An 84,227-nucleotide genomic window follows, 5' to 3' on the forward strand; every position below is an offset into this window, starting at 1 on the left:
TCGACGGTCCGGGGCCGGTGTTCCAGACGTACATCACCGACCAGCCTGCGGTCACCGACTACCGGGACTTCGCGGCCTGCGACAGGCCCGCGATGGCGAAGTTCCACGCGGGCCTGTTCGCGGCCGGGATCAACATCGTTCCGAGGGGGCTGTGGTTCCTGTCCACCGAGCACACCGACGACCAACTCGACGAAACGATCGCGGTCGCCGACTCGGTGTTCGCGTCCCTCTAGTACAGGCCCGGTCCCTGCAGCAGCTTGGCCTTGGCCGAAGCCGGGGCCGGGTCGAACGGCTTGCGGTCCTGCGCGCAGGTCGAGCCGTCGGCCGGTGACTTCAGCGTGGTGAGGTAGGAGGTGATCAGGTTGTCGGCGCAGGTGCTCTTCCCGAGCACTGTGTGGCCGTAACCCTCGACCGTGACCATGCTGGCGTTCCGGAACAGGTCGGCGTACGGACGCGTCGCCTCGTACGGCGTCGCCGGGTCGTACCGGGTGCCGATCACCATCACCGGCGCCTTCGTGCTGAGCTTTCACGGACCGAGGAACGCGTCATGATCCCGCACGCCCAGGAACTCACAGGGCTGACCGATCCACAGCCGCATCCGCCCGAAGTGCGGCGCACGCTTCTCCGCGGCGTCGGCGTACTGCGGATAGGCCAACGGCCGACCCGACTGCCGAGCCTCGACGCACGGCTGCAACGCGGTGCCGATCGACGCGTACTCCTCCTTGCGCCGATTCCACTCCACCAGCAGCTCCGAGGCACGGGTGGCCGACTTGGCCCGCGTCTTCTCGGAGGCAGTCGCGAGCTGAGCCAGCGACTCCGCCAGCGCCGGCCAGTCGGACGGGCTGTACATCGAGAAGAAGCTCGCCTGAACCGCCACCTGATAGGTCACCGTGACGGTCGAGCCATCGGGCAGCGTCAGTACGACGGGCTGGTTCTTCAACCGCTCGAACATGCCCTCGGTCACCGTCTTCGGATCGCCGAGTTTGGCCAGCGCACACCCGTTCGGCCCGGCCTTCTCGCACTCGGCGAGGAACTGCTCGAACGTCTCGGCCGCGCCCTCACCCTGCCTGAGCCGGGCGCCGAGCGGCCGCCGGTCGCCGTTCGAGCCCGAGTACCACTCCGGGCTCAGCGTTCCGTCGAGCACAAAGGCCCGGATCTTGTTCGGGAACAGCCGCGCGTACGTCGCACCGAGATAGATCCCGTAGGAGTATCCGACGTAGCTGAGCTTGTCGTCACCGACCGCCTGACGGAGCAGATCCATGTCCCGGGCAACGTTCGCGGTCGAGTAGTGCGCCAGCCGGTCCGGCGACGTCGTCTTGCAACCGATCGCCAGCTTCAGGCTGAGCGCCGTGTACGCGCGCTCCTCCTCGGCAGTCACCGGGTACGCCGGCTGCCCGGCGAACGCAGCCGCCTCCTCGGCAGCCGTCGGGAAGCAGGTCACCGGATCCGACTTGCCGACCTCGCGCGGGTCGAACCCGAGGATGTCGAACCGCGCCCGCACCTCGGGCTGGTACGCCGTCTGACCCATTTGCTGGACGAAGTCCACCCCGGACCCACCGGGACCACCCGGGTTGGTGAACAGCGTCCCGATCCTGCGCGCCGGGTCGGTCGCCGGCAACCGGGTCAGCGCAATCGCCGTGGTCGGACCATTGGGCCGGTCGTAGTCCGTCGGCACCTCGACGGACGCGCATTGGAAGGCCGGCAGTTCAGCGCCGCAACTCCCCCAGGCAATCTGCGGTACAACGCTCTTCGGGGCGGCGACTGCGGTGGTGGTCGGCACGATCAGCGCAGCGACGGCGGCGGCAACGGACAGTCTTCGAAAGAATCTTGTCGGCTTCACGCAATCGAACGTATGCGGACCGCTACCACGGTTGCGTCCACCAACAGAAGGAGGCCGGGACTCCGCCGTACAGCGGACCCGGCCTCCTGGAGTACAGGCTCAGGCAGTCTTCTCGCGGCGCTCGCGCTTGCGCTCGATCTGGTCGCGCGGGATCAGCGTGGGGTTCACGTTCTCCAGGACGACCTCGCCAGTGACGACGACCTTGGCGACGTCCTCACGGCTGGGCACCTCGTACATCACGTTGAGGAGAACCTCTTCCATGATGGCGCGCAGGCCGCGGGCGCCGGTGCCGCGCAGCAGCGCCTGGTCGGCGATCGCCTCGACCGCGTCGTCGGTGAACTCGAGCTCCACGTTGTCGATCTCGAACAACCGCCGGTACTGCTTGACCAGCGCGTTCTTCGGCTCCGACAGAATCTTGATCAGGGCCTCGCGGTCGAGCGGGGACACCGTGGTGATCACCGGGAGCCGGCCGATGAACTCGGGGATCAGGCCGAACTTGAGCAGGTCCTCCGGCATCACGTCGGCGTACCCGCCGAGCTCCTTCGGCTTCTCCGGCTCGCGGGAGGTGTTGAAGCCGAGGGTCTTCTTGCCGACCCGCTGCTCGACCATGTGGTCCAAGCCGGCGAACGCGCCGCCGACGATGAACAGCACGTTGGTGGTGTCGATCTGGATGAACTCCTGGTGCGGGTGCTTGCGGCCACCCTGCGGCGGCACCGAGGCCGTCGTCCCTTCCAGGATCTTCAGCAGCGCCTGCTGCACGCCCTCGCCGGACACGTCCCGGGTGATCGACGGGTTCTCGCTCTTGCGGGCGATCTTGTCGACCTCGTCGATGTAGATGATCCCGGTCTCGGCCTTCTTGACGTCGTAGTCGGCCGCCTGGATCAGCTTCAGCAGGATGTTCTCGACGTCCTCACCGACGTACCCGGCCTCGGTCAGCGCGGTGGCGTCGGCGATCGCGAACGGCACGTTCAGCATCCGGGCCAGCGTCTGCGCCAGGTACGTCTTGCCGCAGCCGGTCGGGCCGATCAGCAGGATGTTCGACTTTGCCAGCTCGACGGCCTCGTCCTTCGCGTGCCGGCCGGCGCTCGAGCTGCCCTGGCCGTCGCGGACCCGCTTGTAGTGGTTGTACACCGCCACCGCGAGGGCCTTCTTGGCCACGTCCTGCCCGACGACGTAGGCGTTGAGGAAGTCGTAGATCTCGCGCGGCTTGGGCAGCTCGGTGAGGCCGACCTCGGAGCCCTCGTTCAGCTCTTCCTCGATGATCTCGTTGCAGAGATCGATGCATTCGTCGCAGATGTAAACGCCGGGACCGGCGATGAGCTTCTTGACCTGCTTCTGGCTCTTACCGCAGAACGAGCATTTCAGCAGGTCGCCGCCGTCACCTATGCGTGCCACCGGGACAGATCCCTTCTCTGAGCAGTCGAACCTGGGCCAAGGGGGCGTAGGCCGCTCGGGCCGGGTGCCGTACGACGGGCCCCGGATCCCGATTCGACGGTACCGCGCCGGAGGCCCAAACGCCGCGCCCGACGCCGCGTTGTGACTACGCCGGTGGCGAACGCGCCTTGCCCTTGACAAGGCGGCGTTCCGCTCCGGGAGCCTCTGGCCACCCCTTCTGACAGCACCGTCGAACCGGGTCAGACCTGTCAGACGCCGGCCGGAACCGGGGTCTTCAGGGTCTGCAGGACGTCGTCGATCAGGCCGTACTCGATGGCCTGGTCGGCAGTCAGGAACTTGTCCCGCTCGATGTCACGCGAAACCTCTTCCAGCGACTTGCCGCTGGCCTCGGAGATCATCTTCTCCAGCAGCGCCCGCAGCCGGAGGATCTCGTTCGCCTGGATCTCGATGTCACTCGACTGGCCGTAGGTGCCCTCGGTGGCCGGCTGGTGAATGATGATCCGGCTGTTCGGCAGCGCCAGCCGCTTGCCCGGCGTACCGGCGGCGAGCAGCACGGCGGCGGCCGACGCGGCCTGGCCGAGGCACACCGTCTGGACGTCGGGCTTGATGTAGCGGACGGTGTCGTAGATCGCGGTCAGCGCCGTGAACGAACCACCCGGCGAGTTGATGTAGATGCTGATGTCACGGTCGGAGTCCATCGACTGCAGGCACAGCAGCTGCGCCATCACCGCGTTCGCGATCTCGTCGGTGATCGGCGTGCCGAGGAAGATGATGCGGTCCTCGAACAGCTTGGTGTAGGGGTCGATCCGGCGCATGCCGTACGACGTGCGCTCCTCCCACTGCGGGATGAAGTAGTTCATGCGTGCGTCCTTTGACTGACGGAGTGGGAGATCAGGAGTTCGGGCTGCCGGAGGTGAGCTGGGCGGCGCTGGCGACCACGTGGTCGATGAAGCCGTACTCCATGGCCTGCTCGGCGGTGAACCAGCGGTCGCGGTCGGCGTCGTTCTCGACCTGGTCGAGCGGCTGGCCGGTGTGCTCCGCGATCAGCCGGAACAGCTGCGCCTTGATGTGCAGCGACTGCTCGGCCTGGATCTTGATGTCACTGGCCGTACCGCCCATACCGCCGGACGGCTGGTGCATCATGATCCGCGCGTGCGGCAGCGCGAACCGCTTGTCCTTCGCACCGGCGCAGAGCAGGAACTGGCCCATCGAGGCGGCCAGGCCCATACCGACGGTCGCGACGTCGTTGGAGATCCACTGCATGGTGTCGTAGATCGCCATGCCGGAGTCCACCGAGCCGCCCGGCGAGTTGATGTACAGCCAGATGTCCTTGTTGGGGTCCTCGGCGTTGAGGAGCAGCATCTGCGCGCAGATCGCGTTCGCGTTGTCGTCGCGAACCTCGGACCCCAGGAAGATGATCCGGTTCTGCAGCAGGCGCTGGTAGATGTGGTCGTCTAGTCCGCCGGATCCGTTGCCGCCCGCGGCGGTGGGGCTGGCTGCAAATGTCTCGTTCACGAAGCCGACATTACTGGGCGGCGGCGACAGACCTAAGGCTGGGCCAGGGGTGTTCGCTCACGGCGCACCGTGTCTGCCCTGAGCGAATTCCTCCGGCGGCATTCGGCGCCCTGCGGCCGGGTGGCCCGCTCACCAGCCGCAGAGCGCCACCGCGTCCCGCTCGCCGCCGCCGAGCCGATCACCAGGCGCTTGAGCGGTCGGCGGCTCGATGACGGGTACGTCGTACTGCTCGTCGGACCCGGATCCGGCCGGTCTCCGGCGCTCCCAATGCATCCGCACGCGGAGCCGGGGCGGGCGGCGCGTCGACAGCAGGTGGAAACCGGACTGTCCCGGCAGCCACAGGCACGGCTTGTCGGACGGCGGGCTCGGTGTCATCAGGCGTTCCCCCAGAGCGGTTTGACGGTGCACCGGCAACGCTAGGGAACGCCGCTTTCAGATCACTTTCAGCCGACTGAGGACCGCTCACTTCCGGCGGTTTCGGCGGGTTCGGGGCAGGCATGACGACGGCCCGGATCCACAGGGGATCCGGGCCGTCGCGCAGTACTGCTTGTCAGGCCTTCGCGGGCTCCTCGGCCGCGGCCTCCGCAGCCTCGTCGGCCTGCTCGGCCGCGGGGTCGGCGTAGGAGCCGTCCGGCTGCAGGGTCTTCAGCTCGACCACGTTGCCGGAGGCGTCGGTGACCTTCGCGTTCTCGACCAGGTGCGCGAGCGCCTTGCCGCGGACGACCTCGGACACCAGGCTCGGCACCAGGTTGTTCTCGACCGCGTGCTGGGCGAACTGGTCCGGGCTGACGCCGGAACGCTGCGCGTGCCGCACGATGTGCTCGGTCAGCTCCTGGTCGTTGACGCTCAGCTCCTGCTGCTCGGCCACCAGGTCCAGCACGAACTGGGCCTTGATCGCGTCCTCGGAGCGCTTCTTCAGGTCCTCGTCGAACTCGTCCTGGGACTGCTCCTCGCTCTCCAGGAACTGCTCGAACGTCATCCCGGAGTACCCGAGCTGCTGCTCCAGGTTCTCCTTCCGAGCGGCCAGCTCGTCGACCAGCAGGCCCTCGGGCACCGGCACCTCGACCAGGGTCAGGATCTTCTCGAGTACGGCGTCGCGCGCCTCGCCGGCCTGCTCGAGCCGCTTGCCGCGCTCCAGCCGGCCACGCACGTCCGCCTTCAGCTCGTCGGCGGTGTCGAACTCGGACGCGGTCTGCGCGAACTCGTCGTCGAACTCCGGCAGCTCCTGCTCCTTGACCGCGGTCACGGTCACCGCAACGTCGACGTCCTCGCCCTTCAGCGCGCCGCCGACCAACTGGGTGACGAAGGTCTTGCTCTCACCCGCGTTCAGCCCGATCACTGCCTCGTCCAGCCCGTCCAGCAGCTGGCCGCTGCCGACCTGGTACGACAGGCCGCTCGCCTGCGCCTCCTCGACCTTCTCGCCGTCCTTGCTGGCGGACAGGTCGATGGTGATGAAGTCCTTGTCCACGACCGCGCGCTCGACGGGGTTCAGCGAGCCGAACCGCTGCCGCAATGCCTCGATCTGCTCGTCCACCTCGTCGTCGGAGATCGCGATGTCCTCGACCTCGGCCTCGAGGCCGTCCAGGTCCGGCAGCGTGATCTCGGGGCGCACCTCGACCTCGGCGGAGAACTGCAGGCTCTCCTTGTCGTTGAACTCGGTCACGTCGACCTCGGGCCGGCCGATCGCCTTGACCTTGTTCTCCTGCACCGCCTGCGAGTACAGCTTCGGCAGCGCGTCGTTGATCGCCTCCTCGAGCACCGGCCCGCGGCCGACCCGCTGGTCGATCACCTGCGGCGGCACCTTGCCCTTGCGGAAGCCGGGCACGGTGATCTGCTTCGCGATGCTCTGGTACGCCGCGTCGAGGCTCGGCCTGAGCTCCTCGAACGGCACCTCGACGATGAGCCGGACCTTCGTCGGGCTCATGGACTCGACGGTGCTCTTCACGGTGGCGGTTCTCCTTGATCGATGACTTCACAGCACGGGGACAGCCCGCGCTGCAGGGGTGCTGCAGGGGGTTTGTCGGGGCGACAGGACTCGAACCTGCGGTCTCCTGCTCCCAAAGCAGGCGCGCTAGCCACTACGCTACGCCCCGCAGTGACCGCCCGAGTCTAGTCGACCCGACCCGGTGCACGCGAAATCACCCTCCCATACCGGCTCAGGAGGCCGTCATCCGGATCGTGAGCCTGCATGCCTCGATGTCCGGATACCGATTGGTGTCCGACTGGGCGGCGCGGTGCGGCCACGAGCTCGCCCTGGTCGTCACACCGAGTGCGGAGGAGCCGATCCGTCGTTACGGGAGTGATCAGAACCCGCTCGCGGAGCAGGTCCCGGACCTGGGTCGGCCGTGCCTCCCGACTGATCAACTGGTCGCGATCGCGGCTCCCGCGGTGGCCGCCGTACAGCCTCACCTGGTGATCTCGGCGACCCCTCCCCGGCTGATCCCGCCGGAGTTGACGGGCATTCCGCCGTACGGCGCTGTGAATCTGCACCCTTCCGCGCTGCCGCGGGGGCGTGGTCCGAACCCGCAGCGGCTGATCTATGCGAGTGACCGGACTGCGGGAGCCACGTTGCAGCGTACGGCGGCGTCGTTCGACACCGGCGCGATCATGTCCCAGCGCGAGGTCCCGCTGCCCGAGCCGCTCAGCGCCCGCGGTCTCCGCGAGCTGTGGGCCACCCCCCTCGACGCGGTGCTCGAGGAGGGTGTGTCACGGTTGCTGGCCGGCGATCCCGGCGTACCGCAGGACGACTCGCTCGCGACCGCGGCGCCGCATTTCACCCAAGGCGAGCGCTAGCTGGACCTGACGGAATCGGCTTCGTTGCTGCAACGCCGTACCGCCGCGTCGAACCTGGCGGCGCCGTCCGCGCTCGCCCGAGTCGACCCGCAGGACGTCATGGTGCTGAGCATCGAGGCGCTCAACAGCCCGCCGTACGACGTGGAACCCGGGGCCCTGATCACCTGGGAAGCCGACGAGCAGGTCCTCGTCCAATCAGGAACCGCCCCCATCCGGCTACGCATCTGCTAACCGGTTTGCCAACCCCCGACCCCCATGTGGAATCATGTCCGAGCACCGCGGGTGTAGCTCAATGGTAGAGCCCCAGTCTTCCAAACTGGCTACGCGAGTTCGATTCTCGTCACCCGCTCGAAACGCGAAAGGCCCCTAACCACAGGGAATCTGAGGCTAGGGGCCTTCGTCATGCGGAGACCTACTTCGAGCGGCGTGCCCTCCACGTGCCCTAACTGGTTGGGACCAGCGCCCCGGCGGTCCCTTCGTCGTCATCGGGCGTGCCCTCGGTCGCGGCCTTGAGCTGGCGCTCCACCAGCTCGTTCAGTCGGTCGGCGATCTCCCGTGCCCGCTCATCGGTCGCGTGCTGATAGATGAGCGCGGCTCGCATCGTCGACTGCCCCATCCGATGCAGCAGCTCCTTGGTCGACGCGCCACTCATCGCGGCCAGTGGTTACCCGTGTGACGCAGGTCATGGAACTGACCCCAGCCGGCAGGCCAGCCTCCGCAACACAAGTTGTCCACTCGACCGTCGTACGCCAGCTTCCCCGCTTGGGAGTACTGCCGCGCTCCCCCGTGAACACCAGCGCATCCGACGCAGCCCTACGAACTCCTCCAAGTGCTCGACCAGTACCGGGCCGAGGATCGCCGGGATGGTCACGTCGCGCTCGGAGGCTTCAGACTTCGGCGGAACGAGCACCAGCTGGCCTGGGTTTGGCAGCTATCAAGGGGACGGGGCAGGTGTGGCGTCAAGGCGAGCGATGACCTCAGCCGCCGTAAACTCGTAGCCGACTGCACGTGCACCGGTCCAGTTCAGGCCGACGAGAAGCCCGTCCTGCCCTAGGCCCGGCAGCCAGCGCTCACGCCAGCTTGCAAGGTCGAGTTCCTCGGGGTCGAACCCGGAGTAGGCAGGCACTCGTTTGATGATCCGGCGCACGCGAGCCTCGCTGGACCAGAAGGGTTGAGCCCGCCGACCTTGCGAGTTACTGGGGGCTGGGTAGCCGCCAGCGTCACGCACGGTCCAGAGGCGTCCTGTCCGATTGACCTCAGTGAAGAAGGCGGCTGCTTGTGCGGCACTCTGACTCATGCGGTCCATCTTCACGGCTAGCCTTGGCTCGCGACCACCGTCCGAGCTGCGAGCCGCCAGGTCGTGCCTCCACGTGCCCTAACTGGCGGTCGGTCGCGGTCGCTCAGGGGGTGCTGTGGGGATGGGTTTCAGGCCTAGACGCCCGGTCCGCGCAGGCGACGGGCCGAGCTGACTTTCGAGCTCGGAGATGTCGTGCTCGGCGAACAGGAGCTCGGCACCGACACGGAATGATCGCAACTTCCGGGACGCGATCAAGTCGAAGAGTGCGGAACGTTGCACGCCGAGCCGCTCTGCCGCCTCGTCCAACCCGAGCATCTGGGGGGCCGGGCTGCTGCGGAATCTCTCCAGGTCCAGGTCGTACCAGCTCTGCTGCTGCAGCCAGAGGAAGTACTCGCGATCAATCCAGCGCGAGCCGATCGTGGTGGTCTCAGCCAGGAACTCGTCCAGGAGATCAAACAGGCCCTCCACAGCAGCGCGGTCATCCGCCGGACTGAGCGGGCGAACGGCCTGCGGTACCACGAGCCGCGTGACCAGGGCGGGCCACACGAGGTTGTTGCCGTCGTTCAGCTTGAGGACCAGGAACTCCCTGAAACCGGCGAGGAGTTCCGGTCGCCCAAACGACAAGCCGGTGACGAAGCTGACAAGCTGGTCATAGGTCAGCTCCGACCGCCCGAAGAACATACCCGGCCGAAGGCGCACGGTGCGGAGCAACTCTCGGTAATCCACGTTCGTGACCCTTCGTGGTTGGGCTGCGAGCTGAGCCATCTTGCCCAATGCGCTCGGAAGGAGCTGACCCCAGTCCGACCCAACGAGCGATTACGTGGGTCCGCCAGGGGCAAGTGGGGACACTCGGCGTGCACAGGTTGAGGCTCATGGCCAGACGGTGAGCAGTCCCTCGCCGCCGCCGTGCCAGGATCGTTGTGTGGATTCAGTTGTGAGCGCTGCTCGGCTCGAGTGGTGGGCTAATGGGTCGACCTGTCTGGCCGCTTTCGAGGTCTCTGTGACGATCTCGGTTGGGGACCACGGGTGGGAGGCGACAGGTCAGCTCGTGCGGATCGAGGAAGGCGAGGATCTGGCCTTCTTCCGTGGCCTGGATGATGCCTTCGACCTCTGCCTTCCAGGCGAGAGCGCCGTCGCCGTCATCGTGACGGTTCTGACGCCGGCTGGGAGCTTTGCGCTGGCAGAGGCTCAGTAAGACTGAGGCGATCAGCTACCCGGGACGCCGTGCCGGCCTGGGTCGGCAGTTGTCTTGAGAACGGGACGACCTGCCGTGCCGCTCCGCACTCCGCCTAGCCCCAGGTCAATGCATGCGACGAGCGGAAGTCCAACAGCAGTCGAGGCGTTTCGGGGGTCAGGAGATGAGGTCGTTGAGGGGGATGCCTTCGGTTGCCAGGGTTTGGTGCATCCAGCGGCGCATTTGGTCGTTCGAGATGTCCGGGCTTCAGTGGGCGTCTGCCGTGTGTCAGGGCGGAGGGAGCCGGGCAGGCTGGCGGCGGTGTTGGCCAGTAAGCGGATCAGTTCGTGGTGGTCGTCGACGGTTTCGCCGCCGATGGCGCCGGGGTCTCGTCGGAGGTAGGCGATCGTGCGGATGCTGGCCAGGGCGTTGTGAATGAGGATCACGTGCGCGCGTGCGGCCAGGTTCTGGGCGCGACGTTCTCTTCTCCGCATGCGGGTAAATCATCCAGGCATCGCTAGAGGAGGACGGGCTCACGGTGTCGTGTGATCATGTGCGGGTGATTCCGCGGCCATTCTTCGATCGCCCGTTGCAGAGGGAGCCGTTGTGGTGGTGCGGGATTGTGGTGGGTCTGGTTGTCGGGGTCGTCTACGGGGTGCAGGAAGACCTTGGGGCGGCGGACTTCGTGTTCCAGGTCGTGGTCGGGACCTTGTTCTTCACCTGGTGGGTGGCCGGGCTGCTGCTGTCGACTGTTCGGCACTACTTCCGGCGTCGGCAGGCGAGCGCGGTGACCGAGGACGAGGCGCTCTCGGATCGGGGGCAGGATGGGTGAAGGGGTTGTTGTCGTCGGGTATGACCCGGGGTGGGTCGAGTTGTTCGGGGAGGTGGGGCGGCGGCTTCGGGGGGAGCTCGGGGAGGTGGGGCTGCGGATCGATCATGTGGGGTCGACGGCTGTGGTTGGGCTTGATGCGAAGCCGGTGATCGATGTTCAGGTTTCGGTGGCTTCGTTCGAGCCGTTGGAGGCGTATCGGGGGCCGATCGAGCGGGCCGGGTTTGTTTACCGGGCGGGCAATCCTGAGCTGACCAAGCGGTACTTCCGGGAGGCTCCGGGTGAGCGCCGCACTCATGTGCACGTCCGGCGGGCGGGGTCGTTCTCCGAGCAGTTCACCTTGTTGTTCCGGGACTTCCTGCGGACGCATCCCGAGCGAGCAAATGCCTACGCGGAGCTGAAATACCAACTGGCGAAGCGGTTCTCGGCGCCGGACCAGCGGCAGGACTACGTCGACGCGAAGACGCCGTTCATCTGGGAGACCATCCAGCAGGCTGATGCCTGGGCTCAAGCGACCGGCTGGGAGCCTCCGCCGTCCGACTGCTGACAGGCGTAGGGTCTCCCAGGTGCCGAAGGTCGGGGATGAGTCGTCACGATTGGTCGTGCTTCGAGGGAACTCAGCCTCGGGCAAGAGCACCACAGCGCAGGAGGTACGGCGACGAGTCGGCCGCGGAGTCGCCTGGGTCGAGCAGGACTACCTGCGGCGAATCCTGCTCCGCGAGCACGACCGGCCGGCCGCGCCCAACATCGGCCTGATCGACCAGACGGTCCGGTACGCGCTCGACAACGGCTACCACGTCATCCTCGAAGGCATCCTCTACAGCCCGACGTACGGCGCGATGGTCCGCCAGTTGATCGCCGACCACGCCGGCCACACGGGCGTGTACTACTTCCAGCTCCCCTTCGAGGAGACCGTACGGCGACATCACACCAAGCCGTCGTACGGCGTCACCGCGGACAAGCTGCGCGACTGGTACCAACCGTGCGACCTCCTCGGCGTACCGGGCGAGCAGATCATCGACTCCACCAGCACGCTCGACGACACGACCACCCGCATCATCACCGACCTCTCCTGGTCATCGGGCGGCCAGATCGCCCACCCACTCGAGGACAGCAACCTTGCGGAGGGGTGAAAGGACCGCGACAAGCGTGCCGATGAGCATGGCGGCCGTGGACAGGAGGAGGGTGGGGCGGAGGCCGAGGGTGGTGGCTAGTAGGCCCGACGTGAGGGCGCCTAGGGACTGCCCGCCGATCACCAGAGTGCGCCAGGTGGCTGTGACCTGAGCTAGGGAACTGGACGGGACCAGCGACTGTCGCAGAGTGCGCTGGGGAACGGCGAACAGCGACATGCCCAGCCCGGCCAATGCCTGGCCCAGCAAAACGACCGGAGCGAAGCCGACCGCCAGCGCAGCACCGGTCAGGGACGCTATGAACTGCCCTGTGATGTAACCGCGCCCGATGCCGACCAAGCGGATCCACCCAGGCGCGATCAGCGACCCGACAATGGCGGCCGCTCCAAAGACCGTGATTGCCACCCCGACAAGCGCAGGCGCCCACTGGAGCTCGCGGACCAGGTAGAGAACGATCAGCGGCCCCTGCAACGAGCCGGCAATCGCACCGACCGTCGCGGACACCGCCAACGGCGCCAGCACCGGACTGCCGAAGATCGTCCGCAGCCCGTCCGTCAGCCGCACCTCCGACCGCTCAGCCACCTCACGCCGAGGCTCACGGATCAGGTACGACGCCACCGCAGACACCACGTACGACGCCGCATCGAACAAGATCGCAAACGGCGCAGTCACCACCTGCACCAGCAACCCCGCCACAGAAGGCCCCGCTGTCGACGCCACGTTCAGGTTGAGCAGGTGCGCGCTGTTGGCTCGGATCAGCTCGTCACGCGGCACCAGCGCGGGCATCAAAGTCATCGACGCGGTCTCGGACAGCAGCGTGAACACACCGGCCAGCACGGCCACGACGTACAACTGCCACATCCCCAACGCACCCACAGCCGCCGCGGCCGGGATGGACCCGAGCAGGACTGCCCGCCCAACGTCCGTCACCACCAGCACCCGCCGCAGCGACCACCGGTCCACCCAAACACCGGCCGGCAACCCGAAGACGAGGTGCGGGGCCACAGTCAGCGCCGCCATCACACCCATCTCCACAGGCGACGCATGCAGGGTCAGTACGGCGACCAGCGGCAGCGCGACCGTGGTGATTGCACTCCCCGACGCCGACACCAACTGCCCGACCCACAGCTTCCGGAACTCGCCCCTGACGACCCAAGCCATGCCCGGCAACCTGTCACCGAGCACATTCGCCCGACTACACCTGTTCGCCCCCGGCAGAGCCTGTTCACCACCCGCGAAACCCGGCACACAGTCTGGACCAGGCCGGTAAGCGCTTCCGTTACCGGTGGTTACTGGCTAGGGTGCCGCCCTGTGTCGACGGGCGCGCTGGGGAGCGGCGCCGAGGGGGTTCTTGTGGTCAGGTTGCGGGTCAAGGCGGCCGCGGTCGCCTGTGCGATCGCTCTGGTACCGGTGCTGGCGAGTCAGGTGATGGCAGCCGATCCACCGGAGCACCTGGGCGAAGGCGTACTGGTCACACCCCGAACGCCCACGGCACAGGTCGGCGACGTCGGCCTCTCCGGCGCCCGGGTGGTGACGACAGACCGGACCGACCAGACGCTCTGGGAGACCAGCAACAACGGCACGACCTGGACCGCTACGGGCGGCACGAACGACACCAAGCCCTTCCAGCTCGAGGGCTCGTCCCTGCTCACCTACCAGGCGGGTACGGCGAAGGTCGGCGGCCTCACGTTCCCCGCAGCGGACGAGGTGATCCTCGGCAAGGGCGGCAAGCTCGTCTCCCACCGCACCCCCAACGCGGCGAGCGCAGAGGTGTACGACGTCGCCACCAAGACCAAGCTGGCCGACTACGCCCCGCCGTTCGCCATGTCCGACAGCACGGTCTGGAAGGTCACCGACCCCGGACAGCTCACCGGCAAGGACCTCGCCACTGGCACCGTCAAGACAGTCCTGGTCGCCAGCAACTGTGCAGTCGGACCGGACCGCGTCAACGGCCGCTGGGCCCTGCTGAACGGCTGCGGCCAGGTGGTGGACGTGAAGGGCCCACAGGCCCCGCGCAACCTCACCGTCGCCGCCGACTCCCAACTCGGCAACGGCTTCACCGTCCAGACGACCACCGACCAGAACCTCCTCGTCACTGACCTGAACGACCCGGACCTCGGCCAGCGCACCTACGGACCGGTCCGGCAGCCCGCCGCCATCCGCGCCGACGGCTCCGGCCTGGCCAAGATCGTGTACGCCGACCCGGACTCGAAGGCCCGCGTCATCACCCTGAGCTGGCTCACCGCCGACCCGCAGCAGCGCCCGGATACGGTCGCTCCCGTGCTAACCAGCGCGTCGGCAGGCGACCGCATCCGCGACAACACGAGCCTGTCCTTCGAGTGGGCGTACACCGACCCGCAGGACCCCAACTCCCCCGCGACCGGCGTCGACTCGTACGACCTACGCATCCAGCAGCGCCCGAACCGCACATCGCCGTACGGCGCCTGGAATCAAGTCCCCTCGTGGCAGGGCCTGAAGACGACGGGCGCGAGCTACACCGCAGCGATTGGCACCGACACGTGCTGGCAGGTCAGGGCACGCGACTACGCGGGCAACGTGAGCGCCTGGAGCACGTCGTACTGCAGCGAGGTCGACGGTACGGCGCCTACGCTGCAGACACTCCGAATCGGCGACCGGGTCGCCGTCACGGCGCCGGTGACGTTCCGCTGGGCCTACAAGGACGACACCGACGTGGAGTCGTACGACGTGGTCTACAAGATCGCCGCACCGGGCGTTGCTCTGGGTAAGTGGATCTACCCGCCGATCTGGCAGAACACCAAGATCACGTCGATTACCTGGACCCCGCGGCTGGGCTGGGACGAGTGCTTCCTGGTCCGCTCCCGCGACTACCTGGGCAACCTGTCCGCCTGGTCGCCGCAGATCTGCGCCGTCGCGCCCCAGGACGACCGCGCCCTCACCTCGGCCGGGTCGGTGACGCGGTCGACCAGCACGCTCGCGTTCCAGGGCACAACGTCGATCCTGAAGGCGAACGGCGCATATCTGACCAAGACCGCGGAGGCCGGCGCCCGGATCGCCCTGGTCGCGATCCACGGACCCGGGCAGGGCCGGGTCGACATCTACCACGCGAACATCAAGATCGGCACAGTCTCGCTGGCAGCGACCACGACGGCCCGCAAGGTGACCTACCTGCCGATCACGCCGTTCCGGACCGGCGCGGTCAAGATCGTCTCCACCTCCACGGCGCCGGCCACGATCGACGGCATCGCGTTCCTGCGGGTCAATCCGTAGACCTATCGCGATTCGTAATCACTGTGACCCCCGTCACCGCGTGGTGGCGGGGGTCGCCTATTGCGACACGAGGTTATTCATCGCCGGGGAATGGAATTCGAGGGACAAGCGCTTACCCGTAGGCGATACTGGAAAGTGCGCCGTTTTCCGGTGGCAACCCCCACGATCCGAGCATGATGGGAAGTGCGCCCGTCCAGATGCCCTCAGAGAGACCTGCCCAAGCGCCGTCGATTGCAGCCCCTACCACCAGAGCACCCGAACGCAGCCGCAACCTCTGGCGGCTCCGCCCCTATCTCCGACCACACCGCTGGCGCTTGGTGACGATGTTCTCCACCGCCATGCTGGGCGTCGGCGTCAGCCTCACCGTCCCCCTCGTCACCAGGGCCATCATCGACGGCCCGGTCACCCGCCGCGAGCTCGATCTGCTGGTCCCGCTGGCACTGCTCGCCCTCGGCCTCAGCATCTCCGAAGTGATCCTGGTCTGGGTCCGCCGCTGGGCCCAGTCCCGGACGGTCAGCGACCTCGAGGCCACCCTCCGGCACGACCTGTATGTGCGGTTGCAGTCCCTCCCGATGGAGTTCCACACCCGCTGGCAGAGTGGCCAGCTGCTCTCCCGGGTCACCACCGACCTGTCCACCATCCGCCGGTTCATGGGCTTCGGCCTGCTGTTCCTGGTGATGAACATCCTCCAGCTTGTGGTCGTCACCACCCTGCTGCTGCGGCTGTACTGGCCGCTCGGTGTCGTCGTGCTCGCGGCAGCGGTGCCGATCATCGTGGTGTCGCTCAAGTTCGAGCACAAGTACCTGGTGATCTCCCGGAAGGTCCAGGACCAGCAGGGCGACCTGGCCACCCGGATCGAGGAATCCGCGCTCGGTTTCCGGGTGATCAAGGCGTTCGGCCGGCGCCAGCACGTCCAGCAGCAGTTCGACGACGGCGCCATCACCCTGTTCAACACCTCCGTCGACAAGGTCCGGCTGGCGTCGCGGTTCTGGAGCTTCCTGGGCGTGATCCCCAACCTGACCCTGGTGGTCGTGCTGCTGCTCGGCGCGCTCGCCGTCGGCCGGGAGGCGATCACCCTCGGCACCCTGGTCGCCTTCATCACGCTGATGCTGTCGCTGATCTGGCCGGTCACGTCGCTCGGCGCCATCCTGGCGATGGCGCAGGAGTCGATGACCGCGGCGGACCGGATCAGCGAGATCCTGGACACCTGGTCCACCATCCAGTCGGGCGACGAGGAGCTGGCGAACCCCCGCGGCCACCTGCGGTTCGAGAACGTCAGCTTCCGGTTCTCCCCCGACTCCCCCGAGGTCCTGCACGACGTCAACCTCGACCTCACCCCCGGTACGACGCTCGCCCTGGTCGGCGCCACCGGGTCCGGCAAGACCACCCTGACCGCACTGGTTCCACGCCTGTACGACGTGACCGGCGGGCGGATCACGCTGGACGGGCACGACGTCCGGGACCTGACCCTGCAGTCGCTGCGCGGCGCGGTCGCGTCCGCGTTCGACGACCCGACGCTGTTCTCGATGAGCGTCCGGGAGAACCTCACCCTCGGCCGGCCGGACGCGACCGAGGCAGAGATCGAGCAGGCCCTTCAGGTCGCGCAGGCCGAGTTCGTCAACGACCTGCCGTGGGGCCTGGAGACCCGCGTCGGCGAGCAGGGCATGTCGCTGTCCGGTGGCCAACGGCAACGGCTTGCGCTGGCCCGGGCGGTGCTCGCCAAGCCCGCCGTCCTGGTGCTCGACGACACGCTGTCGGCACTCGACGTACACACCGAGGCGCTGGTCGAGGAGGCGTTGCGCAACGTGCTCTCCGACACCACCGGCATCGTGGTCGCGCACCGCGCGTCGACGGTGATGCTGGCGGACAAGGTAGCCCTGCTCCAGAACGGCACGATCACCCACGTCGGCACGCACCAGGAGCTGCTGACCGACGTACCGGCGTACCGGCTGCTGCTCGCGGCCGAGGAAGAGGAGGTGCACGCATGACGACAACGCAGCAGACACCTCCTGAGTCCGACGCCGAGGAGGAGAAGTCGGCGGAACAGTCCTGGCGGGGGTACTTCGAGGACGAGGGCGACCGGGAGTTGTCGAGGGCAACGACCATCCGGTTGAAGGAGGACTCGCGTAAACTCCTCGGCGAGCTGCTCCGGCCGTATTCCAAGATGATCTGGCTGCTGGTCGTGATCGTCGTGGTCGAGAACGCCGCCCGGCTCGCGGTGCCGTACCTGGTCCACCTCGGCATCGACAACGGCATCCCGCCGATCCTCGCCGGCGAAGGTCCACGAACCCTGATCACGATCGTGGTCACGGTCTTCGTGATGGCGTTGGTGCAGGCCTTCGCCCGGCAGCTGTTCCTGATGCGGTCCGGCAAGCTCGGCCAGACCATCCTGCTCGGGCTGCGCCGCCGGGTGTTCGACCACTTCCAGCGGCTCAGCCCGGCGTTCCACGACAAGTACACCTCCGGCCGGGTGATCTCCCGGCTCACCTCGGACGTCGGTGTCATCGACGAGATGCTGGCCAACGGGTTCGACAGTCTGGTCACGGCGCTGCTCACCCTGATCGGCACCGCGATCCTGCTGCTGACCTTGGACTTCAAGCTCGGTCTGCTGGCGTTGCTGTCGTTCCCGGCGCTGATCCTGATCACCGCCTGGTTCCGGCGCCGGTCCGCCGTGGTGTACCGCCGTACCCGCGAGGCCGTCGTACTCGTCATCGTGCACTTCGTCGAGTCGATGACCGGCATCCGCGCGGTCCAGGCGTTCCGCCGCGAGCCGCGCAACGAGGAGATCTTCCACGGCGTCAACGACAAGTACCGGGAAGCCAACCTCGAGTCGTTCCGGCTGAACGCGATCTTCATGCCGTCGATCAAGGGCGTCGGCAACATCACCATCGTCGCGATCCTGGCGTACGGCGGGTACCAGGCGTACCACGGTCACGTGACGGTCGGGGTGCTGACCGCGTTCCTGCTCTACCTGCGGCAGTTCTTCGAGCCGCTGCAGGACATCTCGCAGTTCTACAACACCTTCCTGTCCGCGAGCGCGGCCCTGGAGAAGCTGTCCGGGGTGCTCAACGAGAAGCCCGACGTACCGGAGCCGGTCAAGCCGGTGCGACCGGGCAAGAGCCGGGGACACCTGGAGCTGCGCAAGGTGCAGTTCCAGTACGTCGACGGCGTCTCGGTGCTGCCTGGCCTCGACCTCGACGTGCCGGCGGGGCAGACACTCGCGCTCGTCGGTACGACAGGTGCGGGCAAGACCACGATCGCCAAGCTGGTGGCGCGGTTCTACGACCCGACCAGCGGTCACGTGCTGCTGGACGGGTCCGACCTGCGCGACCTCACCGAGGACGACCTGCGCCAGCGGGTGGTGATGGTGACGCAGGAGAACTTCCTGTTCACCGGGACGGTCGCGGACAACATCCGGTTCGGCAAGCCGGCCGCCACGCTGGACGAGGTGGTCGAGGCGGCCAAGGTGATCGGCGCGCACGACTTCATCATGGCGCTGCCTGAAGGGTACGAGACTCAGGTGGAGAAGCGCGGCAGCAGGCTGTCGGCCGGGCAGCGGCAGTTGGTTGCGTTTGCCCGGGCGTTCCTGGCGGACCCCGCTGTACTGATCCTGGACGAGGCGACGTCGAGCCTGGACATCCCCAGCGAGCGGCTCATCCAGCGCGCGCTGCGGACCATCCTGGCCGACCGTACGGCGATCGTCATCGCCCACCGCCTGTCCACGGTCGAGACGGCGGACCGCGTCCTGGTCCTCGAGTACGGCCAGATCATGGAAGACGGCTCCCCCGACAACCTCATAACCACCGGCGGCCGCTACGCCGGCCTCCACCAAGCCTGGGAAGAGTCCCTAGCCTGATTCAACCGCGGTAGCGGGCGCGTGGGGTCCTCCCCACGCGCCCGCTACGCATGCTCCTCCGTCGCCCGCCAGTCAATCACCGGGTTGCCAGTTGTTGCCCTCTGCAACCTGCGGGCCAACTGCGACCGTCTTCCGTCGGGTTCTGTCGGTGGGGGTGGGTAGCGTGAGGGCATGTTGACTACGTTGGCGGTGGAGAATTATCGGTCGCTGCGGCGGTTGGTGATGCCTCTGCGGGGGCTCAACGTGGTGACCGGGGCGAACGGGACCGGCAAGTCCAGCCTCTACCGCGCGCTCCGCCTGCTCGCTGACGCCTCTCGTAACGGTGCCGTAGCCGCGCTTGCCCGGGAAGGCGGCCTGCAGTCGACGTTGTGGGCAGGACCGGAGCATGTGCGCAAAGACAGGCCGGTTCAGGGCACCGTCCGGACCGGGCCGGTGGCGCTGCGGATGGGGTTCGCGTCGGACGACTACGGGTACGCCGTCGACTTCGGGATGCCGATTCCGGTCAGCGGCGTGCGGAGCGAGCCGTCGGCGTTCAACCTCGATCCGGAGATCAAGCGGGAGTCGTTGTGGGCCGGCCCGTTCCTGCGCCCGGCCGCGCTGCTGATGGAGCGTGGCGGTGGCGGCGCGCGCATCCGCGACAGCGACGGGCGGTGGCAGGACGGCGGGCATGTGCTCCAGCCCTTCGACAGCATGCTCAGCGAGTTCGCCGACCCGCAACGGGCACCGGAGCTACTTGCTCTGCGTGAACGCATGCGGGCCTGGCGGTTCTACGACCACGTCCGGACCGACACCGACGCACCCGCTCGACGTGCGCAGATCGGCACGCGGACGACGATCCTCGATCCGGAGGGCGCCGACCTAGCGGCCGCGCTGCAGACCATCCGAGAGATCGGCGCGAAGGGCGCCCTCGACGAGGCGGTCGAGCTGGCGTTCCCCGGCAGCCGGGTGGAGATCGTCAGCACCGCCGGCCGCTTCGAGATCGCCTTTCGCCAGCACGGCCTGCTCCGCCCACTCTCCGGCGCCGAGCTGTCGGACGGGACCCTCCGCTACCTCCTCTGGGTCGCCGCCCTCCTCACCCCGCGCCCACCCGAGCTCCTGGTCCTCAACGAACCCGAAACCAGCCTGCACCCCGACCTCCTCCCGGCCCTCGCCAATCTGGTCGTCACGGCCGCCAAGGACACCCAGGTCATCGTCGTCACCCATTCCCGCCCGTTCCTGGCCGCCCTCGACGCCCTGACCGACGACCTCCACACCATCGAGCTCGTCAAGGACCACGGCGCCACCACCATCGACGGCCAGCGCCCGCTCGACGAACCACCGTGGAAGTGGCCCACCCGCTGAGGTCTAGCCGGGGTCGGAGTTCTGGCATAGCCTCGGCTCAGGCCGGCACCGTGGGGGTGCCTGCCGTACGCCGGTACCCGGGGGGTTCGGTCACAGGACTGAGGGGTCTGCTGCGTCGACCTGGCGTCTGCCCGACGTCCCATGTCTGTCTCCTTGTGGTGACGGCGTCTTTCCGCCTTCACAGGAGGCCGCGCATGAGGTCACCGATCCACCGACGAACAACTCGACGTACCACCCTGGCCGGCCTGTCCGCCGGCCTGCTGCTCGCCGCCACGTTGCCGGCGCTGAGCGCGTCAGCCGCCGACCCGTCCCCCACCGCGCCGAACGGCCGGCCCTGGACGGCGACGCCGCTGACCGTCGCCAGTACGGTCAACGGGGCCAAGTCGCCCAGCGGTCAGCTGGCCAAGAGCGACCCGAATCTCGTCAACAGCACGTCGACCAAGCAGGTCCGGGTCGTCGTCAAGCTCGACTACGACTCGCTCGCCTCGTACCGCGGCGGCCTGAAGGGCCTGCCCGGCACCAGCCCCTCGGTCACCGGCAAACGGCTCGACACCAAGAGCGCCAACTCGGCCAAATACCTGAAACACGTCACCGCGATGGAGAACGACTTCCTCGCCGCCATGAGCACGAGGGTTCCGAGCGCGAAGGCCGGCCAGAAGCTGCGCACCGTGTACGGCGGTGTCGCCGTCAGCCTGCCCGCGAACAAGGCCCGCGACCTGCTGAAGCTGCCCGGCGTGGCGGCGGTTCAGCCCGACAATCCGCAGCAGCTGCTGACCGACTCCAGTGCCTCCTTCATCGGGGCTCCGGCGATCTACAGCCAGCTCGGGGGCTCGGCCAACTCCGGCAAGGGCATCGTCGTCGGCATCCTCGACAGCGGCGCCTGGCCGGAACACCCGTCCTTCACCGATCCCGGCACGCTGCCGGCGCCGCCGCCGAAGGCGGACGGCACCCCGCGGACGTGCGACTTCGGCGACAACCCGTTGACACCGGCCGCGGACCCGTTCGTCTGCAACCGCAAGCTCATCGGCGGCCAGCCGTTCCTCGACACGTACAACGCGGTGATCGGCGGCGACGTCTACCCCGACAGCGCGCGTGACTCGAACGGCCACGGCACCCACACCGCCACCACCTCGGCCGGTGGACCGGTCGCGAACGCCAACCCGCTCGGTATCGACCGCGGCCCGATCGCCGGCATCGCGCCGGCCGCGGCCGTCTCGGTCTACAAGGTCTGCGGCGCCGAGGGCTGCTTCCCGTCCGACTCCGTCCAGGCCGTCGCACAGGCCATCCTCGACGGCGTCCGGGTGATCAACTTCTCGATCTCCGGCGGCAGCAACCCGTACAGCGACCCGGTCGAGCTCGCTTTCCTCGACGCGTACGCCGCCGGCGTGTTCGTCTCCGCCTCGGCCGGAAACTCCGGTCCGGGCGCGAACACGACCGACCACCGCAGCCCGTGGGTCACCACGGTCGCCGCGTCCACGCAGAGCCGTACTTTCCGCTCGACGGTCACGCTGAACGATCCCGGTGGCGCGCTCGAGACTGCCACCATCTCGGGTGCGACGATCACGGCGGGCCTGAGCACCGCGGCACCGGTCGTCCTCGGCTCGGCGCCGCCGTACAACAACGCGCTGTGCAACACGCCCGCACCTGCAGGCCTCTTCGCCGGGAAGATCGTCGCCTGCCAGTTCAGCCCCGGCCGCGTGATGAAGGGGTTCAACGTCCGGCAGGGCGGTGCCGTCGGCATGCTCATGTACAACGCCGCACCGGCCGATGTGTTCACCGACAACCACTGGTTGCCGACCGTGCACCTCGAGAAGCCTGACTCCGACACGCTGCTGGCATTCCTCGCAGCGCACCCCGGCACCACCGCATCGTTCACGCAGGGCGCCACGGCCACCTGGCAGGGCGACGTGATGACGCACTTCTCGTCGCGTGGCCCCGGTGGCGACTTCCTCAAGCCCGACGTCACCGCGCCCGGCCTGCACATCATGGCCGGCGCGACTCCGACGCCGGAGTCTCCGGCCGAGGGACCGCCCGGGAACCTCTACCAGGTGATCGCCGGTACGTCGATGTCCTCGCCGCACGTGGCCGGTTCCGCTGCGCTGGTCCTCGCCCTAAACCCGTCCTGGACGCCGGGCCAGATCAAGTCCGCGCTGGAGACGACCGCCAAGACGTCGGTCACCAAGCCCGACCGCGTCACCCCGGCCGACCCGTTCGACTACGGCGGCGGCCGGATCGACCTGACCAAGGCCGGCAATCCCGGCCTGACGCTGGACGAGACGGCGGCCAACTACGCCGCGTCGGCCACCGACCCGCTGAACCGGATCGACCTGAACCTGCCGTCGGTCAACGCGCCGACCATGCCGGGCGTGATCACTGCCGAGCGAGTCGTCAAGAACGTCACGAACCAGACGCTCACCTTCACCGCCTCCGGCACAACGGTCAACGGCGCCAGCATCAGCGTGCTGCCGCCGGCGTTCCAGGTGAAGCCCGGTAAGACGCAGAAGCTGACGATCGCCATCACCGCACCCGCCCTGCCCGACGGCCAGTACTTCGGCCAGGTCAACCTCAAGCAGGTCGGCGGCAGCCGGGCCCTGCACCTTCCGGTGGCGTTCTTCCGCCAGGAGGGCATCGTGCCGGTCGACCAGACCTGCACTCCGTCCACCATCGCCCGCAACACCGGGCAGTCGACCTGCACCGTGACCGTGCAGAACAACAGCCTGCAGACCACGGACGTCACCGCGGTCAGCACGCTGAGCTCGCAGTTGCGGCTCAACAGCGTCACTGGCGCGACCAAGATCGGCACGCAGGTCGCGACCAAGACGGCAACGCTGGCAGGGCGCCAGCCGGACGCGCCGGGCATCGCGCCGGGCTCGTTGGCTGGGTACATTCCGCTGGACGCGTTCGGGGTCACGCCGACCCCGATCGGAGACGAGCAGGCGCTCAACTTCAACGTCCCGCCGTTCGTGTACGCCGGCCAGACGTACAGCCAGATCGGGGTCACCTCCAACGGGTACTCCGTCGTGGGTGGAGCGTCCGGGGACGACGTGCAGTTCCTGCCGCAGACGCTGCCCGACCCAGCCCGGCCGAACAACGTGCTGGCGTCGTACTGGACCGACCTCGACGGCACCGGGGCGCCGGGCGTCTTCGCCACCATCCTCACCGACGGGGTGAGCGACTGGGTCGTCCTGGAGTGGCGGGTGAACCTGTTCGGAACGACCAGCCTGAAGGTGTTCCAGCAGTGGATCGGCGTCAACGGCACCGAGGACATCACGTACGCCTACGACCCGGCCAACCTTCCCGGCAGTCCGCCCGCAGGCTACGGCCTGACGGTCGGCGCCGAGAACTTCGAGGGCACGGCCGGCGGCCAGATCACCGGCCCGCCGGTCACGGACTACCGGGTGACTAGCACGCCTGGGGCTCCGGGCGGTTCGATGACCTACTCGATGAACATCAAGGGTGTGCAACGCGGTACCGGCACGGTGACGACCGGCACCTCCACGCCACTGGTCAAGGGCATCACGATCGAGGTCGACAGGATCATCGTGAACTGACGACCTGACCGTCGCCCTGGCATCCGGGCCGGACCCCCGCGGGGTCCGGCCCGGATCAGTCCTTGACGGATTCGAAGCGGACGAGGATCACCGAGCCGATGGCGGACAGGACGAAGCCGGTGACGGCTCCGGGCCACCAGCCGGCGCGGACGGCGTCGTCCAGGACGAAGACGCCGACGGCGGCGGGGGTGATGGTTTGGAGGGCGATCATCGGGGTGGTGGCGAGGGTTACCGAGCCTCGTTGAAGGGCCAGGGAGTAGAGAATGAAGGCGAGCGCGCCGCTGAGGACCAGGGTGTAGGTGGTCGGGCTGCGGAGGACTTCGGCGATCGAGCCGTCCTGCAGCAACCGCGCTGAGATGGCGACTCCGGCGTACCCGAGGCCGGCGAGCAGGCCCAGCAGCGCTGTGGAGACGCCGTGCTGGGAGCGGCTGGCGATGGCGCCGAGTACGGCGATGACCACGAGGCCGACGATGAGGCCGATCGTGAGGCCCTGGTGACGGGTGCTGTCACCCGCATGACCGGCTGAGACGGCGAGCAGGCCGAGGCCGACGCAGACTGCGACCACGGCGGACCACTCGAGCGCGCTCAGCTGGTCCGACATCAGCCGGGTCGCGAGCAGGGCGGTGACGACCAGGCTGACGGCGATGCCGGCCTGGGCGAGGTAGAGCGGAAGCAGGCGCAGGGCAACGAAGTGCAGCGCGAAGCCGGCCAGGTTCAGCAGCAGCGCCGCGAGGAACGCAGGCTGCTTGAGCAGTGCGACGACAAATCCACCGAGCCGCCGCGGGTCAAGCTCCGACTCGGTCGGCACCGCACGCGAACCGACGGCCTGCAGGATCGACGCGATACCGAACAGCAAGGCGGCACCGAGTGCCGCGCCGAGACCTAGGACCACTCACACGGCCTTGCGCCGAGGCACCCAGAAGGTCAGGTACAGGCTGAGGACGGCGTAGTACAGCAGGTAGGACAGCGAGATCGCGACCACGATCGCGTTCGGGTCCGGCATCTGGGCGAGGAGTACGGCGTATGCCGCCAGCCAGACCGCCGTCGTGAGCAGGTTCATGGACCGGAACGCCTTGGTCCGGGACGGGTAGACGTACTTGACCGGGATGAACACCAGGATCGAGCAGACCACCAGGATGACGCCGGTGGTGACCGGGCTGAGGCCGAGGATGACGACGTAGAAGGCGACCACGTTCCAGTAGCTGGGGAAGCCGAGGAAGAAGTGGTCGTCGGTCTTCGCGTCGACCCGGCAGAACTGGTAGCTGGAGGCAAGCAACGGCAGGGCGGCCAGGACCGCGCCCCAGGCGCCGGACGGCAGGTAGTCGCCGGTCCAGAGCAGCACGATCGGCGCGAACGCGTAGGTCAGGTAGTCGACGATGTTGTCGAGCATCGCGCCGTCGAACCACGGGATGGTCTCCTTCACCCGCAGCCGACGTGCGAGCATCCCGTCGGTTCCGTCGATCACCAGCGCGGCCAGGCCGAGCCAGAGCGCCCGGACGGCGTCGCCGTCGATGGCGGCGATGACGATCAGCAGCGCGAGCACCGTTCCGCTCGCGGTATAGGCATGCAGTGCCAGTCCGGCCAGACGCAACCGCGTCGACCCGACGAACGGTTCCTGCACCGCGTCGTGTGTGGTCAGGACGACTCCCAGAACTCGGTCGACGCAGCGCGCCGGACTACCCCGGCCAGCGTCTCACAAGCCGAGGCCTGTCCCGGTGACCACCTGCCCATCCGGGCCGGATCTGTGCGCGGACTTAACCGACCGTCCGCGCACAGAGCACGGGGACTAGCCGACCGGCTCCAGGACGAACTGCGGGATCTTCCGGCTGGTCTTGGTCTGGTACTCGGCGTACGGCGGGTAGGCCGCGACCGACCGCTCCCACCACTCGTCGTACTCCGCGCCCTCGATCTCGCGGGCGACGTACTCCTTGGTGACCTCACCGTCCTGCAGCGTGAGCTTCGGGTCGGCCTTGAGGTTGTAGTACCAGACCGGGTTCTTCGGCGCGCCGCCGAGCGAGGCGACGGCGGCGTACACACCGTTGTGCTCGACCCGCATCAGCGGGACCTTGCGGATCTTGCCCGACTTGGCGCCGCGCATGGTCAGCAGCACGACCCGCATCCCCATGATGTCGACCACCTCGGTGGTCCCGGCCGCCTCGACCTTCTCCACCTGGGTGCGCACCCAGTCGGTCGGGCTCGGCGCGTACTCGTCGTTGTTCGATGTCATGTCATCAATTCTAATGGTGACGCGTCACCCATCAATAGTCCTCGGCGCGTCGAGTTGGGCCTCGACCTGCGCGGTCTCGGCGATCTCGGCGATGATCCGCAGCCGATTGTCCCACTGGGCCGCGACGTCTGCCATCCACTCTGCGGTCGCGGTCAGAGCGGCGGGGCGAAGCTCGAAGCGGACCTCACGACCCTCACGCCGACTCTCCACCAGACCGGCCTCCCGCAGTACGGCGAGATGTTGCACGACCGCCTGCCTGGTCACGGGCAACTGCCCCGCCAGCGAGGTGGCCGTCCCACCACCCGTCGCGGCGAGCAACTCCACGACGACCCGCCGTGTCGGGTCACCCAACGCCTCGAGCACCCCTTCGACATGTACGGCGGTCACAGCGTCGGCGCCAACTCAGTGAGCGCAGCGAGACCACCGTCCCAACCCTGCGCCGACTCCTCGGCCCGCTTCGCCTGCTCCTCGACCGACACGTCCAGCCGATCGAACCCGCTCTCCACCACGTGCAACCTGGTCCCCTCACCTTCCGGCGTGATGGTGAACTCGACGAGGTTCGAGTTCCCCAGCGCGACATCCACGCCCGGATCCACCGCATACCGGTAAGCGAACCGCCGGCCCGGCTCCACCTTCTCCACGAACCCGCGATACTCCCCGTGCTCGTCCCAGCGCATCACCAGCCGCCCACCCGGCCGCAGGTCGATCTCCGCACCGCCGAACGCATACCACCGGGCGAAGTTCTCCGGGTGGGTCACCGCCGCCCACACCACCTCGGGCCGCGCATCGACATACACCTCACGTTCCACCCTGCTGTCCATACCTCCACCCTGCCACTCAACCGATCGATGTGCAAGTCACGACTTGCACATCACGCTCAGACCGCGCAGGATTGGAGCTGGGTGGCGGTGGCGATGGTGGCCTCGACCCAGCGGCGGCGGAGGAAGTGGGCCTTCAGCAACCGGTGGGCGCCGTCCAGCACGACCAGGCGGCCGCGGTAGGCGACCAGGTTGACCGGGTGGTCGAGGTCGGCGTCCATCACCCGCTGGTAGTGGGCCCGGAAGTTCATCGGGGTGGCCGCGACCTGGTTCGGCGTGACCTTGAACCGCTCGCCGTCGAGCTGCCACAGCGGCAGGTCGAACATCCAGGCCAGGTCGGCGACCTCGACCGGCTCGACCTTGAGATCGAGCTCCCACAGCTTCTCCAGCTGCCAGCGGTACGGCGGGAACACCTCGCGCACCGAGTCCGGCATCATCGCGAGCAGCTCTTCGAACGAGACGTCGGGCGCACTCAGGTCCGAGTTCGCATCGAAGGAGACATCCTTGTCCATCGTCACGACCGAGCAGGCTACGCCATCGGCGGACCGCCCCCGCTAGCCGTGCGCCGTCCTGTGGATGATCACGACCGCGGAGTCGTCACCCGGACCACCGGCCGCCGCGACGAGCTCGGCCGCGCCGCCCTCGAAGCCCTGTGCGACAAGGCGTTCCGCGTGCCCGGCGAGCCGGTCGGTGCCCCGCCCGATGTCGCGCCGCGGCGTCTCGACCATCCCGTCGCTGTAGAGGAACAACGCGTCGCCCGGCTTCAACTGCCCGTGGTTGACCTCGAACTCCGGCGCCTCCAGCAGCCCGAGCAGCGGCCCGTCGGACTCCTTCGTCAGCCACCGCCCCGACCACGCGTCGAACTGGATCGCCGGCGGATGACCGGCCGTCCGCACGTCGAAGTCCCCGCTCTTCAGATCGACCGCGACGTGGACGACAGTGGCGAAGTCGTCGTCCCAGTCCTGCCGCCGCATGTACCGGTTCGCCGACGGCAGGAACTCCACCACCGGTACGACGCCGAGCAGTCCACCGAACGCACCGGACAGCAGCAGCGCTCGCGTGCCCGCGTCGATTCCCTTGCCCGAGACATCGACCAGCGCGACCTCCAGCACGTCGCCACGGGTCGTCGAGACGACGAAGTCGCCGGAGAACGTCGAGGTCCCCGCGGGCCGGATCGCGGCCTCGGCCCACCAGCCGGACGGCAGGTCCGGCAGCACGCCCTGGGCGGTGAGCGTGTCACGCAACTCCGTCAGCATCGACTCGCTGCGCGTCCCCGGGACGCCGAGCCGGCTGCGGACCTTCGCCGAGGTGATGACGATCCAGCCGACGATCCCGAGCACCAGGACGAACCCGGTCTTCGGCAGGTCCGGCGGCCGCGACATCACGATGTAGGAACCGGCGGCCAACGTGATCAGGGTCAGCGCCACCAACTGCCGGAAGCGCAGCAGCAGACCGCCGAGGAGCAGCGGGACGACCAGCAGCGAGGCCGGCACGTGATTCGGCCACGCAAGGCTGCAAGCGCTGCTGACGAGTGCCGTCAGCAGCAAAACGACGAACGCCATCTGGTGCGAACGGCGCGCGCGCCGTGCCAGTGCTTCAGCCCTGCGGCTGAGCCGTCGTACCTCAGCGAGACCGCGGCTCCTGTTCATGGTGTGAAGAAGATAACGGGACTCCCCGGTCCGCGCATCCACTCGTAACACAACTGATGGCTGTCAGCTCTTGCGAGTGAGGCCGGTGCGCTGGCACCTGGGGCACCAGAACAAGTTGCGCCCGGCCAATATCTCGGTCCGGATCACCGAGTGACAGACGTGGCAGCGCTGCCCCTGCCGGCGGTAGACGTACACCTCGCCGCCGTGGTCGTCCTGGCGCGGGTCCCGCCCCATCGCCTCGGGAGTGTGGTCGTCGGCAACAGTGTCGATCCGCCCGGTCTCGACGCCGTACTTCATCAGCTCGAGCAGGTCGTCCCACATGCCCTGCCACTCACGCCTCTTCACCAAGTGGCCGCGGGTCATCGGGTGCAGCTTCGCGCGAAACAGCACCTCGGCGCGGTACACGTTGCCGACACCGCTCAGGACCTCCTGGTCCATCAGCAACTGCCCGATCGGCAGCTTGCTGCGGTGAATTCGTTTCCAGGCCAGGTCGGGATCGGCGTCGTCGCGCAGCGGGTCCGGGCCGAGCCGCGCGAGCAACGTCTCGCGCTCGGGATCGGTCAGCACCTCACACACGGTCGCTCCGCGCAGATCGGCGTACGACGTCTCGTTCTGCAACCGGAGGCGGACCTGGCCGACCGGTTCGGGGACCGGCGCCGGGCCGAAGTCGACCTTGCCGATCAGCCCGAGGTGGATGTGCAGCCAGCCGGCGCCCTCGAAGTCGGCGAGGAAGTGCTTGCCGTGGGCCTCGGTCTGGCGCAGAACATGTCCGTTCAGCAGCGCGGCGCCGTCGGCGAACCGGCCCTGCGGGCTGGACGCCTGGACCGGGCCGCCGCCGAACGCGTCCCAGACGTCGTTCGCCAGCCGGTGCAGGGTGTGACCTTCAGGCATGATTCCTCTTATGGGGACGACAGGTGGTGCGAAGGGCGGCGGCCGCAGCGGTCCGCCCACTCCGGCGGTCGTCGGCACCGGCCGCTCGATGCGGGCCCGGGACGTGTCCCGCCGGCGACAGCCGGTCAACCGCCGGCCGGTGCTGCCGCCGGCGGCTGACGACAAGGATCATGGCGACGACAAGGATCAGGACAGCGGCGGCAGCTCGCCGGTCGACTCGTAGTCCGACAGCATGGCGATCCGGCGGGTGTGCCGGTCCTCGCCGGAGTAGTCGGTGGCCAGGAAGGTGTCGACGAACCCGGTCGCCTCGTCCTCGGTGTGCATCCGCGCCCCGACGCTGATCACGTTCGCGTTGTTGTGCTCGCGCCCGAGCCGCGCGGTGTCGGTGCTCCAGGCCAGGATCGCCCGGACCCCCTTCACCTTGTTGGCCGCGATCTGCTCGCCGTTGCCGGAGCCGCCGATCACGATGCCGAGGCTGCCGTCCTCCTTCGCCACCCCCTCACCGGCCCGCAGGCAGTACGGCGGGTAGTCGTCGACGGCGTCGTACACGGCCGGGCCGTGGTCGACGACGTCGTGCCCGGCAGCCGTGAGGTGCTGGACCAGGTGGTTCTTCAGTTCGAAGCCGGCATGGTCGGAGCCGATGTGCACTCGCATGGCCAGAAGTCTTGCACCTGCTACCGACGGTCCGGCACGCCGGGCACGGTCAGCGCCCCGGTCAGCCGGGTCACCTCGGCGTACGCCTGCTCGTACGGCGTCCCCGCCGGATGCAGCGTGAACACCGCCACGATGGTCCGGTCGCCCGGCCCGACCGTCCCGGTGGTGTGCAACGCGTCACTGACCAGATCCACCGGGCTGTCCACCGGCTTGGCCTTGTCACTGCGGTAGCCGCTCGACCCGAGGAACCCGGACCAGCCCTGCTTGATGCTGAAGTCCTGCGCGAACACCGACGCGATCCCGAAGTACTGGTCGAAGCCGTCCGTGCCGTACCGGGTGGCCCGGTGCAGCAGGTCCATCACGAACTCCCGGACCGGCGCCGGAGCTTGCTCCAGGATGTATCGATAGATCCGGACCGTGTCCGCGGCCGTGATGGCGACGTACCCCCAGAATCCGGGATGGGTGGCCGGCGGCCCGGCCGTGTGGGCCAGGCCGAGCCGCTTCACCATCCGGTCGACGATCGAGCCACCACCGAGCTCGTCCCAGTAGTGGCTCGCCGCGTCGTCGTCGCTGCTGCGCAGCATCGCCTCGAGCCGAGTCCGGTCGCTCGCCGGCACGCCGTACGCCGGAGCACGGTCCCAGAGGTAGTCGAGCACTATGAGCAACTTCACCACGGACGCGGACCGGAACCGGTGGTCCGCGTTGTGCTGCTGCAGGAACAGGCCGGTGTCGCGGTCGTACACGGCGACACCGGCCGTCACTCCGGTCCGCACAGTCAACGTCATCGGAAACCTACTCACCAGGTGGACGAAGTCATCGGTGAGCAACCTTCACCACCTGGCCCGGTCGCAAACAAGCCTTGAACCACAGACCGAAATCAGTCGAAGATCGGGCCGCGGTCCCGGGTCCGCTTGATCTCGAAGAAGCCCTCGGTGCCGGCCACCAGCCGGACCCCGTCCCAGAGCTTGCCGGCCGCCTCGCCCTTCGGCGCCGGCGTCACGACCGGGCCGAAGAAGGCGGCGCCCTCGACCGAGATGACCGGGGTGCCGACCTCCATCCCGACCAGGTCCATGCCGGCGTGGTGCGACTTCTTGAGGGCGTCGTCGTAGTGGTCGGTCTCGGCGGCCTCGATCAGCGAAGCCGGCAGGCCGGCCTCGGCCAGGGCTTCCTGCACCACGTCACCCTTGCCGTCGCCCACGCCGCGGCCGTCGACATGGATTCGATTGCCGAGCGCGGTGTAGAGGGGCAGCAGCACCTCGTTGCCGTGCGCCTGCTCGGCGGCGATCAGGACCCGGACCGGGCCCCAGAGGTTGCGGAGATTGGCTTTGTACTTCTCGTCGAGATGGTCACGGCCATCGTTCAGGACGGCCAGGCTCATCACATGCCAGGTCGTCGTCACATCGCGGACCTGCTCGACCTCGAGCATCCAGCGAGATGTCATCCAGGCCCAGGGGCAGGCCGGGTCGAACCAGAAATCGGCGGAGGCAGTCATATTCACCATCATACAAAGTTGAAGGAACGGGATCCGGCGTCAGATACCGGCTTGGTATCCAATACCCAATGTCGCGGGGAAACCCTCAGCCATCCCGGCAGCCAGGTGCATAGGATGCCGACATGCCTGGAACCAACCTGACGCGCGACGAGGCGCGTACCCGTGCCGGGGTGGTCAGCGACGTCAGCTACGCGGTCGAGCTGGACCTGACCAACGCCCCGAGCGGCGCTCCGACCTTCCGGTCGGTCACCACCCTCACGTTCGCCGCCGAGGCCGGCGCGGACACCTTCGCCGACCTGATCGCGGAGAAGGTGCGTGAGGTGACCCTCAACGGCCGCTCACTCGACCCGGACACGGTGTACGACGGCGCCCGCGTCCAGCTGGACGGGCTGGCGGAGCGCAACGAGCTGGTCGTGGTTGCGGACTGCACCTACTCGCGTACCGGTGAAGGGCTGCACCGCTCGGTCGACCCGGCCGACAAGGAGACCTACCTCTACACCCAGTTCGAGGTGCCGGACGCCCGCCGGGTGTTCACGACCTTCGAGCAGCCGGACCTCAAGGCCCCTTTCACCTTCACCGTGTCCGCCCCGGCGCGCTGGGTGGTCATCTCGAACGCGCCGACGCCCGAGCCCACGCCGTACCAGGGTGAGAACGGCGAGGAGCTGGCGCGCTGGGAGTTCCCGCCGACCGAGCGGATCTCGACGTACATCACCGCGGTCGTGGCCGGTCCGTACCACGTCGTCACCGACTCGTACGACGGTCCGCACGGCAGCTACCCGTTGTCGCTGCTGTGCCGGCCGTCGCTGAAGGACGCGCTCGACATCGACGACCTGTTCGAGGTGACCAAGCAGGGCTTCGAGCTGTTCGAGCGGGCGTTCGGGACGCCGTACCCGTTCCACAAGTACGACCAGGCGTTCGTGCCGGAGTACAACATGGGCGCGATGGAGAACGCGGGCTGCGTGACGCTGCGGGACGAGTACCTGTTCCGCAGCCGGACCACGCACGCGGAGATGGAGGCCCGCTCCAACACAGTGCTGCACGAGCTCGCGCACATGTGGTTCGGCGACCTGGTCACGATGACCTGGTGGGACGACCTGTGGCTGAACGAGTCGTTCGCCGAGTGGGCCAGCCACTGGGCGCAGGCGGTCGCGACGACCAAGTACGCCGGCGCCTGGACCACGTTCTGCAACGCGCGGAAGAACTGGGCCTACCGCCAGGACCAGCTGCCCTCGACGCACCCGATCGCGGCGGACATGGTCGACTTCCACGCGGTCGAGGTGAACTTCGACGGCATCACCTACGCCAAGGGTGCCTCGACGCTGCGCCAGCTGGTCGCGTTCGTCGGTGAGGACACCTTCATCGCCGCGCTGAAGGAGTACTTCTCCGACCACGCGTTCGGCAACACCGAGCTGACCGACCTGCTGAAGCCGCTGGAGAAGGCGTCCGGGCGGGACCTGGACGACTGGACCGAGCGCTGGCTGCGGACGGCCGGCGTCAACACGCTGCGGGCCGACTTCGCGGTCGATTCCGAGGGCGCCTTCACGTCGTTCGCGATCGAGCAGACCGCCGCGGAGAACTTCCCGGTCCTGCGACCGCACCGGCTGGCCGTCGGCCTGTACCGCCGTACCGGGGAAGGGCTCGTGCGGACCGAGCGGTTCGAGGTGGACATCGACGGGCCGCGCACCGAGCTCGCCGAGCTGGTCGGCGCGACCCAGCCGGACCTGGTGCTGCTGAACGACGACGACCTCACTTACGCCAAGATCCGGCTGGACGAGCGGTCCCGGGCGACGCTGGTCGAGTCGATCGACCAACTGCCCGAGTCGTTGCCGCGGGCCCTGGCCTGGGGCGCTGCCTGGGACATGACCCGGGACGCGGAGATGCCGGCCAGCCAGTACGTCGGCATCGTGCTGCGCGGGATCAAGGCCGAGACCGACCTGACCGGTGTCCGCTCGCTGCTCGCCCAGGCGACCAACGCGATCAACCTGTACGCGGCCCCGGACAACCGGCCGGCGCTGCGGGCGCAGTTCGAGCAGGCGCTCGCCGAGCTGCTGGCCGGCGCCGAGCAGGGCAGCGACCACCAGCTCGCGTTCGCTCGCGCGTACAGCTCCGCGGTGTTCTCCGACTCCGGTGCAGACCGGTTGGTGGCGTGGCTGGACGACCGGGACCTGCCGACCGGTCTGGTGGTCGACACCGACCTGCGCTGGACGCTGATCGTCGCGCTGGCCCGGCTCGGCCGGATCGGCGCCGACGAGATCGAGGACGAGCTCACCCGCGACACCACGATCACCGGGCAGGAGCGCGCCGCGCAGGCACGGGCCGCCCGGCCGACCGCCGAGGCCAAGGAAGAGGCGTGGCGGATCGCGGTCGAGTCCGGGGACACCCCGAACGAGACGCAGTTCCGGACGATCCTCGGCTTCCAGCAGCCCGGCCAGGAGGACCTGCTCCGGCCGTACGTCGACAAGTACCTGAGCGCGGCCAAGGACGTGTACACGCGGCTCGGCTCGTCGATGGGCGAGAACGTGCTGGTCTACCTGTCGCCGCGCAACCTCCCGGAGCAGCCGACGCTCGACGCGCTGTCGTCCTGGCTGTCGACTGAGTCGTCTGCGGTGGACGCTCCGACCCTGCGCTATGTCAGCGAGGCCCAGGCCGACCTGACCCGCGCGCTGGCGGCGCAGGCTCGCGACGCCAGCTGAGGTCTCGACCACAACACCGCCGGTCTGGGTGAGACCGGCGGTGTTGTGTTGGACCGGCTACCGGTAAAACTGGGTCGGTGCCCGCTTCTGACCCCGCCCTGGCAGGTGCGGCAGCCGTAGCGCTGACCGGACTCGCAGAGGCGTACCGTCCTCGCCCTGTCACCCCACTGATGCCCTGGCGCTACCCGCACCGGTTGGTGAAGCCGTACGTCATCACCGCGCGCGGACGGCAATGGGACGACCAGATGGTCGAGGTCGCGCAAGCCACGGCCACCCGGCAGCTCGAGTTCGATGACGCGATGGGGGCGGTCGGGCTGGGCGTCGTCGTACTGCATCTTGGGGACGACGGGATCTACCTGGTCGTGCAGAGCTGGGCGAAGGACTTCCAGTCCCGGCTGAGCATCTTCAGCGGGATGGATGTCGACGATCTGCGGCCCGCCCCGATCGGCGCGGCCCCGTGCGTGTGGGAGCTCGAGGTGCTCAGCCACGAACGCGCGGCCTACGTGAACCACATCCTCGGCGCCGAGGTCGACGTGGACTCCTGGCTCGACGACGCCCTCGACACCCGCCCGCAGCCGAAACACGACGGCATCCCCTCCGGGACCTAGTCGCAGATCGCGTTGTCGACGAGCGTCTTCGCGGTCCGCTCCTGGCTGAACAGGGCCTCCATGGAGTCGTTGAGCTGGGTCGACATCGAGACGACCACACTCTCCCGGCCGTCCGCGGTCGCCCCGAGCCGGGTCTTGTACCCGATCTGGTCGCCGCCCGGGATCCACACCGAGCCGCCGCACGGCAAGTCTCGCGAGAACAGGCCCAGTCCGTACCGCGCCCCCGGCCAGATCTGCTCAGCCGTCTCGTCCACAGCGACCGTCCGCATCAGCTCCCGGAGCTGCGCCGGCTTCAGCAGTCGTCCGCCGAACAGGGCAGGCACGAAGACGTCGAGATCCTTCACGGTCGAGATGTAGCCGCCGGACGCGTCCGCGTCGATCAGCTCGGTGGTGTCGGTGTACTCCCCCGGCGTGAACCGCGTGTACCCGCGGGCCTGCGGCCCGGCGATCCGTGGGTCCGTCCCGGGGAAGTAGGTGTCCTTCAGCTTCAGCGGACGGACGATCCGCCGCCCTCCAGTAGGTCAAGCACTTGCCTGGAGGCTGTCAGCGCCGGGGATCGTTCACCATCGCCCGCGGTCCCGGACAGTGGTAGCGCGAACGCTACCCGTGAAGGTCAAACGATTGTTCTTCGACGTACAGTGAGGAGCCGACTGCGGGCCGCGATTCGCTTCTGCAGAAGGAGATTCTGATCACGTGAGCAGTACTCATTTACTTGCTGGTTCGGTTTAAGCTGCACGCAGTTAACCGCCACAGGGGAATCTGGGGAGGGACCCTTGCCGTGACACCCGTGGATCACCGGAGGCCGCCCGCCCGCGCCGCCCGGAGACAACACAAGAGCCCTTCCCGGCAGCGCACCGACCCTCAGCAGGGTCACGCACGCAAACCCCAGCGATCGCACAGCGCGGTGGGCGCGGCGATCGTGGCGGCCGCCGCGATGGTCGCCGTGTTCGCGTTCATCCTGACCAGAGGATCGTCCTCACCACCCGCCGACGACGCGCTCCGGAGCGGGAGGGCGGACGGCGGAGCCGGGGCGCCGGCCGCGAGCGCGCCGGCACAGACTTCGGATCCGTCCGCGTCGGGCAACACGGCCAAGGCGGACCGCAAACCGCCGGCCACCTCCGCACCGAAGGCCAAGGCGATCGCGCCGAGCCCGACACCCGACACCGGTCCCGCCTCACCGGTCTTCAAGCGTGGCCAGTGGATCGTGGTGATGGAGAAGTACGGGACCGACGGCGGCCTCGACGCCGAGCCCCTCGCGAAGGCGACCGCGGTCAAGTTGATCACCGCCGGCATCCCAGCCAAGGCGATGCTGGTCAACGGGCAGTACCGCGGGATCGCGAACAGTTCGATGGAGCCGGTCACCGACACCTGGATGGTCTACCTCGGCCCCGGTACGTCGTCGGCGCAGATGCTGGACCTGTGCTCCGACCCGCGAACCCAGCGCGTCTACAGCAACTCCGCCTGCCCCACCTACGAACCGGCCGGCACGCCCGCGGGCTGATCGGTCGCCAACCGGGCATGCAGGTGGGAGTCGTGGCGTTGGCCGGTGGGTTCGACAAAATAGTCGCGCATGGTGCCTTCCAGTTGGAAGCCGGCGCGCGTTGCGACCCTGCATGAGCCCTCGTTGACCAAGGCGTGGTCCAGGGACAGGCGGTGCAGCCCTAGTCCGTCCTTGGCGAAGGCCCAGCGGGATGCTGCGTCCAGTGCCCGTGCCGCAAGCCTGCGGCCGCGTGCGGCCGGGCTGACCCAGTACGCGACCACGGCCTGGTCCGGCACCCGGTTGACGTCGCGGACCGACACTGTGCCGAGCACGTAGTCGCTCGCGGCGTCCGCGATCGCGAACACCGCGCTGCCACGCGACCAGCCGTCGATGCGCGACTCCAGCCAGCGCTTCGCCCGCAGGTCCGCGGGTGTGCGGATCACCGCCGTACCCGCGGTCCAGCGAAGGACACCCGGATCCCGCAGTGCTTCGGCGACCGCCGGCTCGTCCGTTGCCACGAACGGTCGCAGGACCAGATCGCCCAGCGCGATGCGAGTCGGCTGGAGCACCGGGCTCACTGCTTGTGCGGCTCGTTCGCGTGCAGGAGCGGAGCCTGGTGCGCGTGCTCGCCCAGTTGCTGTACGCCGGTGACCAGACCGCCGGTGAGGTCACCAGTGGCGAACGACGTCTGCATGGCCAGCGCAGCCAGGCCGGCCGACGCGTCGGACAGCTGCCGCTTCGCGAGTGACCCGGTGACGATCTCCAGCCGGCGGCCGGCCGGGTCGACGTACACCAGGACGGTGCGGTCCGGGTCGTCGAGCTCGTTCAGCAGCTCCAGCGCGAACGGCCGAGTCTCGGAGTCGGCGCCGCCGACGTACACGGAGAAGCGCAGGCCGGAGACCTCCTCGGCGTGCCGGACCGCCCGCTCGATGTCGTAGAGCTGATCAGGGGTGAAAGCGTCACCAGCTGGCACTTGCGCCTCCGGTCGAACGGGCGACGCCGGCGCCGGCGGTCGCGGTGGTCCCCGGAGCGCCGGGCAGCTCGGGCAGGTGGGCGGGGTCAGGCTTGGTGGCGGTCGGCCCGTTGATCCAGACCGGCGGGGCCCACCAGGACAGGCCTGGGCGGTAACGCGGTCCGCTCGCGATCGACGACGCGAAGACCAGGAGCGTCACCACCGCGATGACCAGTGCGGGGATGCCGACGAACACCAGCAGGGTGTGGCCGGAAACTTCAGTGATCACACCGCAGAGCCTAGTCCCCCGGCTCCCCGCACTCGCTGAGGGCCTCTCGACAACCTCCTACCCCGCGCGAAGCGCGGCTGCCTTCCTTCTGCTTTCAGCAGCCGCCGCAGTTGTAGTAGGTCACATCCCAGTGGTTGCTCTCGAGGGCGTAGATGTTGCCGGCCGCACTCCGCCACTGGGCAGCGCCGTCACCGCGGTCGGCGATCCGGGTGAAGGTGTTGCGGATGTAGTTCCCGACACAGGTGTAGAGCGAGAAGTCCACCTTGTAGCCGTTCCGGTGGCTGTACGTCCCGCTCGCGTGGCCGACCTCGGTGCCACCGGTCAGGTTGATCGCGCACCCACTCGCCTGCTTCAGCGTGCGGACGCCGTACACGGTGGTGTCGTTGATGTTGGTGAACGAGGTGCAGGTCGGGTTGTTCCAGTCGGAGCAGTTGCCGCTGGACGACCAGGTGATCCCGGCGGCCCGGAAGATCGACGTCGCCTGCGCGTGCGTCATCTTGGTGACCGCGGCGGCCTGCTCGACCGCGACCACACCGGGCAGCAGTCCGGCCAGTACGGCGACCAGCGGTACGAGCACGCGTCGGAGCACAGTCTTCATGGGGACACTCCTTGAAATACGGGGCGGATATTTCAGGGAGTGCACTTCCCAGGAAAGATATTGACGAAACGTCCGGCTGAATCAGAAACGAACATCCGAACACTGGTAGAAGGCGTTCGCCGTGTCGTGAATCGTCCAGACCGCGAGGATCATGTGCCGTCCGGTCCGGCCGCTCGGCACGGTGCCGGGGTGACTGACGTTGTTGGCCGGCCGGCCGCCGTTCATCGTGACGGTCAGGAACGGGTTCAGGTCGAGCGCCGAGCGGGTCAGCGGGGCGTTCTGGTCCCAGCCCTGCTTGGTGATGTAGTACTTGAAGTCCGTGGTGGCGTGCGGTGCGGTCAGGTACCAGCGGAAGTTGTTGCTCTGGCCGGCCGTGAGCTGCTCCGCCGGCCAGGCGCCGTTGCGCTGGTCGTCGAGCTGGGCGAACTGGGCCAGCCCGGCCGAGCAGAGCTTGCCGTCAGCAGGCCCGGCCGCCGGGAAGCCCTTCGGGCCCTCGACGCTCTGCGGCTCCCACTGGATCTGGCCGCAGTTCTGGACGGTGCCGTTCTGGCAGTGCTTGGCCCGGCTGGTCGGTCCGGTGGTGTAGCCGTGGCCGTACGCCAGCGGGACCGAGGTGCTGACCGTCAGCGCCAAGGCGCCGACGGCGATTCCGGCGAGGCTGAGTTTGCGTAGTCGGAGCATGCGGACAACTCCTTCGACTGTTGGGGCGGAAAGACAGTGAAGGAAGGCGCCTTCTCGATAAATAGAAAACAACCGTTCAAATCTATTGTCAACAGCTCGTGATCGAGTGGTGACTAAATGTTCAATGCGCCGATCAGTCGGCGCAGGCGCTGGTTGTTCGGGAGGTCCTCGATCAGGATCGGCGAGCCGTCCGGACCGCTCAGCGGGACCCGCCAGTTCGGGTACTCGTCGGTGGTCCCCGGCTGGTTCTGGGTACGGCGCTCGCCCACGGCATCCGTCAGCGCTACACCGACCAGCTTCGCCGGCGTGTGAGCGACGTACCGGTGCAATGCCTCGACGATGCGCTCCACGTCGCCGTCGGTGTTGCTCAGCAGGTGCCGCTCGCGCAATGCGTTCAGCCAGGAGTCCCGCTCGGCCTCGTCGACCTCGAGCTCCTCGGCGAACGGCCTGGTCAGCAGACCGAGCTCGTTGCGCAGTTGCACGTGGTCCCCAGCGAGGTAGCCGGCGGTCGGAGGCAGGTCATGCGTGGTCACGGTCGCCAGACACAGCTCACGCCAGCGCTCAGGCGACAGCGGAACCCCGTCTGCGTCTCGTTCGAACCATAGGACCGACGTGCCCAGCACGCCGCGCTCGGTCAGGTAGTCGCGCACCCACGGCTCGACCGTGCCGAGGTCCTCCCCGATCACAGCCACGCCGGACCGCATCGCCTCCAGAACGAGGATGCCGACCAGCGCCTCGTGGTCGTACCGGACGTAGGTGCCCTCGGTCGGTCGCTCCGGCGACGTCACCCACCAGAGCCGGAACATGCCGAGGATGTGGTCGATCCGCAGCCCACCACCGTGCCGCATCACCGCACGGACCAGGTCCCGCCAGGCGGCGTACCCGGTGTCGGCCAGTGCGTTCGGGCGCCACGGAGGCTGCGACCAGTCCTGCCCCTGCTGGTTGAACGCGTCCGGTGGCGCACCGACGTGGATGCCTGGCGCCAGCACGCTCTGCAGCGCCCACGCGTCCGCACCGTCCGGGTGCACACCGACAGCCAGGTCGTGTACGACGCCCAGCGACATGCCGGCCGCCTTCGCCCGGGCCTGGGTGCGGGCGAGCTGGTCGTCCAGCTGCCACTGCAGCCAGCAGTGGAACTCCACCGCATCCGGGTTCTCGTTGCGGAAGGCAACAACGGCCGGTGAGGTCGGGTCCCGCAGCTCCTCGGGCCACTTGCTCCACTCCGGCCCGTGCACGTCGGCGATCGCGGCCCAGGTGGCGAAGTCGATCAGCCCCTGGCTCTCCCGGTCGCAGTAGGCGCCGTACTCCGCGATCCGCCCGATCGACGGCCGGACGCCGAACAGCAACTGCAGCGCCTCCCGCTTGGCCGCCCACACGCTGTCCCGGTCCAGTGCGGTCGGGTCCTCGCTCAGCGCCCGGGTCTGCAGGCTCAGCGCCCGGACCCGATCCCGTTCGGCCGGCGCGAGGTCGCCGTACTCGTCGATGTCCTCGATGCGGAGGTAGATCGGGTTGCCGAACCGCCGCGAGGCCGGGAGGTACGGCGAGGGCTCCATCCGGCCCGCGGTCTCCGCCGCGTGCAGCGGGTTCACCAGCACGAAGCCGGCGCTCAGGTCGGTCGCGGACCAGGCAGCGAGGTCTGCGAGGTCGTGCAGGTCGCCGATACCCCAGGAGCGGCGAGAGCGGACGGAGTACAACTGGAGCACCCAGCCCCAGGTGCGGTGCAGCTTCTCCGGCTCCAGCTTGCGCGGGGTGACGATCAGCGTGCTGACCGAGATCTCCGGACTGCTGCCGACCCGCGCGCACAACCGGTGGTAGCCGGTCGGCAGGTCGCCCGGCAACTGGAACGTGGCCTCACCGACCTGCGCGCCATCGATCCACTCCGGCTCGATCCAGCGGTCCTGCTGCGTGATGTCTCGCCGGTGACCGCCGTCCTCCAGGTCCACCCACACCTCGACCGGGGACCCGTGCGGCAGGTGTACGGCGAACCAGGGCGTCCAGCCCTCCCGCATCACCACAGTCGGCGGCAACGTACGACGCCAACGCGCCTGCCGGTGCTCCTCCAGCGCCTCCGCAGCCTTCTCCGGCGTGGACGCGTCCACACCGAGCGCCGCGAGTACGGCGGCCACCACCTCGCTGGAGACGATCACATGCTCGCCCTGCCAGTTCCAGTACTCCGTCGCCACGCCATGGGCAACCGCTAGCTCGACAAGGGCCGGAGTAGGAGCTGTCACCTCAGCGAGTCTGCCGCATCACCCGCCCTTCCGCGCAACGCCGCGCGCCGGACTGTTACCCGTTTACCCGTTCGCGCGGCGACGACTGAGCAGCAGTACGGCGACCAGCAGCACAGCGCTCGCGATCACCAGGCCGATGGCGACGCCGGCCATGTTGTCGGTGAGCTGGTAGAGGGCAGTCGGCCAGATGACCAGCAGGATGGCGCAACCGACGACTGCGTACGCCGACGCCTGCCGGCGACCGTACGCGACCAGCAGAGCTGCCGGACCGGCCGTGCCGACGGCGAGCGCCATGATCTCGCCCCGCTCCTGGATCAGCCAGCAGATCGACGAGCTGAACATCGCCGCCCCGGCCAGCGACCACGCGGTCATCTGATCGCGGACCAGGCCGAGCATCCCCATCACGAAAGCGACCAGGATGAACCCGGTCCCGGCGATCCCGGCGGTGTTCGAGGACCCGCCGGTGTCCGGAGTCAGGACATCTGCCGTGATCACCAGCACACCGACGGCAAGGATCCCAAAAGTTGCCACCAGCAACGAAGATCCCGCCAGCCACCAGAGTCCGGCTCCTGCCAGCACCAGCGCGACGGCGACCCCGACGATCCGGCCGGTTTCGCCTTCGATCGCGACGTACGTGGCGAAGCCGGCGACGCAGCACCCCAGCGAGGCCAGCGCCGAGCTGAGCTGTTCGCGTCGGCGCAGGACGCCGAGGACGGCCGCGGCGCCGAGCAGTACCACCGCCGCGCTGGTCCCGGTGCTCACGCGGGCGGCTCGGCCCATCTCACCCCAGTTCGCCACCGTGAGCAGCGCGACCGCGCCGAGGAGTAACGCCCCGCCGATGTAGCCGAGCACCTCGATCAGCGCACTGGAGTGGCTCGCCGTCGGCGGCGGCTTGGGTTTCGCGGCCGGCTGCTCGGCGGGTGGTTGCGGCCGCGCCCGGCCTGGGTCGGCCAGCGCCGCAGCGACCTCGGCGTCGGCGGCATCCCGCAGCGCCTCGGCCTGGTACTGGCGCAGCACGCCCGCGCTCACGAGCCTGAGCAGCTCGTCATCCAGCCGGCTGGGCATGCGATCGCATCTCCCTTGTCTTTCTCACTAAGATCGGGCGGCGAGATGCCTATTCTGACCAGCTACCTTGTGTCCTTGTTCAGTCACCCCCTGTTTTCGCTGCCCGAGCAGTTCCCGACCTTCTTCCGGTACGGCAACGACGGCAGGCTGGAGGTGACCGACCAGATCGTCATGGTCCCGGCCCGGATCGCGGGCCTGATCATCGGCTTCCTCGTGCTGCGCTGGGTGCTGCACAAGGTGATCCGCCGGTTCGCCCGCCGGACCGGGAACGGCGCGGTCGCCGGAGTGCTCTCGAAGTCCAAGATCGGCCAGGAGTTCGTCGAGAACACGCTGGCCAGCCAGCGCCGGTCGCAGCGCGCCGAGACGATCGCCTCGCTGCTGTGCAGCACGGTGACGATCGTGCTGACCGCCGTCCTGGTGGTGATGGTGCTGGCCGAGCTCGGCTTCAACATCCTGCCGGTGATCGCCTCGGCGAGCATCATCGGCGTCGCCCTCGGCTTCGGCGCCCAGACGCTGGTGAAGGACTTCCTGGCCGGCGTCTTCATGATCTTCGAGGACCAGTACGGCGTCGGCGACCTGATCGACATGGAGAAGGCGACCGGTGTGGTCGTCGCGGTCGGCCTGCGGATCACCACCCTGCGCGGCGAGGACGGCACCACCTGGTACGTCCGTAACGGCGAGGTGCTCCGGGTCGGCAACCTGACCACCCGCGACCCGGGCAGCTCGGCGCCGTCCGGGGTCGGCAGCGCCACCGAGCGGGCCGAGGAGGCTAGGCCGGACGACGAAAGTGCGGAGACCGGAACACCGGCCGAAAGCCGAGCTTCAGGTACAGCCGCTCAGCCGCAGAGCCCCCGACCACCTGCAAGGTGAGCCGCCCGCCGGCCGCGTCCCGGCGCGCCTGGCCGAGCAGCTCCGAGGCCAAGCCGCGACCCCGGTACGCCGGTTTGGTCGCGACGGCGTAGATGCCGAAGACGTCGGCCGTGCGGAACACCAGCGTGATCGAGGCCGGGTTGCCGTCGACCCGCAGCAGGTAGAGGGACTGGTCCGGCGCGCGGTAGTTGCGCAGCGCCATCTTGCGGAGCTCCTGCCGCCACCAGTCCACGTCCGCGTCGTCCTCACCGAGGAACGCATCCGCCTGCACCTCCGCGAAGGCCTCCGCGTCCTCGTCCGACGCGATCGCCTCGAGCGGCTCGCCGGTCGCCTCATCGGCCGGCGCCTCCATGTGGACGAGCACCTCGGCCGGCTCGAACCCAGCCGCGGTCAGGCGCTCCTCCCAGCCTTCGCCGCTCCACGGCACCAGCCGCACCGCCGCCGTACCCTCCGGGACGTCCACGTCTGCGGTCAGCGGGATCCAGCAGGAGAAGAAGTCGTCCGCGCCGACCACCTCGATCCCGTCGGCCGCACGCCTGATGTGACCTCGATGGGCGGCCAGGAAGGCCAGGTGGTTGTCGAGCAGCACCGCATCGTCCAGCACAGCCGCAGTATGCGCCCCGCGGTCAGACCCGGTCTGGCGGGATCACGACAACTCGCCCCACACAGCAGCACGCCGCCCGCGCAACGCAGTGCGCGGGCGGCGTGCGGTGGTTCTCAGGCGGTGAAGCTGACCTCGAGGGTGATCGGGGTCGCGGCCAGAGCCTGGGAGACCGGGCAGTTCTTCTTCGCGCCCTCGGCGAACTCGGCGAACTGGTCGGCGGTCAGGCCCGGCACGCTGCCGACCACCGTCAGCTTGATACCGGTGATGCCCTCCCCCGGCTGGAAGGTCACGTCGGCCTGGGTGTCCAGCGACGCCGGCGGGTTGCCGGCCTGCGCCAGGGCGTGCGACAGCGCCATCGAGAAGCACGCCGAGTGGGCGGCGCCGAGCAACTCCTCCGGGCTGGTCCTGCCGCTGGCCTCCGGCTCGGTCCGGGCGGCCCAGGTCACGTCGAACGTGCCCAGCCCGGACGACTCGAGGCTGGTCTGACCGGCCCCCTCCAGCAGCGAACCTTCCCAGTGGGCCTTGGCGGTACGGGTAGCGGCCATGCTCGTGTTGTCTCCTTCGAAAGAGAGATTCAGCGGCCGGACACGTCGATCGCGCCCGGGTACTGCGGTTCGTCGGTGTTCACCATGCTGTGCGCGGCCATCACCATGTAGGTCCAGATCTCCTCGTCCCGATCTGGTGGCAGCGCGATCTCGTCCAGCGCGGCACGCATGTGGCCGAGCCAGCGGTCCCGGGCGCTCGGGGTGACGGCGAACGGGGCGTGCCGCATCCGCAGCCGGGGGTGCCCGCGCTGCTCGGAATACGTCCGCGGGCCACCCCAGTACTGCTCCAGGAACATCCGGAAGCGCACCTCGGCCGGGCCGAGGTCCTCCTCCGGGTACAGCGGGCGAAGCTCCGGGTCGGCGGCGACACCGCGGTAGAAGGCCGCCACCAGCCGGCGGAACGTCTCGGCCCCACCGACAGCGTCGTAGAAGCTCAGTTGCTCAGTCATAACCGTCCCAGTGTCTCAAGTGGTCACAACGTGTTCGAGCAGGGCATGCCGTTCTGCGGTCGCGATGGGCCTTTTGGCGTGGGTGTTTCCGTCCACGGTGACCAGCACGGACACCGCCTTGGCATACACGTCCTCGCCACCGCCGCTGCGGTCGACGATCCGGGACCCCAGCGTGTACGACGACGCGCCGACCGACTCCACCCAGACGTCGACGTCGTACGGCGGGTGCCGGAGCAGGATCGGGCGTAGGTAGTCGACGGTCTGGCTGACCAGGACGACCGGGTGATCGGCGAAGAAGTCGCCGGTCGTGCCCATGATCTCGGACAGGAACGCGATCCGGGCTTCCTGCAGGTAGTCGAAGTACCGGACGTTGTTGACGTGGTCGTAGGAGTCGATGTCGGACCAGCGGACCAGAACCGGGTGCGTGAAGGTCACGAGCCCACCAGCTTCGAGAGGGCCGCGCGCTCGACCGGGCTGATCCGTCGGAGGCGGTTGGCGGCGAAGTCGAACGGGACCAGCTTGGTGCGGGCCTCGACGTAGGTCCGGCGCTCAGGCTCGGCGTCCAGGATCTCGTAGTCGACCGTGAACGACGCGGCCCTGATCTCGCTGATCCACAGCTCGATCCGGACCGGTTCGGGCCGGAAGTGCAGCGGCGCGCGGTACTGCACCTCGTGCCGGGCCACCAGCAGGCCGGTCTCCAGGTCGTCGGCGCCGAGCTCCTTGGCGGTTCGGAACAGGAAGTCGACCCGGGCGTCCTGCAGGTAGTCGACGTACCGGCCGTTGTTCACGTGGCCGAGCGCGTCCTGGTCACCCCAGCGCAGCGGGCAGTGGTAGACGTGGCGGTTGTGATGATCCACACGGCGATCATTGCATCCGGGGTACTTCCGGCGTGACACAGCGTGGGTAATGTCATCCCCGGCACGACCATGGACCGTTAGGAGCACGTGGATGACCGACCAGCGGGTGGCGATTGTGACCGGGGCGGCCCGGGGAATCGGCGCGGCCGTGGCGCAACGGCTCGCCGCGGACGGGAACGCGGTTGCCGTCCTCGACCTGGACGAGGGCGCCTGCTCCGGGACCGTGAAGGCGATCACCGAGGCGGGCGGTACGGCGATCGCGGTCGGCTGCGACGTCAGCAAGGCCGACCAGGTCGCGGCGGCGGTCGAGCGGGTGGTCGCGGAGCTGGGCAAGCCGACCATCCTGGTGAACAATGCCGGCGTGTTGCGCGACAACCTGCTGTTCAAGATGTCCGACGACGACTGGGACACGGTCATGTCGGTGCACCTGAAGGGCAGCTTCCTGATGTCCCGCGCGGTCCAGGCGCATATGGTCGAGGCCGGGTACGGCCGGCTGGTCTTCCTCTCCTCGACGTCGGCGCTGGGCAACCGCGGCCAGGCGAACTACGCCTCCGCCAAGGCCGGCCTGCAGGGGCTGGCGAAGACGCTGGCGATCGAGCTGGGCAAGTTCGGCGTCACCGCGAACGCGATCGCGCCCGGGTTCATCGAGACCGACATGACCGCGGCCACCGCGGCCCGGGTCGGGGTCGACTTCGAGGAGTTCAAGAAGGCCACCGCCGCGACCATCCCGGTGAACCGGACCGGCAAGCCCGAGGACATCGCCGCGGCCGCGTCGTTCTTCTGCAGCGAGGAGGCCGGCTTCGTGTCCGGCCAGGTGCTGTACGTCGCCGGCGGACCTCGCAACTAACGCAGAACTGAGGCGAACAGATGGCACAGTCCTTCACCGGCATCGACGACGTCGTGCACGCGGTCGGCACCCAGCTGGGCGAGACCGAGTGGCTGGAGATCACTCAGGAGCAGGTGAACCAGTTCGCCGAGGCGACCGGTGACCACCAGTGGATCCACGTCGACGTCGAGCGCGCCAAGAAGGGCCCGTACGGCGGGACGATCGCGCACGGCTACCTGACACTCAGCCTGATCGCGCGGTTCGGCGACGAGCTGTTCTCGGTGAGCGGCGTCACCGCGAAGCTCAACTACGGCGTGAACAAGGTCCGGTTCCCGGCCCCGGTCCCGGTCGGTTCCCGCGTCCGGGCGAGCGCGTCGATCTCGAACACGTCCGAGACCCCGGCCGGGATCCAGGTCTCGCTGAACTGGGTCATCGAGCTGGAGAACTCGACGAAGCCCGCCTGCGTCGCGGAGACCGTCGTACTGCTGGTGCCTTAGAGGGGGCAGATCAGGACGGCGTGGGTGGCGACGCGGTAGTAGCCGAGCCACTCGTTGACCGCGAGCATTGGGGTGTTGCCGTCGTAGTTGGCGGTGTAGGCGGCCTGCACGCCCGCGTCGGCGGCGCGGCGCAGGGCGGCGCACTTGACCAGCTTGGCCATGCCGCGGCCGCGGAACTCGGGCATCGTCGCGGTCATCCGCGACCAGATCTTGGTGTGGTCGCCGATGCCCAGGGTGAATGCGATCACCCGGCCGTCGTACACCGCCGCCATACTCAGGTCGAGCACCACAGCCGGCGACGTCCACACTCCGTCGAGCCAGTCGTCGTACGGCCGGGAGGTGATCTTCGCGTCGCCCGGCTTCGTGCGCTGCGCGACCACGTCCGCCTCGTAGAGGCTGCGCGGGTCGACTTCGTTCAGCGGCACCAACTCCACCCCGGACGGCACGCCGGGGAGGTCGGGCGCCTTCCGCGGGTCGATCCCGGCGTAGTGCACCTGCCGCGTCTGCCGGTAGCCCCAGCGGGCCGCCCACTCGGCGGTCGACGGCTCGGCGAACACCCGGGCGCTCCTCGCCCCGGCCGAGCGCAGCTCCTCGTGCGTTGCCGTCAGCAACTTCGTCCCGATCCCCCGGCCGCGGTGGTCCGGCCGGACCAGGATGCGCAACTCGCCGTCCAGCGGGTCCGATCCCGCGATCAGCCCGGTCGACGCCCAGCCGACCACCTCGCCGGCCTCCACCGCGGCGAAGGTGCCCCGGCCCGGCACGGGAGCAGCGGAGAGTCCGCGCCGCAGCGCCGACGCAGTGACCACCAGGTACGGCGCATGCGCGTCATGTAACGCGATCGCGCCTTCGACATCCCCCGGTTCGGCAGGCCTGATCTCCATGCGAACTCCTTCGGCGAAGTTCCCCGGAAGATAACCCGATCCCGGCACGCACCGAATCCGGAAAGCCGTTACAGCTCTGTCTCATCGCGGATTCTTAACGCGTTGATCACCTGGTCGTATCTGCTGGTCCCGCGCCGTAGGCGCGGGGCCAGCAGGCGCGGCCTAACCGACAAGTGGACGCAGGAGTCCCATTTCCGTTTGGATCCGGCGGTAGCCGAGCCAGTTGTTGACGGCAAGCATCGGGCCGTTCTCGTCGTCGTTCGACGTGTACGCAGCGGTGATCCCGGCCGCCGCGCAGCGACGCAGCGCGACCGACTTCACCAGCTTGGCCAACCCCCGACCCCGGTACGGCGGGATGGTCCCGGTCATGCCCGACCAGGCGCGATCACTGTCGGTCTCGACCGCGGTGAAGCAGGCCACCTCGTCACCGGCAACCGCCGCGACACTGAGCGCCTTGTCCAGAGCCGGACCGTTCCAGATCTCCTCGAGCCACCGGTCGTAGTCGATCGAGTCCAGGGGCGAGTCACTCGGCTCGTCCAGCGTGGCGACCGAGTCGGCGACGTACGCCCGCCGCGGGTCCAGCTGGTCCATCGACACCAGCTCGATGCCGTCCGGCGTCGGCGGCTGCTCGGGCAGCACGCGCGGATCGACGCGGGAGTAGTGCATCTGGCGCGTCCCGTCGTACCCGCGGTTCCGCGCGAACTCGAGGCCGTCGGGATGCACGAAGGCTCGCGTCCGGACGGCGCCGACCTCGCCGAGGTGCTGGTGCAGTCGCTCGGCCAAGGCACTTCCGATGCCGTTGTTGCGGTGCTTCGGGTGCACGAAGATCGAGGTGTGGCTCTGGCCCGGTTCGCTGGTCCAGATGTTCAACGCGGCCGATCCCCAGGCGACCAGCTCGCCGTCGATCTCCGCGACCAGGGCGAGGAAGCGTTCCGCCGGCGCGGACACGGTGATCAGGTGCCGGGTCGCGGCCGGCGACATCACCTTGTACTCGTAGACCGCGCGCCGTACCGCCGTCACACCGTCGGCGTCGTCGCCGACAGCCGGCCTGATCCTCACGGGGTTCGCCATGCCCGGACCCTAACCAGCACACCGGTCACCCGCCACGGATTAACCACCTGAGGCGAACAGCAACGCGATCGCAACAGCTGCGCGCTCGCTGTGATTCTGCCGTGTAGCCGACTGGCACTAGAGTGGCTCGGTGCTGTCGGACTGATCGCCCCGACCGCCGGAAGTGCCATCGTGCTGGGACACGACGTGGTCACCGGCGGCGGGCGGTCCGCAGCCCCTTGACTGACTGTCGGGCGTCAGGGGTAAATAGCCACTATGCGCGTGACAGATGGTGCGACAGCGGCCGAGGTCTTCGCCGGGCTGATGGTGTCCGACGGGCCACGAGACGAGTACGAGAAGGCTTTTGAGCCCTTTGCCCCGCTGATCGGGAGCTGGGACCTCGACGTCAGCTGGTACGACGACGACGGCAACCTCACTCGCCAGACCAAGGGTGAGTGGCACTTCGCCTGGGTCCTCGACGGGCGCGCGGTCGCCGACATCTGGATCACGCCGAGCCGGGCCGCCCGGGCCACCGACGGCGACGGCGAGTGGGGCCTGTCGATCCGCATCCACGATCCCGAGCTGGACGCGTTCCGCTCGACCTGGATGGGTCCGAAGGCCGCGTTCGTGATGACGTTCATCGCCCGCGCGGAGGCCGACTCGATCCGGCTCGAGTCCCGCGAACCCCTGGCCACCAAGACTCGCTGGATCTTCACCGGCATCACCGAGACCGGCTTCCACTGGCGCAACGAGGACGAGGATGCCGACGGCAACATCATCGTCCGGCAGCGCTTCGTCGCCACCCGGCCGGCTCAGCCGTAGGTCCGCACCGCCGCCGTGGCGAGCTCGAGCATCCGCGCGCGAATCTCCGGCGGCTCCAGCACCTCGACGTTGTCGGCGAACCCGAGCAGCACTCCACACGCCGCCTCTCGCACTCGGAAGTGCATTGCCAGACGCGGCCAGCCGTCGTCCGACGGCACGTCTCGCGCCTGCTCCCCCTTCACGAGCATCGGTGAGGCGATCCGCCGTACCTGATCGACCGCCTCGGGCCGCACCCGCACGACCACCTCGACCCCGACCGGCATGTTCTGCTCCAAGCCGGATCGCAGCCGCTCCCACTCCGCCTGCACGTCCAGCTCCGCCGGCCGGTCAGCGACCTCCTCCAGTACGTCGACCTCCTGCACGCGCGACACCCGGTACATCCGGGCCCCTCCACGATGCGCCGCCACGAGATACCAACGCCCAGCCTGTTCGACCAGCCCCCAAGGATCGACAGTACGGCGCTGAGGCCGCCCCGCACTCGCGGACGCATACAACAGCCGCACCCGCCGACGAGTCACCACCGCCTGCCGTAGCACCGGCAGAGCCCCGGTGTCCTCGGCCTCTGCGAACCACCGACGCCGGTCCACCACGATCGACCCCGACAACGCCTCCGCATCGCCCTGCAACTCCAGCGGCAACGTCGACGACAGCTTGCCCATCGCGGACTGCAACGCGTCCCGCAGCCCGAGCTCCTCCGACAACGCGGCCCGCCCCGACCACGCGAACAACGCCTGCGCCTCCCGCGGCGTCAGACCGCTCACGTCAGCGCGGTACCCGGGCAGCAGCACGCAGCCGCCGTTCCGTCCGCGCTCGGTGTACACAGGTACGCCGGCCGCCGACAACGCCTCCATGTCACGCATGACCGTCCGCGTCGAGACCTCCAGCCGCTCAGCCAACTCTCGCGCACTCAGACGCGCATGCCGCTGCAGCAACAGGATGATCTGCAACAACCGGTCGGCTCGCACGGCTTCAGAATATGCGACAGAAGATGTCCTATATCCCCCGCGATGCTGTCTCCATGACCAATCTCGTGAACGACCCACGCCCGATGCTCGCCCGTGCCCTGGACCAGACCCAGCGCATGATCGCCACCGTCGGACCCGACGAGCTGGACCTGTCTACCCCGTGCCCGGAGTACGACGTCCGGACCCTGCTCGGCCATCTGCTCACCGTTGTCGCCCGCATCGACCGTGCGCTGACCGGCGGCGACCCACTGGAGATCCCTCACATCACCACCGCCGTCGACGATGTCCCGACGACCTGGAAGGAACGCCGCACCGCACTAGACGCCACCCTCACGGACGACACTCTTCTGACGCGGAGCTGCAAGCTCCCGTGGGGCACCCTGCCCGGCGCCGCCGCCATCGCCGCCTACACCGGCGAGCTGACGACCCACTCATGGGACTTGGCCAAGGCGACGGACCGCATCGGCCTACTCGACGACACGCTGGCGCTGCACTGCCTGCCGCTCGTCCAGCAGTTCATCCCGGCGGACACGCGTGGCGGGCATGTCCCGTTCGGCCCCGTCGTACCGGTTGCCGACGACGCGTCGCCGTACGACCGCCTTGCCGGGTGGCAAGGACGTCAGCCGTAGGTTCTAGCCGACGATCCCGCCGTTGAGGGTGAGGCCGCCGTCGATCGTGATGGTCTGGCCGGTGATCCAGGACGCCTCGTCCGACAGCAGGAACCACACCAGCGAGGCAACGTCCTCCGGTGTGCCCAACCGCTTCAGCGGGTACGTCGACGCGACCTTGTCCTCACGGCCTTCGTAGAGGGCTCCGGCGAACTTGGTCTTCACCACCGCCGGAGCCACTGCGTTGACCCGGATCTCCGGGGCCAGCTCGACCGCCAGCTCGGCCGTCACCCGGGACAGCATCGCCTTGGTCGCGCCGTACCAGCCGATCCCCGGTGACGGCGCCAGGCCGGCCACCGAGGACAGGTTGACCACGGACCCGCCGTGGGCGCGCATCCAGGCGTCCCGGCAGGCCTTCACCCAGGCGATCGTGGCCAGCACGTTCGTGTCGACCATCTTCGCCGCGACGGCCTGGTCGACGTCGAGCAGCTTGCCGTAGATCGGGTTGATGCCGGTGTTGTTCACCAGCAGGTCCACCGACCCGTACGTCGCCACCGCAGCGGCGACCACCGTGGCCCGGTGCTCGGGATCGGCCGCCTTGCCGGCGACCGCGATCGCGTGCTCCCGGCCACCCAGGGACTCGACGGCAGCGTCGAGCGTCTCCTGGGTACGGCCGGTGATGACGACGCGAGCGCCATCGGCCACCAGGCGCTGCGCGATGGCCAGCCCGATCCCGCGGGATGCTCCGGTGATGATCGCCGTACGGTCCTGCAACGACATCAGCTGAGGCGCTCCAGGATCACGGCCATGCCCTGGCCGCCACCGACGCACATGGTCTCCAGCCCGAACTGCTTGTCCTCGAACTGCAGCCCGTTCACCAGCGTGGTCATGATCCGCGCACCGGTCGACCCGAACGGGTGGCCGAGCGCGATCGCGCCGCCGTGCACGTTCAGCTTGTCCTCGTCGATGCCGAGCTCCCGCGCAGAGCCGATCACCTGGACCGCGAAGGCCTCGTTGATCTCGACCAGGTCGATGTCGCCGATGCTCATCCCGGCCCGGGCCAGCGCCTGCTTCGACGCCTCAATCGGACCGAGGCCCATGATCTCCGGCGACAGGCCGCTGACGCCGGTCGAGACGATCCGCGCCAGCGGGGTCAGGCCGAGCTCGCGGGCCTTGGTGTCGCTCATGATCACGACCGCGGCGGCGCCGTCGTTCAGCGGGCAGCAGTTGCCGGCGGTCACCGTGCCGTCCGGGCGGAAGACCGGTTTGAGTCCGCTGACGCCTTCGAGGGTCGTGCCCGGCCGCGGGCCATCGTCCTGGCTGACCACGGTGCCGTCCGGCAGCGTCACCGGCACGATCTCGCGCTCGAAGAAGCCGTTGCCGATCGCCTTCTCGGCCAGGTTCTGCGAGCGAACCCCGAACGCGTCTTGGTCGGCCCGGGTGATGCCCTTGAGCGTCGCGACGTTCTCGGCGGTCTGGCCCATCGCGATGTAGATGTCCGGCAGCAGCCCGTCCTCGCGCGGGTCGTGCCAGGTGTCGTTCGTCTCGGCGTACTTCTCGGTCCGCTGCACGGCCTCGGCGAAGGCCTCGTTGAACGAGCTCGGGTCACCGACCCCGGCCGAGCCGAAGTTCTTGTACCGCGACACGCACTCGACCCCGGCGCTGACGAAGATGTCGCCCTCACCGGACTTGATCGCGTGGAAGGCCATCCGCGCGGTCTGCGTCGACGACGCGCAGAACCGGTTGACGGTCGTGGCCGGCGTGTTGTCCCAGCCGAGCTGCACCGCGATCCGGCGGGCCATGTTGCCGCCGTGCTCGTCGTGCGGCTCCGCACAACCGACCGCCAGGTCCTCGATCTGGTCCCCGGTCAGCCCGGCCTTGTCGACCGCCGCCTTGATCATCTGTACGGCGAGGTCGTCCGGCCGGATGCTGGTCAGCGACCCCTTGTACGCGCGGCCGATCGGCGAACGCGCGGTGGACACGATGACTGCTTCAGGCATTGCCAGGTCCTTCCTACAGGCCGAGGTCGCGGCCGATGAGTTCCTTCATGATCTCGTTGGAGCCGGCCCAGATCTTGGTGACCCGGGCGTCCCGCCAGGCGCGTGCCACCCGGTACTCGTTCATGTAGCCGTAGCCGCCGTGCAGCTGGACGCACGCGTCCAGGATCTCGTTCTGCACCTGGGCGCTCCACCACTTCACCTTCGCCGCGTCCACGGCCGACAGCCGGTCCTCGTCGTGCGCGACGATCGCGTTGTCGACGTAGGCCTGGGTGACCTCGGCCTTGGTGACCAGCTCGGCGACCAGGAACTTGTTGTACTGGAACGAGCCGACCGACTGGCCGAACGCCTTGCGCTGCTTCACGTACTCGATCGTCTCGTCCAGGATCTGGGCGGCCTGCGCGATGTTCGACACCGCGGCGCCGACCCGCTCCTGGGCCAGCCGCTCCATCATGTGGATGAAGCCGCGGTCCACCTCGCCGAGCACGTTGGCGTCCGGCACGAACACGTCCTCGAAGAACAGCTCCGAGGTCCCGGACTCGGTCTGCCCGACCTTGTCCAGCTTCCGGCCGCGGGCGAACCCGTCCATGCCCTCCTCGATCACGAACAGGCTGATGCCCTTCGCGCCCTTGGCCGGGTCGGTCCGGGCCGCGGTGATCACCAGGTCGGCCATGTCGCCGTTGGTGATGAAGGTCTTCGACCCGTTCACCACCCAGCCGCCGTCCACCCGCTTCGCGGTCGTCTTCAGCGCAGCCAGGTCGGAGCCGCCGGACGGCTCGGTCATGCCGATCGCGGCGATCGACTCACCGGCGCAGAACTTCGGCAGCCAGCGCTGCTTCTGCTCCTCGGTGCCCAGATCCACCAGGTACGGCGCCGCGCAGTCGTAGTGGATGCCGAAGCAGCTCGACAGCGACGCGGAGACCTTGGACACCTCCTCGGCGAACACCGCGTTGAAGCGGTAGTCGCCGACACTCGAACCGCCGTACTCCTCGGGGACGTCGAGACCGAGGAAGCCCTGCTTGCCGGCCTCCAGCCAGGCCGACCGGTCGATCGTCTTCTCCTCGAGGAACTGCTCCATCCGCGGCACCAGGGAGCGGTCGCAGTACTCCTTCGCGCTGGCCCGGAAGGCGTGGTGGTCCTCGGTGAAGATGACGCGTTCCATGGGGCCTCCCGTGGATTTGAGACAAATGGCTAAGCGCTTGCTTAGCTTCGCGAACTTGAGGCAGGGTGTCAACGTGTCCGCAGTCACCAGCCCACTCGTCTGGGAGCATGTCCAGCCGGCCGCCGCGCGCCGGCTGCTGACCGGCGCCATCGACGCGTTCGCCGAGCGGGGCTTCCAGGCCACCACGACCCGCGACATCGCATCCCGGGCGGGGATGAGCCCGGCCGCGCTTTACGTGCACTACCCGTCCAAGGAGCGGCTGCTCTTCGAGATCAGCCGCTACGGCCACCAAGCGGCTCTCGACGTACTGCGCTCTGCCGACACCGACACGACGCCCGTCGATCGGCTGCGCTCTCTCGTGTCCGCCTTCACGGCCTGGCACGCGCAGCACCACACCATCGCGCGAGTCGTCCAGTTCGAGCTGGCAGCCCTGACACCCGACCACTTGGCCGAGGTGGCCGCCATCCGGCGCGCGATCTCCGCCCAGATCGAGGAGGTCCTGCACGCCGGCGTCGCCGACGGGTCGTTCGCGGTCGACGACCTGCCCGGTACGACGCTCGCCGTACTGTCGCTGTCGATCGACGTGGCCCGGTGGTACACGCCACACCGGGGTGACCCGGAGGCGCTGGGCAAGCTGTACGCCGACCTGGCCCACCGGATGGTCCAGGCATAGCAAAGGCCCCGCACCGGTCAGGTGCGGGGCCTTGATGCGTGAGGTCAGGCCTGGAGCGCAGCCTGGACGTCGAGGTGGATGTCCACCTTGTCACCGATCAGCAGCTTGCCACCCTCGAGCGGCACGTTGAAGTCGATGCCCCACTCCTTGCGGCTGATCTGGGCGGAGGCCTCGAAGCCGATGATGGTCTGGCCGTAGGCGTTCTGGTCCACACCGAGGAACTCGACGGCGAGCTCGATCGGCTTGGTCACGTTCTTGATGGTCAGCTCGCCGGCCAGGATGTAGTCGTCACCCTCCGGCTTCAGGGCGGTGCTGACGAAGGTCATCTTCGGGCTGTTCTCGGCGTCGAAGAAGTCACCGGACCGCAGGTGGCCGTCGCGCTGCTCGCTACGGGTGTGCACCGAAGCCAGCTCGACGCTGACGTTGGTGGTCGACTCCTCCAGGGTGTCCTTGACGTTGATCTCGCCGGTGTACTCCTGGAAGGTGCCGCGGACCTTGGTCATCAGGTGCCGGACGGTGAAGCCGATCTCGCTGTGGGCTGCGTCGATCGCGTAGGTACCGGCGACCAGGCCGGGGATGGTGCTGGTCGGGGTTGCGCCGGTGGTGACGGTCTCGCTCATGGGTTCCTCTCGGGTCTTACGTGGGGACGTACTGGTCGGGGGCGACGCAGTCGCTGGGAAGTTCAAATTTCAACCTGTTGACTACGACAGTAGGCATCAACGGTTTAAAAGTCAACTACATTCCCGGTACACTGTTCCCGTGACGATGACGACTGAGACCCGGTGGCTCAACGCCGAGCAGCAGGTGGCGTGGCGCGCGTACCTGCTGGGCACCGCGCGCCTGATGGCCAAGCTGGACGACGACCTGCGGCAGTTCGGTATCGGTATCAACGACTACGAGATCCTGGTCCGGCTGTCCGAAGCGCCCGACCGCCGGCTCCGGATGGCCGATCTGGCCGACCGGCTGCACCAGAGCCGCTCCCGGCTGACCCACACCGTGGGCCGCCTCGAGGCCGCCGAACTGGTCCGTCGCACATCGTGCACCAGTGACAAGCGGGGCGTCTGGGCCGAGCTGACCGACGCAGGCCTGGACCTGCTCGAGCAGGCCGCGCCGACTCATGTCGAGGGCGTCCGCGACAACCTTGTCGACCTTGCCTCCTCCGAGGACTTCGCCGCCATCGGCCGGGTGTTCGACTCGGTCTCGGAGCACATCGGCCAGCGCTAACTTGTGATCCGGGCGGGCGTGATGTCCAACGTCAGCTCGTCCCGGTCCGCACCGCGGTAGGCGAGCATGGAGTCACGCATGCGCCGCTTGACCGGTGGCAGGTGGTTGACCGCGCGCATCGCCGTACGCATGCCTGCCAGGGCCAGCCGCCCGACGACCGGCTTGTGCACCGGATCGTCCGCCGTCATCTGCGCCCGCGACTTGATCACCGCGTCGAACCCGTAGTCGATCATCTTCGCTTCGTAGTCACGCACCGCCGCGATCAGCTGCTGATGACCATCCCGTACGGCGATCAGCTGCCGGCAAAGGTTGACCGCGTCCCGTAGCGCGGTGTTTGCACCCACGCCACGACCTGGCGTCATCGTGTGGATCGCGTCACCGAGCAGCGTCACATTGGTCGTCTGCCAGGGCTCAAGCGGCACCGAGGTCCAGATGTTGACCGGGAAGCACGTGCCGGGATCGGTCAGCCCGATCAGCTTCTGCAGATCCGGGTGCCAGTTACCGGTCAGCCGCTTGGCGACCTCGATCAGCTCGTCGCCACGCAGGTCCATGATGTCGGCCGGCAGCTTGTCCGCGGTCGCCGACAGACCCCAGTTGATGTAGTCACGGGTGTTGTCGAACTGGAGGCCGGGCCAGCGCCGGATCAGTTCCTCGGTGTTGCCGCCGATCCCGTGCTTCACGTTCCCGTCGCGGTCCCACTGGAACTCCATCACGTGCAGGATGCACGCCAGGCCACGCGGGGCGTTCACCATCGTGATCCCCTCGAACACCTTCGGCGGCACCAGGCCCGCGCTCTCGTCGGTGATCGGGAGCTTGCCGGCGATCGCGACGATCCCGGTCTCCTCGGTCTTCGCCTGCGGGAGGTACTGGCGCCGTACCCGGGAATGAGCGCCGTCGGCGGCCACCAGGAGATCACCGGTGGCGTGCGTACCGTCGGCGAAGTACGCGGTGACGCGGTCGGCGCCCTGCTCGAAGTGGGTGAACTCCTTGCCGAACTCGACCACATCCTCCAGCCCGGTCAGCAGGATCTGCCGGAGCGTCATCCGGCTGATCGACTTCTCACTCGCCACAGGGTCGGTTACCGGCGGCAGGTCGAACGACAGGACCTCCTTGAGGTCCTCGGTGAGCATGTTGAAGTACTTCGGGTCGCGGGCCCTGGTCGCCACGAACGTGTCGTAGAGCTCGCTCGGCAGCAGCGCATGCAGGGCCCGGCTGCCGTCCGGGTCGATGCCGACCCGGTAGCCGTGCAGGCCGTCGGTCCGCAACGCGTCGCGCTCGAACACCGTCACCTCGATCCCGGCGCGCTTCAACCCGTGCGCCAGCGCCAGCCCGCCGGTCCCGCCTCCGATCACCAGTACCTTCATCTCTGACCCTCTTATCTCGGTTCTTCAAGTATCTCGGTAATTCGAGTATCTTGGAGATCCGAGAGAAATTCAAGCCCTATGCTGAGGCGAACCATGACCAGTTCCCGAGAAGAGCTCGCCGCCGAGATCCAGCAGCGGCTGGTCCGGTTCATCGCGGACGTCGTGCTGTTCAACCACGCGGTCTCCGCGAAGGTCGGCCTGGGTGCCAGCGACTCGCAGTTCATGACCCTGCTGCAGACCTACGGTCCGTTGACGCCGCGACAACTCGCCGAGCACACCGGCCTCACCTCCGGCACGGTCACCGGCGTCATCGACCGGCTGGAGTCGCACGGTTTCGTCACCCGCCGGCCGGATCCGGGCGATCGCCGCAAGGTCGTGGTCACGCCGTCGGTGGAAGCGATCCAGGCGAAGCTGGTCCCGCTGTACACCGAGCAGGGCCAGCACATTCAGTCCGTGCTCGCGACCCGCAGCGAGGCCGAACTGCGCGTGATCTCTGCCTTTCTCGCGGACTCCATCGGCGCGGACGGTGTAGCGGAGAGCTAAATGCTTTGAGCCCGTCGCGCCTGGCCGGGAAGACTCTCGTGGCGTGACGGACTTTCACCAAGACGGCCGGGCCGGCATTGACGCCGCCCTGGTACGACGCCTGCTCACCGACCAGTTCCCGCACTGGGCCGACCTGCCGGTCACTCCGGTCAAGATCGACGGCTGGGACAACCGGACGTACCGGCTCGGCTCCGACCTCACGGCCCGGCTGCCAACGCATGAGGCGTACGCCGCCGCCGTACACAAGGAGCACGAGTGGCTGCCGATCCTGGCGCCGTCGTTGCCCGTGCCGATCCCGGAGGCGGTCGCCAAGGGCGAGCCGGGGCACGGGTACCCGCACCACTGGGCGATCCGCCGCTGGATCGACGGCCGGACCTCGTCGTACGACACCGTCACGGACTTGTCCGACTTCGCCCGCTCGATCGCCGAGTTCATCCTCGCGCTGCAGGGTTGCGACGCGACCGGTGGACCTGCGGCAGGGGCGCACAGCTTCTACAGGGGTGCGCCGCCGGATTATTACCACGACGAGACGATGGAAGCCCTCGCTGTACTTAAGGGTCAGATCGACACCGACCTCGCCCAGGAGGTCTGGGAGACGGCATTGGGTACGGCGTGGGTCCGGCCGCCGGTGTGGTTCCACGGCGACATCGCGAGCGGCAACCTGCTGGTGCAGGACGGCCGCTTGTCCGCGGTGATCGATTTCGGGACCTCAGGCGTCGGCGATCCGGCGTGCGACCTGGTGATCGCCTACACGTTCTTCTCCGGCGCATCCCGGGAGGTCTTCCGGGACGCCGTACGGCAGGACGCGGGCACGTGGGCACGTGCCCGCGCCTGGGCGCTCTGGAAGGCGCTCATCACGTACGACTCGCCGGAGAGCCCTCGGGTGGTGTCCGAGGTCCTGGCTGACCACCTGGCTACACGAAGGCCGTGACGCCTTCGTACTCGGCGACCCGTGCGGCGTCGACGGTCTCGTACTCGAGGACGACGAGGCCGTTCGGCGTCACCTCCTGCTCGACCAGCCGGAGGCCGAGGGCTTCACTCGGGTGCTCGAGCAGTCGTCGGCCTGATCCGACCACGGTCGGGGCGACGACGAGCCTGAGGGTGTCGACCAGGCCGGCGGTCAGGAGGGCGTTGCCGAGGCGGGCGCTGCCGTGGATCTGGAGCTCACGTCCTGGCTGGGACTTGAGCTCTCCGACGGTTTGGACGGCGTCGCCGCGGAGCACGGTCGTCGGGTTCCAGCTGCCCTCGGTGAGCGTGTTGGTGGCGACGTACTTCGGCAGGGAGTTCATCCGGGCGGTGTACGGGTCGTCGGGGTCGGTGATCTCCGGCCAGTCCCGGGCGAACGCTTCGTAGGTGCGGCGTCCGAGCAGGATGCCGTCGGCCAGGTCGAGCCAGTCGGACGTCCGCCGTACGAACTGTTCGTCGATGTACGGCACGAGCCAGCCGCCCTTGGTAAAGCCGTCGCTGGTGTCCTCGGTCGGCGAGCCGGGGCCCTGGCTGACGCCGTCGAGGGAGACGAACTCGGTGAGCAGGAGCTTCATCGTTCAGTCCTCTCCGCAAGCTCGGCGAGCTGCTTGGTGACCGTGCCCCAGCCGTCCGCGAAGCCGAGCTGCTCGTGCAGGGCGCGGGACGCGGGGTCGGCATGCCGTACGACGACGCGGTAGTCGGTGCCGTCCGGATGGTCGGCCAGGTTGATCTCGGCCGTCATCGCGATCGGCTCGGGCTTCGCCGGGCGCCAACTGCTGTCGATCGCGTTCGTGAAGACCAGCCGCTCCAGGTCGTCGACGACGAGGAACGTCGCGTCGAGATGCGGGCCGAACCGCTCGCCGTCGTCACTCAGCCGCGTCACCATGGCGCCGCCGGGACGGACATCCAGCCGCTCCACCCGGCAGACGGCAGGCGCCGGCACCCACCACTGCGCGAACCGGTCCGGATCCGTCCACGCCTTCCAGACCACGGCGCGAGGCGCGCGGATGACGCGCTCCAGGGTCAGGTCGAGCTCCGGATTCATGCCTGCTCCTCCATCGAATCAGTGACGAACCGCTCCAGCCGATCGGTCCGGTCCTCCCAGATCTGCCGCTGCTCAGCCAGCCAGTCGTCGACCAGCGCGAGCCGCTCCCGGTTCAGCACACAGGTGCGCACGCGCCCGACCTTGACCGTCCGAATCAGCCCGTTGCTCTCCAGCGTCCGCACATGCTTCATGAACGACGGCAGCGTCATCGGGAACTCACTCGCCAACTCGCCCACACTGGCCGGCCCCCGCCCCAACCGCCGGACGACGCCCCGTCGAGTCGAATCAGCCAACGCCACGAACACTCCGTCAACCTCAACCGAATACTGAGCCACAAGGCTAAGTATTAGCTCGCTCTGACACTTAGCGCAAGGGCTAACTATCAGGTCACTGGAAACAGCAGCGCCCACCTCGCACGTGGCGAGGTGGGCGCTGAGGGTGTCTTGTTTCGACTAGTCCCGAGTCAGCTTCCGGTAGGTGACGCGGTGCGGCCGTGCCGCCTCCGGCCCCAGCCGCTCGACCTTGTTCGCCTCGTACGACGCGAAGTTCCCCTCGAACCAGAACCACTGCGCCGGGTCCTGCTCGGTGCCCTCCCAGGCGAGGATGTGGGTCGCCACCCGGTCCAGGAACCACCGGTCGTGGGACACGACCACCGCACAGCCCGGGAATTCCAGCAGCGCGTCCTCCAGCGACTGGAGCGTCTCCACGTCCAGGTCGTTGGTCGGCTCGTCGAGGAGCAGCAGGTTGCCGCCCATCTTCAGCGTCAGCGCGAGGTTCAGCCGGTTCCGCTCACCGCCGGACAGCACCCCGGTCGGCTTCTGCTGGTCCGGGCCCTTGAAGCCGAACGAGGCGACGTACGCCCGGCTCGGCATCTCGAAGTTCGCGACCTTGATGAAGTCGAGCTCGTCGGACACCTGCTGCCAGACCGTCTTCTTCGGGTCCAGGCCGCCGCGCGACTGGTCGACGTACGAGATCTTGACCGTCTCACCCAGCTTCAGCGAGCCGGCGTCCGGCTGCTCCTGGCCGACGATCATCCGGAACAGCGTCGACTTGCCGACACCGTTCGGACCGACGATGCCGACGATGCCCGCGCGTGGCAGCGAGAACGACAGGCCGTCGATCAGCTTGCGGTCGCCGAAGCCCTTCTCCAGCTTGCTCACCTCGAGCACGGTGCTGCCCAGGCGCGGACCGGCGGGAATGTTGATCTCGTCGATGTCCAGCTTCTTGGCCCGCTCGGCCTCGGCCGCGAGCTCCTCGTACCGAGCCAGCCGGGACTTGCTCTTGGTCTGCCGGGCCTTCGCGTTCGACCGGACCCACTCGAGCTCGCGCTCCAGGATCTTCTGCCGCTTGGCGTCCTTCTGCCCCTCGACCACGAGCCGCTGCTTCTTGGTCTCCAGGTACTTCGAGTAGTTGCCCTCGTAGCCGTAGGTCCGGCCCCGGTCGAGCTCCAGGATCCACTCGGCCACGTTGTCCAGGAAGTACCGGTCGTGGGTGATCGCCATGACGGCGCCCGGGTACTTCTGCAGGTGCTGCTCCAGCCACAGCACGGACTCGGCGTCCAGGTGGTTGGTGGGCTCGTCGAGCAGCAGCAGGTCGGGCTGCTGCAGCAGCAGCTTGCACAGCGCGACCCGGCGGCGCTCACCACCGGATAGGTTGTCCACGAGCACATCGGCCGGCGGGCAGCGCAGCGCGTCCATCGCCTGCTCCAACTGGGCGTCGATGTCCCACGCGTTGCGGTGGTCTAGCTCGGTCTGCAGGTCGCCCATCTCGGCGAGCAGCGAGTCGTAGTCCGCGTCCGGGTCGGCCAGCTCGGCGGAGATCTCGTTGAAGCGGTCCAGCTTCTGCTTGGTGTCGCCGACGCCTTCCTCGACGTTCTCGAGGACCGTCTTGCCCTCGGTCAGCGGCGGTTCCTGCAGCAGGATCCCGACCGTCGCGTCGTCGGCCAGCCGCGCCTCACCGTTGGAGGGCTGGTCGAGCCCCGCCATGATCTTGAACAGCGAGGACTTACCGGTGCCGTTCGGCCCGACCACGCCGATCTTCGCGCCGGTGAGGAAGTTCAGCGTGACGTTGTCGAGAACGACCTTGTCGCCGTGCGCCTTCCGGACGTTGCGAAGCGTGTAGATGAATTCCGCCATACCCCAGAGCCTATGTGCTCGGGCCAGGGTGTTCCCAACCAGCCCTCGGTTGTCCACAGATCGGCGATCGGTACTGCGGAACCCGCCGCGACCCCTGCATCTTCTCCGGTGACAGCGCATCCGCAACCGATCGGAAGGTGGCCATCATGAGCCTCGGCGAGACCTATGTGACGGTGCAGGGCTGGGTCGGCAGCGACCTGGATTTCAAGGAGCTCGGCGGGCAGACCGCCCGGGCGACGTTCCGGCTCGGTTCGACACCCCGGACATTCGACCGCAACCTCGGGATCTACGTCGCCAAACCGACGACGTGGTACACCGTCGAGTGCTGGCGCATCCTCGCCCAGAACGCCTTCGAATCGGTGCATGTCGGCCAACCGGTCCTGGTCACCGGCCGCCTGCGAACACACGAGTGGACCGACGACACCGGCGAAACCCGCAGCCGCGTCATCCTTGAAGCCTTCTCCCTCGGCCACGACCTCAACCGCGGCACGACAACCTTCACCAAGACCCCACCCCGTAGCGCCGGCGCAACCAACTCGTCGGACACATCCGCCTCCGGCTCCCCAGCCTCGTCCGGAGACTACGGGAGCGCCTCGTCGGGCGCCGCCGACGCCTCCGCCTCGCCGTACCCGGCCGAGGAGTACTCCGTCACCCCGCTGCCCCTCACCCCGACCACCAGGGAGTCCGAGGCCGCATGACTATCTCAGCCTTGACTTATATAAGTGATGAGCGGCAGTCTGGGCTGCACAGCAGCCTGAGACGAGAGGGACAAGACCGTGATCGACATCCTCGAGCACATCAACGCGGTTCAGCGCGAAGTCAGCCGGACCGGGGAGACGGTCACGGTGGTGATGCGCCGGTCGTACCAAGCCGACCCCGACGAGCTCTGGGACGCGCTGACGGATCCGGAGCGGATGCGGCGCTGGTTCCTGCCGGTCACCGGCGACCTCAAGGTCGGCGGCTCCTTCCAGCTGGAGGGGAACGCCGGCGGCGAGATCCTGGAGTGCGAGCCGCCGAAGCGGTTCAAGGTCACGTTCGGCGGGCCGACCAGCCTGCTCGAGCTGCGCTTGGCGCCAGGTTCCGGCGCCTCGACCGAGCTCGAGCTCGAGCACTCGATGAGCGAACCCCCGGCCCCCGGCGGTTCCGGCGCGCTCTGGGTCGGCCCCGGCTGGGACGGCGCCGTCCTCGGCCTCGCCCTCTACGTCAACGGCGAGCTTCCCGAGGACACCGACCCGATGGAGATGGCCAACTCCCCCGAGGTCATCAAGTACAACGAGCACTGCGTCCGCGCCTGGATCGACTCCGTCCGCGCCTCCGGCACGACCAAGGAAGAGGACCTGGCAGAAGCCGCCAAACTCTCCATGGCGCAGTACTCCCCCGGCGCCGAGGTCTGACGGCACGCACCCGAGAGGCTGTCGGCCGCCGCCCGACCGCGGGCGGCCCCAGCCGTCCCACGGTGACTACCCCGTGGGACAGCTGTGAAGGACTAGCGGCGGGCGGTCGCCAGGTTGTCGCGGCAGGTCGTGTAGGCGTCGAGCTCGGCCCGGGCCGGCGCCACGATGTGGCTGTCGGCAACCTTCTCGAGTTCGGTCCGGAGCGCCTTGGCGACCAGGCGGCCCCGACGGGCGGCTCCGCTGGTGGCGAAGAGGCGGCACGCGAACGAGACAGCGACACCCAGGACCGCGCCGCCGATCAGCATGATCGTGGCGTACGGGATGCCGTTCCACTTCGGCAGCGGCGGGTCCTCCAACTGCAGGAAGCCGAACACGGCCAGCGCGGCGAGCCACAGCCCACCACCGAGCGCCACCAGGAACAGCAGCCACTGGATGAACCGCACCGCACTCCACCAACCGGGGTTGTTGCTCGTCCCGAGGTCGGTGCGAGCAACCGCCTGGTCGAGCTCGTCGCCGAGCGACTCCTCGCGGCGACGGACCGCCGTGCGGACGGAGTCGGCCCACGGACGGGACAGTCCTTCGGCCGCCTTGTTGGTGATCGTGCGGACAGCGGTGTCCATCCGCGCGCGCTGCACGGGTGTTGCCGCAGGCAACGAGGAGCGCGCGATCGCCACCTCGTGGGAGGCGGACCTGCGCAGCGCCTTGCCTTGTTGCCTCGGCACCTGATCCAGGTGCAGCCTCCGCAACGGATCCGGCCGGAATCGCCCAAGCCACTTGGTGACCGGCCATCCCGTCGCGCCACGAGCCCGCTGCAGGTAGGAACGCCGTACGGCGTCGACGACCACCGGCACGCCGCTCGCGTCGGACAGCGCGTCGACGAGCTCGGTGATGTCGGCCTTGGCGATCTCCGGAGTCTTCGCGTTGCCGCACTGGCTCGCCATCCGGTCCGCGACACGGTCGACGTCTGCGGCGAGCCGCTCACGTGCGGACCGCTTGTTGTTGACCCGCTTGACCAGCAGCGTGCGCAGCTCTTCCAGACCGTCACCGTTCACCGCGGACGTCGCAACGACGTTCGGCGACTTGAGTCCGTCCGACTTGAGCAGGCGATCCAGGTCGTTCAGGCAGCTCTTGCGCTGGTCCGGGGTGAGCTTGTCGATGTGGTTCAGCGCGAACGCCATCACCCCGGAGTGCGATGCGAACGGCTTGATGTACCGGTTGTGCAGCGCGGCATCGGCGTACTTCTGCGGATCCACCACCCACACGAGCATGTCGACCAGCTCCACGAGCCGGTCGACGATCAGGCGGTGCTCGACCTCGGTCGAGTCGTGGTCGGGGATGTCCAGCAGGACCAGACCGTCCAGGTCTTCCGACCTCGCGTCCTCCAGGGAGCTGCGATGCTGCACCTGATGGCGGCGCGGGATCCCCAGCCAGTTCAGGATCTCGCCGGCCGGCTCCTCACCCCAGACACAGGCGAGCGGCATCGAGCTGGTCGGCCGGCGGGTGCCGATCGCGGCCAGGTCGAGTCCGGTCATCGCGTTGAACAGCGACGACTTGCCGGAGCCGGTCGCACCGGCCAGCGCGACCACGGTCAGCTCGCCGGACATCCGCAGCCGCTGCCCGGCCCGGTCCACGATCTGCGTGGCCTCGGTGAGCACCACCGGGTCCAGCCGGCCCTGGCCGGCCTCCGCGGCCTGCTCCAGTGCCTCGATCTTCGTCAGGACATCGGTAGAGCCCCTCACCAGGCCCTTGACCGTATCCACAATTCCCGTCACGTGCAGTCCTCCACCGCGCGCGCGGCCTCCGTCAGTTGCCTGGCTGCTTCGGGATCGACCGGATGCTGGTCGAGGACAGCCAGATAGCGGGCGAATTCGGCATCCATCAAGGCATGAACCCTACCGTCAAGATCCTCCCGGGCCTTAGCGACCAGGGTCCGAACGGCCTGATCGCCGAAAACGGCCTCCAGCAACTTCTGCCCGACCACGGCGGTTCCGGCGCCGACACCCACCTCGGCTCCGGTGATGCCCGCCGTACTGGCGAAGATCACGATCATCAGCGAGAGGCCGAGGCCGTTCACGCCGTACGCGAGGATGCGGGCGGTCGAGCGCTTGTCAGCGCCCTCCTTGCGGACCAGATCAAGCACGAAGCCCTGCCACTCACGGACCGCGCGACCAGCCGCTCCCGGGAAGTCCTTTGACATCCGGCCGAGGTCGCGGTCTCCGGCTGCCAGCAACTGACGGCCCGGCGCGGTGGACTGCCACGACTCCTCGGCCCGCTCGGCGGCTGCCTCGGCGTGCTCGCGCAGCAACGACTCCAGGCCGGACTCGACCGCATCGTTCAGGTCGCGGGTCGGTGGCGGCTTGCCGACGACCGCGTTCTTCATCTTGTCGCGCATCCGACCGACGTTGGTCTGCAGGCCCTTCAGCAGCTCGCCAGTCCCGACGAACTCCTGCCAACGGGCCAGCACCTCGCCGCGCAGCAGCGTGCCGTCCTGCGTCGCCTTCGCGATGTCCTTGACCGCCCGGTCGTACGCCGTTTCCGCCGTCGATCGCAGCTCGATCGCGGTCTCAGCCTGCGCCCGGACCGCGGCCGCGAACGGCGGGGTCTTCTTCACCATCGCGGTAACGGCGCCGTGCAGGGTACGGCGGACGACAGCCGACCGCGCCTCCTGGTCGGCGGCCAGGTCGATCAGCCAGTCCTTGATCCAGGCAACCGTCTCGGCCGGCAGCATGCCGTTGCCGTCGACAACCGTCTCCTTGATCGAGAACAGCGGCGAGTCGCCGAGCCCGCGCTCGAGCAGCATCTGGGCGAGGTGCCCGGTGATGTCGTCGATGGTGTCTTCCGGCGCCCGGTCCAGCACGACCGCGACCGCCGTACTCCGGTCCGACGCACTCTGCAGGAACTCCCACGGTACGGCGTCCGCGTACCGGGCCGCCGTGGTCACGAACAACCAGAGGTCGGCCGCCGCGAGCAGCTGAGTCGCCAGGTCCCGGTTCGCCTCGACAACGGAGTCGATGTCCGGCGCATCCAGGATCGCGAGCCCGCGCGGAACGGTGTCAGCGGCAACCAATCGCAGCTGCCCCGGATCCTCCATCCCACCCGGCTTGTCCCCACTGGACCGCGCCATCCCCGGCAACACCCGGTCCCCAACGAACCAGTCCGCGTCAGCCGGGTGGTGAATCAGAACAGGCGACCGAGTAGTCGGCCGCAGTACCCCCGGCTCGCTGACCACCTTCCCGATGATCGTGTTGACCAGCGTCGACTTCCCCGCGCCAGTAGACCCACCAACCACCGCAAGCACCGGAGCCTCGAGCTGCACCAACCGCGGCAAGATGTAGTCATCCAGCTGATCCAACATCGCCTTCTGCTGCTGGCGAGCCTCATCAGCCCCCACCACATCCAGCGGCAATTGGCTACTCCCCAAAGCCCCCCGCAGCCGCATCAACGCAGTAATCAAAGCCATAGCCGCCTGCTCAGCAGCCACCCGCTCCGCCAACTGCTCCGCACTCAACTCCTCCGCAGGCTCCTCAACCTCCCCACCCGCGGCCCCTTCCCCAGCCCCCTCGCCAGCCTCCCCGGAACCCTCGCCAGCCGACTCCCGGGAGGCCTCGCCTGCAGGTTCTCCGGAGGCATCCCCGGAACCCTCACCAACCGACTGCTCGCCTGCGTCCGCAGCTGCAGCCTCCTCGCCAGCCTTCTGCGCCGCGCCATCCCCGGACTGCTCATCCCCGCCAGACGCCCCATTCGCGGAAGACTCGCCGGATTCCTCGGTCGTCACCTCGTCAGCCGACCCACCTTCGTGAGCCTCAGCGACCACCGACTGCTCGTCTGCTCCAGCCTCACCAGACGCCTGCGGCTGCACGCCCGAAGCGTCGTCGCTCTCAGCCGCCCCCTGCACCCCGGCCGCGGCCACGTCAGCCTCGCCGGCCTGTCCAGACGCCGCCTCGGCATCCCTGGCAGCCCCACCCGCGCCCTCCGACCCCTCAGACTGCTCGGAGGACTCGCCAGCGGCCGACTCCTCGCCTGACGCCTCGCCGTGTGACGCCTCGGCCTGCTCGGATGTCTGCGGCTCCTCACCGGCGCTGGCGGTCGATCCTTCGCCGGACTCGCCGGACTCCTCGGAGACCTCCGACTGCTCAGCTGTCTCCGACTGCTCCGCCGCATCGGACTGCTCGTCTGCCTCGCCGGAGCCCCCAGCAGCGCCCTCGGGAACCTCAGCACCCTCAGCCAACTCAGCACCCTCAGTCGGCCCAGCGCCCTCAGCCTGCTCGGCAGTAGGCTCATCGGCAACGCCATCTGCCTGCTCAGACTCCGCTTGGGGCGACTCGCCCCCCTGAGCCGGAACCGCTGCCCCGTCAGCCTGCTCATCCGAGGCGCCGGGACCCTCGGAGTCCTGCGACTCGACCGAGTCCTCCGCCTGCTCGGCAGCCTCCACCTGCTCGGAAGCCTCGGGCTGCTCAGACGCCTGCTGCTCGGCCGAGGCCGCCGACTGTTCGGAAGCCTCCGTCTGCTCGGAAGCGTCGGGCTGCTCGGACGCGTCGGCATGCTCGGCATCCTGGGGCTCGGCTGAATCCTCCATCCGCTCTGAAGCCGCGGACGGGTCGGGTGCGTGCTGGCCGTCGGGGGCTTCGGCCCGGGCGGCGTCGGCAGCCTGGCCGGAGGCGTCGGGGGTGGGCTCAGCCGGGGTTGCGGCTTGCTTGGCGCCGGACTTGCCTGACTTCTTGGACTTTGCCGACTTGGGCTTGGCTTCCGCCTCAGCGGGCTGCTCGGCGTCCGTGGACTTCTTGGGGAGGCCGACGATGATGTTGGCGTACTCGAGGGGAAAGCCGTCCGGCGACTCGTCAGGCTCGTAGACGACGCCTACAACCGGACGCTCGGCCTGCGTCTCAGCCCCCGCACGTGCAGCTTGCGCAGACCCAGCTCCCGCGGGCGCAGCTTGTACAGACCCAGCTCCCCCAGCTGCAGCTTGTGCAGACTCAGCCTGCCTGGGTGCGGGTTGCCCCGGTTCAGTCTGCGCCGGCTCCGGGAAAGTCTGCGCGGCACCGTCCTGAGCGGCCTGGCCGTCAGCCGCCTGGCTGTCGGCGGCACGGGCCTCGCTGGTTGCTTCCTTGGCAGGGGCCTCTTCGTCGGTGGGCGCGTCTGTCTCGGCGGTCGACCCGGAAGCCTCCGCGGCCTCCGCGGCTGCTGCAGACAGTTCGGGAGCCGCGGCCTCCGGATTGTCCGCGTCGGCGGTCGGCTCCGCTGCTGCAGACGGCGCGGCGGCGTCGTTCGGCGCGTCAGGGTGCTCGGTGGTCGGCTTCGCCGTACCAGGGGCCTCGGCGGGGGCGGCGGGTTCCGTGGTGGTGGATTTGCGGCGGCGGCGGCGCCAGAAGCCTTTGCCTTTGGCATCTGATTGGGCGATCAGGTTCGCCAGCTCCTGGGCAGGCTGATCCCGGTCCGGAACCCGCGGCTCCGAACCCTCACCAGCTGCTGACCTGATGTCAGCCACGGCGTCCGCCCACGAGCACAGAGTGCCCGGTCGGACAGCGCAGAAGCAAAGTCATCGTCATCCCCGTGTGGCGGCGTGGACGGGTGGCAGTCACTGCGATGGTGGATACGGACCGTATCCTCCCGGCGGTCCTTGCTGACCAGGGGGTCCCGGTGGGTAACCGGGCTGGCCCGCTGGGTAACCGGCTTGACCCGAGGGATACCCCGCCTGAGCAGGCGGGTAACCACCCGGTGGCGGACCTCCCGGCGCCCCCGGTCCCGGGTACGGCGGACCCGGCGGACCGCCCGGTACCGGGCCCTGGAACTGCGGGGTGGCCTGGGCGAAGGCCGGCATCGGCGGGAACGGCACGCTCGGACGCCGGGCCCGGAGCTCGTTCAGCAGCCGTTTCTCGGTGTCCAGCGCGTCCGGGCCGATCACCTGGCGGACGATCTTGTCCCGCAGGTACGCCAGGTCGGTGGCGTTGCGCTGGAACGCCTTCGCGGCGGCTTCGGCCTCGGCGCCGTACCGCTTCGCGTTCTGCCGCAGCGCCTTGCGCCCGCGCAGCGTCGCGATCAGCGGCACGTCCTGGGCGACCAGCCAGCCGAACCGGACGTAGTCGTAGAGCCGGGAGGCGATCATCTTCCCCTCCCGGGACCGCATCACCAGGGCGAAGACGACCATGCCGATGAAGATCGGGACCATCAGGAACAGGTAGGCCATGAAGAAGCCGGCGCCCTGCGCCCAACTCGCGAAGGCGTTCCACAACGCGTGCGCCAGTACGGCGGCCAGGTAGCCGACGAGCGGCGCCAGGAACCGGACCCAGGTACTGCGATGGCGTACGGCGATGCCGATGCCGATCGCGGTGAACGAGGTGAAGAGTGGATGCGCGAACGGCGAGAGGAACCCGCGGAAGAAGAACAGCACGAACACCCCGCGCAGGCCCGCGTCGCTGCCGCCCTCCTCGGAGAGCTGACTGAAGATGCGGCCGTAGTAGAGGATGTTCTCGGTGAAGGCGAACCCGACGCCGACCATGCCGGCGTAGACCAGGCCGTCGATGATGCCGTCGAACTCCTTGCGCCGTACCAGCGCCAGCAGCAGGATGACCGACCCCTTGGCGAACTCCTCGACCGGTGGCGCGACGAAGACGGCCGAGCGGTTGCCGCCGCTGCCGGTCTCCTCCATCCAGTGCGAGACCTCGGTGTTGATGAAGATTGCGACCAGGGTGGCGATGAAGGCACCCCAGCAGAGTGCGAACAGAACGTACTTGGTCGGCTCCGGTTCGTAACGGTCCAGCCAGAGGTACAGCGCGATCACCGGGATGACGGGGACGAACGCGAACACCAGCCCCCAGGTGAAGCCGCCCGCGCCGGTCGACTTGGCCACGATGCCGAAGATCACCAGGCCCGCGATCGCGAAGACGACCGCGACCACGATGCCGATCAGGATGCCCTGGTTCCGCCGCTGCCCCGGGACGGGGTGGCTGCCGAGCACGTTCGGCTGCGGGTACGGTCCGCCGGGCGAGTACGCCGACCCCGCCGCGGGTGGCGGCGCGCCGGCTGGGCCTGGTGAGGGGTAACTCATGCCCGCAGCCTAGTTGGGGACCCCACCGCACGGCAGGACCACCCACGCAGCGTTACCTGGATGGAACGACAAGCCTGTGGTTCGACCCGCCCACCGGTAACCCACGCGCACGATCCACCCCGGATCTGAGAGACTCTTCCCTGCCACGCGCCCGTAGCTCAGCTGGATAGAGCGTCGGACTTCTAATCCGTTGGTCGCAGGTTCGAATCCTGCCGGGCGCGCAACAAGAACCCGCAGGTCAGAGACCTGACGAACCGAAGTGACCTCACCGCGGACCGCACTCCGTGACGGCCGCCCATGTGGGCGGCCGTCGGTTGTGGTGGCTACGGCTCGGAAGGGCTCAGGAGTCGTCGCTGAAGGTTCCGCCGAAGTGGTCGGAGTTGCCGAAGGTCGCCGGGCAGTCGTTGTTGGGTCCTGGGCGCAACTCCGTGGAGTGCGTGGCCGGCAGTTCGGCTGCCGCGTCTTGATCCTCCTTCTGGTCTCCCACAATCGGTTCGGTGGTGCCGGCCAGGACGTCCTCGACGAACGCCTGACGGTAGGTGTTGATGGCGGGGCAGACAGCTCCGTTGCGCATGTCGTTCCACACGCCGGAGCCGTAGTCCCGCGTGGCGACGGCGTAGTTGTAGTCGCCGAGGAACTCCGAGGTCAGGCTATTGGCGCTGGACGCGCGCCCGTCGCCGATCGCGCCACGCAACAGCGTTGTGAACGCGCCGACCGTGTGGGCCGTGCCGGTGATGTCGGCGTGCCGGACCACGCCCAGCACGCGGCGTGGGGAGGTCGTGTCGTTGCGCCACGGGTCGAGCCAGGCGTTGTAGACCAGCCATGCGTCGGTGCCGTCGGGCGAGATTGCCACCGCCGGGAAGTTGGCTCGGTCGCTGCCCTCGCTGACTACCACCCTGGCCGAGTAGGTGCCGCCCCCGTTGGTCGAGCTCACCAGGAACGCCTTCTCGAGGTTGGTTCCCTGGCTGTCGTCCGACCAGGTGAGCAGGATCTGGTCGGTGGCGTCCGCACCGCTCGGCGCACCATTGGCGATGTCGAACGACGGGAACGTGTTGGTCCGGGCGCCCGCGATGCCGTCGATGGTGAACCGGCCCTGGGCGGGGTCGAACTGCCCGATTCCGCCAAGCCCTGAGACGACGGCCCTGGGTCGCTCGAAGTTCTGGCCACCGTTAAACGACCGGGCCTGGAAGAAGACGCCCTCGCGCGTTCGGATGTCAGTGCCGACCCATACGACGTAGACCACACCTTCGCTGTCGGTTCGGATGGCACAGCCCTGCCGTCCGCCGGTTTGGTTGTTGTTCGTCGCAGCCGACAGTTGGCGGGTCGTCCATGTGTCGCCGCCGTCGGTGGAACGAGCGAACAGCACGGGTTCGGCTCCGGCGGCCCCTCGGAACCCGACGTTGCAGACGTAGGCGTTGCCGAAGTGGGGGCTACTCTCGGCATTGTCGGCCCAGACCTGTTCCTTGTCGCTGAACAATGCCTGGTTCTGCCTCGTCACGACCACCGGGTCCATCCAGGCGTCGTTGTCACCGGCGATGGCGCCCGCCACGTCATCGGTGCGGGACACCGCGATGGCCGCATCACCGGGGAAGCCGGGATTGCCCGGGAAGTTGGTGGCGATGTTCGCGTAGTACAGCCGCTGCCCATTGTCCCAGGAGAAGTTTCCTGAGGCGTCGGGCACGGGACCGAAGACCAGTTCCGGGTCGCCGTTGGAGACCATGCCGTTGACGTCGTAGTTGGGCAGGGTGCCGATCGGGCCGTTCGGATCGGGCACGCAGCCGGTGTCGCCGGCCGGGGGTTGGCCAGGCGCGACGTCGGGTGCACCGAGGCAGGACGGGGCGACGCGCGCCGAGAAGCCGGTGTACGTCGGTTGCGTCCAGGTGCGGCCGGAGTCGGTCGAGAACTGGATGCCGGACAAGCCCACGCCCGGGGTGAACGGGCAGGTGCGGTCATCGCCGGCGTTACACGCCTCCATGTCGATGTTGTCGTTGGCTCCCGCCGCGAGGATCGCGGGGTTGACCGGGTTCACGGCCAGACCCGGCTCGTTCTGCTTGTTCTGCGAGAACAGTTGGTCGTTGCTGCCCACGGTGACTTCCGTCGAACCGCCGGGGGTGATCGGCGCGGCGTGGGCCAGCGTCGGCAGAAGTAGTGCTGCAAATGCCGCGGCGACCGTCGCGGCGACCTTGATCCTGCGCATGACGCTCCTCGGGTAGATGGATCGCTTCTGCGCGGCGCGCCCAGCTGCCCCGAGCACCGGCCGGGTGGTCGCAGTCCTGAGTTTCGTCCGTTCGCAACGCCCCGACAAGGGGAAGCGCCCGTCGCCGCCCGGACCCCGGGGGGCAGGAGGCAAGGCGCTGATCCGAATCAGAAACGGCGGGCAGACGCCGCCCGGGTCCAGCGGCGAGCGTCCCGACGAATCGCGAGCCCGACGAAACATACCGGTTACCTCGTGACCGCCCCCGCTCCTTCAGGGATGACCTCGAGTTCTTGGGCTGAGCCGCCTGTCGGAATCGAACCGCCGACGTTCTCATTCCGAGGAGGAACGACACTGCCTCAGAGGCACCCCCGTGACGATGGGCCCGGACGTCGTCGATCCGGTATGGCGAGTGGTCAACCAACGGCGGCGTTGACGGCCCGGATTGCCCTGTTTTTGGGGCGTTGGCGATCACATCGAAGGCGACGCGCATTGGTTTGCGTGTGTCAGAGGGGCGGATCGAGACTCGATGAGTGGGCTCACCTCGGGCCCACGGCACACGGGCCAGGCGGGTGCCTCCCACAAACCTGAGATTGGAGGCCGGCCATGACCGAGCCGCCTCAACCAGCCGTCTGTCCCATCCTGCACCTCGAGCTCGGCCCCCTGGACCTCAACCTCCTCGGTCTACGGGTGCAACTGAACCAGGTGGTCCTCGACATCACCGCGATCCCCGGCCCCGGCAACCTGCTCGGCAACCTGCTGTGCGCCATTGCCGGCCTGCTCGACGGTGTGGATCTCGGCGGAGTTCTAGGGAACCTGCTGCAGAACCTCCTCGACGCCCTCATCCGCCTCCTCCAGGGCCTCGGCGCCGGCCGCGGCGGAGCCGCCCCACGAATCCAGCCGACGTGACATCCCACAACCACGAGTCCGAGGACAGCGACCTCGGACGATACGGCGCCGCGGAGGCCGACCTCAGCGCCGTCCGGCACGCGCTGCGTCGAGCAGGACGCGGCGGCGCCGACGCGGCCGAGCTCGAGCGCGCGTTGCGCAGCTATTGGCTTGAGCACGGTCCGACCCTCCGCCGAGCGGGCGCCGCCGTCGGCGAGGCCGTCCGGCAGCAGGCGCTCGCCCAGTTGTACGAGTGGCGTCGCCGCCTCGCGGCGCAACTGCAGGCGCGCACCGACCAACCAGACCAACAGCCCGACAAGGACAACTGAAAACCAACCGCTCGCACCGTCCTCTCACCTGGAATTCCGGAACTCGGGCGTTTTCGCCGGAGCTTTGGGGTACCTGGGGACCGGACGGATGAGGCTGCCCGAGATCGGCTGGGGAGATCGGCCGGGCTGATCGAAGGGAAGCAGCGCCCATGGATCTGACCCAGTCATGGAACGACGCGGTCGGCGCGATCATCACGTTCTTGCCCAAGTTCGCGCTGTTCTTGGTGATCCTGCTGATCGGATGGCTGATCGCCAAGGCGTTGCGCAAGATCGTCGACGTCGTACTCGGTCGGGTCGGGTTCGATCGCGCGGTCGAGCGCGGTGGTGTCGGGCGGGCACTCGAGCAGTCCAAGTACGACGCGAGCGGTCTGATCGCCGCCCTGGTCTACTACGCCGTCCTGCTGATCGCACTGCAGTTCGCGTTCGGGGTCTTCGGGCCCAACCCGGTCAGCGACCTGCTCGCCGCGATCGTCGGCTGGCTGCCCCGCGCGGTCGTCGCGATCGTCATCGTGGTCGTGGCCGCGGCCATCGCCAACGTACTGCGTGACCTCGTCGGCACCGCGCTGAGCGCCCTCACCTACGGGCAACTGGTCGCGAAAGCGATCCAGATCTTCGTGATCGCGCTCGGCGTGATCGCGGCGCTCAACCAGATCGGCGTTGCGACCGCAGTGACCACGCCAGTGCTCATCGCAGTCCTCGCCACCGTCGCCGGCGTGATCGTAGTGGGTATGGGTGGCGGCATGGTCCGCCCGATGCAGAGCCGCTGGGAACGCTGGCTGAACCGGGCCGAGGATGACTTCCCCAGCGCACGCTCCCGCGACGAGGCGTACCAGCGGGGGCGCGAGGACGCCCAACGCAGCCCGTGGGAACCGCAGCCCAGCGAGCCGACGAGAACCTCACCGACCGGCGCCGCCAGCAGCTTCGGCAACCCGCCGAACACCCCGCCCCCGCCGCCCGACGACCTCCGTCGCCCCTGACTGACCGACCAGGAGTTGATCGTCCCCGGGCGTGAACGTCTCGCACGCCCGGGGACGCCCCTCCGATCGTCGGCATAGCGTCCGCCCGCGGAGCCTGGGTCGGACAAGCCCTGTCCTTCAGTCCTTCGACCGTCGGACTTGTCCGAACCGGACTCGTCCAGAACCGCCGCCTCCAACTCCTCGACGTCGTAACGAGCGGCCAGAAGTACTCGCGCAGATTGGAGCCACGGACTGCTGGCATCGGTTGGGTGCCCGCCGTGGTCGGAGGGCGGACCCTTTACGAGGCGGGTTGGAAGGTCTCGAAGATGGTTTGCAGGACCGGCAGGTTGTCCTCCCACTGGTCGTCGGGTGTGGACCAGTAGATTCCGTACGCCTGCTGCGCGCTGGTGACCACACCACGAATCAGGACGTGCTGATGCCCAGAGCGTGCGGCGTAGGTGAATTCCCAGTCCGCCGCCTTGTCGAAGTAGTCGACTGCTTCGATCCGAATTCGGTGGTAATCGGTATAGCCGCTGCGGCGAGCCTCCTCCTGCTGGCGCCAGTCGGCAACGGGATCGGCCTTCGGTCGATCGGTCTGGTCGATAATCAGCAGGCCCGATCCGGAAGGTTCGCGGAAGTACACCTGGCCGCTGTCTCGTTCGGACCTCCACCCTTCCGGTACCACGACGGAGAATCCGGTCGGGTCGCGGTGACGTTCGAACCCGGCAGGCACGGCCGCGACCGGGGTGGACGGCTCTGTCGAAGGCGACCGAGTGACGGATGGCGAACGAGTTGCCGTCGGCGCCCGTGTGGCACTTGTCGGTGCCGCGGTTCGGGTGCCCTTCGCGGTCGGTGAGGCGCTCGGTGGGCGTTGGGCGGTCGACGTACTGCGCGACGCCTGGCTGGCCTGAGTCGGCCGCGCCGCCGGCGCCGGCTGGCCCCCCGAAGGGTCACCGGCCTGCCTCATCATCGCCCAGCCCGCCACAGCCGTTAGCACCAAGAGGCACGCCACAGCAGCAGGGAGGACCATTCGGACAATCCGATTCGGCGGTCCTGCGACAGTCGCCGCCCCGGGAGGAGACCGGTGGCCGTCGTTCTCCCCCGTACTGGAATCGTCGCCTGCGGCGAGTGGGACACGAACCGACTGCGCCGGCGGATCGGCCCCCGGCGCGAACGACGCGATGGGCAGCAGGCGGGTCCGCTGACCGCTGTCCCGATCGGAGTCTTCCCACGGCCGCTGAGCAACCGACGGCGGGCCCTCGGGAGTTGGTGCATCTGATCGATCGGCTGCGGATGTCGCGACGTCCGTCGTCCACACAGCCAGGCGCAGCAGACGGGTCGCCTCGGCGGCCGTCATCCGCGCGGCCGGATCCTTGCTCAACAGGCCTTCGATGACCGGCCACAGGGGTCCCGCGTGGTGAGCTGGGTCGGGCGGCTCGGTGACGGCCGCGGCCAGCGTCGGCAAGGCAGAGCCCCGGTCGAACGGTGACCGTCCTTCCACGGCGGTGTACAGAGTGGCACCCAACGACCACAGATCCGACTCCGGTACGGCGCCGCGCGCTTGGACCCGTTCAGGAGCGATGAAAGCGGGCGAACCGACCAGCGCGCCGGACCGAGTCAGCGATGCGTCGCCTTCGAGGCTGGCAATGCCGAAATCGGTGAGCACCACCCGCCCGTCGTCGGCAAGCAGCACATTGCTCGGCTTCACGTCTCGGTGCAGTACGCCGGCCGAGCGCGCCGCCTGCAGAGCGGCCAGCACCTCGAGGCCGATGCCGGCGACCTCCCGCCACGGCAACCGCCCGCGCTCGTGAATCACTTGCCGGAGCGTGCGTGACGGCACCAGCTCCATCACGAGCCATGGCCGACCGTCCTCCTCGACCACGTCGTACATCGTGACGACGTTCGGATGGGTCAACCGGGCCGCCGACTGGGCCTCGCGGAACGTCCGCCGACGAAGCACCTCCCGCTCTTCTTCGGGCAGCTCCGGCGGAACAACGACTTCCTTCACCGCAACCGGCCGGCCCAGGAGCTCATCCCGCGCCCGCCAGACGATCCCCATGCCGCCGCGCCCGAGCCGATCAAGCAAACGGTAACGCCCAGCCAACAGGGGGTACTCGGGGGCCATCGTCAGCCCCCGACCGCTGCGCCCGCACCAGGCGAGCAGACGGGGCAGAACATCACGGGCTACTCCGATCCGACGGCGTCGAACTCTTTCCCGCCCCCGGTTCCCAGCCGGCCCCACCCAACACTGCCGCAATTCGAGCGGTCACGACGCCAACACAGCCGTGGCGGCCCAGGAGGCCCCTCGATGCCCGCGTTCGCGTGCTGACGACGGTGTGCCCGGCGGCCGAGAGCGTGTCCGTGTGGCGTTGATCGGCGGTCACTTTGGCCAGCCGCTCTAGCGCTCCTACGAACGCCCGCTCCGGATCCGACAGCCCGGGGGCAACGGGTTTGCGCCTGGGCACTGGATCATCGCTGCGGGCGCATCGCCCAGCGGCTCACGAGCTACACGAGGAATGGACACATGGAGATCATCGGAGTCATCGTCGCGGGCATCATCATCGGCCTGCTCGGGAAGTTCGTCGCGCCCGGCAACAAGGACAACATCCCGATCTGGCTCACCGTACTGTGCGGAATCGGCGGCGTAATCCTCGGATGGTTCGTCTACACCGCCTTCGGCGGTGACGGAAGCGCAGGCATCGACTGGGTGCGCTGGATCGTGGCTATCGCGATCGCGGCCGTTCTGGTCGTCGTCGCATCCACGGTGACCGGCCGCAACACCTCCGCGCGGAGCTGAACGAACGAGCCGCAGAGCCCACCGGGGACAGCGGGTTGAGGCCGCACACCAGCGCGCTCCCCGCTCCCACGACATTTGAGTCTGTGGCGCAACCATCCGTCGATCAGCTCCTGCAGCCAGTAGTTCAGCATGCGATGGGCCTCCGGGTCATCGGCCGGCGAGATGGCGGGCCAATCTCAGACTCAGACCAGCCAGGGTGAGGCTGGGATTCGCCGCTGGCGAGGTCGGAAAGACGGAGTTGTCGCATGCGTAGATGTTGTCGTACTCAAGGAATTTCAGGTTCTCGTCGACGACGCCTCCGCCGTCACCGGCCATGCGCAGGATTCCGACTTCATGAGAAACCGCGCCCAGGGGCGCGAACTTGAGCTCGAGTTTTGTCCCGCGAGAGGCTCGGCGCCAAGCCCTGCTAGTACGGTTCGGGTGATGTCGCGGACTTCGCTCAACACGGGTTCAGCGACATCGTATGGCTGTACGTTGACGAGGACAGGTCCGTGCGCAGCACCGCCCAGCCGAAGCTCGTTCCCTGGCACTAAGGACGCGTTGAACAAGAAGACGATCTCGCCAAGCGTCGCGTCTCTCTTCGCCTCGGGGTGCCTCGCCAGGTGGTTGTACGGGTGTCTGTTCACGCTGGTGTAGCGATGTCTGGACCAAACTTTGACCGAGGCCTGGTTCGAGGCATATGGCGATCCCGGGGGTAGCGAAAAGTGGGTGAACCAGATGGGGTGGTCCGTGATCCCCTTGCCGATGAGACCGTTCGGGTCCGCCAGGTCCGCCTGAAGAGCGATCTTGGCCGACTCGATGGTGCCGGCGTGGCGAGCGGTTGGCAACGGTGGCATTGGCGGGCCGGATTGCCTTGTTTATTGGGCGTTGGCGATCACATCGAAGGCGACGCGCGTTGGTGTGGGTGTGTCGGAGAGAGGCGGATCGAGACTCGGTGAGTGGGCTCAGGTCGGGCCTGGGGCTTGCGATCAGGTCGGGTGTCTGACGTGAGTTCGGAGGCCGGCCATGACGGAGCCGCCTCAGCCGGAAGTCTGCTCCATCCTGCACCTCGAGCTCGGCCCGCTGGACCTCAACCTCCTCGGTCTACGGGTGCAACTGAACCAAGTGGTCCTCGACATCACCGCCATCCCGGGCCCCGGCAATCTGCTCGGCAACCTGCTGTGCGCGATCGCCGGGCTGCTCGACGGTGTGGATCTCGGCGGAGTTCTGGGGAACCTGCTGCAGAACCTCCTCGACGCCCTCATCCGTCTCCTCCAGGGTCTCGGCGCCGGCCGCGGCGGAGCCGCCCCACGAATCCAGCCGACGTGACATCCCACAACCACGAGTCCGAGGAGAGCGACCTCGGACGGTACGGCGCTGCGGACGCCGACCTCAGCGCCGTCCGGCACACGCTGCGTCGAGCAGGACGCGGCGGCGCCGACGCGGCCGAGCTCGAGCGCGCGTTGCGCGGCTATTGGCTTGAGCACGGTCCGACCCTCCGCTGGGCGGGCGCCGCCGTCGGCGAGGCCGTCCGGCAGCAGGCGCTCGCCCAGTTGTACGAGTGGCGTCGCCGCCTCGCGGCGCAACTGCAGGCTCGCGCCGACCAACCAGACCTACAGCCCGACAAGGACAACTGAAGCCGACCGCTCGCACCGTCCTCTCGCCTGGAGTTCCGGAACTCGGGCGTTTTCGCTGCAGATCCGGCCGTAATGCCGGGGGTGGCGTTATCGAAGCCTGCGCGGTTCCAGTTCGCCGGTGATGACGGCTGTAACAACAGGGACGGGTGCGGTGCTCAGCCGCTCTGATCGGCGGGGCTCCCAGCGGACAATCGTTGGAGCTGTCGGCGCACCCGCTTGAGCTGGTACAGCTGACCGCCGTCCGCCAGCGCCGCTGCCAAGAGCAAGGCAGCGAGTATGTACTCACCGGCGGTGAGGTTCACGACAGCGCCGAGCGTAAGTAAGGCTGCCACGATCACGTTAAGGAAGCGGAACTGGCTCATTTCCGCGATCCTGCCTCGAGCGATGCGCGCGGAAGCTCCGCGAATCTGAGGATCGACCGGGATCTCACCGCTGAACGCAGCTCGGTACGCGTCCAACTGCTGTTCCGGTGATAGGTCGCCAGCTGCGGCGCGCAAATCTCGTTGCCGCCTCACGCTGGCGTATGCCAGCGTGCCGCCGACCAACACCCCCGCAACCACGCCGGCGATCGCCGCTACCTGCCAGGAGACCGGCGGCGGAGCGGTGAATCGAGTCACTGCGGCGAAACCGACGCCGAAGACCAGCCCGCTGAACAAACCGACCGCCCACGCAGCAGAGGTCAGCAGGTAGGTGCGCATGGCACGCATGGTTCCACGGCGACGTCGCAATGCGAAACGGTTGCATCCAACACGACATCGATGCTCAACGCTCTTGCCGATGCCGGCCCCCACTCCTGCGCCGCCCACGGCCCAGACATTTCCGATGCCGAAGGACCGCCAGTAGGCCTTGCCTCTGAAGCTGCCGGTGTCATAACGAGCCGAGATTGCCGCGGAGATCTGCGTGGTTGATCGGGTCGGCGGAAGGACCTCAGCCGCGAGAGCGCAGCATGCGGCTCACCCGATCAGCACGCTCCAGCAGGCTCGCGCGGACGACCGGGACAGCTTTTGCCGCAAGGGCCTCCGCCCGTCCGACGAAAGTCAGGTCGATACCGAACTGCGGGAAGAGGTGTCTGGTGAAGGTCTTGGCCGGCAAGGCTCCACCACGGTGGATGGTCGGCACGAGCTCGAGATATGCCTCCGCATAGGGCCTCAGCAGGTCGTCCTGGCCGACGGTCCAGAACGGCGCCGCAACCGAGTAGACCGAGGCCAGCGGCACCGCGCGCTCCGTCACCAGCGTCTGCCACACCGCCTTCTTCTCAGCCGGGTCCGGGGTCGCCGCACGGACCTGAAGCCTGCTGACCCAGGCCTCGGGATCCGGGTCCCGGTCGAGCAGGGCCTGTGCCTCAGTAGCGGTCGGGCCGCCGAGTTGAGCCTTGCGGACCAGCGCTCGCCACTGGAGATCGACGTCCTCACCTGCCTCGCCCTGGAGCCACCCAACCTGCTCCAGGTCGGCTGCGGTACGGGCGAAGCCACGCAGTGCCGCTTTGCGGTAGGCGCCGACGCCGGAGAGGCTGCGGCACGCCGCCGCTACTGCCCGCATCAGCACATCCTGCTCCGACTCCGGGCTCCACAGCTCCGCGGCCTCGACAGCTAGGTCGAGATACGGCTCGATCACCGACGCGGACGTCTCGACCGCTAGCACTCCGGTCAGGCACTGCACGGCCTGGGCGGCCGACGCTTCGCCGTTGATCAGCATGTCCCAGGCCGTGGTGATCGCGACACTCCGCGAGATGGGTGTGGGCAGGCGGGCGGCGTTGCCGAAGAACGCGTTTCTGGTCGCGGCATCGGGTCTTGTCGAGGCGAAGGTCAGGTCTTCGTCGTTGACCAGGTAGAGGTCCGCGCCGGCCGGCAGGTCGATCCGGGTCCGTTCGCCCGCGACCGCTACCTCGACGAGTGCCGCCCGCTCGAGGCGGTCGCCTTGTCCCCGGTAGGCGCCGACGGCAAGCACCTGCGGCCGCGGCTGCCCACCGGGGCCCTTCGCGACCAGGACGAAACCATCCCCGTCGCGATCCAGGGTCAGCCGATCGGTACCTGCGGTTTCCAGCCACCCCGCACGCCACTGGTCCAGGTCACGTCCGCTCGACTCGGCGACCGCATCGATCAGGTCCTGCAGCGTGGTGTTGCCCCAGGCATGCTTGGCGAAGTAGCTGGTCAGCCCCGCGGAGAACTCTGCCTCGCCGACATACGTCATCAGCTGTTGCAGCACCGACGCACCCTTGGGGTAGGTGATGGCGTCGAAAGTCGCCTCGGCCTCGGAGACGTCCCGGACAAGCTGGCGGATCGGGTGCGTGGTCGGTCCCTGATCGACGAAATAGGCCCTGAGCTTGTCGTCGGCCGCATGCGCCACCCAGGCGTCGGTGTAGGACGTCGCGGACACCGCGGCCCAGTTGCTCGCGAACTCCGCGAACGCCTCGTTGAGCCACAGGTCGTCCCACCAGCGCATGGTGACAATGTTGCCGAACCACATGTGCGCGAGTTCATGCAACAGGTACCGCGAGAAGAGGTCCCACTCCGCACGCGTCGGGGTGGTCCGGCGCAGGAACCAGTCCATCCAGGTGACGCAGCCGAAGTGCTCCATCGCGCCAGGGAACTCGGGCGTGAAAACCTGGTCGTACTTGTGCTGGGGAAACGGCATGCCGAACCTGTCGGCGAAGAACTCGAGCCCTTGGGTGGTCAGGGTGAAGAGCTCGTCGGCGTCCCGGTCAAGGATCGGAGCCAGTGACTGGCGAGCGAAGAGGCCGAGATCGTGACCCGCGCCGCTCCGGCGCAGTTCGTAGTACGGTCCGGCGTTGATCGCAGTGTTGTACGTCGCCAGCGGTGGCGTCGGCGGGAAGGTCCAGCGCCGCGCGGAGCCGAGATCTTCGATCCGCGGATCGCCGCTGTTGGTCAACACCAGCCAACCGGGCGGAGCCGTCACCGTGAAGGCGTACGGCGCCTTCAGGTCGGGCTGATCGAAACACGCCCATGCATACCGGGCGTGGTCGGGACTGAAGTCCGTGTACGCATACACCTCGCCATCGGCGGGATCGACGGCCTTGTGAACACCCTGCTCATCGGTCGAGCAGTCCGGGACAGTGACCACAGTGAGGACGTTGCGCTCGCCGAGACCGGCCAGCGCGATCCGGCCCTCGACGGCCGCCGGCAGCGCGACCCCGTTGAGCACGGCTCTGTCAACCTCCGCCACACAGTCGACGAAGGTCTCGGCTCCGGGGCGGACACAGTCGAAGGTGATCCTCGACTCACACCGAACCCGCGAGCCGGTCGGCAGGTCGGTCAGGTCGACGGCAACGTCATACCGCTCGACCGTCAGCAGGCTCGAGCGGCCCTCAGCCTCAGCTTGGGTCAAACTCCGGACGCTCATCGCTTCCCCCTCGAAGATTCGTTCAATTCACTTGTGGACCAGACCCCCACACTCAGCAGGCCAGAAGGCCCGTGATTCCCGGGCGTGTCCATCGCGTCGCCTATCGACGCAACCGGGGCCCTTCGTCACTACGAGTTCAGCCTCCGCTCCGTTCATCCCGTTTGTGCTCCGGGACGTTCACCCCGTCGCACTTCCCGCCACCGCCACACACCGGCCACGCCACCAGCATGCGCCCGACTTGAAGCCGCCAACCCGCACCTGGAGCCGTATCCAGCAGGCTCTGCGCGTCAGGGTCCATCGGGCACTTTGGGACACCTTGTGAAGGAATTGGTGAGTAACAGAGTTCCTCGAGTCGACAAGAGCCAAACTCAAGGTCGTCTACCCTGGCGACTCCTCGGAACGGACCGGCAGGTTCGGCATCCGGACCCGACCCTGCGGCCTGGGCGGGGCTGGTCGGCGGATCACCCGCCGCGGATGATGTTCCTGCGTCCGGGTGGTGATGAGGATGGTTGCGCGGCGGGGGGAGTGCCGTCGCGTCACCCGGCACGGAAGGGGAAAACGGCATGGCCATCGGACCGGTGCAGTTGGTGGTGCTCGGGTTCAATCACCCGAACTTTCACGGCGAGATCATCGAAGAGCTCGAGCGGCTGCGCGAGGCGGACGCCATCCGGGTGATCGATGCACTTGCCGTCCACAAGGACGCCGACGGCAAGATCGAGGTCGCTCATCTCAGCAACCTCACGCTGGACGAAGCCGTCGAGCTGGGCACGAAGATCGGCGCCCTGATCGGCCTGGGCATCGAGGGCGAGGAGGGTCTGGAAAAGGGCGCGGAGGCAGGCGCCGAGGCCGCCGCCGACGGATTCGACGTCTTCGACGAGGAAGATGCCTGGGACGTTCTCGAGGAGATCCCGAACGACTCGGCCGCCGCGCTCCTTCTGCTCGAGCACCACTGGGCAGTCCCGCTGCGCGACGCGGTCGTCCGGGCCGGTGGCTTCCGGCTGGCCGACGAGTTCATCAGCCCGCTCGACCTGGTCGGCATCGGACTCCTCGAGGCCGCCGAAGCCAAGGAACTGCACGAGATGGAGTCGGCTGCCGCGGCGAAGTGACGCCGTGGGCCGGAACACGACGCTGGAGGTGACCATGTTCGGCTCTCGCAGGGTGGCGCGACGGACTGCCCGTCGTACGGCGCGGCGCGTCGACCGCCGTCGGTAACCAACACATCGGCAGCGCACGACCGGCGAGTGCCTTTGGCCTCGCCGGCCGCCGC

88 protein-coding genes, 3 tRNA genes and 1 pseudogene (1 of these 92 cut by a window edge) are annotated in these 84,227 nt (G+C 68.4%); 36 read left to right on the top strand and 56 right to left on the bottom strand.

The window, feature by feature from the left end; all coding sequences use genetic code 11:
• A protein-coding gene (locus AB0H36_RS10295; RefSeq protein WP_360519690.1) for a glutamate-1-semialdehyde 2,1-aminomutase crosses the window boundary here: on the top strand, positions 1–233 show its 3' portion. It extends 1,075 nt beyond the left edge of the window; only the last 233 of its 1,308 coding nucleotides appear in the window; its start codon lies beyond the left edge, outside the window; it ends in the stop codon at positions 231–233.
• Here the strand turns inward: AB0H36_RS10295 and AB0H36_RS10300 are convergent.
• From AB0H36_RS10300 to AB0H36_RS10335, 8 genes and pseudogenes are all read right to left on the bottom strand, one after another.
• Positions 230–505, bottom strand: coding sequence for an alpha/beta hydrolase (locus tag AB0H36_RS10300; RefSeq protein WP_360519692.1), 276 nt, complete (start codon positions 503–505; stop codon positions 230–232). The two genes, AB0H36_RS10295 and AB0H36_RS10300, sit on opposite strands and share 4 nt — an antisense overlap.
• Positions 506–526: 21 nt before the next feature.
• Positions 527–1,840: an alpha/beta fold hydrolase gene (locus AB0H36_RS10305; protein WP_360519694.1), complete on the bottom strand. Its 1,314-nt coding sequence runs from the start codon at positions 1,838–1,840 to the stop codon at positions 527–529.
• Between the two features lie 99 nt (positions 1,841–1,939).
• On the bottom strand, positions 1,940–3,235 hold the full coding sequence (clpX, locus tag AB0H36_RS10310; protein ID WP_360519696.1) for an ATP-dependent Clp protease ATP-binding subunit ClpX: 1,296 nt from the start codon (positions 3,233–3,235) through the stop codon (positions 1,940–1,942).
• 248 nt (positions 3,236–3,483) lie between these two features.
• A pseudogene (locus tag AB0H36_RS10315) lies at positions 3,484–4,098 on the bottom strand (ATP-dependent Clp protease proteolytic subunit); the annotation flags it as partial.
• A 28-nt stretch (positions 4,099–4,126) separates the two neighbouring features.
• On the bottom strand, positions 4,127–4,750 hold the full coding sequence (locus AB0H36_RS10320; RefSeq protein ID WP_360519698.1) for an ATP-dependent Clp protease proteolytic subunit: 624 nt from the start codon (positions 4,748–4,750) through the stop codon (positions 4,127–4,129).
• A 129-nt stretch (positions 4,751–4,879) separates the two neighbouring features.
• Positions 4,880–5,125: a hypothetical protein gene (locus AB0H36_RS10325; RefSeq protein WP_360519700.1), complete on the bottom strand. Its 246-nt coding sequence runs from the start codon at positions 5,123–5,125 to the stop codon at positions 4,880–4,882.
• 175 nt (positions 5,126–5,300) lie between these two features.
• On the bottom strand, positions 5,301–6,695 hold the full coding sequence (gene tig, locus AB0H36_RS10330) for a trigger factor (RefSeq protein WP_360519702.1): 1,395 nt from the start codon (positions 6,693–6,695) through the stop codon (positions 5,301–5,303).
• 75 nt (positions 6,696–6,770) lie between these two features.
• A tRNA-Pro gene (locus AB0H36_RS10335) sits at positions 6,771–6,843 on the bottom strand.
• 103 nt (positions 6,844–6,946) lie between these two features.
• Between AB0H36_RS10335 and AB0H36_RS10340 the strand changes: the two genes are divergently transcribed.
• From AB0H36_RS10340 to AB0H36_RS10350, 3 genes are all read left to right on the top strand, one after another.
• Positions 6,947–7,543 carry a formyltransferase family protein gene (locus AB0H36_RS10340; protein WP_360519704.1) on the top strand — a complete coding sequence of 199 codons (597 nt, stop codon included), beginning with the start codon at positions 6,947–6,949 and terminating at the stop codon, positions 7,541–7,543.
• Between the two features lie 24 nt (positions 7,544–7,567).
• Positions 7,568–7,774: a hypothetical protein gene (locus AB0H36_RS10345; protein WP_360519706.1), complete on the top strand. Its 207-nt coding sequence runs from the start codon at positions 7,568–7,570 to the stop codon at positions 7,772–7,774.
• 47 nt (positions 7,775–7,821) lie between these two features.
• A tRNA-Gly gene (locus AB0H36_RS10350) sits at positions 7,822–7,892 on the top strand.
• Positions 7,893–7,985: 93 nt separating this feature from the next.
• Here the strand turns inward: AB0H36_RS10350 and AB0H36_RS10355 are convergent.
• The 3 genes from AB0H36_RS10355 to AB0H36_RS10365 form a co-directional block, all read right to left on the bottom strand.
• Entirely contained in the window at positions 7,986–8,195 is a 210-nt protein-coding gene (locus AB0H36_RS10355) for a hypothetical protein (protein WP_360519708.1), read from the bottom strand.
• Positions 8,196–8,477: 282 nt separating this feature from the next.
• Complete coding sequence (locus AB0H36_RS10360; protein WP_360519853.1) at positions 8,478–8,849, bottom strand: DUF2750 domain-containing protein; 372 nt, start codon at positions 8,847–8,849, stop codon at positions 8,478–8,480.
• A gap of 69 nt (positions 8,850–8,918) precedes the next feature.
• Positions 8,919–9,566 carry a helix-turn-helix domain-containing protein gene (locus tag AB0H36_RS10365; protein WP_360519710.1) on the bottom strand — a complete coding sequence of 216 codons (648 nt, stop codon included), beginning with the start codon at positions 9,564–9,566 and terminating at the stop codon, positions 8,919–8,921.
• Between the two features lie 322 nt (positions 9,567–9,888).
• Here AB0H36_RS10365 and AB0H36_RS10370 point away from each other — a divergent pair, with 322 nt between their 5' ends.
• The 4 genes from AB0H36_RS10370 to AB0H36_RS10385 all read left to right on the top strand — a co-directional run bounded on the left by AB0H36_RS10370 (position 9,889) and on the right by AB0H36_RS10385 (position 11,976).
• On the top strand, positions 9,889–10,035 hold the full coding sequence (locus tag AB0H36_RS10370; RefSeq protein ID WP_360519712.1) for a hypothetical protein: 147 nt from the start codon (positions 9,889–9,891) through the stop codon (positions 10,033–10,035).
• Between the two features lie 601 nt (positions 10,036–10,636).
• Entirely contained in the window at positions 10,637–10,846 is a 210-nt protein-coding gene (locus AB0H36_RS10375) for a hypothetical protein (RefSeq protein ID WP_360519714.1), read from the top strand.
• On the top strand, positions 10,839–11,390 hold the full coding sequence (locus AB0H36_RS10380; RefSeq protein WP_360519716.1) for a GrpB family protein: 552 nt from the start codon (positions 10,839–10,841) through the stop codon (positions 11,388–11,390). Before AB0H36_RS10375 ends, AB0H36_RS10380 begins: the two co-directional genes overlap by 8 nt.
• A gap of 19 nt (positions 11,391–11,409) precedes the next feature.
• Positions 11,410–11,976 carry an AAA family ATPase gene (locus AB0H36_RS10385; protein ID WP_360519718.1) on the top strand — a complete coding sequence of 189 codons (567 nt, stop codon included), beginning with the start codon at positions 11,410–11,412 and terminating at the stop codon, positions 11,974–11,976.
• On the opposite strand, the gene AB0H36_RS10390 is transcribed toward AB0H36_RS10385, so the two are convergent.
• Entirely contained in the window at positions 11,920–13,134 is a 1,215-nt protein-coding gene (locus AB0H36_RS10390) for an MFS transporter (protein ID WP_360519720.1), read from the bottom strand. The two genes, AB0H36_RS10385 and AB0H36_RS10390, sit on opposite strands and share 57 nt — an antisense overlap.
• A 192-nt stretch (positions 13,135–13,326) precedes the next feature.
• Here AB0H36_RS10390 and AB0H36_RS10395 point away from each other — a divergent pair, with 192 nt between their 5' ends.
• The 5 genes from AB0H36_RS10395 (at position 13,327) to AB0H36_RS10415 (ending at position 23,970) form a co-directional block, all read left to right on the top strand.
• Complete coding sequence (locus tag AB0H36_RS10395) at positions 13,327–15,222, top strand: hypothetical protein (RefSeq protein ID WP_360519722.1); 1,896 nt, start codon at positions 13,327–13,329, stop codon at positions 15,220–15,222.
• A 323-nt stretch (positions 15,223–15,545) separates the two neighbouring features.
• Complete coding sequence (locus tag AB0H36_RS10400) at positions 15,546–17,210, top strand: ABC transporter ATP-binding protein (RefSeq protein ID WP_360519855.1); 1,665 nt, start codon at positions 15,546–15,548, stop codon at positions 17,208–17,210.
• Positions 17,207–19,078 (top strand): ABC transporter ATP-binding protein, encoded by a 1,872-nt coding sequence (locus tag AB0H36_RS10405; protein WP_360519724.1) that lies wholly within the window; start codon positions 17,207–17,209, stop codon positions 19,076–19,078. Before AB0H36_RS10400 ends, AB0H36_RS10405 begins: the two co-directional genes overlap by 4 nt.
• Positions 19,079–19,249: 171 nt before the next feature.
• On the top strand, positions 19,250–20,419 hold the full coding sequence (locus AB0H36_RS10410; protein ID WP_360519726.1) for an AAA family ATPase: 1,170 nt from the start codon (positions 19,250–19,252) through the stop codon (positions 20,417–20,419).
• Positions 20,420–20,613: 194 nt separating this feature from the next.
• The gene (locus AB0H36_RS10415) at positions 20,614–23,970 is read left to right on the top strand and encodes a S8 family serine peptidase (RefSeq protein WP_360519728.1); all 3,357 of its coding nucleotides are present in this window, start codon (positions 20,614–20,616) and stop codon (positions 23,968–23,970) included.
• Positions 23,971–24,025: 55 nt separating this feature from the next.
• Here the strand turns inward: AB0H36_RS10415 and AB0H36_RS10420 are convergent, their stop codons facing one another.
• From AB0H36_RS10420 to AB0H36_RS10455, 8 genes are all read right to left on the bottom strand, one after another.
• Positions 24,026–24,862, bottom strand: coding sequence for a hypothetical protein (locus AB0H36_RS10420; protein ID WP_360519730.1), 837 nt, complete (start codon positions 24,860–24,862; stop codon positions 24,026–24,028).
• Entirely contained in the window at positions 24,863–25,591 is a 729-nt protein-coding gene (locus tag AB0H36_RS10425) for a CDP-alcohol phosphatidyltransferase family protein (RefSeq protein ID WP_360519732.1), read from the bottom strand.
• Between the two features lie 165 nt (positions 25,592–25,756).
• Positions 25,757–26,197, bottom strand: coding sequence for a nitroreductase family deazaflavin-dependent oxidoreductase (locus AB0H36_RS10430; RefSeq protein WP_360519734.1), 441 nt, complete (start codon positions 26,195–26,197; stop codon positions 25,757–25,759).
• A gap of 24 nt (positions 26,198–26,221) precedes the next feature.
• Positions 26,222–26,584: a metalloregulator ArsR/SmtB family transcription factor gene (locus AB0H36_RS10435; RefSeq protein WP_360519736.1), complete on the bottom strand. Its 363-nt coding sequence runs from the start codon at positions 26,582–26,584 to the stop codon at positions 26,222–26,224.
• Positions 26,581–27,018: an SRPBCC domain-containing protein gene (locus AB0H36_RS10440; RefSeq protein WP_360519738.1), complete on the bottom strand. Its 438-nt coding sequence runs from the start codon at positions 27,016–27,018 to the stop codon at positions 26,581–26,583. Before AB0H36_RS10440 ends, AB0H36_RS10435 begins: the two co-directional genes overlap by 4 nt.
• A 56-nt stretch (positions 27,019–27,074) precedes the next feature.
• Complete coding sequence (locus AB0H36_RS10445) at positions 27,075–27,527, bottom strand: hypothetical protein (protein ID WP_360519857.1); 453 nt, start codon at positions 27,525–27,527, stop codon at positions 27,075–27,077.
• A gap of 42 nt (positions 27,528–27,569) precedes the next feature.
• Positions 27,570–28,664, bottom strand: coding sequence for a PP2C family protein-serine/threonine phosphatase (locus AB0H36_RS10450; protein ID WP_360519740.1), 1,095 nt, complete (start codon positions 28,662–28,664; stop codon positions 27,570–27,572).
• A gap of 63 nt (positions 28,665–28,727) precedes the next feature.
• A complete protein-coding gene (locus tag AB0H36_RS10455; RefSeq protein ID WP_360519742.1) occupies positions 28,728–29,555 on the bottom strand; it encodes a DNA-formamidopyrimidine glycosylase family protein in 828 nt (275 codons plus the stop codon).
• A gap of 10 nt (positions 29,556–29,565) precedes the next feature.
• Here AB0H36_RS10455 and AB0H36_RS10460 point away from each other — a divergent pair, with 10 nt between their 5' ends.
• The gene (locus AB0H36_RS10460) at positions 29,566–29,778 is read left to right on the top strand and encodes a hypothetical protein (protein ID WP_360519744.1); all 213 of its coding nucleotides are present in this window, start codon (positions 29,566–29,568) and stop codon (positions 29,776–29,778) included.
• Here AB0H36_RS10460 and AB0H36_RS10465 read toward each other — a convergent pair.
• From AB0H36_RS10465 to AB0H36_RS10475, 3 genes are all read right to left on the bottom strand, one after another.
• Positions 29,742–30,209 carry a ribose-5-phosphate isomerase gene (locus AB0H36_RS10465; RefSeq protein ID WP_360519746.1) on the bottom strand — a complete coding sequence of 156 codons (468 nt, stop codon included), beginning with the start codon at positions 30,207–30,209 and terminating at the stop codon, positions 29,742–29,744. The genes AB0H36_RS10460 and AB0H36_RS10465 overlap by 37 nt on opposite strands.
• A gap of 20 nt (positions 30,210–30,229) precedes the next feature.
• The gene (locus tag AB0H36_RS10470; protein WP_360519748.1) at positions 30,230–30,994 is read right to left on the bottom strand and encodes a hypothetical protein; all 765 of its coding nucleotides are present in this window, start codon (positions 30,992–30,994) and stop codon (positions 30,230–30,232) included.
• A 92-nt stretch (positions 30,995–31,086) separates the two neighbouring features.
• The gene (locus AB0H36_RS10475; protein WP_360519750.1) at positions 31,087–31,701 is read right to left on the bottom strand and encodes a DsbA family protein; all 615 of its coding nucleotides are present in this window, start codon (positions 31,699–31,701) and stop codon (positions 31,087–31,089) included.
• A 122-nt stretch (positions 31,702–31,823) separates the two neighbouring features.
• Here AB0H36_RS10475 and pepN (AB0H36_RS10480) point away from each other — a divergent pair, with 122 nt between their 5' ends.
• Positions 31,824–34,394, top strand: coding sequence for an aminopeptidase N (gene pepN / locus AB0H36_RS10480; protein WP_360519752.1), 2,571 nt, complete (start codon positions 31,824–31,826; stop codon positions 34,392–34,394).
• Between the two features lie 77 nt (positions 34,395–34,471).
• Positions 34,472–35,002 carry a hypothetical protein gene (locus tag AB0H36_RS10485; RefSeq protein WP_360519754.1) on the top strand — a complete coding sequence of 177 codons (531 nt, stop codon included), beginning with the start codon at positions 34,472–34,474 and terminating at the stop codon, positions 35,000–35,002.
• Here the strand turns inward: AB0H36_RS10485 and AB0H36_RS10490 are convergent.
• Positions 34,999–35,505 (bottom strand): serine hydrolase domain-containing protein, encoded by a 507-nt coding sequence (locus tag AB0H36_RS10490; RefSeq protein ID WP_360519859.1) that lies wholly within the window; start codon positions 35,503–35,505, stop codon positions 34,999–35,001. The genes AB0H36_RS10485 and AB0H36_RS10490 overlap by 4 nt on opposite strands.
• 401 nt (positions 35,506–35,906) lie before the next feature.
• Here AB0H36_RS10490 and AB0H36_RS10495 point away from each other — a divergent pair, with 401 nt between their 5' ends.
• Positions 35,907–36,503, top strand: a complete 597-nt coding sequence (locus AB0H36_RS10495) for a hypothetical protein (protein WP_360519756.1) — start codon at positions 35,907–35,909, stop codon at positions 36,501–36,503.
• On the opposite strand, the gene AB0H36_RS10500 is transcribed toward AB0H36_RS10495, so the two are convergent.
• The 7 genes from AB0H36_RS10500 to AB0H36_RS10530 form a co-directional block, all read right to left on the bottom strand.
• Positions 36,473–37,051 carry a GNAT family protein gene (locus AB0H36_RS10500; RefSeq protein WP_360519758.1) on the bottom strand — a complete coding sequence of 193 codons (579 nt, stop codon included), beginning with the start codon at positions 37,049–37,051 and terminating at the stop codon, positions 36,473–36,475. The two genes, AB0H36_RS10495 and AB0H36_RS10500, sit on opposite strands and share 31 nt — an antisense overlap.
• Positions 37,052–37,056: 5 nt before the next feature.
• Positions 37,057–37,455, bottom strand: coding sequence for a DUF5130 family protein (locus AB0H36_RS10505; RefSeq protein WP_360519760.1), 399 nt, complete (start codon positions 37,453–37,455; stop codon positions 37,057–37,059).
• Positions 37,442–37,723 (bottom strand): hypothetical protein, encoded by a 282-nt coding sequence (locus AB0H36_RS10510; RefSeq protein ID WP_360519762.1) that lies wholly within the window; start codon positions 37,721–37,723, stop codon positions 37,442–37,444. Before AB0H36_RS10510 ends, AB0H36_RS10505 begins: the two co-directional genes overlap by 14 nt.
• 94 nt (positions 37,724–37,817) lie before the next feature.
• Positions 37,818–38,321, bottom strand: coding sequence for a hypothetical protein (locus tag AB0H36_RS10515; protein WP_360519764.1), 504 nt, complete (start codon positions 38,319–38,321; stop codon positions 37,818–37,820).
• Positions 38,322–38,402: 81 nt separating this feature from the next.
• Positions 38,403–39,002 (bottom strand): lytic polysaccharide monooxygenase, encoded by a 600-nt coding sequence (locus tag AB0H36_RS10520; RefSeq protein WP_360519766.1) that lies wholly within the window; start codon positions 39,000–39,002, stop codon positions 38,403–38,405.
• A gap of 113 nt (positions 39,003–39,115) precedes the next feature.
• Positions 39,116–41,233 carry a 4-alpha-glucanotransferase gene (gene malQ / locus AB0H36_RS10525; RefSeq protein WP_360519768.1) on the bottom strand — a complete coding sequence of 706 codons (2,118 nt, stop codon included), beginning with the start codon at positions 41,231–41,233 and terminating at the stop codon, positions 39,116–39,118.
• Positions 41,234–41,296: 63 nt separating this feature from the next.
• Positions 41,297–42,298, bottom strand: coding sequence for a hypothetical protein (locus tag AB0H36_RS10530; RefSeq protein WP_360519770.1), 1,002 nt, complete (start codon positions 42,296–42,298; stop codon positions 41,297–41,299).
• A gap of 69 nt (positions 42,299–42,367) precedes the next feature.
• On the opposite strand from AB0H36_RS10530, the gene AB0H36_RS10535 reads away from it, so the two are divergent.
• Entirely contained in the window at positions 42,368–43,168 is an 801-nt protein-coding gene (locus AB0H36_RS10535; RefSeq protein WP_360519861.1) for a mechanosensitive ion channel family protein, read from the top strand.
• Here AB0H36_RS10535 and AB0H36_RS10540 read toward each other — a convergent pair.
• The 5 genes from AB0H36_RS10540 to AB0H36_RS10560 form a co-directional block, all read right to left on the bottom strand.
• Positions 43,068–43,772, bottom strand: a complete 705-nt coding sequence (locus tag AB0H36_RS10540; RefSeq protein ID WP_360519771.1) for a GNAT family N-acetyltransferase — start codon at positions 43,770–43,772, stop codon at positions 43,068–43,070. The genes AB0H36_RS10535 and AB0H36_RS10540 overlap by 101 nt on opposite strands.
• A 113-nt stretch (positions 43,773–43,885) precedes the next feature.
• On the bottom strand, positions 43,886–44,317 hold the full coding sequence (locus AB0H36_RS10545) for an OsmC family protein (RefSeq protein ID WP_360519773.1): 432 nt from the start codon (positions 44,315–44,317) through the stop codon (positions 43,886–43,888).
• A 29-nt stretch (positions 44,318–44,346) separates the two neighbouring features.
• Positions 44,347–44,766 carry a globin gene (locus AB0H36_RS10550; protein ID WP_360519775.1) on the bottom strand — a complete coding sequence of 140 codons (420 nt, stop codon included), beginning with the start codon at positions 44,764–44,766 and terminating at the stop codon, positions 44,347–44,349.
• 15 nt (positions 44,767–44,781) lie between these two features.
• Complete coding sequence (locus tag AB0H36_RS10555; protein ID WP_360519777.1) at positions 44,782–45,201, bottom strand: acyl-CoA thioesterase; 420 nt, start codon at positions 45,199–45,201, stop codon at positions 44,782–44,784.
• Positions 45,198–45,623 (bottom strand): thioesterase family protein, encoded by a 426-nt coding sequence (locus AB0H36_RS10560; RefSeq protein ID WP_360519779.1) that lies wholly within the window; start codon positions 45,621–45,623, stop codon positions 45,198–45,200. Before AB0H36_RS10560 ends, AB0H36_RS10555 begins: the two co-directional genes overlap by 4 nt.
• A 91-nt stretch (positions 45,624–45,714) precedes the next feature.
• Here AB0H36_RS10560 and fabG point away from each other — a divergent pair, with 91 nt between their 5' ends.
• Together fabG and AB0H36_RS10570 are read left to right on the top strand one after the other, a co-directional pair.
• Positions 45,715–46,470, top strand: a complete 756-nt coding sequence (gene fabG / locus AB0H36_RS10565; RefSeq protein ID WP_360519781.1) for a 3-oxoacyl-ACP reductase FabG — start codon at positions 45,715–45,717, stop codon at positions 46,468–46,470.
• Positions 46,471–46,490: 20 nt separating this feature from the next.
• On the top strand, positions 46,491–46,946 hold the full coding sequence (locus tag AB0H36_RS10570; protein ID WP_360519783.1) for a MaoC family dehydratase: 456 nt from the start codon (positions 46,491–46,493) through the stop codon (positions 46,944–46,946).
• Here AB0H36_RS10570 and AB0H36_RS10575 read toward each other — a convergent pair.
• Together AB0H36_RS10575 and AB0H36_RS10580 are read right to left on the bottom strand one after the other, a co-directional pair.
• Complete coding sequence (locus AB0H36_RS10575) at positions 46,943–47,827, bottom strand: GNAT family N-acetyltransferase (RefSeq protein WP_360519785.1); 885 nt, start codon at positions 47,825–47,827, stop codon at positions 46,943–46,945. The genes AB0H36_RS10570 and AB0H36_RS10575 overlap by 4 nt on opposite strands.
• A 162-nt stretch (positions 47,828–47,989) precedes the next feature.
• A complete protein-coding gene (locus tag AB0H36_RS10580) occupies positions 47,990–48,898 on the bottom strand; it encodes a GNAT family N-acetyltransferase (protein WP_360519787.1) in 909 nt (302 codons plus the stop codon).
• Between the two features lie 261 nt (positions 48,899–49,159).
• On the opposite strand from AB0H36_RS10580, the gene AB0H36_RS10585 reads away from it, so the two are divergent.
• Positions 49,160–49,699, top strand: a complete 540-nt coding sequence (locus AB0H36_RS10585) for a hypothetical protein (protein ID WP_360519789.1) — start codon at positions 49,160–49,162, stop codon at positions 49,697–49,699.
• Here the strand turns inward: AB0H36_RS10585 and AB0H36_RS10590 are convergent.
• Complete coding sequence (locus AB0H36_RS10590) at positions 49,690–50,664, bottom strand: WYL domain-containing protein (protein WP_360519791.1); 975 nt, start codon at positions 50,662–50,664, stop codon at positions 49,690–49,692. The two genes, AB0H36_RS10585 and AB0H36_RS10590, sit on opposite strands and share 10 nt — an antisense overlap.
• Before the next feature lie 53 nt (positions 50,665–50,717).
• Here AB0H36_RS10590 and AB0H36_RS10595 point away from each other — a divergent pair, with 53 nt between their 5' ends.
• Positions 50,718–51,293, top strand: coding sequence for a TIGR03086 family metal-binding protein (locus tag AB0H36_RS10595; RefSeq protein ID WP_360519793.1), 576 nt, complete (start codon positions 50,718–50,720; stop codon positions 51,291–51,293).
• 3 nt (positions 51,294–51,296) lie between these two features.
• Here the strand turns inward: AB0H36_RS10595 and AB0H36_RS10600 are convergent, their stop codons facing one another.
• The 3 genes from AB0H36_RS10600 to AB0H36_RS10610 are packed head-to-tail and all read right to left on the bottom strand — an operon-like array spanning position 51,297 to position 54,431.
• On the bottom strand, positions 51,297–52,052 hold the full coding sequence (locus tag AB0H36_RS10600) for an SDR family oxidoreductase (protein ID WP_360519795.1): 756 nt from the start codon (positions 52,050–52,052) through the stop codon (positions 51,297–51,299).
• Positions 52,052–53,272, bottom strand: a complete 1,221-nt coding sequence (locus AB0H36_RS10605) for an acetyl-CoA C-acetyltransferase (protein ID WP_360519796.1) — start codon at positions 53,270–53,272, stop codon at positions 52,052–52,054. The genes AB0H36_RS10600 and AB0H36_RS10605 overlap by 1 nt, the downstream gene beginning before the upstream one ends.
• 13 nt (positions 53,273–53,285) lie before the next feature.
• Positions 53,286–54,431, bottom strand: a complete 1,146-nt coding sequence (locus tag AB0H36_RS10610) for an acyl-CoA dehydrogenase family protein (RefSeq protein ID WP_360519798.1) — start codon at positions 54,429–54,431, stop codon at positions 53,286–53,288.
• A gap of 73 nt (positions 54,432–54,504) precedes the next feature.
• On the opposite strand from AB0H36_RS10610, the gene AB0H36_RS10615 reads away from it, so the two are divergent.
• Complete coding sequence (locus AB0H36_RS10615; protein ID WP_360519800.1) at positions 54,505–55,104, top strand: TetR/AcrR family transcriptional regulator; 600 nt, start codon at positions 54,505–54,507, stop codon at positions 55,102–55,104.
• 44 nt (positions 55,105–55,148) lie between these two features.
• Here the strand turns inward: AB0H36_RS10615 and AB0H36_RS10620 are convergent, their stop codons facing one another.
• On the bottom strand, positions 55,149–55,724 hold the full coding sequence (locus AB0H36_RS10620; RefSeq protein WP_360519802.1) for a YceI family protein: 576 nt from the start codon (positions 55,722–55,724) through the stop codon (positions 55,149–55,151).
• 145 nt (positions 55,725–55,869) lie between these two features.
• On the opposite strand from AB0H36_RS10620, the gene AB0H36_RS10625 reads away from it, so the two are divergent.
• Positions 55,870–56,328 (top strand): MarR family transcriptional regulator, encoded by a 459-nt coding sequence (locus AB0H36_RS10625; protein ID WP_360519863.1) that lies wholly within the window; start codon positions 55,870–55,872, stop codon positions 56,326–56,328.
• Here the strand turns inward: AB0H36_RS10625 and AB0H36_RS10630 are convergent.
• Positions 56,325–57,692 carry an NAD(P)/FAD-dependent oxidoreductase gene (locus AB0H36_RS10630; protein WP_360519804.1) on the bottom strand — a complete coding sequence of 456 codons (1,368 nt, stop codon included), beginning with the start codon at positions 57,690–57,692 and terminating at the stop codon, positions 56,325–56,327. The two genes, AB0H36_RS10625 and AB0H36_RS10630, sit on opposite strands and share 4 nt — an antisense overlap.
• Before the next feature lie 93 nt (positions 57,693–57,785).
• Here AB0H36_RS10630 and AB0H36_RS10635 point away from each other — a divergent pair, with 93 nt between their 5' ends.
• Together AB0H36_RS10635 and AB0H36_RS10640 are read left to right on the top strand one after the other, a co-directional pair.
• Complete coding sequence (locus AB0H36_RS10635) at positions 57,786–58,235, top strand: MarR family transcriptional regulator (RefSeq protein WP_360519806.1); 450 nt, start codon at positions 57,786–57,788, stop codon at positions 58,233–58,235.
• Between the two features lie 43 nt (positions 58,236–58,278).
• Positions 58,279–59,166, top strand: coding sequence for an aminoglycoside phosphotransferase family protein (locus AB0H36_RS10640; protein ID WP_360519808.1), 888 nt, complete (start codon positions 58,279–58,281; stop codon positions 59,164–59,166).
• Here AB0H36_RS10640 and AB0H36_RS10645 read toward each other — a convergent pair.
• The 4 genes from AB0H36_RS10645 to ettA form a co-directional block, all read right to left on the bottom strand.
• Entirely contained in the window at positions 59,150–59,776 is a 627-nt protein-coding gene (locus AB0H36_RS10645) for a dihydrofolate reductase family protein (RefSeq protein ID WP_360519810.1), read from the bottom strand. The two genes, AB0H36_RS10640 and AB0H36_RS10645, sit on opposite strands and share 17 nt — an antisense overlap.
• On the bottom strand, positions 59,773–60,246 hold the full coding sequence (locus AB0H36_RS10650; protein ID WP_360519812.1) for an SRPBCC domain-containing protein: 474 nt from the start codon (positions 60,244–60,246) through the stop codon (positions 59,773–59,775). Before AB0H36_RS10650 ends, AB0H36_RS10645 begins: the two co-directional genes overlap by 4 nt.
• Positions 60,243–60,545, bottom strand: a complete 303-nt coding sequence (locus tag AB0H36_RS10655; RefSeq protein WP_360519814.1) for a helix-turn-helix domain-containing protein — start codon at positions 60,543–60,545, stop codon at positions 60,243–60,245. The genes AB0H36_RS10650 and AB0H36_RS10655 overlap by 4 nt, the downstream gene beginning before the upstream one ends.
• Before the next feature lie 153 nt (positions 60,546–60,698).
• Positions 60,699–62,381 (bottom strand): energy-dependent translational throttle protein EttA, encoded by a 1,683-nt coding sequence (gene ettA, locus AB0H36_RS10660; protein ID WP_360519816.1) that lies wholly within the window; start codon positions 62,379–62,381, stop codon positions 60,699–60,701.
• Positions 62,382–62,527: 146 nt separating this feature from the next.
• Between ettA and AB0H36_RS10665 the strand changes: the two genes are divergently transcribed.
• On the top strand, positions 62,528–63,079 hold the full coding sequence (locus tag AB0H36_RS10665) for a single-stranded DNA-binding protein (RefSeq protein ID WP_360519817.1): 552 nt from the start codon (positions 62,528–62,530) through the stop codon (positions 63,077–63,079).
• A gap of 78 nt (positions 63,080–63,157) precedes the next feature.
• A complete protein-coding gene (locus tag AB0H36_RS10670; protein WP_360519819.1) occupies positions 63,158–63,775 on the top strand; it encodes an SRPBCC family protein in 618 nt (205 codons plus the stop codon).
• 92 nt (positions 63,776–63,867) lie between these two features.
• Here the strand turns inward: AB0H36_RS10670 and AB0H36_RS10675 are convergent, their stop codons facing one another.
• The 3 genes from AB0H36_RS10675 to AB0H36_RS10685 all read right to left on the bottom strand — a co-directional run bounded on the left by AB0H36_RS10675 (position 63,868) and on the right by AB0H36_RS10685 (position 70,820).
• Positions 63,868–65,514 carry an ABC transporter gene (locus AB0H36_RS10675; protein ID WP_360519821.1) on the bottom strand — a complete coding sequence of 549 codons (1,647 nt, stop codon included), beginning with the start codon at positions 65,512–65,514 and terminating at the stop codon, positions 63,868–63,870.
• Positions 65,515–65,543: 29 nt separating this feature from the next.
• Positions 65,544–69,260, bottom strand: a complete 3,717-nt coding sequence (locus AB0H36_RS10680) for an AAA family ATPase (protein WP_360519823.1) — start codon at positions 69,258–69,260, stop codon at positions 65,544–65,546.
• 90 nt (positions 69,261–69,350) lie between these two features.
• Entirely contained in the window at positions 69,351–70,820 is a 1,470-nt protein-coding gene (locus AB0H36_RS10685) for a PrsW family intramembrane metalloprotease (protein ID WP_360519825.1), read from the bottom strand.
• A 147-nt stretch (positions 70,821–70,967) separates the two neighbouring features.
• Here AB0H36_RS10685 and AB0H36_RS10690 point away from each other — a divergent pair.
• Positions 70,968–71,041 (top strand) — tRNA-Arg (locus tag AB0H36_RS10690).
• Between the two features lie 119 nt (positions 71,042–71,160).
• On the opposite strand, the gene AB0H36_RS10695 is transcribed toward AB0H36_RS10690, so the two are convergent.
• Positions 71,161–73,017 carry a hypothetical protein gene (locus AB0H36_RS10695; RefSeq protein ID WP_360519827.1) on the bottom strand — a complete coding sequence of 619 codons (1,857 nt, stop codon included), beginning with the start codon at positions 73,015–73,017 and terminating at the stop codon, positions 71,161–71,163.
• 603 nt (positions 73,018–73,620) lie between these two features.
• On the opposite strand from AB0H36_RS10695, the gene AB0H36_RS10700 reads away from it, so the two are divergent.
• From AB0H36_RS10700 to AB0H36_RS10710, 3 genes are all read left to right on the top strand, one after another.
• Positions 73,621–73,923 carry a hypothetical protein gene (locus AB0H36_RS10700; RefSeq protein ID WP_360519829.1) on the top strand — a complete coding sequence of 101 codons (303 nt, stop codon included), beginning with the start codon at positions 73,621–73,623 and terminating at the stop codon, positions 73,921–73,923.
• Positions 73,920–74,231, top strand: a complete 312-nt coding sequence (locus AB0H36_RS10705) for a hypothetical protein (protein WP_360519831.1) — start codon at positions 73,920–73,922, stop codon at positions 74,229–74,231. Before AB0H36_RS10700 ends, AB0H36_RS10705 begins: the two co-directional genes overlap by 4 nt.
• Positions 74,232–74,380: 149 nt before the next feature.
• On the top strand, positions 74,381–75,208 hold the full coding sequence (locus AB0H36_RS10710; protein WP_360519833.1) for a hypothetical protein: 828 nt from the start codon (positions 74,381–74,383) through the stop codon (positions 75,206–75,208).
• A 277-nt stretch (positions 75,209–75,485) separates the two neighbouring features.
• Here the strand turns inward: AB0H36_RS10710 and AB0H36_RS10715 are convergent, their stop codons facing one another.
• A complete protein-coding gene (locus tag AB0H36_RS10715) occupies positions 75,486–77,312 on the bottom strand; it encodes a protein kinase (protein WP_360519835.1) in 1,827 nt (608 codons plus the stop codon).
• Between the two features lie 399 nt (positions 77,313–77,711).
• On the opposite strand from AB0H36_RS10715, the gene AB0H36_RS10720 reads away from it, so the two are divergent.
• Positions 77,712–77,984 (top strand): GlsB/YeaQ/YmgE family stress response membrane protein, encoded by a 273-nt coding sequence (locus AB0H36_RS10720; protein WP_360519837.1) that lies wholly within the window; start codon positions 77,712–77,714, stop codon positions 77,982–77,984.
• A 147-nt stretch (positions 77,985–78,131) separates the two neighbouring features.
• Here the strand turns inward: AB0H36_RS10720 and AB0H36_RS10725 are convergent, their stop codons facing one another.
• The gene (locus AB0H36_RS10725) at positions 78,132–78,335 is read right to left on the bottom strand and encodes a GMC oxidoreductase (RefSeq protein WP_360519865.1); all 204 of its coding nucleotides are present in this window, start codon (positions 78,333–78,335) and stop codon (positions 78,132–78,134) included.
• A 654-nt stretch (positions 78,336–78,989) separates the two neighbouring features.
• On the opposite strand from AB0H36_RS10725, the gene AB0H36_RS10730 reads away from it, so the two are divergent.
• Positions 78,990–79,292 carry a hypothetical protein gene (locus AB0H36_RS10730; RefSeq protein ID WP_360519839.1) on the top strand — a complete coding sequence of 101 codons (303 nt, stop codon included), beginning with the start codon at positions 78,990–78,992 and terminating at the stop codon, positions 79,290–79,292.
• Positions 79,289–79,600 (top strand): hypothetical protein, encoded by a 312-nt coding sequence (locus tag AB0H36_RS10735; protein WP_360519841.1) that lies wholly within the window; start codon positions 79,289–79,291, stop codon positions 79,598–79,600. The genes AB0H36_RS10730 and AB0H36_RS10735 overlap by 4 nt, the downstream gene beginning before the upstream one ends.
• 155 nt (positions 79,601–79,755) lie before the next feature.
• On the opposite strand, the gene AB0H36_RS10740 is transcribed toward AB0H36_RS10735, so the two are convergent.
• Together AB0H36_RS10740 and pepN (AB0H36_RS10745) are read right to left on the bottom strand one after the other, a co-directional pair.
• The gene (locus AB0H36_RS10740) at positions 79,756–80,298 is read right to left on the bottom strand and encodes a hypothetical protein (protein ID WP_360519843.1); all 543 of its coding nucleotides are present in this window, start codon (positions 80,296–80,298) and stop codon (positions 79,756–79,758) included.
• 229 nt (positions 80,299–80,527) lie between these two features.
• A complete protein-coding gene (pepN, locus tag AB0H36_RS10745) occupies positions 80,528–82,960 on the bottom strand; it encodes an aminopeptidase N (protein WP_360519845.1) in 2,433 nt (810 codons plus the stop codon).
• 563 nt (positions 82,961–83,523) lie between these two features.
• Between pepN (AB0H36_RS10745) and AB0H36_RS10750 the strand changes: the two genes are divergently transcribed.
• The gene (locus tag AB0H36_RS10750) at positions 83,524–84,066 is read left to right on the top strand and encodes a hypothetical protein (RefSeq protein ID WP_360519847.1); all 543 of its coding nucleotides are present in this window, start codon (positions 83,524–83,526) and stop codon (positions 84,064–84,066) included.
• Positions 84,067–84,227 lie beyond the last annotated feature (161 nt).

This window comes from Kribbella sp. NPDC050820 (genome assembly GCF_040653975.1).
GTDB lineage: Bacteria > Actinomycetota > Actinomycetes > Propionibacteriales > Kribbellaceae > Kribbella.

Excerpts from the sequence above, each read along its gene's own strand:
- AB0H36_RS10440 (WP_360519738.1), bottom strand. The coding sequence starts at position 27,018 with ATGGACAGCAGGGTGGAACGTGAGGTGTATGTCGATGCGCGGCCCGAG.
- AB0H36_RS10700 (WP_360519829.1), top strand. The coding sequence starts at position 73,621 with ATGACCGAGCCGCCTCAACCAGCCGTCTGTCCCATCCTGCACCTCGAG.
- AB0H36_RS10455 (WP_360519742.1), bottom strand. The coding sequence starts at position 29,555 with ATGCCTGAAGGTCACACCCTGCACCGGCTGGCGAACGACGTCTGGGAC.
- AB0H36_RS10340 (WP_360519704.1), top strand. The coding sequence starts at position 6,947 with ATGTCCGGATACCGATTGGTGTCCGACTGGGCGGCGCGGTGCGGCCAC.
- AB0H36_RS10380 (WP_360519716.1), top strand. The coding sequence starts at position 10,839 with ATGGGTGAAGGGGTTGTTGTCGTCGGGTATGACCCGGGGTGGGTCGAG.
- AB0H36_RS10415 (WP_360519728.1), top strand. The coding sequence starts at position 20,614 with ATGAGGTCACCGATCCACCGACGAACAACTCGACGTACCACCCTGGCC.
- AB0H36_RS10360 (WP_360519853.1), bottom strand. The coding sequence starts at position 8,849 with ATGGACCGCATGAGTCAGAGTGCCGCACAAGCAGCCGCCTTCTTCACT.
- AB0H36_RS10750 (WP_360519847.1), top strand. The coding sequence starts at position 83,524 with ATGGCCATCGGACCGGTGCAGTTGGTGGTGCTCGGGTTCAATCACCCG.
- AB0H36_RS10620 (WP_360519802.1), bottom strand. The coding sequence starts at position 55,724 with ATGAGCGAGACCGTCACCACCGGCGCAACCCCGACCAGCACCATCCCC.
- AB0H36_RS10695 (WP_360519827.1), bottom strand. The coding sequence starts at position 73,017 with ATGCGCAGGATCAAGGTCGCCGCGACGGTCGCCGCGGCATTTGCAGCA.
- AB0H36_RS10605 (WP_360519796.1), bottom strand. The coding sequence starts at position 53,272 with ATGCCTGAAGCAGTCATCGTGTCCACCGCGCGTTCGCCGATCGGCCGC.
- ettA (WP_360519816.1), bottom strand. The coding sequence starts at position 62,381 with ATGGCGGAATTCATCTACACGCTTCGCAACGTCCGGAAGGCGCACGGC.
- AB0H36_RS10450 (WP_360519740.1), bottom strand. The coding sequence starts at position 28,664 with ATGAACAGGAGCCGCGGTCTCGCTGAGGTACGACGGCTCAGCCGCAGG.
- AB0H36_RS10580 (WP_360519787.1), bottom strand. The coding sequence starts at position 48,898 with ATGGCGAACCCCGTGAGGATCAGGCCGGCTGTCGGCGACGACGCCGAC.
- AB0H36_RS10520 (WP_360519766.1), bottom strand. The coding sequence starts at position 39,002 with ATGCTCCGACTACGCAAACTCAGCCTCGCCGGAATCGCCGTCGGCGCC.
- AB0H36_RS10720 (WP_360519837.1), top strand. The coding sequence starts at position 77,712 with ATGGAGATCATCGGAGTCATCGTCGCGGGCATCATCATCGGCCTGCTC.
- pepN (WP_360519845.1), bottom strand. The coding sequence starts at position 82,960 with ATGAGCGTCCGGAGTTTGACCCAAGCTGAGGCTGAGGGCCGCTCGAGC.
- AB0H36_RS10665 (WP_360519817.1), top strand. The coding sequence starts at position 62,528 with ATGAGCCTCGGCGAGACCTATGTGACGGTGCAGGGCTGGGTCGGCAGC.
- AB0H36_RS10740 (WP_360519843.1), bottom strand. The coding sequence starts at position 80,298 with ATGCGCACCTACCTGCTGACCTCTGCTGCGTGGGCGGTCGGTTTGTTC.
- AB0H36_RS10400 (WP_360519855.1), top strand. The coding sequence starts at position 15,546 with ATGTTCTCCACCGCCATGCTGGGCGTCGGCGTCAGCCTCACCGTCCCC.
- AB0H36_RS10405 (WP_360519724.1), top strand. The coding sequence starts at position 17,207 with ATGACGACAACGCAGCAGACACCTCCTGAGTCCGACGCCGAGGAGGAG.
- AB0H36_RS10545 (WP_360519773.1), bottom strand. The coding sequence starts at position 44,317 with ATGGCCGCTACCCGTACCGCCAAGGCCCACTGGGAAGGTTCGCTGCTG.
- AB0H36_RS10460 (WP_360519744.1), top strand. The coding sequence starts at position 29,566 with ATGGGGACGACAGGTGGTGCGAAGGGCGGCGGCCGCAGCGGTCCGCCC.
- AB0H36_RS10430 (WP_360519734.1), bottom strand. The coding sequence starts at position 26,197 with ATGACATCGAACAACGACGAGTACGCGCCGAGCCCGACCGACTGGGTG.
- pepN (WP_360519752.1), top strand. The coding sequence starts at position 31,824 with ATGCCTGGAACCAACCTGACGCGCGACGAGGCGCGTACCCGTGCCGGG.
- AB0H36_RS10355 (WP_360519708.1), bottom strand. The coding sequence starts at position 8,195 with ATGAGTGGCGCGTCGACCAAGGAGCTGCTGCATCGGATGGGGCAGTCG.
- AB0H36_RS10470 (WP_360519748.1), bottom strand. The coding sequence starts at position 30,994 with ATGACGTTGACTGTGCGGACCGGAGTGACGGCCGGTGTCGCCGTGTAC.
- AB0H36_RS10570 (WP_360519783.1), top strand. The coding sequence starts at position 46,491 with ATGGCACAGTCCTTCACCGGCATCGACGACGTCGTGCACGCGGTCGGC.
- AB0H36_RS10575 (WP_360519785.1), bottom strand. The coding sequence starts at position 47,827 with ATGGAGATCAGGCCTGCCGAACCGGGGGATGTCGAAGGCGCGATCGCG.
- AB0H36_RS10710 (WP_360519833.1), top strand. The coding sequence starts at position 74,381 with ATGGATCTGACCCAGTCATGGAACGACGCGGTCGGCGCGATCATCACG.
- AB0H36_RS10595 (WP_360519793.1), top strand. The coding sequence starts at position 50,718 with ATGACCAATCTCGTGAACGACCCACGCCCGATGCTCGCCCGTGCCCTG.
- AB0H36_RS10650 (WP_360519812.1), bottom strand. The coding sequence starts at position 60,246 with ATGAATCCGGAGCTCGACCTGACCCTGGAGCGCGTCATCCGCGCGCCT.
- AB0H36_RS10445 (WP_360519857.1), bottom strand. The coding sequence starts at position 27,527 with ATGGACAAGGATGTCTCCTTCGATGCGAACTCGGACCTGAGTGCGCCC.
- AB0H36_RS10645 (WP_360519810.1), bottom strand. The coding sequence starts at position 59,776 with ATGAAGCTCCTGCTCACCGAGTTCGTCTCCCTCGACGGCGTCAGCCAG.
- AB0H36_RS10715 (WP_360519835.1), bottom strand. The coding sequence starts at position 77,312 with ATGGCCCCCGAGTACCCCCTGTTGGCTGGGCGTTACCGTTTGCTTGAT.
- AB0H36_RS10325 (WP_360519700.1), bottom strand. The coding sequence starts at position 5,125 with ATGACACCGAGCCCGCCGTCCGACAAGCCGTGCCTGTGGCTGCCGGGA.
- AB0H36_RS10685 (WP_360519825.1), bottom strand. The coding sequence starts at position 70,820 with ATGAGTTACCCCTCACCAGGCCCAGCCGGCGCGCCGCCACCCGCGGCG.
- AB0H36_RS10550 (WP_360519775.1), bottom strand. The coding sequence starts at position 44,766 with ATGACTGAGCAACTGAGCTTCTACGACGCTGTCGGTGGGGCCGAGACG.
- AB0H36_RS10465 (WP_360519746.1), bottom strand. The coding sequence starts at position 30,209 with ATGCGAGTGCACATCGGCTCCGACCATGCCGGCTTCGAACTGAAGAAC.
- fabG (WP_360519781.1), top strand. The coding sequence starts at position 45,715 with ATGACCGACCAGCGGGTGGCGATTGTGACCGGGGCGGCCCGGGGAATC.
- AB0H36_RS10630 (WP_360519804.1), bottom strand. The coding sequence starts at position 57,692 with ATGAAGGTACTGGTGATCGGAGGCGGGACCGGCGGGCTGGCGCTGGCG.
- AB0H36_RS10730 (WP_360519839.1), top strand. The coding sequence starts at position 78,990 with ATGACGGAGCCGCCTCAGCCGGAAGTCTGCTCCATCCTGCACCTCGAG.
- AB0H36_RS10610 (WP_360519798.1), bottom strand. The coding sequence starts at position 54,431 with ATGGAACGCGTCATCTTCACCGAGGACCACCACGCCTTCCGGGCCAGC.
- AB0H36_RS10410 (WP_360519726.1), top strand. The coding sequence starts at position 19,250 with ATGTTGACTACGTTGGCGGTGGAGAATTATCGGTCGCTGCGGCGGTTG.
- AB0H36_RS10635 (WP_360519806.1), top strand. The coding sequence starts at position 57,786 with ATGACCAGTTCCCGAGAAGAGCTCGCCGCCGAGATCCAGCAGCGGCTG.
- AB0H36_RS10530 (WP_360519770.1), bottom strand. The coding sequence starts at position 42,298 with ATGCCCAGCCGGCTGGATGACGAGCTGCTCAGGCTCGTGAGCGCGGGC.
- AB0H36_RS10390 (WP_360519720.1), bottom strand. The coding sequence starts at position 13,134 with ATGGCTTGGGTCGTCAGGGGCGAGTTCCGGAAGCTGTGGGTCGGGCAG.
- AB0H36_RS10625 (WP_360519863.1), top strand. The coding sequence starts at position 55,870 with ATGACGACTGAGACCCGGTGGCTCAACGCCGAGCAGCAGGTGGCGTGG.
- AB0H36_RS10515 (WP_360519764.1), bottom strand. The coding sequence starts at position 38,321 with ATGAAGACTGTGCTCCGACGCGTGCTCGTACCGCTGGTCGCCGTACTG.
- AB0H36_RS10600 (WP_360519795.1), bottom strand. The coding sequence starts at position 52,052 with ATGTCGTTGCAGGACCGTACGGCGATCATCACCGGAGCATCCCGCGGG.
- AB0H36_RS10475 (WP_360519750.1), bottom strand. The coding sequence starts at position 31,701 with ATGACTGCCTCCGCCGATTTCTGGTTCGACCCGGCCTGCCCCTGGGCC.